The sequence below is a fragment of the Streptomyces sp. NPDC048269 genome (assembly GCF_040652395.1).
Lineage (GTDB): Bacteria > Actinomycetota > Actinomycetes > Streptomycetales > Streptomycetaceae > Streptomyces.
The window spans coordinates 166,773-281,233 of the sequence record NZ_JBEZLW010000007.1 but is presented as its reverse complement, the minus strand read 5'-3'; the positions used below and the strand labels follow the sequence as shown (position 1 = coordinate 281,233).

Below are 114,461 nucleotides of genomic sequence, written 5' to 3'. Positions count from 1 at the left end.
GTCCTGAAGGAAAGGCGGGCCACCCGTGCCGAACGGTGAATACCTGCGCTACGTGGCCCTGGGCGACAGCCAGACCGAAGGGATGGGCGACGGGGACGACGCGGCCGGCCTGCGGGGCTTCGCCGACCGGCTCGCCGAGCACCTCGCGGCCGTCAACCCCGAAGTCCACTACGCCAATCTGGCCGTACGGGGACGCATGGCCGGTCAGGTCCGCGCCGGACAGCTGGGGCCCGCCCTGGCCCTGCGCCCCGACCTGGCCACCGTCGTCGCCGGGGTCAACGACCTGCTCCGGCCCCGGTTCGACGCCGTAGCGGTCGCGGGGCACCTGGAGGAGATGTTCGCCGCGCTCACCGCCGCCGGAGCCCACGTGGTGACCGTGACCTTCCCCGACATGGGAGAGATCGCGCCGCTGGCGCGGCCGCTCGCGTCCCGCGTGTCCGACCTCAACACCCGCATCCGCGCGGCCGCCGCACGCCACGGGGTCACGGTCGCCGAGATCGGCCGGCACCCCGTGGCCACCGACCCGCGGCTGTGGACCGCGGACCGCCTCCACGCGAGCCCCGTCGGCCACGCGCGGATCGCCGCGGCCCTCGCCCAGGCCATCGGCCTGCCCGGAAGCGACGACAGCTGGACGCTCCCCCTGCCACCCCGGCGGCTCCCGGGCCGCCGGCAAGCCGCGATTGCCGAACTGCGCTGGGTCGCCGGATTCCTCGGTCCGTGGATCGGACGCCGCCTGCGCGGCCGCTCCTCCGGCGACGGCCGTACCGCGAAACGCCCCGAACTCCTGCCCCTGGACTAGGACATGTCCGTGTTGATCCCGTCGGTTATCGTCCGTCACCGACGAAGGAACCGAACACGGGGATGTGACGGGTGAGCGAGAAAGACGTTCTGGCGCAGCGCTTCGAGGAGCACCGCACCCATCTGCGGGCCGTGGCCTACCGCATGCTGGGCTCGCTCAGCGAAGCGGAGGACGCCGTGCAGGAGGCCTGGATCAAGCTGAGCCGCTCCGACGCGGACGCCGTGGACAACCTGGGCGGCTGGCTGACGACGGTGGTCGGCCGGGTGTGCCTGGACATGCTGCGCTCGCGCACCACGCGGCGCGAGGATCCGCTGCACGACGAGGACGGGCAGGTCCGGCTCCCGGACCCGGTCGTCAGCAGAGCGGACGGCCTCGACCCCGAGCAGGAGATACTCCTGGCGGACTCGGTCGGCATCGCGCTGATGGTCGTACTGGAGACCCTCTCCCCCGCCGAGCGGCTCTCCTTCGTGCTGCACGACATGTTCGCCGTGCCCTTCGACGAGATCGCCCCCGTCCTCGGGCGGACCCCCGCCACGACCCGGCAGCTCGCCAGCCGCGCCCGCCGCCGCGTCCAGGGCGGGGCTCCCGCCGCCGACACCGACCCGACCCGTCTGCGGGAGGTCGTCGACGCGTTCCTGGCCGCCGCGCGCGGCGGGGACTTCGACGCCCTCGTCGCCATCCTCGACCCCGAGGTCGTGGCGCGCTCCGACGGCGGCACGCTGCTCCCCAGCGTGCTCCGCCGCGGCGCGGCCGAAGTCGCCACCCAGGCGATCACCTTCGCCCGGTTCGCCGAGGCCGGCCACCCCGCGCTGGTCAACGGCACCCCCGGTGTGGTCTCCATGTCGCAGGGCCGGCCGCTCTCGGTCATGGCGTTCACCGTCGTCGACGGCAAGATCACCGCCATCGACATCCTCACCGACCCCGAGCGCCTGGCGCGGATCGACCTGAGCGCCATCGGCGACTGAGCCGTCGGCAGACGCTTCCGTTGCGGTGCGGCGGGCCCAACCGGCCCGCCGCACCCGGCGGCTGTGCGCCTGGGCTGTCACACACGACCGCCGGGCGGGTCAACGGGGTATGACCACGGAGACATTCGCCCTCGCCCCTCCCGCCGGCCGCCACCCTCGGCGCCGCGACGGCCGCCCCACCCGCCATGGCCTCCGCCCACCCGGCTCCCTCGCACAGCACCTGGAACGGCCGCCCCGCAGGCCCCGCCCCACACCACCTGGCACCCCAACTGGTCGGCGGCGGCTTCGACAACCACTCCGGGAGCCGTCACGGTCCCCATCGGCGGCCAGTTGTCGAGCGACCGGTGCCCTCCCCGTCCGGGCCTTCGAACAGCTCACCGTCACCTTCTGCCTCCGGGGGACCACCGGTCCGGCCGCCTTCCACAACGTCGCGATGACCACGCCCTACCGCGCCACCGGGGAGCCGTCGGCCTGAACTCCCCCGACGGGTTCCAGGACAGGTGCCGCTCTCCTCCGGGGCCGGCAGGAACCCTGCCCGGACGCCCGTTCGCCGGGACGGGCGGTGATTGTCCCGTTGTCGGGGGCTACCTGGGGGATGCGGACGGTTCCTCACGGGTCGTGACGGAGACAATTCGACAGGTAGTAATTAGATGAATCCCTGACTGAATTCCCGTCAATAAGCCAATGGCGTATATCTCGATTTGATAACGACTCCCTCGAGAAGGCCTGGACCAATCCCCTGCGACGCGCGTAACTCCCCTTGTTTTATGGAAAATTGAGGGGTCGTCAAATGTGATCGACAGGTAACGGAACGATTTCTCGAAGCACCCTCCCCTTTGTCCGAATTCTCCGCGGCATTCGTCTGGCAGGCTTCCGCGCACCCAGTGATCCGATCGCGATTTGAGGTGCCCATGACAGGACGACGCAGACGGCGCGAACACCGCCGCAAACCCCGGCGGTTGATACTTCTCACCGCCGCCACTGCCGCGGCGGCGGTGATCGCCGCAGGCATCGCCTACTCCGGCATAGGCGACGGAGCCCAGGCGGCGGCTCCCGTGGAAGCCGCCGCGGAAACGGTTTCGCCGGCGGCCGCACCCGCCCGGGACCAGGACCCTGAACCGATCGCGAGCGCGCCCGCCAACGAGAGCGACCGCGGCATGGTCTACGACGGCCTCCAGGCCGCGCCGAAGGGCGACCGGTGCGTCGGCGTGTACCGCACCGGCGCCGGGCAGTGCACCCACGGCCCCGACGCCCCGCCCAAGGGCGTCGACATCACGAAGGACATCGCGCCCGCCGTCCAGGCGAAGGCCCCCGCAGCCGATCCGGCCCGGCCCGCGACCGACGACCCGGCGACCACGGAAGGCGGCGGGCGTCCTCAGGACGCGCCTGCCGCCGACGCCGCTTCCGCGAAGGCCGGCACACCCGCTCCCGCGCCGTCGCCCACCTCCGGCGGCCAGACCGTCGCCGCCGGCCCCGCCGGCCAGACCGTCCAGTGCGACGGCGACGGAAGCACCGGCAACCGCGTCCAGGTCGTGTACGTCCACGGTCCCGGCCGCGACCGCTACTCCGAGTACGTCGCCTCGTTCCGCAAGTGGGCGGCCGACGCCGACCTCATCTACTCGGCGAGTGCCCAGGAGACCGGTGGCATCCGCCACATCCGCTACGTGACGGCCGCCGACTGCACGCCGACCGTGCTCAACATCGAGCTCCCGGATTCGGCACTGTCCGAGTTCAGCGCGACCAACTCCGCGCTCGCCGGCAAGGGACTCGACCGCCGCGACCGCAAGTACATGATCTTCGCCGACACCCAGGTCTACTGCGGCATCGGCACGTTCAACGGGGACGAGCGGCCCGGCCAGGCCAACCTGAGCAACTTCGGCCCCTCCTACGGGCGTACGGACTCCGGCTGCTGGGGCGGCCACACCGCCGCGCACGAACTCGGCCACAACCTGGGCGCGGTCAACAACAGCGCCCCGAACACCAGCCGGGGCGCGCACTGCACGGACGAGTGGGACGTCATGTGCTACTCGGACACCCCGTACTACCCGCAGATGCGCAACGTCTGCACCAACCAGGCGTCCGAGAACATCCTGGACTGCAACCACGACGACTACTTCCACACCAGTCCGAAGGCCGGCAGCTACCTGGCCACGCACTGGAACATCGCGGACAACCAGTTCCTGATGCGGAGCAAGGGCGGAGACGGCACCGACCCCGGTCCGAACCCGAACCCGACCCCGACCAAGAAGCCCACGCCGACGCCGACCAAGAAGCCGACCGGCGGACCGGCCGTGACCGCGGCCCAGATCCAGTCGGACTCCGTCGTGGTGAGCTGGCCGAAGGTCGATGGCGCCGCCTGGTACCAGGTCCTGCTGAACGGCAAGCACCTGGCCTGGGTCCAGTCCCAGGCGCTGCGCATCTACAACCTCCAGCCCGGTACGGCGTACACGGTCGCCGTCTCGGTCCGCGACGGCTCCGGCCGTGACAGCGGGGCCGGCAAGGCCACCTCCTTCCGCACGACGGGCGCGGGCGGCGGTACGACCACCCCCGGTGCCCGGTACCTGCTGGGCAACGGCAGCACCGGCATGAACGCAGAGGTGTGGGGCGGCCGCGGCGCCGACGGCACCGTGCTCGTCGGTGCGCGTGCCAACGGATACGCCCAGCAGCAGTGGTACTTCGACGACGCGGGCAGCGGGCAGGTCCGCATCCGTTCCGCTGTCTCCGGCAAGTGCCTGCAGCCGGGCGGTACCCCGGCGGCGGGCATGTGGGTCGCGCAGCAGCCCTGCGGCTCGAACGCCGCGCAGGCCTGGAAGCTGACGTCCCGCGGTGGCGCGGTGACCGTCACGGACCCCAGCGGCGGCTTCGCCCTGACCGTCAGCAACCGCCCGTACTACGGGAACTGGCTGCTCGACCTGCAGCGCGCGGACGGCCGCGCCACGCAGGCCTGGACCGTCCAGAAGTCCGGCTGACCACCGGTCGGGCGAGCTGCTGACCCGCCGGTCCACACACCGGCGGACAGCACCGCCCTGAGCCCCACCCCGGCGGGCGGCCGCACCTCGCGGCCGTCCGCCGGCCCCTCACCCAGTCCCCCGGAGCACCGCCACCATGCGCATACGAACCGCTTTCCCCGCCCTGCTGGCCGCACTCGGCCTCATGTTCCTCACCCCCGTCGCGGCCCACGCCCACGGTGACACCGTGAAGGTGGTGGTGACCGGGCTGCGCAACGGCCATGTCACCGCCGACATCACCTGGGAGAACGACGGGGACGCCGTCGACGAGGCGGTCGCGGCCACGGTGAACGCCGTCAGCGCCGACGGCTCCCGCTCGCTCGGGGCCTGGCGCCTGGTCCGCGATCCCGGCGCGTCACCGGCCGGCTGGACCACGGCCGAGGTCCTGCCGCCGGGTGCCTGGAAGGTCACCGTCGACGTGGGCTTCCCCGCCCTCGGGCACGGCGAACTCGAGATCGCCGTGCCGGTGGTGGATCCTGCGCCCGCGACGGGAACACCGGCGCCCGGCGCCCCGGCCTCCAGCGCCCCGGCTCCCGTACCGACTCCCACGACTCCAGCCGCACAGTCCGCCTCTGCCGCTCCGGCGCAGACACCGGCCGCCGAGGCCTCGGACGACGCCGTCTGGTGGACGACGGCGGGCGTGGCGGCGACCGCGCTGGCCGGCGCGGCAGGCGGTCTCCTGATACGCCGTCGCCGGATGCGGTGGGCCCGGTCGGGGCGCCGGACGACCTGACGGCAGGCTCCCGGTACGGACGACGCTGCGCAGGCGCTCAACCGGACTCGCTTCCCCGACAGTTGCGGCTGGGCCGCGAGTCGCCCGACATCGCGGATGCGGTGCCGCGTGTGGTGGCTCGCAGGCAGAGCAGCCACCTCGCCGTGCATCGCACCGCGGAACGGGCTGAGCGGCTTCGACCCCGCCGGCCCCGACGCGGCCGTGGCCGGTCACAAGCTGTCAAGGCGGCGACACCGGATTCCGGATCCGCTGCGGTACGCCGACCGGTCCGCGGACGGCCGCCTGGATCGGGGGCCGACTCGCGGACGGCCGCCGGGATCGGGGGGCGACTCGCGGACGGCCGCCGGGATCGGGGGCGGGCTCGCGGAGCGACCGGGCGTACCGCTGGAGCGCCTCGCGGCAAGTCCTTCTTCCCACGGAGGAGAACCCCGACGGCCGTCCCGCGCGTCAACAAGGTCATGAAGGTCGAGACCGCTCCCGTACCGACGGCCCCCCGCGCCCGCCGGGCCCTGCCCCGTACCCGCCCCTCGGCCCGCCGATCGGCCCGCCGTGGCCGGATCATCGCAGCCCTGGCCGTCCTGACGACCCTGCTGATGCTGCTGTACCGATGGATCCCGAACCGGATCGCCAACGTCGGCAGCTTCGTCCAGACCTTCCTGCCCTGGGCCGGCGCGGCCGTCGTCCTGCTGCTGGCCGCCGCTCTCCTGCGCCGCTCCCGCGTCGCGCTGATCGCCGTCCTGCTGCCCGCACTCACCTGGGCAGCGCTCCACGGCGGCACGTTCCTCGACCGCGGTGCCGGCGGGGCGGCGGACCTCACGGTCGTCACCCACAACGTGGACGACGTGAACCCCGACCCTGCCGGTACCGCCCGCGCCCTGGCCGCCTCCGGGGCCCAGCTGATCGCCCTGGAGGAACTGACCGAGCCCGCCGTCCGCGCGTACGAGCAGACGCTGGCGGGGACCCACCCGTACCACGTGGTGGAGGGAACGGTCGGCCTGTGGAGCGCCTACCCCCTGCGCGACACGGCGCCGGTGCCGATCATGCCGTGGACCCGTGCGCTGCGGGCCACCGCCGACACCCCCGCCGGCCCGCTCACCGTCTACGTCGCCCATCTCCCCTCCGTACGCGTACGCCTGGGCTCGGGTTTCACCACTGAGCGCCGCAACGCGGCCGCCGGCCGGCTCGCCGGTGCTCTGGCCGCCGCTCCGGCCGGCCGTACGCTCCTGGTCGGCGATTTCAACGGCACAACCGACGACCGGGCCCTCGCGCCCGTGATGGACCGCTTCCGCTCCGCCCACGACGCGGCCGGCGCGGGCTTCGGTTTCACCTGGCCCGAGACGTTCCCCGTCGCCCGCATCGACCAGATCCTGGTCCGCGACCTCACCCCGGTGTCCGCCTGGACCCTTCCGGCCACCCCCAGCGACCACCTGCCCGTGGCGGCCTCGCTCCGGTTCTGACGACCGGCGGGGACGCGATCGACCTGCTCGCCCGCAGCCCGGTCCCGGGCGGCCCCCGGACCGCTGCGGCGCCGGTCAGTGCCCGGAGCGCGCCCGACCCGGTCAGGCACGGCCGGTCACCTCGGCGGGCTCAGCTCGACGGGGTCACCTCGACCCGGTCACCTCGGCGGGGTCAGCCGCTCCCACAGGAAGGTGTGCACGAGGGCCTCGTTGAAGGCGGTCTGCCCGTGGTCGGTGGCACCCGCGTGGCCGCCCCCGAGGTGCTCGTGGAAGAGGACGGGATGTCCGGCTTCGCGCAGCCGCGCGGCCATCTTGCGGGCATGGCCGGGGTGGACGCGGTCGTCGCGGGTCGAGGTGAGCAGCAGAAGGGGCGGGTACGGGGGCCCGTCGGCCCGGATCTGGTGGTACGGGGAGATCCGCTCCAGGTGGGGCCGGTCGGCCGGGTTGTCCGGGTCCCCGTACTCGGCGATCCAGCTGGCGCCGGCGAGCAGCTTGTGGAAGCGGAGCATGTCCAGCAGTGGCACGTGGGCGACGACCGCGCCGAACAGTTCGGGGTCGCGGGTGAGCATCGCGCCCATGAGGAGGCCGCCGTTGCTGCCGCCCTCGATGCCCAGCTGAGCGGGGGTCGTGATGTCCCGGGCGACGAGGTCCCGGGCGACGGCGGCGAAGTCCTCGTAGGCGCGGACCCGGTTCGCGCCCAGGGCCGCCTTGTGCCAGCCCGGCCCGTACTCGTGCCCGCCGCGGATGCCGGCGACGACGTAGGTGCCGCCGCGCGCGAGCCAGGCCCGTCCGGTGACCGCGCTGTAGTACGGGACCATGGAGATCTCGAAGCCGCCGTACCCGTACAGCAGGGTGGGGCCGGGGCCGGGGCGGTCTTCGGGCCCGACGACGAAGTACGGCACCCGGGTGCCGTCCGCGGAGGTCGCGAAGTACTGGCGTACGGCCAGTCCGGCGGTGTCGAAGAGCGCCGGGCCCTGCTTGACGCTCTCGCTGTCGCCGCCCGCGGTGCCGCGGTAGAGGGTGGACGGCTGGAGGAAGCCGGATACGTTGAGGAAGTACTCGTCGCTCACGTCCGGATCCGTGCAGGTGACGGAGGCCGTGGACAGCGGCGGTACGCCCGCCAGCGGTGCGCGGCTCCAGCCGTCGGGGCCCGGCGTGAGGAGCTCCATCCGCGAGGAGACGTCGGCCCGGGTGGTGAGGACCATGTGGTGGCGGGTCCAGCTGTAGCCGCCGAGGGCGGTGCGCTCGTCCGGGGTGAACAGGACCTCGGCCGCCCGCTCCCCCGCCCGGAACGCGTCGAAGTCGAAAGCGAGCAGGGCGCCTGCGGGGTGGCCGAGCCACGGTGACTTCGTGGTGACGGTCAGCCAGTTCCGGTACACGGAGGCGCTCGCGTCGTCCGGCACGTCGACCTTCAGCGGCGCGGCGCCGGGCGCCGCGGGGAGGAGGAACAGCTCCTGGTTCCAGAAGTCGATCTGCCGGTGGACGAAGTCCCGTTCGAAGCCGGGCGTGTCGTCGCGCCAGCCGGTGGCGGAGAGGTCCGAGGGCCGGCCCTCGTAGACCGGTTCCGCCTCCGCCAGGGGCGTGCCGCGCCGCCAGCGGCGCACCTGGAGCGGGTAGCCGGACGCGGACAGGGAACCGGGCCCGAAGTCCGTTCCGATCCAGACCCGGTCGCGGTCGATCCACCCGATCCGGGTCTTGGCCTCCGCTACCTCGAAGCCGCCCTCGACGAACTCCAGGGTCCGCAGGTCGAACTCGCGCACCACGCAGGCGTCCGCGCCGTCCCGCGACAGCATGACCAGGGCGTGCCGGTGCTCGGGGGCCAGGACGCTGCTGCCCGCCCAGGCCCACTTCTCCCCCTCGGCCTCGGCCAGGGCGTCCAGGTCCAGGACCGTCTCCCAGGCGGGCCGGTCCTTGCGGTACTCCTCCAGCGTGGTGCGCCGCCAGACCCCGCGTACGTGGTCGGCGTCCTGCCAGAAGTTGTAGAGGTGGCCGCCCCGGCGGGTGATGTAGGGGATCCGGCCGTCGTCGTCGAGGACCTCGCGGATCCCGCGCTCCAGCTCCTTGAACCCGGGCACCTCGGCCAGCGCGGCCACGGTTTCGCCGTTGCGCTCGCGCACCCAGTCGAGTGCCGCCTCGCCCGAGATGTCTTCCAGCCAGAGGTACGGGTCTTCATCGCTCATCCGCCGATTGTGCAGGACGCGGGGCCCCGGTCACGAAACGTCGCCCGCCCCGGGGCGGGCATCGCGCAGGGCGGTGTACACCGACCAGATCACCGAGACCAGCGGTACGGCGACGACCGCGCCCACCACTCCGGCCGCAATGGCTCCCGCGCTCACCGAGACCGCCACCACCAGGGGGTGCAGCCGGACCGCCCAGCTCATACCAGCGGATGCAGCAGGTGCCCCTCGATCTGGCCGATGACCGCGATCAGCGCGATCACCACACTACTGCCCAGGCCTTCGCGGAACTCCCGGACCAGGGTGGTGCTCTCCCCCGCCACCGCCTCGCCCACCAGCGCCATCCCGCCCAGCAGCAGCAGCGCGGTGCCGAGCAGGCAGACGGCGACCGCCAGGGACCGGGGCAGTGAGCGCCCCAGCCATCGGGCGGGGGTCGCGAGCAGCGCCGTGATGACGAGCGAGGAAGAGCGCCACGGCGATCTCGTGGAACCGCCCCAGCACGGCGAAGACCGCGTAGACGGCGGCGCCGACGACCAGCAGGCGCCACGCGTACGACGCGGCCGTACGCAGGAACGACGACACCGGCGGCATGACCCCATGGGTGCCACGGCGGAGTTCCGATGGCACGCGCGCGGTCTCGGATTCGCCCGTCCGGGGCGGATAATCCGTTGCCGAGGTCTTCGCGACGGCCGACGATGGCATCTCGTGAGTACCACCCGATGGGCCTCGGTCCTGCCCGATCTCGCCCCCTGGCGTTCCAGCCGGGACTTCCGGCTGCTGTTCTTCCAGGGGACGGTCACGTACTTCGGTTCGTTCATGGCGATGATCGCGCTGCCGCTGCAGATCAAGCACCTGACGGACTCGCCGCTGGCGGTCGGCGCGATGGGCGCGGTGGAGCTGGTTCCGCTGGTGGTCTGCGGGCTGTACGGGGGCGCCCTCGCCGACGCCGTCGACCGGCGCCGGCTGATCCTGCTGACAGAGGCCGGGCTCGGGGTGCTCGCGCTGGTGCTGCTGGTGAACACGACTCTCCCGAGCCCGCTGCTGTGGCCGCTGTACGTGGTGGCGGCCGGGGCGTCGGCGCTGACCGGGCTGCAGCGGCCGGCCCTGGACTCGCTGATGGCCCGGATCGTGCCGCACGACCAGCTGACGGCCGCCGCCGCGCTCAACGGTCTGCGCTACCAGTTCGGCGCGATCGCCGGTCCGGCGCTGGCCGGTCTGGTCGTCGCGTACGCCGGTTACGCGCCGGCCTACTGCGTCACCGTCGCGGGCTTCCTCGTTTCCGTGCTGCTGTGCGTCCGGCTCGCACCGGCTCCGCCCGTGCGGGACGCCGAACGTCCCTCGCTGCGCGCGATCGCCGAGGGCGCGCGGTACGCGTGGAGCCGTCCGGTGCTGCTCGGCACCTACGCCGTCGACCTCGCGGCGATGTTCTTCGCGTTCCCGAACGCGATCTTCCCGTTCCTCGCGGACGAGCTCGACACGGTGTGGGCGCTGGGCCTGATGTACGCGGCGGGCGCGGTCGGCTCGCTGGTGCTGGGGCTGACCAGCGGCTGGGTGTCGCGGGTACGCCGGCACGGGCTGCTGGTGCTGTGCGGGGCCGCGGTCTGGGGCCTGGCGGTCGCGGCCGCGGGCTGGGCTCCGGGCATCTGGCCGGTGCTGCTGTGCCTCGCGGTGGCGGGCGCCGGCGACATGCTGAGCGGGCTGGGCCGCGCCACGATCTGGAACCAGACGATCCCCGAGGAGCTGCGCGGCCGGCTCGCGGGCATCGAGGTGCTCTCGTACAGCGTCGGTCCGCAGCTCGGCCAGGTCCGGGCGGGCACCATGGCCGGCTGGACCGGCACCCGGGCGGCCTTCTGGAGCGGCGGTCTGGCCTGCGTGGCGTCGGTGGCCGCGCTGGCCGCTCTGCTGCCGAAGCTGATCTCCTACGACGCGCGCACCGACGAGGACGCCCTGCGCCGCCGCGCGGCCCAGGAGGCCCGGTCCCGAGCGGGCGCGGCCACGGTGTGACGTCCTGATCCGGGGGGAGGGTCGGCGCGCCCGGCCGCTACGGCCAGGGCACCTCCGGTGTGCGGGAGTACCGCACCCCCATCGCGTCCAGGCGCGGGCCCTGCGCCGCGAGCCGCTGGCGGTACGTGTCCCAGTTCAGGGCCGCGGCCGGTGACCAGCCGAGTTCGGCGACCCCGAGGACCTGCTGGAAGTGCCCGTGCTCCGGCGGCGCCTCCACTCCCCACACCGCCTGGCGCGGCAGCCCGGGCAGGCAGTTGCCCGGGTCCCACTCGTACGCGCGCCGCACGGACACCGCCCGGTCGGCGGGCGACAGGATCACCCGGGCTCCCGCCCGCACCGCCTCGGCGAGCTTCGCCCGCTCCGCGGCGCTCGCACCGTCTTGCCGCGCGTACGTCACCACCGGGCCCTGGGCCGCCTGCCGCCGGTCCGGGAGGACCTCCATGTAGCGGCCGCGCGCGTGGCGGACCAGCTCCCGGTACTCGCCCCCGGTCCAGACGCCGCGCGTGCGCAACACGTTGATCTTGTAGAGGGCGAGCTGGTCCACATAGCTCTTCAGCCGGTCGATGCCGTCCTCGGCGCGGACGGCGTCGACCGTCGCGGCCCGGTGGGCGAACCGGGGCGTGTCGGTGACCGCGCCGCCCGCCACCGTCCACGGTGCGGCGCCCTCGGGCAGGAGCTGACGGAGGGTCTGGGTGCCGCGGAACAGGCCGGCGGGCCGGTACGCGGTGACGAGGACCCCGTCCTCGTCGGACTGGAGCCGGTAGCCCTCCTCGCCGAAGCCTCCCGCGTACGGGTCCAGGCGCAGGCGGATGCCGTCCGTCCCCGCTCCGGCATCGGTCCCCTCGACCGGCAGCGGCAAGCGGGCGGTGCGGCGCCAGGCGGCGGCGAGCTGTTCGCCGATGGCGCGGACCTCGCCGGAGCCTGCGGTCGTACGGATCACGGTGCGCGCGCCGAGGGTGTAGCCGGGGCCACCGGGTGCGACGGCGGCCGGCGCGGGGACGATCCGCTGGTACGGAGTCGCTTCGGTGCGACCGGCGGGCACGGCGGAGTCCAGGTGAGCAACGCGAGCGGAGGAGGCCGCGACGGCCGCGCAGAACAGCAGGCCACCGAGAGCGCCGACGGCGACGGGGAGCTTCATCCGACCAGGAATAGGCCAGTTCCCTCGGTTTTGCCGGTATGCGCGTCCCGGTGGGACGGAGCCCATCCGAAAGGACCCCCGCCACGCGCCGCCTGCAGGCCGAACCGGCCCCGCTGTGGGGCGAGCTGACGGACCCCGCGGCGAGCGAAACAGGGGGTTACTCGCGAGGAAACAGGGCCTTTGGCTATGGTGAGCGCCCTCCGGTCGAATCCCCCTTTGGATCCCAAGATCAAATGCGGATCCGATGTGTCGATCGAAGGGATGTCCTGCCAATCCAGGACGCCTTACGCAGTGCAGAGCGACGCGGTGTCGGCAACACCGCCCGGCGTCGGCTCGGTGCGAGCCGACCTGCCCTCGCCCTGTCATCCGGGGCTTGAGGGCGGCGGTCCTCTCATTCACCTACCTCGCGAAGGCAAGGCAGAGATGGCAAGAATCTCCCGACGGTCCTCCCGGCTCTCCCGACAGCAGCCCCACCCTGTCGACGAACTGCTCCCGATACCCAAGCTCGCCGTCTACGGCTTCCAGCACGTCCTCGCGTTCTACGCGGCGGCCGTCATCGTCCCGGTCCTGCTGGGCAACGCGCTGGGCCTCTCCCGCCAGGAACTCGTCCACCTCATCAACGCGGACCTCCTCACCTGTGGCGTGGCCTCGATCATCCAGGCCCTCGGCGTCTGGAAGGTGGGTGCCCGGCTCCCGCTGGTCCAGGGAGTCACGTTCACCGCGGTCTCGCCCATGATCGCCATCGGCACGGGAGCGGGCGGCGGCACCGCCGGCCTGCTCGTCGTCTACGGAACGGTGATCACGGCGGGCATGGCCACGTTCGCCTTCGCACCGCTCTTCAGCAAGCTGGTGAAGTACTTCCCGCCGGTCGTCATCGGCACGATCCTCACGATCATCGGGATCACCCTGATCCCGGTGGCCCTCCAGGACGCGGCCGGAGGTGCCCATCTCATCGGCACCCCGGCGTACGGCGATCCGAAGAACCTCGCCTACGCGCTGGGCACGCTCCTGTTCATCCTGGTCATGGTGCAGATCGGCAAACCGTTCCTCAGCAGCCTCGCCGTCCTGCTCGGGCTCATCGTCGGCACGTCGGTCGCGTGGCTCTTCGGCGACGCCGATTTCGGCGCGGTGCGGGAAACCGACTGGTTCGGGGTCACCACGCCGTTCCACTACGGCATGCCGCGCTTCGAGTTGCTGCCGATCATCGCGATGCTCGTCGTCATCCTGATCACCATGGTGGAGACCACCGGGGACGTGTACGCCATCGGGGAGATCACCGACAAGAGGGTCGGCGCGGACACGGTCGCCCGGGCGCTGCGCGCCGACGGCGTGGCGACCGTACTGGGCGGCATCCTCAACTCGTTCCCGTACGTGGCGTTCGCCGAGAACATCGGACTCGTGCGCATGTCCAAGGTGATGAGCCGTTACGTGGTCGTCGCGGCCGGTGTGTTCATGGTCGTACTGGGCCTGCTGCCGAAGGCGGGCAGCCTGGTCGCCTCTGTTCCGCACCCGGTGCTGGGCGGTGCGGCGATCTCCATGTTCGGCATCGTCGCCGCGGTCGGCATCCAGATCCTGGGGAAGGCCGACCTGCGCGAGGAACGCAACACCCTGATCCTGGCGGTCAGTCTGGGCGCCGCGCTGCTGCCGACCACGGTCGCGCCGTTCTTCGACCGGATGCCGGAGGACATGCGGGCCGTGCTCAACAGCGGGATCACACTGGGCGCCCTCACCGCGATCACGCTGAACCTGCTCTTCAACGTCTTCACGAGCCGCTCCACGATGGAGATCGACTGGGAGGACATCGGGGAAGGGGACGGCGGCGGCCCGCCCGGTCCGCACGTGGGAGCGGCCGCCCGCTGAATCCGAGGGGACGGGGCCTGGGGCCGGGAGGGGGCGTGCGTCCCTCCCGGCCCGCCCAGCCATGTCAGCGGCCGCCCGCGGGGAAGGGCGACGCCTCGCCCTCCTCGCCGATCAACTCCCAGAAGTGGTCGACGAGTCGGCGCAGGTACGCGGCGCGCTCCGCCGCGACCTCCTTGAGCCTGGCGTCCGCGTTGAGGGCGACCAGGTGCCCCATGTACCGCTCCGAGAACTCCGAGAACTCCGCGTGCATCGTCTGCAGCGCGTCGCCCACGCTGGTCGCGTCCACCACCACGATCTCGGCGACCGGCTCGACATGCGCCTTCCACCGTCCGTCGACGGCCGATCGCAGGTGCTCGGCCAGCTCGTCCACCCGGCCCATGATCCCGATGAGCTTGCGCAGGGACAGCCCCAGGGCCTCCACCAGCGCCCTGGTCTGCCAGGCGTCCCCGTGCCAGTACCGCGCCGCCTCGGCCGCGCGGTACTCGGACGGGTCCATGCCTATGCGGTACGCCAGCCGCTCCACCGTGAGCCGGCCGGCCAGCCGGTGTTCGGCGAGCGTCTGCGGCTCGACGCCCATCAGCGTCTTGGCGTCGCACCACAGGACATCGGCGAGGGAGAAGAGCTGCTGGTCGGAGGGAGCGTGGGAGCCCTGCTCCCACGCCGCCACGAGCTCCGGGTGGACGGGGGCGCCACAGGCCGCCATGGCCTGGGCGACCTGGGCCGGGGTCAAGCCCATGCGGGCCCGGGCGGATCTGGCCTCGGTGGGGGAGAACGGAGTGCTGTACACGTACGAGACACCTCGCAACACCCTGGGCGCGCGGCGCCCGAGGGGAGACGGATTGATGGAGGAACACCAAGAGCGGGCACAGTAACAGATGTTCAGTGGGGCACAACCGCCCCAACTCCTTCAATTCCAAGGTGTTATACCGCGCGTACCAGGCAATCAGCGACCGCTTAGGTGGGCACTGCGGGCGCGGTGCCTCCGGGTTCGAAGCCCGCGAGCATCTGCTCCAGCGCGGCCTGGTCCGGACCCACGAACGGGCTGAGGCCCGGGACGCCCGCGACGTTGTCGATGAGCCGCGAGGTCAGACCGACCGCCGGAGGCAGGTGGGTGGACAGGACGGTCTCCGGGTTCATGGCGCGCAACGGCTCTACGGTGGCGAGGAACCGGTCCACGTCCACCACCTGGACCCAGGGGCTGTCCACGCTCGCCCACAGCATCTGGGCCCCTCGGAGGTCCTCGGCCCGCACGTCCGTGACGTCGGTGCCCGTGGCGATGTCCGCGGTGGGCAGCGGGGCACCGAAGCAGTCGGAGCTGAAGCAGGTGCGGGTGCGGTCGTCGTAGAAGCCGACGGTGGCCGGATTGTCGAACAGCGGGGGCCGGAAGGCGTGGAGCTTGCGGTCGCCCACGTCCAGGCTCTGGCCCGGATTGAGGAAGTACACGCGGTCCATCGGCATCGGATGCTCGGTGGACATGATGCCCACACCGATGAAGGTGGTGACCAGGCGCGCCCGGGGCGCGGCTTCGAGCAGCGCGAAGAGACCGCCCGTATGGTCGCGGTCGGGGTGGGTCAGCCAGATCCACCGCACATCGGCGGGGTCGATCACGGAACCCAGCGTGTTGAGGAAGTCCCGGTCGGGCAGCCCGAGGCCGGTGTCGACGACCACCGGCTCCGCGGAGTGCAGGACGAAGGCGTTGACCGGGAGGAAGCCGATCCCCGGCACCTCCAGGCAGTCGGCGAGGACAGTACTGTCGGGACCAATCTTGTGCGTGCTCATGGCGCTCTCCACGGCCCTGCGGGGGGACAGGCTCTCCTCCCATCTTGACCCGCCCGGGTTGCGCCCGCGCGCGGGCGCGGTTAGGGCTTCAGGGCAGGGGGACTCCCCTGGCCGTGATCCAGAGTGCGTACCACTCCTCGTGCGTGAGGTCCGGCTCGCGCACCGCCGCGTCCCGGCAGGCGCGGATCCGGTCGGGCCGGGCGGTGCCGACGACCGGCGCGATCCCGGCGGGGTGCCTGCCCAGCCACCAGAGCAGGACGGACTCGGGCGTCGTGTCCTTGCGCCGGGCGAGGTCGGCCAGGAGTCCCGCGGTGGCCCGTTCGGCGGGCGTCTGCTGGCGGCCGGTGAACCGGCCCTGCGCCAGCGCTCCCCAGGCCTGGAGGCGGATGCCGTGGTCACGGCAGTGCTCCAGCGTTCCGAAGGGAAAGCCGTTGGCCGCGTACTCGGGGGTGTTGAGCACGACCCCGGCTTCCACCCAGTCGCGGCTGTGCAGGCTCATCTCCAGCTGGTTCGCCACCAGCGGCACGTCGAGCCGGGCCTGCAGGTGGGCGATCTGCGCGGCTCCCATGTTGGAGACGCCGAAGTGCCGTACGAGGCCCTGCCGGTGCAGGGACATCAGCGCCGACGCGGTCGAGTCGACGTCGGCGAGGGGGTCGGGACGGTGCAGGAGGAGGACGTCGATCACGTCGGTCCGCAGCCGGGTCAGGCTCTCCTCCACGCGCCGCGTGATGCTCTTCCCGCGCAGGTCGTACATGCCCGGGCTGTCCTCACCGGCCAGGCGGATCCCGCATTTGGTCTGGATCGTGATCCGCTCGCGCAGCCCGGGCGTCCGCGCGAGCACCTCGCCGAAGACGGCTTCGGCCTTCCCGTGCCGGTAGATGTCGGCGTGGTCGAAGGCGGTGATCCCGCTGTCGAGGGCCGCCTCGATCGCCGCCTCGGCGGCGTCGATGTCCCCGGGGCCGTACGGACCGGGCTCCCAGCTCCCGCCCAGCCCCATGCACCCGTACAGCACCCTGTCACCGCTCTTGGCCACAGCCTCGTTCGTCACCACGCCCCCACCCTATGCACCGTCGGCGGTGAGCCGTGCGTCCGGCCTTACCAAGCCGGTTCTGTTCCGGCCGGAGGTGACGGTCGCCGGCTCCTCGGGGTGGGCCGCGCCGACCCCCTCGCCCCACCCGATGCACCGTCTGACCGGCGCATACTCGATGATGTCCGGATGCAGAAACACACGGAGGCCGGCACGCGGCCCGGACGCCGCCGGGTCGGCCGCACGGCGGCGGCCCTGAGCCTGTTGGCCTCCGTGGCGTGTTCGTCCGCACAGCATTCCCCGGCGTCCGTCACGGACGGGAATTCGACGGAGGTCTCCGTCGCGACCTGGAACATGTGCGGTGTGCGGCAGTGGAGCTGCGAGGACACCGGAAGCCCGAAGGAGAAGTTCCAGCAGATCCGTGACCTGGTCGGCGACTCAGACGTGCGCGTCCTGCTCCTGCAGGAAGTGTGCTCGGAGGAGCTGACGTCCGCCGCCCTGCGGCTCGGCCCGGAATGGCACAGCGTCTTCGAGCCGTACGCCGAGGTGGACGCGGCGGGCACCAGCACGCGCGTCGAATGCACGGGGCAGGGCCAGGGCCAGGCAGGATACGGCCTGCTGGCCGCGGCCCCGCTCACCGACGTGGAGGCGGTCCCGACCGATCAGCCGACGGTGGGTCTGCACCGCGGGATCCTGTGCGCCCGGGTACCGGCTCTGGGCCTGCGGGTGTGCAACGCGCACATCGCGCTGCGCGAGAGCGACGAGGCGCACCTCGACTGGGACTTCCGGGACGACCAGCTCCGCTCGCTGTTCGAGGCCGCGGCGGCCGATTCGCGTACGGTCCTCGGAGGCGACTTCAATTCGCCGCCGCCGGTGGGAAACCGGGCCTCATCCGCCTGGATCTGGCCGGCCGAGGCCTACACCACGTACCGGGAATGCGATCAGAAGGGGAGTTCCCGGACGGGCCGGCCCACCCATACGGACGGCACGAAGATCGACTACCTCTTCACGACGCTGCCCCGCAAGGCGTGCAAGGTGGTGGACGCCAAGACGTCCGACCACCGGGCCGTGGTGATGCGGGTGAGCCGGCCCGCCGACTCCGGCGGGGTCAGTACCTCGGGCTGAAGTTGCCGCCCTGCGCGGGCACGGTGTAGCTGTTCACCGTGGTGAAGGGGACGGCCGTCCACGCCGACGCGTTGCCGACGCCGTCCACCGCGATGGCCTCGACGAAGTGTCCGCCCTCGTTCCAGGCCCAGCCCGCTTCCCACACCCAGCTGCCGTCGGCCCGCACTTCGCAGGACCCCAGGCTGGCGCCGCCCTCGTGGAAGTCCACGCGCACGGCGCCCGGGGCGAAGCCCATGAAGGTCACGGCGGAGGCCGGCACCTGCTGGTGCGGGACCGGGGCCGTCACCGACAGGACGAGGGGCTGAGCCGGCTGCGGCAGCGGGGCCGGGATCTGTACGGGCTCCGCCGCGGGCTCGGGCGCCAGCACGTGCTCCACGGCCGAGAAGACCACTTCGGTGCGCTCGGACTGGTAATTGTTCGCGTCCGCCGCGAAGAGCCTGACGACGTGCCGGCCCTTGGCCCAGGGCCTTTCCCGCTGCCAGGTCCAGCTGCCGTCGGCGGCGACGGGCGCGGCACCCTGGTACTTGCCGTCCTCCCAGAAACTGACCCGAACCCCGCCCGGCGCGCTTCCCGTGAAGCGGACCGCGTTCGCGGGCACCCGATCGTCAGCCGACGGCGCCAGGACCACCGGCCGGGGGAACGAATCGCCCCTCACCTGGGAGGTCTCCGTGAGGTACGTGTCGATGTCGGACGTGTCGCGGTCCGGCTGCTCGAAGCCGTTGCGGACCATGCCGATCCGCGGGGTGATCCCGTCGACCAGGAGGTTCAACAGACCCATGATGGCGGGGAGGTTGCGCAGCGACACCTTCCCGTGATTGGCGATCAGGGGAGAGTCGTTGAATATGAGGTTGAAGTTCTCGTACCCCTGGAACAGCCCGAGGAAGGGTTCCACCTGCCGTGCGTACTGCTCGTCCTGGGGCGAGGTGATCAGGTAGGTGTTGGCCGACCGGTTCGGACTGCTGCGCACCAGGTCGGGGAGGACCGAGTCCAGGACGCGCACGTTCTCGTCCGTCACCGCGCCCATCATCATCCGGGCCGCGCCCGGCATGTCTTCCCTGACGTAGGTGCCGATCAGGAACTGCGGGACGCTGCCCACGATGTTCCTGAAGCCGTACTTCAGTCCGAAGAACAGGGCAGCGCTGGCGCCCTTGGAACTGCCGAACATGGTGCACTCGTCCGGCGTCAGGGACAGGGCGTTCATGACGCGTGAGATGAGTCCGGCGACGGACCTCTCCAGGGCGAAGTCCATCCCCTTGCACAGGTAGTAGCTGTTCTCACCGTCGAACAGGTCCCGGATCCACAGGACGTTCGAGCGGAGGTTGTCGAGCACCCCGTTCGACCAGCCGTACTCACCGGGCGCGGTGAGGTTGGCGAAGACCACGACCAGGTGCCGGTTCCCGTTGCGCGCGTGGGAGAACCGGTACTCGACGGGCACCTCACCGGAGGCATCCACGCCCGTGAAGACGCGACGCCCGCCCTGACCTGCCTTAGACATGTTCGGAATCCATTCTTCTCACCGGTTGCCGCGGCATCTGGTCAAGGGTGTGTCCGTTCCAGGAGCCCTTCCGCCCGATGACGTGGCCGCCGGCCGCGCCCGCGGCGGGCGCCTGCGCCTGCGCGGGGTCGAGGTCGCCGCCGGCGATCAGGATGCGGTCGGTCAGCCTGGCCGCCGCGTAGCCGTCGTCGAGATCGCAGAACTCCTGCTGGAACCAGCGGTAGCGGGCCGCGTAACCCTGCTGGATCCGGTCGATGTTGCGGATCGCCCCGACCAGTTCCGGCGAGGTGAACAGCAGCGGACCGGGGGCGGACTGCTCGAAGTCGAAGTAGAACCCGCGCAGGGTGTCCCGGTAGTGGTCGAGGTCGTACGTGAAGAAGAGGATGGGCCGCCCGGTGTTGACGAAGTCGAACATCAGCGACGAGTAGTCCGTGATCATCACGTCGGCGATGAGGGAGAGGTCCGCCATGTCCGGGTAGTCGGACACGTCGAAGACGAACCCGTCGCCGGCGCCGGGCACCGGGTCCACCACGTTGGGGTGGCGGCGCACCAGCAGGACGTGGTCGTGGCCCAGCTGCGCCCGGGCGTCCTCCAGGTCGATGCGGAAGTCGAGCTTGTACTTGCCCGGAGCGTAGAACTGGTCGTCGCGCCAGGTCGGTGCGTACATGACGACCCGCTTGCCGGGCGGGAGCCCGATGCGGCGGCGCACTTCCGCCGCCCGCTGCCCGGAATCGGCGCGGCGCAGGATGTCGTTGCGCGGGTAGCCGCTCTCGACCATCTCGCCGGGGAACTGGAAGGCGCGCTTGAGGATCGGGGTGCTGAAGCTGTTCGGGGACACCAGCATGTCCCAGTTCTGCACTTCCTTCTCCACCCGCTCCAGGTACCGCTTGTCCGCGAAGTGCACGGCCTCGATGTCGTGCCCGATCTTCTTGAGCGGCGTGCCGTGCCAGGTCTGTACGACGACCTGCCCGTCGCGCTTCTGGAACCAGTCGGGCAGGTGGTTGTTGGCGACGATGTAGCGGGCCCGGGCCATGGCCTCGTACCAGTCGGGAGACCACATGCGGACCGGGCGGGCGGTCCGGGGAACCGCGACCTGGTCGTCGCGCACGACCCACAGGTGTTCGAGGTCGACGCCCCGGCGCACCATCTCCTCGTGCAGGGCGCGCGGGCTGTCGGAGTACTGGGTGCCCTTGAAGGCGTCGAACAGCACCGCCTGCTTCAGCGACTTGCGGCGGGCGTCCGGGTAGGTCCTGGTGCGCATCAGCTTCTGCCGGTACGGACCGCGGGCCTCGTCCGGCATCGCCGAGTGGACCAGGAGCGAGAGCCGGTCGTACGCCTCCGCCTGAAGTTCGTAGCGCCGCTCGTCGGCGGTCATCTCGCTGGGGAACGTGGGGATCAGTTCCTGGGTCATCTTGACCATGAGGTCGTTGGACCGGTTCTCCGGGGTGACCGCGGAGGGGTCCTGGCGGCGCAGGAAGAAGTCCCAGCGGCCGGAGGCCAGCGGGATCTCTCCGGCCAGGGTGCTCATCGCGGCGGGCGAGACGACGAAGCTGAAGTCCTGGCCGTACCAGGTGATGGGGACCACGCGTTCGGCGCCGTGGGCCCGGGAGCGGACGACGACGTGCGCCGTGGCGTACTCGGAGGCGCTCAGCATGTCCTCCGCCGCGTAGCCGACGACGACTTCCAGGGAGCCGTCCTGGCGCCAGGTGACGGACTTGGCGAGCGGGAGGGTGTCCCGCTCGAACAGCACCACGTAGCCGGAGCCGTTGCGGTGCACGAAGACCTCACGGTCGCCGGTCTCGGTCTGCAGGTCCGCGGGCAGGCGGTAGTGGCCGTCGGTGGCGTCCTCCGCCATGACGGGATAGATGGCCGCCTTGCGGCCCTCGACGTGGAGGGTGGTCTTCCAGCCGTTGCTGCCGGTGTTCCAGGTCTGCGGAACGCCGTCGGTGGCGTGCGTGCGGTGTCCGGGAACCAGCGCCTTGACCGGGATGCGGGTCACGAAGGTGAACCACCCCTCCCCGCCCGGCTTGAAGTGGACCCATGAGTCGTGCCGGCCGGCCCCGCCCATGCTGGTCACCCGGAACTTGCCCCACTCGGGGAGCTTGGGTCCCAGGTAGACACCGCGGAGTTCGAGCTGGTCACCGACGATCCGGTGCCGGGTGATCCGGCAACGGACCCTTTCCACACGGAGCTTGAGCTTGCCCTGGAGGAAGAGCGGTACGACCCGGGTGTTCTTGTCCACATACTGGTAAGGCGGGTTGGCGGCGGTGCCCGCGCCACCGCGGGCGATGCCCTTGTACCGGAACAGACCGCGGCTCAGCACACCGGCGGCCACGTCCCAAGTGCCTTCGGCCCATTCGCCCTTGCGCTTGAGGCGGGAGGCGTCGAAGCGGACCTGGAATCCGGACCAGTCGTAGCAGTAGCGGTTCTGCTGGGAGTGTTCGGTGGCCTGCGGGTAGTACGTGGTCTTCGCCTTCGCGACGACGACCCGGCCCTGCTTCTTGTTCCGCAGCGCGATGGCCTTCATCGACATGTGCCGCTTGTGCACGTTGATGAAGCGGACGTAGGCGGAGCCCTCGAGGGTCAGGTGCCCGGAGTCGTCCCAGCGCGCGCTGGTCAGCGAGCCGTGCAGGGACAGTTCCTTGTCCAGCCGGTAGGCGCTCTTGTCGAGGCCGACCGACCGGTCGCCGAGGTAGGGGTAGTTGAGGTAGCGGTGCAGGCGCCGCTGGACGGGCAGGGGGCCGCCCTTGCGCTCGAACTCGACGACGTCGAGCAGCTCCTTGAGCCGGCCCTCGCGCACCAGAAGCCACTTGACCCGGGCATCGGCGGGCAGTTCGTCGATGATGTCCTCGTCGGCCTCGTCCAGGAATTCGTTCGCCCACTGCATGAAGGCGTCCTGGTATTCCGCGTCGGCGTCCGGCAGCACCTTCAGGTGCAGCATCAGGTCGGACTTCAGGCAGGCGAGATCGTACTTGCGCTTGTGATCGCTGTAGGACCTGGCGCGGTGGCCGGCGAGGAAGCGGCTGACCGACTGCACGGCGGCCACCCGGTCCTGGAGGTTGCTGAACTCGGTGTGCCGCTGGGTGATGGAGGGCGCGGCGCCACCCTCTCGCCGACGCCAGAAATAGACGATGTCGGTGAGTATGTCCACCTTCGTCGCGCGGAAATGGGCGAACATGTTGACCCAGGAGTCTTCATACATCACTCCCTCGGGGAACGCGATGTAGTGGTAATCCCAGAAGGACCGCCGGAACACCTTGTTCCACACGGTCCGGTCGTAGATGAGCTCCGGCAGTTTGGTGATGTGCGTACCGCGCTTGCTGCGCTGCATGGGCGCCTTGTGCAGCGGAGACTGCCACCTCTTGGTGGAGTTCATCATCTGCACGTTGCCCGACACGAAGTCGGAACCGGAGGCTTCGAGGGTCTGCACGAGCAGCTCGTAGGCGTACTCGGGGATGACGTCGTCACCGTCGACGAACGCCAGGAATTCGGCCTGGGGATGGGCCGCACGAATGCCGACGTTTCGGGCATGTCCCGGTCCCATGGACGCCTGGCGCAGGAGCCTGAACCTGGGGTCGCGGCGGGCGAATTCCTCGGCGATCGCGGTCGAGGAGTCGGTCGAGCCGTCGTCGACCATGATGACCTCGAGGCCGCGGAACGTCTGCCTGGCTATCGACTCCAGGCATTCCTCGAGATAGATCTCGACATCCTGAAAGGGAACGACGACACTCAGGCGGGGCATACCTGCCACTCAGAAAACTCCTCGATCGTCACACTCGTTCCGATGCGCGCCGAGCTTCCGCAAGACGTCGCCGGACCCGCCCCTGACCCCGGCCACACACCGCTCCCCGCTCACTCAACCCACCCTGCCCCCTGCGGTCCGCACACTTATACGACCTTCACAGAGCCTGCGCAGCGTAAGCCAATTGATGAAGGGCGGGCAAGTGTGCAGCAAAGCCACAGGCCCCCAAAGGTTCGCGATCGCGAATGAGCGATGGCATTCCGGGTGTGGTGAACGCGTGAACTCCCACCGGTTCAGGGTGAGGTGGGCGGAATCGGACGTTCCTCCCTCCACGGGCCAGCACACCCGGTGAGGAACGTCACCCCACGCTGCGCCAGTTCCCGAACGCGAGACCCGGGTCCCTGAGATCCCGCCGTGCGACGCACAGGCCCCCGTCCGTGTCGATCATCGCGATCGCTACCGAGCCGTAGCCGTCCAGGGCCATGGCCGGGAGGCCTGCGCACCGGTCCCCCACGGGAGCCCACCAAGCCCCGTACTGCTCACCTTCCGTGGGGTAGGCCGCGATCTCCGGGCACCCCTCGGCGCCCCGCTGCAACAGGACGGTGCAGTCGTATCCGTTGACCTGCGTACGGACGACACCCACCGGGCCGACACCGCCGGCGCCGCCCAGGGGCATGAGCCTGCCGGCCGCCCCGGCGGGGGCCTGCGGGCGGTAGGCGATGACGCCGCCGTCAGCCGGGTGCCGCCAGAAATACGTACCGGAGCCCGGGCCCGTCTCGTGGCAGCTGTACGTCCCTTCGACGGCGTCGGCCTCCATCCGCCCCAGCCACCTGAAGGCGCTTCCCGGCGCGTCCTGGCGCCAGTACGAGGCCCCGCCACGGAAGGGGGCGAGGAACTCCGCCCGTCCGTGCGAGCTCACGAGGGGAACGACGGCGCCGCGCACCCATTTGCCCTGATAGTCCGACCAATCACCCCATATGCCGTCGCTACGCCGGGACCTTCCGCGTACGCCGACTCCGAAGCGGGTGGCGACGACGTGGAGCGAGCCGCTTCCGTCGGGCAGGACCATCGGGTCTCCCGGAGGCGGGGCCTCGCCCTCCTGTCGGGGGAACGGGTTGCCTATCGCCCGCCAGTCGCTGAGCGGCCGGCCGGTCTGGTACTGGGCGGCGATCACGAACTCGCGGCCGTCCGGGGCGGATTCGCGGTACCGGCTGCCGGCGAACCAGACGAAGCCGTGGGAGTCCTGGGCCAGCGTGAACCTGCCGGCCCAGCCCTCCACGGGGAACAGGTCGGGGCCGTGCCAGACGTCCGAGCCCGGCGCCGACTCGGTCCAGCGCACCAGACCCTCGGCGCAGCTCGCGTAGGCGGTCAGCCGGCCGTCCCGGCCCAGGCGGAGCCAATCCGAGGCCGCGTACCCGCCGTCGGCGGCCGCGGCTATCTCGGAGCCCAGGACCGCGGGCGCACCGGAGGTCGCACCTCGGCCCGTCTCCGCACGTCCGCGTCGCGCCATGTCCTGCCCACTCCTGTCCGCGATCGTCCCGTATATCCGGTCTGGCCCGGCGGGCCGTGGGACAATTTACGGCAGCGCGGTGACCGGTCGGTGCCAGGGTCAGATGTCCGTGACAGCCTCGGCATCCGTGCAACCTAGCCTGATCGGGCGACCTCCACCACCGGCGGGCCGGGCGTCTCGGAGTACGGTCGGCACGGCCCTGGCGGCCCGGACCGGGGCGGGCCGGGAGGCGGGCGGCGTGACCTCTCACCAGGACCCTGCCGAAGCAACTCGCCGTGCACACGGCGACAGGGCGCGGTGATTGCCGCGCCCTGCCGCCACGGCCACGTGTCAGGAGTGGCCCTTGCCGAGGCGGGCGAGCAGGAGGTTCGGGTCGGTCGTGGTCGTGAAGGCCGCGCTGGGCACGTACACCTTGTGGTGGCGCACGGCCACGGAGGTGGGGTTGGACAGCCCGTCCTCGGCCGTGAGCACGATGGAGTGGGTGCCGTCGGGGCGTACGAGGGCGACCTCACTGCTGGGGTTCAGGGCGGCAGCTCCGCGAAGCGGGAGACCGAGCCGTCGGGGCCGATGCGCCAGACGCCGGTCAGGTCGGCCGTGCCTGTGAAGTAGTTGGCGTAGAGCGACCGTCGTGGGTCCGGAAGCGTGCCGGACGGGACACGGAAGTCTCCTTCTCTGCCGGGCAGGGGGCGCGGCGCGGCGAAGGGCCCAGCAGAACATGACGGGGCGTCAGCGCAGGGGCTTCGCATCCCGGACCTCGAGGAGATCGCCCGCCTGGCCGAGGCGGCGCAGGTGCACCGGGGTGAGTCCTCGTACTACCCGGGGAGTACGCCGCGAACGCTACGCCGGGGTGACGCGGGTGACGGCCGGTGCGCACTAGCGTGGCCGTATGGAAGAGCAGCGTGCGCGCCCGGAGCCTCGGTGGCGGCGGTGGGCGGAGCGGACCGGGCGGGGGCCGGGCTGGCGCTCCGTACTGCTCGTCGCCGTCTTCGCGCAGGCCGGCTCCCACTGGGCCGCTCAGGCGCAGCCCGGGCGGATGCCGCTGGACCCGTTCGCGCGGCTCCTGCTGCTGCTCGGGGCCGCGCTGCTCCTGGCGCGGCACCGGTATCCGGTGGCCGTGGTCTACGGGTCAGCGCCGTCACCCTGGTGTACGTCGGCGCCGGGTACCCGTACGGTCCGGTCGTCGTCAGCCTGGCACTGGCCTGCTTCGCCGCCGTCTGCGCCGGTCACCGAAGAGCAGCCTGGGGGGCGGTCGGGCTGCTCTGGGCCGGGCACCTGCTCATCGGCCACTGGCTGTACCGGTGGCTTCCGCCCGCCGGCGACGGGCCGGCGCACTGGGGGCAGGAGCTGGGCATCACGGCGTGGGTGCTGGCGATGCTCGCGGTCTCCGAGCTGGTCCGCGTACGCCGGGAGCAGTGGGCCCGCGACCGGGCCGAGCGGGCGGCGGCCGAGCGGCGCCGGGTGGACCAGGAGCGGCTGCGCATCGCCCGCGAGCTGCACGACGTCCTCGCGCACAGCATCTCGGTGATCAACGTGCAGGCGGGCGTCGGGCTGGCCCTGCTCGACAGCGACCCCGAGCAGGCCCGTACGGCTCTGACCACCATCAAGGCCGCCAGCAAGGAGGCGCTGGGCGAGGTCCGGCAGGTCCTGGACACGCTGCGTGCCCCCGGTGACGCACCGCGCACCCCCGCGCCCGGCCTCGACCGGCTTCCCGAGCTCGTCGAGCAGGCCGCGGCGGCCGGGCTCGCCGTGGCCGTGGCACCGGAAGGCACGGCGCGGGCGCTGCCCCCTGGTGCGGACCTCGCCGCCTTCCGCATCCTGCAGGAGGCGCTGACCAACGTGGTGCGGCACTCCGGGTCGCGCGCCGCCCGGGTCCGCCTCGTCTGGCGGCCGGACGCCCTGGAGCTGCGCGTGGACGACGACGGCCCGGCCACCGGGGGCGCCACGGGCGGCAGTGGGAACGGTCTCGTCGGAATGCGTGAGCGGGCCGCGGCGCTGGGTGGCGCGATCGAGGCCGGCCCGCGTCCCGACGGGGGGTTCCGGGCGGTCGCGCGGCTGCCGCTGGAGCCCGCCACCTCCAAGGAGGACCGTGATCCGCGTACTGCTCGCCGACGACCAGCTTCTCGTCCGGGCCGGGTTCCGGGCGCTCCTCGACGCGCAACCCGACATCGAGGTGGCGGGCGAGGCCGCCGACGGCGACGAGGCCGTGCGGCTGGTGCGGGAGCTGCGCCCCGACGTCGTACTCATGGACATCCGGATGCCGGTGCTGGACGGGCTGGCCACCACCCGCCGGATCACCGAGGACGGGGAGCTGGCGGCGGTCAGGGTCGTCATGCTCACCACCTTCGAGCTCGACGAGTACGTCTTCGAGGCCATCCGGTCCGGCGCCTCGGGCTTCCTGGTCAAGGACACCGAGCCGGAGAAACTGCTGCGCGCGGTCCGGGCGGTGGTGGAAGGCGACGCACTGCTGTCCCCGGGTGTGACGCGCCGTCTGATCGCGGAGTTCGCGGCCCGCTCCCAGCAGCCCGCGGCAGCGGCGGACCTCGGGCGGCTCACGGACCGGGAGCGGGAGGTGATGGCACTGGTGGGCATGGGCCTGTCCAACGAGGAGATCGCCCGCCGCCTGGTCGTCAGCCCGCTCACCGCGAAGACCCACGTCAGCCGGGCGATGGTGAAACTCGGCGCCCGGGACCGGACTCAACTGGTGGTCCTGGCCTACGAGTCGGGGCTGGTCCGGCCCGGCTGGGCTCGGCTTCTGCGACCGGCAGAGGGTGACGGCGAGCGCGCCGTCGGCGGAGAGGGGTCCCCGGATCCCGGCGTCCGACACGGCCAGGGCGCCGCCCGGCCGTACGAGGACCGGGGCCCTTCTGCGCGCCGCCGGAACCGATGCACACGGACTCGCCCGCGGCCACGGTCAGGGCGCCGTCGTGCTCCGCGGTGAGGCACGGGCGGGGTCCGCGCCGGCCCGGCCCCGGCCGGTCTCGGGCCGCTACGAGGGGACCTGCCGTCCTGCGCAGCCACGCCCTGCCCTGCCGGAATCCCCGGAGCCGCCGCCGACGCGGCAGCGGCGTGCGGCGGAAGCGGCCGGGGCGACGGCCTCCAGCCCGGCCGCGTGCCTCAGACTCCCGCGGCTAACGCTGGGAGGGCCGGGCGGGAAGCGGAAGCACAAGCGCCCCGCGGGCCATCCAGCGCCGGTTCACGTCCGGCCTCACCGCCGGCGCCGGACCGCCCCGGACAGCCTGCCGCCGGGCGCGGCCGGACCACCGGCCGGACCGCGGCTCCGGGGGCGTCGGCGCGGCACTGACCGTACGGGATACGAGGCCTCGCCGGGCCGCCTCCACCGTGCGCGGGACCCCGCCACCCCACGGGCGACGCTAGTGCACGAGTGGCCGCTCCCAGCGGGATGAGGAGACCTCGGGCCACGCCGTTCGCACGCCGGCGCAACCCTGACGGCGTGGGCACGTGAAGGCATGGGCCGAGCCGCTCCGGCGCGCCCGAGCACCCCACCGCACCGCCGCACAACGGTCGCCCCGCCCCCTGACGGCATGGGCACGTGAAGGCATGGGCCGAGCCGCTCCGGCGCGCCCGAGCACCCCACCGCACCGCCGCACAACGGGCGCCCCGCGCCACCGCGGAAGCGTGTGGGCGCACAGGGCCGCGCCGCGGCGGGCCGGTCAGGTCCGCGGCAGCGTCACGGGAGGTCGTCGGTCGGTGGGTCCGCCGTGTACACGTGGGGGGTGTCGGCGTCCCACTCCAGCAGTTCCGCGCCGCCGAGGACCACGTCGTCGGGGTCGGGCATGCCGGCCCGCCGCAGGAACTCGATGACGTCCTCGTCCGAGCGGGCCACTCCGAGGGGCTCCTCACCTCTCGCGGTCCGCAACGTCACCTGCCGGCCTCCCGACGGGAAGATCCGGTGTACGACGACCGGTGCGTGATGCATACCACCAGCCTCACCCCGGCAGCCGGACCCGGCACCCCGGGGGCACCCGACAGCGCCGACTAGGAAGTGCGGGGCGCGGCCGTGCCCGGGATGCGGAACGTCGACGGGTCGGGGTAGGTCGCGGCCTCGGCGCGTACGACCTCCTCTATCTCCGCCTTGAAGGCGGGCTCGAAGAGGTCGACCGTCAGGAGCAGCTCCAGTCCGCGCAGCGTCGGGTCGAGCAGCGGGCGGCCCATGCGGGAGCCGCCGCCGGAGACGCCCGTGAAACCCGTCCGGGCGGTCGCCGCCCGCCCGCCCAGCCGGTCCTCGAGGCCCGCCGTCGCGTAGCCGGCGAGCAGGGCGAGCTCGGTGAGGAACCGGCGGGTCCCGAGGACCATCTCCTCGGCTCCCTGGAGCGTCTGGACGGCGCCGCCCGCCACCTTGAAGTCGTCGGTCCGCTTGAGGCCGCGCGCCTCGTACACCGCGAGCGCCTCCTCGAAGAGCCGTCCCGCCTCGTCGACCGCCTTCATCGCCGCCACCAGCTGGTCGATGTCGATCTCGCGCTCCACGCTGCCTCCTGGTCCGGAACTGTGCTGCACAGACCGTAGGAGGCAGAACCTCCGCTACGGAACACCCGTGCGGAAGGGTGATCACGCTGTCACCGGACCGTCACCACGCCCGGCGGCGGCCCGCGTGCCCCAGAAGCCGGACCCCTCTCCCCACCCAGGCGCCAACTACCCACGCCCTCTTGCGGGTTGGCCCCAAGGTACCAACAATGCGCATGACAACCGAAGGATCTTCGGTCGCATCGTCCTCAGAGGGGAACCCCCACATGTACAAGCCTCTCGCCGGCGCCTTGTTCTCCCTGCTCCTCGTGGGAGCGGCGGGCGCCCCCGCCGTGGCCGCACCGGCCGTCGCGGTCAACTTCGCGGGAACGGTCGCGCTCAGCAACTGCTCCGGCTCCGTCGTCCGCGCCCCCGGCTCCCAGCCGAACGACCCCGCCCTCGTCCTCTCCAACGGCCACTGTCTGGAGACCGGCTTCCCCGCGGCCGGCGAAGTCATCAGGGACCAGCCGTCCACCCGCTCGTTCTCGCTCCTCAACGCGTCCGGCTCCAAGGTCGGGACGCTGCGCGCCAGCAAGGTCTCGTACGCGACGATGACCGACACCGACGTCTCCGTCTACCAGCTGACCAAGACGTACGCCCAGATCCAGAGCCAGTACGGGATCACGGCGCTGACCCTCAACGACGTGCGCCCCACGCAGGGTTCGGCCATCAAGGTCGTCTCCGGCTACTGGAAGCGGACCTACAGCTGCAACGTGGACGGCTTCGCCTACCGCCTCAAAGAGGGCGCCTGGACCTGGAAGGACTCCGTCCGCTACACCTCGTCCTGCAACACCATCGGCGGCACCTCCGGTTCACCGGTGATCGACACGACGACCGGCAAGGTCGTCGCCGTCAACAACACGGGCAACGAGGACGGCGGCCGCTGCACGGACAACAATCCCTGCGAGGTCGACGAGAACGGCAACGTGACGGTCCGCGAGGGCATCAACTACGCGCAGGAGACGTACATCATCGTCCCCTGCATAGCCCCCGGCAACAAGATCGACCTGAGCCGCCCCGGCTGCACGCTCCCCAAGCCGTAGCCTCCCCGCCGCCCGGCTCCCCGAGCCGGGCGGCGTCGGGGCGCGGCGTGCGGCCGCGCTTCGCGAACAGCCCCCCGGCAGGCCCCCGGACGGGGATACTCGGACGCGTGGAACTGCACATCGATCACCGCTGGCTGCTGGAGCGGCAGGAGTCACTGTTCAAGGACGTGGCGGTGGCCGACCACTCCGCGCTGGTCGCCGCCGTCGCCCGGCACCGGGTCAACACCCCCAGCCTGGACGTGGACGACCCCGACGCCTACTGGCGCGCGGCCGCCCTCCTCGACGCGATCGTCCTGCTCCGCCCGCTGCCCGACTCCAACGAGTACTTCGGCTACGGAGTCGCCGTCGCGTACATCGAGGCGTCCGGCAAGGCGGTGGACGCCTCGTACGAGCAGTGGCGCGACCTCATCACGGACATCCGCATGCTCCGCGTCACCGTCTTCGACGTGGCCGCCCGGCTGCGCTCCTGGGAGCCGGCCTGAGGCCGGTCCCCCGGCCGGTCAGCGCCTGCGCTGGGCCGGAGTGCCCACGAGGAGGGCGTCGGAGACGAGACGCGCGCCACGGGCGAGGCGCCCGAGCTGCTCCAGCTCCACGGCGTACATCCTGATCGTGTTCTCGATGACCGACTCGGCCATGCCCAGCATGGGCAGTTCGGCACGGCTGGTCTGCATGGCCGTCCGCACCGCGCGCATCTCGTGCTGGAGCTGGAGCTGGACGTGCCGGGCGAGCAGCGCGTGGTGACGGGTCAGAGTGAGATAGCTGCCGTAGCGGGCCGGAAGCAGGTCCCGCAGCCAGCGCGTTGCCGTCCGCTCCCAGTCGTGGGTCCCGGGGGCCTTGACCTGCATGGGCCAGTCCGGACTGCGCGTGATGGTGGCCGTCTGGGGCATTCTCGTCACTTCCGAGTGGTGTCGAATTCTGATCGAGATGGTGCTTTGGGGCGGCCTCGGCCCAGGGGTTGACCGAGGCCGCCAGGGCGCTCTGCGGGATCCGAAAGCCTGAACTCGACGCGCGGTCGCGACGTGAGGAGGTTCGTCGCGCTGCGCGTGCGTTCAGGAGGGGGTCTTCCTCCTTGGCATCTGGAGGATCCGGAGCGCCGTCGTCAGTAAACATATATACCGTCGAGTAAGCAAGCGCATGAAAAATTTCATGCACCTCGCTGACTGAATATCCCCCTGGTCAGCAGGGGTGGGAATCCGCCCCGATCAGCCCTTAAAGGAAGAAGCCGTGCTGGTCGGCGACCTGCTCGTAATCTTCGAGGCGCGCCTGGGTCCGCTCCGGGTCAGCGTCCGCCATGGCTTGAAGCAGCGCCGCGGACAGCATTCCGGGGGCCGCGTACGAGTCGAACACCAGCCGCGAACCGGTCCCTGCCGTCAGGGCCACGTCCGCCTCGTCCACGAGCGGCCCCAGGGTGGGGTCGGTGATCAGCACGACGCGCAGCCCCGTGCTGCGGGCGGCCCGGATCGCGGCCAGGGTCTCCTTGGCGTGCCGCGGCATGGCGAAGGCGAGGACCCAGGTGCCGCCGGCCGCCTTGGACTGGAGCAGCGCGTCGAAGGCGACGCTGCCGCCGCGGGTCACCAGGCGTACGTCGGGGTGGATCCGCCGCGCCGCGTAGGCGAAGTACTCGGCAAGGGACACCGAAATGCGCAGTCCGAGGACGGTCAGGGGCACCGACTTCGCCAGTTCGCGGCCGATGTCGAGCACCTGGTTGGTGTCCGCGAGCAGCCGGCGTACGTTCTCCAGGTTCTCGATCTCGGCGTCCACGGCCGCCTGGAGCTCGTTGCGGCGGATCTGCTCACGGGTGTCCGGGGACCCGGCCACCGCGCTCAGGGCGATCGGCTGGAGCACGTCGCGCAGGGCGGGGTAGCCGCTGAATCCGAGGGAGGCGGCGAAGCGGGTCACGGAGGGCTGGCTGACGCCGACCCGTTCGGCGAGTTCGGTGATCGAGAGGAACGCGGCCTCGGTGAGGTGGTCGATCAGGTACTGGGCGATCCGGCGCTGGCCAGGGGACAGGCGGCGGCCGTCGAAGAGCGCGAGGAGCCGGTCGGCCGGGGGGCGGACCTCCTCCGGCGACTGGCCGCTCGGCTTGATCGCGGCCGCCTGCGCGCGTGCCTGCTGCCCCGATGACACCGGAGGGCCTCCTTCTCATGTCACTCGCGTTCAAACATAGCTCACGCCCTGTGGTCGTCGATGATCAGTCCTGGGCGCGGGAGGTCACCGGCGCGTCCGTGCAGTCGCCGAGGAACTCGTACCAGCGGCGCTGCAGGGACAGGTAGCGGGTGTCCGCCTCGACCAGGTCGAGGAAGGAGCCGACCGTCGTGATCAGCCGCTCGCCCAGGCCGGGGGCGGCGAGTGCGCCGTCCTCGCCGAAGGCGTGGTGGGCATTGGCGAGGCTGAACATGTCCGGGTAGACGCGGGCTCCGAGGTGTTCGAGCGGGACGCGCAGGGCCCACAGTCCCCGGTTGCCGCCGACCATCGACGGGGAGGCCGAGACCAGCAGGGTCTGCTTGTCCTTGAAGGGCTGCGGGCGGTAGCGGGAGACCCAGTCGATGGCGTTCTTCACCACTCCGGGGACCGAGGCGTTGTACTCGGGCGAGGCGATCACCAGCGCCTGCGCCGCCTCGATCCGCTCGCACAGCGCGAGCGCGCCCTTCGGCAGCCCCTCCTCGGCCTCCGCGTCGCCGTCGTACGTCGGCATGGGGAAGTCGGCGAGCGTCGCGGGGTCCGCCGCGGCCCCGGCCCCGGCCACCAGGCGCGAGACGAGGGCAGCCAGGCGGGCGTTGACCGAGCCGGTACGGGAGGATCCGGACAGCACGAGCACGCGCAGGGAGGTACGGGCATGCCCGGCGCCGACGCGCGGACGGGCCGGGTCCGCCGGGAAGTGGTCGTGGTCGGTGGGGTTCATCGCCGTCTCCTGCTGTCGGGTCCGGCACGCCGGACGGATCGCGGACCCGTCCCGGACCCGTCCCGGACGGGTCCCTGACGGGGTACTTGCCGGAACCCGGGCCGCGAGGCCGTGGGACCGGATGAGGCCCGCACGCACGGCGGGACCCGCACACGCCGGTGTGCGGGTCCCGTCCGGGCCGCTCGGGGTCACTTCGCGGCGGGGTTCTCCCAGCGGTAGAACTCGTGGGCCATCGCGTCCTTCGGACTGCGCCACGTTTCCGGGTTGTGCGGGCTGATGTAGGCGGTGAGCCGGTCGCTGAGGTCCCGGAACTCCGGGTGGTCGGTGACCTTGGCGATCGCGGGGCCCGGTGGCCTGTCCGCCTCGATCAGGTGCATGTACACATCGCCGAACTGGAACAGGCTGCGGCGCGTGACGCCGACCAGGTGCGGCAGTTCGCCCGCGTCCGAACTCGCGAAGAGCTCGGCGATGTCGGGGGCCGATCCCGGCGCCATCCGGGCGACGATGAGAGCGCGGTGCATCCGGTGGTGCTCCTTTCGTGGGGGACGGCTTCAGATCCGGCTGACGGCCGGGGCGTGGTTCTCCCGCTCGCGCTGCTCGATCTTGTCCCGGATGAGCGCCATCTGGATCGGCGAGTTGCGGTTGATGTTGTCGGTCATCCACGCGTCGTCGACCGGCGCGTCCGGCTTCATCGCGAAGTCCTGCGTCCACTTCATCCGGGTGCCGCCCGGCACCGCGAAGTACTGCCAGTGGATGTCCATGTGCGCGAACGGGCCGGTCTCCACGCGCCGCGCCCGGACCGTGAGGCTCTTGCGGTCCAGGGTGCGCTCCGAGACCCAGCTCCACACCTTGCCGTTCTCGTCGGGGTGCATGGTCAGACGGAAGCGGGTGGTGTCCCCCTCCTGCTCCAGGATCTCCAGCGAGGCGTACTCGCTGAACAGGTTCGGCCAGTTGGGGAGGTCGTTGGTCATCTCCCACACGACGTCCACGGGCGCGTTGACGGTGATCTCGTTCTCGGTGTGTCCAGGCATTTCAGGCTCCTGTCATGAGGCTGTTGTTGACGAGGTCGAGGAACTCCCCCGGGGTCTTGCACCGGTCGGCGTCGGTGGGCAGCGCCCGCCCTCGCCGGTTCTCCAGTTCGCCGACGATGCCCAGCAGGCCCAGCGAGTCCAGGCCGTAGTCGTCGAAGGCGGAGTCCGGACGGCTCGCCAGCTCGACGGGGTCGACGGTGATGCCGGCGGTCTTCATCAGGGCCGCCAGCTCCTCCAGGGTCAGTCGGTCGGACATGTGGCTTTCTCTCTCTTCCTACGAGGGGACTGCGCGGGTCAGGTCGCACGCGGCCCCTGTGTCACGACCTGGGCGTGACCGCGCCCTTGCGCAGGACGAGCGCGGAGTTCGAGCCCATCCGGCCGCGGCTCAGCACGAGCGCGGTGCGCAGGTCCGCGGAGCGGGCGCTGCCCGTCACCACGTCGAGGTCGTGGCACACGTCGAAGACGTTCGGAGTCGGGGGCACGATGCCGTGCTCCAGAGCCAGGACCGCGGCGGCCGTGTCCAGGGCGGGCGCGGCGCAGTACGCCCTGCCCGTACCGGTCTTGGGCGCCGTGACCGGCACCGTGCGCCCGTGTCCGCCGAGGGCGTCGGCGATGGCCGCCGCCTCGGCGGCGTCGGCCTCCGGCGTCCCGAGGGCGTCGGCGAAGACCACGTCGATCTCCTCGGGGGCGCAGCCCGCCTCCCGGAGCGCGCCCCGGATCGCGTGGGCCAGTCCCTCGCCGGTCCGGTCCGGCCGCCGGGTCCCGGTGAAGGTGGCGGCGTGGCCGGCCAGTACGGCGCGCACGGTGGCGCCCCGGCGCAGGGCCGCGTCCCCGTCCTCGACGAGGAACATCGCGCCGCCCTCCGCGGGGACGTACCCGCAGGCCTTCGCGGTGAACGGCCGGTATGCGCGCGCGGGGTCGTCCTGGGTGCTCAGGCCCTCGTACTCCAGCTGGCAGACGATGGAGTACGGGGCGAGGGGCGCCTCCGTGGCCCCGACGAGCATCGCCCGGCTGCCCTGGCGGATCGCCCTGACAGCGTGCGCGAAGGCGTCCAGGCCGCCCGCCTCGTCGCTGGCGACGACCCCGCACGGGCCCTTGAGACCGCGGCGGATGGAGATCTGGCCGGTGCTCGCGGCGTAGAACCAGGCGATGGACTGGTACGGGCCGACGTAGCGGGGGCCCTGGTCCCAGAGCCGTTGCAGCTCGCGCTGACCGAATTCGCCGCCGCCGGACCCGGCCGCCGTGACCACCCCCACCGAGAAGGGGTCCGCCTCGTAGTCCGCCCGGCCGAGCCGGGCGTCCTCCAGGGCCAGGTCGGCCGCGGCGAGGGCGTGATGGGTGAAGCGGTCGGTCTGGACGAGGAAGCGGTCCTCGACCATCGCCCCGGGGTCGAAGCCCCGTACCTCACCGGCCACGCGCAGCGGGAGGTGCTCGCAGCCCGCCCGGGTGACGCGGTCCAACACGCTGGCGCCGGACTGGGTCGCCTTCCAGAAGGCGTCGGCGCCGACGCCGTTGGGCGCGACGACCCCGATGCCCGTGATGACCGTACGGCTGGTCACTAGACCTCCTCCTCCGGCCGGGTCATGACGACGGCCGACTGGAATCCGCCGAAGCCGCTGCCGACCGAGAGCACGTTGCGCAGCTTGCGGCCGCGTGCCGTGCGGGGCACGTAGTCCAGGTCGCACTCCGGATCCGGCGTCTCGTAGTTCGCCGTCGGCGGTACCACCTGGTGGGTCATGGCGAGCACACAGGCCGCCAGTTCGATCGCCCCGATGGCGCCGAGGGAGTGACCGACCATCGACTTGATGGAAGTCATCGGCGTCTTGTAGGCGTGGTCGCCCAGGACCCGCTTGACGGCCGCCGTCTCGTGGCGGTCGTTCTGCTTGGTGCCGGATCCGTGCGCGTTGACGTAGTCGACGTCGGACGGGGATATCCGGGCCTGGTCCAGGGCGGTTTCGATGGCCCGGGCCATCTCCAGGCCCTCGGCGGTCAGCCCGGTCATGTGGTGGGCGTTGCCGAAGGTGGCGTAGCCGCCTATCTCGCAGTAGACGGTCGCACCGCGGGCGCGGGCGTGTTCCAGCTCTTCGAGCACGAGGACGGCGCCGCCCTCGCCGAGGACGAATCCGTCCCGGTCGGCGTCGAACGGCCGCGACGCGTGGGCCGGGTCGTCGTTGTTCGGCGAGGTCGCTTTGATGGCGTCGAAGCAGGCCACGGTGATCGGCGATATGGGCGAGTCCGAGGCCCCTGCGATGCACACGTCCATCCGGCCCTCCGCTATGGAGTGGACGGCGTACCCGACGGCGTCGAGTCCCGAGGTGCAGCCGGTGGACACGGTCTGCACCGGGCCGCGCGCGCCCGTCTGCTCCGCGACTGCGGAGGCGAGGGTGGCGGGCGTGAACGCCCGGTGCAGATGGGGCCCGGCGAGTTTCTCGTCCACGTCCCACCAGGCGCCGTTCTGGCTCACGGCCACGTAGTCGTGCTCCAGGCGGGTGGTCCCGCCGACGGCGGTACCCAGGGAGACCCCGGTGCGCCAGGCGTCGTCCGAGGTGAGGTCGAGTCCGGCGTCGAGCAGGGCCTCGCGGGCGGCGACGAGGGCGAACTGGATGTACCGGTCCGCCCGGGCCGCCTCGTTCTCGTCGAGGCCGTGCGCGGCGGGGTCGAAGTCGACCTCCGCGGCTATCCGGGAACGGAAGCCCTCCGGGTCGAAAAGGGTGATGCCGCGGGTCGCCGTACGGCCGTTGGACAGCAGGTCCCAGAAGGCGGGGACGCCGATCCCGCCGGGCGCTACGACTCCCACTCCGGTGACCGCCACCCGGCGGCGGGTCACGAGACCGCTCCTGTGCGGTCCGGGGGCTGCTCCCAGGCGGTGCCCTCCGGGTGCGGGGCTTCCTCGGTGTCGACGTGGCCGAGTTCGGGGCGCGGCGCGAGCGGGCCGAGGTGGAAGACCATGCGGGCCTCGGTGCCGCCGACGTTGCGGAAACGGTGGCGCACGTTGATCGGGACCAGCAGCCCCTGGTCGGTGCGCAGCGGGTGGGCCTCGCCGTCGAGGTCGACCTCCAGCCGGCCGGCGACCACGTACACGAACTCCTCGGAGTACGGGTGGTAGTGCTCGGCGATGGATTCCCCGGGGGCCATGATCGCCATACCCATGAAGCCACTGGTGGAACCCACCGAGGTCGGGGTGAGCACGGCCCTCAGGTCGCCGCCGCGCCGGCGGTTGGGCGGCGTCTCGCTGAGGTCGACGATGCGTGGGCGCTGTCTGGTCATGGCTGGGTCCTCCTGGCGTGTGGGGAGCCTGAACGGGCTGGGGTGGGGTGCGGGGTGGCGGTCAGGACTGCGCGGGTGCCCGGCGGTCGGTGATCAGGTTCATGGTGTGGTGAGCGGCGCCGGCCCGCTTGCCGGCGGCGACCGTCAGGCGGTCCAGGACGGCGGCCTTGCGGGGGCCGCGCACCCCGAGGACGGCCTCGGGATCGGCGTCGAGCGGGCCGCGCACGTCGATGAGGCGGACCACGATGTCGTCGCGCTGGAAGATGCTGCTGCTCCGTACGGGGCTGTCCGCCAGGCGCGCGGCGGCCTCGTCCTGCAGGGCGAGGAAGCGGGCCAGCACCTGGCCGCAGCCGGGCTTGGCCGGGTAGAAGAGCGCGTGGCGCGTGACGTCGGCGGTGTCCGGTTCCCCTGCCTCGATGTGGTGGACGGCCGGGACCGCCGCCCGCATGAAGAACATCCGGGCGGACTCGGGGTCGTTCAGGTTCCGGTCCTGCTCCAGGTAGGGGTTGATGGCCTCCTCGACGGCACGCACCTCGGGCTGCTCGGAGACGTGCCGCAGGGCCGCCAGCAGGTCACCTTTGACCTCGACCGTCCGGACGACGCGGTTGCCGTGCATGAACAGGGACGTGCGGCAGAGCCGGGTGTGGTCGTCGACGCGGGCGGCCGGGGACGCGTAGCTGGACAGGATCGACGCGACCTCCTTCTCGCTGCCCGGTCTGACGGTGAAGGTGAGGGCGTGGCGGACGATGCCGGCGCCGAGCCGGGGCATCGGCTGCAGCCGGGCGGTCGCCGGGCGGGAGGCCTGGTCGTAGCCGCGGCCGGTCTCGCGCAGGACGGTGAACTTGAGCGGGCGCATGACGCGGGCGCACGCGCCGAGCGGCTTGACCTGTTCGGCGTGGTGCTCGCTGTTGACCCATGCGAGGTACTGCGGTGCGCTCTCCCACTCGCTGGTGATGAGCCACTGCGAAGGGTTCTCGAAGGACTGGCACAGCTGGTCACTGATGTGGCCCGGGACCGACGCGATGTCGCTGCGGAGCTTTTCGTACGCCTCGAAGAACCGCTGCTGGGTCCCCTCGTAGAGGTCCATCAGAAGGACGACCCGGATCATGGAGCCGTCGAAGGCTGACTGCGACACCCGATCCGACAGGGTGGTTGTCATCTACTCACTCCTTCATGAGGGGGTGGAGATCCATCGCGTACGGACCCCTCGTCCGTCACCGGTGGCGTCCGCCCGGGCCGGCGGCCGTCTCGGTCGGGAACGGCAGGCCGGCACATCTCAGGGGCCGCTGTCGCTCATCGTCATCCCGGTGGGGACGTACCGCTACATGTCCGGATCAAGCGGGTGACAAGCGGCGAATCAACCGGGCCTAATCGACGATCGGGGGCATAAAGCATCCACTCCCCCACACAGAAAACAGGAGCCCGCAGCTGATGGAAGACAACGCCGATGTTCGCGTACCGGTTCTCGTCGTGGGCGGCTCCCTCGTGGGCCTGTCCACCTCGCTTTTCCTGAGCCGCCACGGAGTGAGGCACCTTCTGGTCGAGAAGCACTCCGACACCTCCGCGCACCCGCGCGGCCGCGGCATCAACGCCCGGACCATGGAGCTCTTCCGCACGGCGGGGGCGGAACGCGCGATCCGTCGGGCGGCGTCCGCGCTGGAGGGTGTTCAGGGCATTCTGCAGGCCCGGTCGCTGACCGGCGGCGACCACACGTGGCTGGTCAAGTCGGTCGACCCGTCCGGGGCGCTGCGCAAGTTCAGCCCGACCGGCTGGTGTCTGTGCAGCCAGAACAACATTGAGCCGGTGCTGGCCGCGCAGAGCCGCGCGCAGGGCGCCGAGGTGCGGTTCTCCGCCGAGCTGATGACCTTCGACCAGGACGCGACGGGGGTGAACGCCGTGGTGAAGGACCACAGGACGGGCGAGCACATCACCGTGCGCTCCGACTTCCTGATCGCCGCGGACGGACCGCGCAGCCCGGTGCGCGAGCTGCTGCGGATCCCCCAGACGGGTAACGGCGAGCTGTTCCACAACGTGAGCGTCACCTTCCGCTCGCAGAATCTCGCCGAGGTGCTGGGCGATCTGCGCTTCATCGTCTGCTACCTGATGCGCGAGGGGGCGGACGGGGCGCTGCTGCCGGTGGACAACGCGACGCAGTGGGTCTTCCACGCGCCGTGGCACCCGGACCGGGGCGAGACGCTGGAGGACTTCACCGACGAGCGGTGCGTGGAGCAGATCCGCAACGCGATCGGCGTGCCGGACCTGGACGTGGAGATCGGCGGCAAGGCCCCCTGGCACGCGGCCGAACGGGTGGCGGTGCGCTATTCCTCCGGCCGGGTGTTCCTGGCCGGGGACGCGGCCCACGAGATGTCACCCACCGGCGCGTTCGGCTCCAACACGGGCATCCAGGACGCGCACAACCTGGCGTGGAAGATCGCCGCGGTGCTGGACGGGTCCGCGGGCATCGGGCTCCTGGACACCTACGAGGCCGAGCGGCTGCCGGTGGCCAAGGCCACGAGCGAGCGGGCCTCGGCCCGTTCGGCGGAGCACAGCCACCCGGGGTACGCGCCGCCGCCCACCATGGGCGGCGGACCGGGCAGCGGGGTCCTGACCACGGCCATGGGCTACTGCTACCCGCAGGGCGCGGTCGTCGGCGGCGATCCGGAGCGCCCGGTCATCCCCGAGGCGCTGCGCCTGATGGGTGACACCGGTACCCGGGCCCCGCACATGTGGCTGGCCAGGGCCGGGGAGCGGATCTCGACGCTGGACCTGTACGAGCGCTCCTTCGTGCTGCTCAGCGGCGTGGGGACGCCGTGGCGGGAGGCGGCGGAGCAGGTGGCCGAGCAGTTGCCGGCCCGGCTGGAGGCCTACACCATCGGCTCCGGGCCGGACGCGGACCTGATCCAGGAGGCGGGCGCCGACTGGGCCGAGGTCCACGGGATGGAGGCCGCGGGCGCGGTGCTCGTACGCCCGGACGGGTTCGTGGCGTGGCGCTCGGAGGGCGCCGTGGCCGATCCCCGGGCGACCCTGCTCGAGGTCCTCTCCACGGTGCTGCGGCGGAGGTGACCACTTCGCCCTCCCGTCCGCCGGCCCTGCGCGCGGTTGGCGGACGGGATTCAGCGGCAGGCCCAGCAGCCTGCCCCGGACGGGATTCAGCGGCAGGCCCAGCAGCCCGCCCAGCAGCCGGCGGGCGGCCTGACGGGGTGCCGGCGGCCGGTTCCCCGTCCGGCGCCCCGCGCCACGTCGCGTGCGCGGGCGGTGCGGCTCGCACAGCACGCGACCACGACCGTGATCGCGGCCAGTTCCTCGGGGGCGGCCAGGCCCTTCTCGACACGGAGCAGGCTCGATATCGGGGCATCGTTCGGCATCGGCACGGCCTCTCGTACGGGGGCTGCGCGTGCGCCCTGTCGCGGCGCGAGGGGTGGGCCGTCTCGGCGCCGGCGCGGGCTGCGCTCGGATGGCTCGGCGCGCCCATGAGGCATGTTCCGCGTACTCCGCGGTTGCGCACCGGCCGGCGGACTCCTGTCGGGTCACCAGGACTCCTGACGCGACCGACGCTACAAGCGCGCGGCAGACCCGGCACGTTGGGCCGGTCCGGCCCGCGCCGCGCCCGCGCGGCCGCGGGGCCGCTGTGCGAGCCGGGGCCGTCACCGGCGGGCCGGCCGTGACCGGCCGTGAAGCCCTGCTCTGCCGGGGCTGCGCCGGCCGCCTGTACGCCGTGTGCACCACCGACGGCCGCAAGGGCCGCAGGGGTGCCGTCGGCGAGTGGGAGGTCGACCACGAGATGCCCGGGCTGTGCCCGCTCTCCGGGCTGCTGCCGCTCACCGGTACCGCCGCCGCCGTCCACGACCTGCCCGGAGCGCGGGAGGTCCTCGGCCCGCCGGAATGAGCTCGGCACGTTGAGCCTTACGGGTGACTCCGGCCGGCGCGGCCGGAGCTGCCGGCTCTTCGCGGACGCACCCGCGAGTGCGCGGACGCCCGCTCGTGCGCGGACCCGAGCGTTCATTGGTTGAACTCCCCCGGCCCGTAAGGCCTTTACCGGTTCAATGCCTTGACGCCCGATCCGGCGGGGAGCACAGTGTCCAGCGGCACCGCTTGAGAGCGCTCTCAAGCCGGTGAGCTCCGTCGGCTCTTCCCCCCACCGCGCCTCACGGGGCGCTTCAGAGAGGGCACCCATGCGTCAGACATCCGAGAGGAAACGGTCCGCCGCCCGGCGGGCCGTCCTGGCCGCGTTCAGCACGATCGCGGTCGTCGCGGCCGCCTCGGCGGCGATCGTGTTACCCGCCGGCGCCGCGGCTCCCCCCGCCCCGGCCGGCTGGTCACAGGTGTTCCTGGACGACTTCAACGGGGCCGCGGGCTCCGGCCTGAACACCGCCGACTGGCAGTACACCACCGGTACGAGTTACCCCGGCGGTCCCGGCGGCTTCGGCACCGGCGAGATCGAGACGATGACCGCCGACCCCGCGAACGTCTCCCTCGACGGGGCGGGCCACCTGCGGATCACCCCGCGACGGGACGCGGCCGGCAACTGGACCTCCGGCCGCGTCGAGACCAGGCGCTCGGACTTCCAGCCCCCGGCGGGCGGCACTCTGCGCACCGAGGCCCGCATCCAGATGCCGAACGTCACCGGCCCCGCGGCCAAGGGCTATTGGCCGGCGTTCTGGATGCTCGGGGCGCCCTACCGGGGCAACTGGTGGAACTGGCCCGGCGTCGGTGAGCTCGACATCCTGGAGAACGTCCAGGGCATCAACAACGTCTGGGCCACCATGCACTGCGGCACCAGCCCGGGCGGCCCCTGCAACGAGAAGTCCGGCATCGGCGGCCAGCGCGTCTGCCCCGCCACCAGCTGCCAGGGCGGTTTCCACACCTACGCCGTGGAGTGGGACCGCTCGACCGCGGTCGAGCAGATGCGCTTCTACGTCGACGGCATCAACTTCCATACGGTACGGGCCGATCAGGTGGACGCCACCACCTGGACCAACGCCACGAACCACGGCTACTTCATCATCCTGAACGTCGCCATGGGCGGCGAGTTCCCCGCGGCTTTCGGCGGCGGACCCGACGCGGGTACCGAGCCCGGCCATCCCATGGTCGTCGACTACGTGTCCGTCCTCAGCTCGACCGGCGGCACGACCCCGCCCACCACACCGCCCACCACACCTCCGACGACTCCCCCCACCACCCCGCCGGCCGGCGGCCGCGACGCGTACTCCGCGATCCAGGCCGAGTCGTACGACTCCCAGGCGGGGGTGGCGAAGGAGACCACCACGGACACCGGCGGCGGCCAGGACCTCACCACGCTCGGCAACGGTGACTGGACGCTCTACAAGGGCGTCGACTTCGGCTCGACGGCCGCGAGGCAGTTCTACGGTCGCGTCGCCTCCGGCGCGGCGGGCGGGATCAGCGGCCTCGTCGAGGTACGGCTCGACAGCCGGACCGCGGCGCCGGTCGGCAGCTTCTCCGTGGCGAACACCGGCGGCTGGCAGAGCTGGCGGACGGTGCCCGCGAACACCGCCGCGGTCACGGGGACCCACGACGTGTACGTGACCTTCACCAGCGGCCAGGGCGCCGACTTCGTGAACGTCAACTGGCTCGGCTTCGGCCACTGATGACCGGACCGAGGAGAGCGCGCTCATGAAGACCACCCACGCGTTGCCCCGCCGGAGCCGGTTCCTGCCGCGGCTCCTGCTGGCCGTCCTGCTCGCCCTGGCGGGATCCCTGACCGTCTCCCCGGCGCCCGCGCCCGCCGCCCCGGCCGCGGCCGACTACACGCAGGGCGTCACCGCTCAGGGCGCCGGCACGGTGCGGATCTGGTTCGAGCCCACCGCCCCGGCCGCCCTGGTGGACGTCCACTACCTGCCGGGCGGGGGCCTGGGCCAGCAGAACCTCCGCATGGCGAACGACGGGGGCACCTGGCAGCAGAACGTCAGCGGCCTGGCTGCCGCTTCCACCCTCACGTACTGGTTCACGTACGAGAAGGGCGGCCCGCTCTACGACACCCCCCGCTTCACGCACACGGTCGGCGGATCCGGCGGCGGAGGAGGCGGTGGCGGCGGCGGTGGCGGCGGCGGGACCGGCAGCTTCCCCATCACCTTCCAGAACAACACCCGTGGCACGTACGCCGATTCGCAGATATTCGTCACCGTCCTCGGCCAGGTGACCCCGGGCCAATGGTCGTACATGAAGCCCGACGGCACCACGGCCCACATCAGCCACCTCGACGCCGACGCCCCCGGCCACCTGGTCAAACGGGGCGTGAACTACCCCGACATGTCCTTCACCCTCGCCGAGGTGGGCGGCACCGTCCCCTCCCCGCCCGCGATCCGCGGAGGCCGGATCTACCTCTCCCTCGGCTCCCCCGTGTACATCCCCGTCTCCCCCGACGACCAGGGCTGGGGCGGCCCCGACCCGCGCAACCCGAACGACCCCAACAGCGACGTCTACTACGACTGGTACGAGTACACCTACGTCCACGGACAGGTCGCCTTCGGCGGGAACACCACCCAGGTCGACCAGTTCGGCTTCCCGATCACCTCACGGCTGCGCCAGACGTCAAGCGGCTACGACACCACCCAGGGCATCACCCGCACCCGAGCCGAGGTCATGCAGCAGTACGCGGCCTCCGTGGGCGCCGCCTTCAAGCCGCTGCAGAGCAACTACCGGATCGTGGCGCCCCGTTCCTCGGACCTCTTCCTTCCCGGCGGCGCCCGGCAGAACCACCTCACCGCCGCCATCGACCAGGCCTGGGCCCACTACGCCACCCACCCCTTCACCCTGAACCGTCTCGGCGAGACCTTCTCCGGACGGGTCACGGGCTCCACCCTCACCTTCAGCAAGAACGGCGCGGGCTCCTTCACCCTCCGGAAGCCCACCTCATCCGATGTCATGGCCTGCGCCGGCGCGATGGCCTCGGGCAACGACACGGAGAAGCAGCTCGGCGCGGAGTTCTGCGCCGCCTTCAACCGGGGCGTCGCACTCGACACCGCCGCGTGGTACAGCCCGGCGGCGTACTACACCTGCTCGGCGGAGAACGACTACGCCGGCTTCTTCCACACCGTCGGCCTGGACCGGCGGGCCTACGGCTTCCCCTACGACGACATCAACGACCAGTCCTCCGTGCAGATCCTCGGCAACTCCGACCCGCCGACCGGGCTGACGCTCGGCATCGGCTGGTAATGGCCCGTACCGCCGTGAGCCCGCTCGGGCACACGGCGGTACGCGTTACCCTGCTGCCGGCGAGGCGACCGGCCCGCGGACACCCAGGAGGAGCGCCCGTGCCCGAACAGCGTCCCGGGGACCGCCCCACCTTGGAGGCGGTGGCAGCGCGCGCCGGGGTGTCCCGGGCCACCGCGTCCCGCGTGGTCAACGGCGGCGACGGGGTCCGCGCCCACCTGGTGGACCGGGTCCGCGCGGCCGTCCGGGAACTGGGCTACGTGCCCAACCACGCGGCCCGCACCCTGGTCACGCGGCGCACCGGCGCCGTGGCGGTGATCATCGCCGAGCCGGAGATCCGGATCTTCTCCGATCCCTTCTTCTCCCGCCAGGTGCGCGGCATCAGCAAGGAACTGACGGCGCACGACACCCAGTTGGTGCTGCTGCTGGTGGAGGACCGCGGGGACTACGACCGGATCGAGCGCTATCTGGCGGGCGGCCACGTCGACGGCGCGCTCGCCTTCTCGCTGCACACCGACGATCCGCTGCCCGAGATCACCCGCCGGATCGGCATGCCCACGGTCTACGGAGGCAGGCCGGGCTGGACTTCCGCGCCCGGGGAGCCCGGTGGCGGCGTGGCGTACGTGGACGCGGACAACCGCGGGGGCGCGCGGGACGCCGTACGGTACCTGCTGGCGCGGGGGCGCGAGCGGATCGCGCACATCGCCGGTCCGCTCGACCAGACGTCGGCGGCCGACCGGCTGAGCGGCTACCGGGACGTGCTCCCGGACGCAGGTCCCGAACTGGTCGCCGAGGGGGACTTCACCGTGGCGGGCGGGGCCCGCGCGATGGCCGAACTGCTGGACCGCCGGGGCGGGATCGACGCCGTGTTCGCCGCGAACGACCTGATGGCGACGGGCGCGCTGCGGGTGCTGCGGGAGCGCGGCCGCTGCGTTCCGGCGGATGTGGCGGTGATCGGCTTCGACGACGCCGAACTGGTGGCGGAGAGCGCGGATCCGCCGCTGACGACGGTGCGCCAGGACATCGAGGGCATGGGGCGGCTGATGGCGCGCCTGCTGCTGGGAACTCTGGGCGGGGGCCGGGGCGAGGGGATCGCGGCCGGAGCGGTGATCACCGACACGGCCCTGGTGCGGCGCGCGTCGGCCTGAGGCCGCGGGGGGCCGGTCGGCCGCGCCGGGGCCCGCCACCGTGGCGGGCCCCGACCGGTGCGGCTGCGACTGGTGCGTCTGGTGCGACTGCGACTGCGACTGCGGGGTCAGCGCACCGGGCACTGCTTCCAGGAGAAGTGGTAGACGCTGTTGATGGCGCCGTCGGTCGAGTCGAGCGCCATGAAGCTGGTCTGCGACGGGTCGGAGGTCCCGACCTCGGCACGCAGCTCGGTGTTGATGTTGAAGTTGCGCTGCTCGCCACAGGGGGCGAAGGCCAGGGCCTGGACTCCCGTGGTGTCGGTCGCCTGCCAGTTGTCGTCGAGCGCGCCCGTGAACTTGTGGGTGCGCTGGGCGGTCTGGCTCATGCCCTGGAAGTAGTAGCTGGCCTTCTGGGTTCCGATCGCGCCCTCCTGCAGGCTGCCGAAGCCCCGGTAGTCGACCTGGGCCACGGCATAGGTGTAGCCCTGGGGGACGTGGACGACGAGGGAGAGCTGACAGTTCTTGCGGCCTTCGACGGCCGGGGCGCCGCCGCCGGCCTGGGCCACGTACTCGCTGTAGGTGACGGTGAACGCCGAGTTGTCCGGTGAGACGGCGACGGCGGCACTGCCTGGACGGCAGCCCGATCCGTTGACGGAGGCGACGTCCACGGTCACCTGGTCGGAGGGAGCCTTGGCGGCGGGAGCCGGGGCGGAGGCCCCGGCCGAGGGGGAGAGCGTGACGAGAGAAGCGGTCACGACGGCTGCGGTGAATCCGGTACGGAGCGAGTTGATCACGTGGACATGGATAGCCCTCCGCGACCACCCCGGGCGGCCGACGGGTACGCGGGCTCACCTCTATGGGCGCAGCAGTTCACCGGAGAAACGATTATTCATGACATAACGGATGTCCAAATGGCCCCACGCCGACGTCGCGCCGGTGCGATTGATCCCGTTTCTCCTAGTATCGGCGCGATGAGGAGTTCCCTGTCCCGCGCCCATCGGTCCGCCGTCGTATCGGCATGGGTCATCGTCGCCGCCGCGGCCCTCACGGCGGTGTCGCCCGCCCCGGTGCCGGGGCCGAAACCGAGGCCGGACGAGGCCGCCGTGATCGGCGAGGACCACGCCCGGGCGCACGCGCGGCTGCGCGAGGCGGCCAAGGGCACCCACGGCTACCCCCAGTCGAAGCGCACGGCGAGCCTGACCACGCTCCAGGAGTCCCAGCGCGAGACCAACTCGGGCTTCGCGGCTGCGGAGTCCGGCCGCTTCACGGAGTTCTTCCCCTCACCCGACTTCGGTGTCCATGTGGCCCAGCTGCCGACGGGCAAGGTGCTGCTCTTCTCCTTCGAGCGCGTGGAGGCCGATCCCACCAAGGAGACCGGGCCCACGAACACGGTCGGCCGGACGAACGCGGGCCGCGCCTACCTCTGGGACCCGGCCAGGGGAACCGGGGCGCAGGCCTTCAAGAAGGTGGCGCCGCCCGTCGTCCTGATGCCAGACGGCACCTACGCCCCGCGCCCGGCGCCCTTCTTCTGCGCGGGACACGCCTTCCTGCCGAACGGGATGGTCGGCGTCTTCGGCGGCAACGTCGGCGGAAAGGGCGGCAGCGGCGCCAAGCTGTCCTTCGTGTTCGACCCGTGGACCGAGACCTGGTTCCGCAACCGGGACATGTCCGTGGGCCGTTGGTACCCCTCGGTCGTCACCGGGGCGGACGGCCGCCAGATCATCATGTCCGGCCAGTCCGAGCGCGGCACGGGCACACCCACCCCGGTGGTGGAGCGCTTCCCCGCGCTGCGCCATCCCGTGCCGTGGCGGCCGTACGACATCCCGCTGGACCTTGCCTCGCAGCGGCTACGGTCGGACGCCCCGTTCCGCAACGACTATCCGCACCTCTTCTCGCTGCGGGACGGAATGATCTACGGGCTGGGCCGCGACGCCGACCAACAGTGGCTGTTCGACCCGGTCAAGGACGTGCGCACGGACCTGCCGCGGCGGCCCGCGGACTTCCGCGGCTACGGCTCGGCCGTGCCGCTGCCGGCCGGTTTCCGGGGCCCGGACTCGGTCCTGGTGCTCGGCGGCGACCCGCACGACCCGCACACGTACCGGCTCTCCGGCGGCCGCTGGAGCACCGAGGAGCCGCGGGCCTTCGGCCGCACGCAGGACGACACCCTGATCCTGCCGGACGGCACGCTCCTGACCGTCAACGGAGCGCTCGACACCCGGGACTACGGCAACGGGCCGTTCAACCCGAAGGCCGATCTGAAGTACCGGCAGATCGAACTGCGCGACGCCCGCGGCCACTGGCGGCTCGGTCCGGCCCAGCGGCTGCCCCGTGGCTACCACTCCAACGCCCTGGTCATGCCGGACGGCCGGATGATGGTCACCGGGGACGAGCTCCAGCAGATCGCCAACGACCCCGACATCACGGACGGGATGGACGGCAGCATCGAGCTGTACGAGCCCGCCTACCTGCACCGCGGGCCCCGGCCGGCCCTGGACCGGGTACCGGCGGGCGAACTCGCCCACGACAAGGCCTTCGAGGTCGTGAGCTCGACGCCGCAGGAGGTCGCACGCGCCGTGCTGCTGGCGCCGACGACCGTCACCCACTCGGTGAACACCAGCCAGCGCCACCTGGAGCTCCGGCTCACCGGCGTCCGCGGCACCACGGTGGGGCTCCGGACGCCGCCGACCGCGGCCGACGCACCGCCCGGGTACTACATGCTGTTCCTGCTCAACGCGAAGGGCGTCCCCAGCACGGCGAAGTGGGTGAAACTGGGGGTCCGCTGAGCGCTCACGTCACGGGTGGCGGCTCGACCTTGGCCGGCCAGGCGGTGAGGAGCGCCTCCAACTGCGCGGTTTGCTCGGGCGTCAGGCCGTCCAGGAGGCTCCGCTCGTTGCGCATGTGGTCGGTGAGGGCCTGGTCGATCAGGTCCCGGCCGGCCGGGGTGAGGGCGACCACGCGGCCTCCGGTGACGGGTGTGCTGCTGGGCACGGCGACCGCGGGCGAGACGCTCAGCGTCCAGCAGTTGTTCGGGCTCGCGCCGGCCCTGACGGGCATCCTCCTCGCCGCCACGCCGCCACCCGGGGGCCGGGCGGGGACCGGCCTACCGGAAGCGCACCACGGCCGCGCGCCCGGAGGTCCGTACGAGGCCGGTGAAGGGGCCCGCCGCGAGGACCGCGTCGTACGGGTCCAGCGCGACGGCCAGACCGTCGGCGTCGAGCGTCGCCGCACCCTCCAGGGCCACGACCAGCAGGGTCTCGTCCGGCGGGGCGGTGACGGTGAGCCGGCCGCGTACGACGGCGGTCTCCACCACCGCGGCACCCCTGCGGTACATCACGTTGAAGTTCACGACGGGGCCGTCGAGGAGCCGGCAGTCGGTCGGTTCGTCCCCGGCGAAGGCCTGCGGGACGTACCGCTCGTCCACGAGGCGGCCCACGCCCCCGACGGTGAGGTCCATGCCCGCGCCCTCGGCGAGGGTGAGGGTGCGGTCGATCCCGGGGAAGGCCGAGAAGGGGCCGTCGGAGCCGACCTCGGCGAGGCTCGCCCGCCAGACGAAGTCGTCCATGCCCGCGCCCTCGGGCCGGACCGCGATCTCGCGGGTGACTCCCCCGCCGTTCTTCCACACGGTGGCGGTACGGTCGGCCGCCCGCAGGACCCGGAGTACGGCGCCGCCGCTCGCACCACCGCTCGTACCGCCGCTCATGCCGCCGACCCGGCCAGCCGCTCCCGCAGTTCCCCCAGGTCGGCGAGGAACCAGGTCTGGCGCCCGCGATTGCACTCGCGGACGAAGTCCCGCAGCGCCGGACTGGCCGCCGTGTGCGAGCTGATGTCACCCAGGACGACGATGCCCATCCGGTACTGGACGAACTTCTGGATGATCTCGCCGGCGACGCGGGTGCTCAGCCGGAAGAACGTCTCGTCGAATCGCGCGGCGGGGATCACGACCCACCGGGCGCCCTGGTAGGAGGCGTCGCCGATGCAGTCCAGGGCTTCGCGTTCACCGGCGAGGGCCTCGCCCTCGGCCTCGTACACCAGGACGGGCACGTCATTGATCGTCTGCAGGGAACCCATGGTGGTCGAGGCTACTTCCGGGACGCGCACCGCGTCGACGCGATGTCGGCCCGAGCGTCCCTCAGGCGTCCTTCTCCATCGTGGGGCGCAGGCGTTCCAGGAGGGCGTAGAGCGTCGCGCTCTCGGCCTCGTCGAGGCTGTCCAGCGCGCTGTGCGTCGCCTGCATCTCCTCCCGTACCCGGCGGATGATCTCCCGGCCGGCGTCGGTGGCCACCACGTTCTTGACGCGGCGGTCGGTGGGGGCCGGCTCGCGGCGCACCAGCTCGCGGGCCTCCAGGCGGTCGACGATGCCGGTCACGTTCGACGCGTCGCACACCAGCAGCGTGGCGAGGCCGCGCATCGGCACGGGGCCGTCGAGCTGGGCGAGGACCCGGGCCTGGGTGGAGGTGAGGCCGTAGCGGGCGGCCGCGGCGGCGAAATCGCGCCACTGGGCGGTGCCGATGGCGGCGAGCAGCTCCAGCAGCTGGAGCTTGGTGGGGGCGGTGTAGGCGGCGGTGTCGCTCATACCTGGAGCGTACTCAGGATGATTGACATTATCAATTATTTACTTGACCACCTGAACTATTGACGTCTACCGTCGACGGAGTTACTTGATGACATCAAACATCTGCGCCCTGAAGCTCTGACGCCCGAAGAAGGTCCTGCCAGCCATGAGCACCCACTCCCCCGCCGCCGCCCCGGCCGCCGGGCGACGGAACGAGACGGTCATCGTCTTCGCCCTGAGCCTCGCCGCGATGGTCGTGTCGATGATGCAGACCCTGCCGGTCCCGATCCTCGGCCTCATCCGCAACGACCTCGGCACCTCGACGGCCAACGTGAGCTGGGTGACCACCGCCACCCTGCTGTCGGCGGCCGTCTTCACCCCGCTCCTCGGCCGCTTCGGCGACCAGCACGGTAAGAAGCCGACCCTGGTGGCCGTGCTCGGCGTCATGGTCGCCGGTTCCGTCATCGCCGCGCTGGCCACCTCGCTGCCGCTGCTGATCCTCGGCCGGGTGCTCCAGGGAGCCGCCACCGCGATCTTCCCGCTGGCCCTCTCCGTCCTGCGCGAGGAGGTCCGGCCGCAGAAGCTGCCGGGTGCCATGGCGCTGGTCAGCGGCACGCTCGCGTTCGGCAGTGGCCTCGCGCTCGTCGCCACCGGACTGCTCACCTCCGGGTCCGGCGCGGACTACCGCAACGCGTTCTGGATGGCGACCGGCTTCGCGGCCCTCGCCCTGCTCGCGGTCGTCGTCCTGGTCCCGGCGACCCGCCACAAGACCGGCGGCCGCACCGACTTCCTGGGCGCACTGACCCTCGGCATCGCACTGCTGCTGCTCCTGCTGCCGATCTCCCAGGGCCACGAGTGGGGCTGGGCGTCCGCCCGTACGCTGGGCAGCTTCGCCGGCGCCGCCGTCATGACGGCCGTCTGGGTGCTGGTCGAGCGCAAGGTCCGCGAGCCCCTCGTCGACATGCGGATGTTCGTCCACCGCCCGGTGCTGATGGCCAACCTGGCCGGCATCCTCGTCGGCTTCGGGATGTTCGCGAACTTCCTGGGGGTCTCGTACCTCGTCCAGATGCCGAAGGCCCTCACCGGCTACGGTTTCGACGCGTCGATCCTGCGCGCCTCCGTGCAGTTCCTGCTGCCCGGGGCGATCGTCTCGCTGCTCGCCTCGCCCGTCGGCGGCCAGCTGGTCCGCCACCGCGGTCCGCGCGTGGCGCTCGGCCTGGCCGCCGCGCTCGGCGCCGCCGGCTTCGCCTGGCTCGCCCTGGACCACCAGCACAGCGCCTCGGTGATCGGCGCCGGCCTGGTCGTCGGCGCGGCCGTCAGCTTCGGCTACGCGGCCATGCCCGCCGTGATCATGGCCAGCGTGCCGCACCACCAGAGCGGCATCGCCAACGGCATCAACTCGATCTCCCGGTCCACGGGCAGCGCGATCGGCAGCGCCATCGTGACCACCATCCTGGCGTCCCACACGATCGAGCACCTGCCGGCCGGCGTCCCCGCGCTGCCCGCCGAGTCCGGGTTCACCCTCACCTTCGGGCTCGGCGCCGCGGCGTTCGCCCTGGTCGCGGTGATCAGCCGGTTCGGCCTGCGGGGCGGGCACGGGACCGTGACCGCTGCCGCCGCTACGACCGCTGCCACCGCACCGGCCGCGGCAGCGGCACCGGCCGGTGCGGAGGCGTCGGCGGTGCCGGTGGAGAAGGCCGACGCCGCCCGCTGACCCGCGTGTCGCTCGCGGCGGGCAGGCCGCGGCGCCCCGCATGGTGGGTGCATGAAGGCTACGGACGTCATCGCCGACGGATTCGGACGGATCCGGGACATCGTGCACGAGGTCGTCGAAGGGCTCCCCGCGGAGCGGCTCAACGCCCGCGTCGACCCGGCGGCCAATTCGATCACCTGGCTCGTCTGGCACCTCACCCGGATCCAGGACGACCACGTGGCGGATGCCGCGGATCTCGAACAGATCTGGCGGGCAGAGGACTGGTCGGCCCGGTTCGCCCTGCCCCTGCCCGTCGGGTCGACCGGATACGGCCACACCGCCCGCCAGGCCGGCTCGGTACGGGTCGACTCCGGTGAGCTGCTGCTGGGGTACTACGACGCGGTCCACGAGCAGACCCTGAGGTTCGTCCGGCAGCTCGCCGCCGCGGACCTGGACCGGGTGGTGGACGAGCGCTGGGACCCCCCGGTCACCCTGGGGGTGCGCCTGGTCAGTGTGCTGAGCGACGATCTCCAGCACGCGGGCCAGGCCGCCTTCGTACGGGGCCTGCTGGAACACGCGTAGAACGAGGGGTTCGTTCAGGAATGCCTCCGCCTCCGCACCTCCAGGCAGCCGCGGGCTTCGGGGACGCCGGGGCTGGAGCAGGAGATGCGGACCCACAAGCCCCGAAAGCACCGCCGGGGCGGCTTCGTGCCCGGTCCGATGCAGCTTTGCATCGCGCAGAGGACGACGAGGGCCCTACTCCTCGCGTTCGGTGTCGGGCGGGAGCGTTGCGCGCAGATGGGCCCGTAGCTGCTGTGCCTTCTCCAACGGAGCGCGGAACAGCGCCGGGTTCTGCAGGGCCAGAGCGCCGTAGGCCTCCACAGCCTCCTCCGCCGCGGCCAGTGCCTCGCGCAGGCCGTGCTGCCGGCCGATCCGCAGCAGTACCACGGTGATCAGCAGCTGCGCGAGCTGGGGCAGATGGGTGGTCGGGTCCTCCTGGGCGAGCCGCCGCTGCAGGTCGACGGCCTCCCGCAGGTGGCCCTCGGCCTGCTGCCACCGGTCCAACTGCGCCAGGGGGAGGCCGAGGCCGTAGAACAGCCCGGTGACGAGGTGCCGCCGGTGGGCGGCGGGGTCCTCCTGGGCGAGCCGCCGCCAGATGGCGAGCGCCTCCTTCCCTGCGGCGATGACGTCCTCGTGCCGGTTCAGTGCTGCCAGCGGCCTGCCGAGGCTGCTGAGGGAAAGCGCCAGCATCTGATCGGCGACGGGGTGGTCGAGGCGCCGCCAGAGCGCCCCGGCCTGCTCGCCGACCATGACTGCCTCTTCGTGGCGCTCGGCTTGCGCCAGTAGACCGACGAGGCTGTTCAGGGCCAGCGCCAAATCGAACTCGTACCCGACGGGGTCGGTCTGCGCCAGGTACCGCCAGACATTGACCTCCTGCTCGCCGACCGCGACGGCCTGGTGATGACGGCTCAACTCCGCCAGCGGCCGGCCGAGACTCCTGAGCGCGAGCGCCAGGTGCAGCCGATGGGCGGCCGGGGCAGCCTGGGCGAGCCGCTGCAGGATGGCAACCGCCTGGGTTCCCTCCGTGACCGCCTCCTGGTGACGGCCCACCCCGCTCAGCCCGTCACAGAGGATCACCAGCGCCGCCGCCAGGACCGGCTCGTGCGCGGCGGCGTCGGCCTTGGCCATGGAACGCTGGATGGCGACGGCCTCGTACACCGCGGTGAGGGATTCCGCCTGCAGTCCCGCCGCGTTCAACTGGCTCGCGAGGTTGATCAGGACACTGGCCAGGATGGGCAGGCCCCCACCAGGGTTGTCTTCCGCAACCTTTCGGGCCAGGACGGCCGCCTCCCGGAAGCACGCCACGGCCGCTGCGGGATCCCGCTGCCGGGAAAGCCCGTTCCCCAGGTTCACCAGCGTGATGGCGAGATTGCGGCGGTGCACGACGGGATTGGCGGGACTCAGCCGGCGGTACAGCTCGACCGCTTCCCGGGAGGCGGCCGCACCCTCCTCGATCCGACCGGTCTCCGCCAAGCGGGGTCCGAGATTCAGCAGCGACTCCGCAAAACCGGGGAGATGGCTCTCGGAGTCGAGCCCGACCAGTTCCCGAAACAGCGAAACCGCCTCCTCGGAGAAGCCGACGGCCTCCCCGTGGAACCCCGACTCGCCGAGCCAGATGCCGAGATTCATCACCGCCCTCGCGAGCAACGGCAGATGGGCGGCCCGACTTCTGACCACGAGTTCTCGGGACATGGCGACGGACTCGCGGCAGAACCGTACGGCTTCCCGGAGGGAACCCGATTCGCCGGAGCTGACACCGAGGTTCAACAGGGCGTTGGCCAGGGGCGGCCCGTAGGCTCCGGGATTGTCCTCGGCGCCGGCCCGGAGGATCCCGACCGCCTCCTCGCCCGACGCCAGAGCCTCCCGGTGACGGCCCAGGCCACCCAGCGCGTTCGCCAGGCCGTCGAGTGCGTTCGCCAGGGCCTCGGTGTACGCCTTCGGCTCCTGCTCCGCCAACTGCCGGTATATGGAACACGCTTCGGTCTCCGCAGTCAGGGCCTCCCGAAACCGGCCGACCCTGGACAGCTGGGATCCCAGGTTGTGCAGCATTCCGGCCAGGTCGGGACGGAAGTCCGCGGGACTCGCGTCGGCCGTGAGCCGGGTGATGCGGACCGCGTTCTCCAGGAGTTCGAGGCCCTGGGCGGTCCGGCCCTGCTCATCCAGCCGCAGGGACAGGGTGGTGGAGGCCACCGCGAGGTTGGCGATCTTCTCGGGACGGTTCTGCACGACCGCAGCGAGGAGTGCCACGGATTCCTGGGCCGCTTCCAGGGCGGCCCGGTGGCGTCCGGTCCAGTGCAGTTCGTTGCTCAGGCCGTTCAGTGCCCATGCGAGTTCGGACAGCTGTTCCGCGTGGCCGCCGTGCGCGAGGACGCGATGGAGCTCCACCGCCTTCTCGATCGCCTCCAGGGCTTCCTCGTGCCGGCCCGAGTTGGACAGCCGCCATGCTCTCTTCGAGTACAGGGCGGCCTTGGCGGCAGGGTCCGAGGCGGACGGGATCCGTTCGGCGGAGAAGATTTCGGTGATTTCGGCGATTCCCACGTCGAGATCGGGATCCCGCGCGGGAGCGGCACTCTCGATGGCCTCCAGCGCCTCGATGGGCATGTCCTCGATCCGGGCCAGGACGACCAGGGCGGCGTTGCCCGCGTGGAGCATGAGGCCGGGGTGCTCGATGGCCAATGGGGCCAGCTCACCGGCGGCGAGGTGGGGCCAGCGGGCGGCGGCGTTGATCAGATTGGTGAGCACGTCCCGGCTCCACTCCGGAGCGGGGGTGCCGGGGGGGAAGTCGGCGGTGGCTCGGAGGAGACGAGCCGCGGCCTGCTCGGCCCAGACGGTCGACAGATGGCTGCCCGCGGGAGGACCAGGTGTGCTGAGGGCGACGAAGTCCTCGCCGAGGCGGTCGGGGTAGAGCGGTTCCAGGTACGTCTTCGGCTCGGTAGGGGGGTAGCACGCGGCGTGTTCGCGGAGGACCTGCGGATGGGACGCCGGATCCTCCACCTCGGCGTCCTTCAGAGCGGTGAGCGCCGCCCGGTAACGCCTGGGGCGGGTGAGGGTCGCGGTGTACACGGCCTGGGTCATGACGCCCACCGGTACGGCGCAGTCGGGGTCCCGCTGCTTCAGCTTCGACCAGTGGCCGCGCTCGCGATCCAGCAGGTACGCCGACAGCGCGCCCGGATCCCTTGGCGGTTCGCCACCGTGGATGTGCGTGTACACCGCCACCAGGGCGGCCATGTGCACGGTCAGCGTCAGCCCGTAGGCCGCGTCGTCCAGGTTCCCGGGCTCCCCAATGGTCTCGGCGTCCTCCTTCGACAGTCCGAGCGCGCGGCCGAAGCGCTCGCGGGCGACCGTGAACGCCTGGAGCCGGGCGTCGACGTCGCCCTCGGGTAGCGACTCCAACGGGAACTCTGCCTGTGCGTAGCCCTGTTTACGGAGATCGTCCAGCAGAAGGGACCACCAGTCCGGGGAGCGGGCGATGAGTAGGACCCTGAGCCGTGTGCCACGCCGGGCGGCCAACTCCTCCAGCAGGGACACGAGCTCCGGTGCGGGCCAGCGTTCGGCGTAGTCGACCACGACCAGCGCGTTGCGGCCCAGCGTCGACTTCCTGGTGCGGCCGGCAGCCGCCGTGGTCGTGCCGGTGCGGGCGGCCTGCCAGACCTTCCATCCCCCCAGTGCGGCCGTGCGGCGGGCCAGTTCGGCGGCCAGCCGGGTCTTCCCCTGCCCGCCTCCGCCGTGCAGCAATGCCACCGAGGCGGCGATCGGCTGCCCGTCCCGCGTCTTCCCGTCCCTCCAGCCGGCCAGCGCGGCCAGGTCGTCCACCCGGCCGGTGAACGGCACCACCTCGTGGCGCGCCAGCAGCAACTGGCTCGGCTGTTCGCACAGATCCGCCGTCAGCGGCTGCGCGTCCTTCAGCGGGAACGGCTGGACTTCCGGAGGGAGCCCCTCTTCGTCCTTCCGGTACGCCTCCCACAACACCTCAAGATCCGCATAGCGTCTCCGCCACACCGCGCGGTCGAAGAACGCAGCGGTCACCGACTTCTTCTCGGCCTCTGCACATGCCGTGCAGGTTGCGAGGAAGAGATCGACGAACGCCCACGGCGGGGGGTCCACGAAGTCGGCCAGGAGCACCCTGCTGACGGTGGACCGCGTCAGTCCCTTCTTGCTGCGCTTTTCCAGCTCTGCGAGCGAAGGCGTCCCGGCGTCGCGATGCGCCTCCACAAGGGCGGCCGCGAAGTACTGCCGGGCTTCTTGCATTGCCGTCATGTCGGCTCTCCCCACCGTGAAACCCGTCCCGGATCGTCCCGAGTGATCCACAGTCACACCTGGTGCGACCAGCGCAAATCGTTCGGACTTCCCGATTCATCCCTGATGGCTCCGGTGCGGCGCCTTCACCCGGATCGTCTTCCTCGTCGGCCGACGCCCACCATCCGACGTCCATCCAGAAGGAGAACGATGAAGATGTCCCGCACCCGCCGGCCCCGCCGCGGGCAGACGCCCTGGTCGGTGACCGTGCTCGGTGCCGCTGTCAGCGGCGCCGCCCGTGCCGTGTTCGCCTGGCTGCTCGACCGGTTCTCGGACTGAGGTCCTGCTGCCACTGCGGCCGCCGTCGCTCCGCCCTGGCCGGGAGCGCCGGCGGCCCCGTACCCTCCGCCGGGCCTGCTTCGGCCCGGGTCGCTGTGAGAGTGTCCACCGATCCATCAGAGCACGACGGGGCCCCGGGCGGGCGGAGAACGGCAGATCCCCACAACTCGGTTGCCGCACCGCCGAAATGCAGCTCCGGCCGGTTGATCCGGGGCCGTCGGTCAGCGACGGCTGTCGCCCGCCGCCAGGAGACTGGCGCAGCCGCTCCACTTCTACGACGGTGGCGTCGACGGTGTCGAGAGGGAACCTGAGGTCCCGGCCGCCCTTGGCTCGACGGTCCGGATCGATACGGGGATGTCGTCCGCCGTCAGGAGGCCCCGTCCCTCCCGTGCTGCTCGTCGGGCGGCGGCAACTGCCCGTCGGCAGCCTGGTGGTAGTGGAGGTTGCCGCCCTGCACGGCGAAGAGGGTGGCGTTGTCCCGGGCGGTGTTCGACTGCACGCATACCTGGCGCTCGGCCGGCAGCCCGCTCTGCACCCGCTCCACCAGCTCGCGCAACTCGGCTTCGGAATCGGGGTGTTCCTCCAGCAGCAGGAGCAGCCTGCGGCGCCACACGGGCTGCAGTTCCTCCCGGATCTCGTCAGCCCCGCCCGGTTCGGCGCGCACGACGAGCACGGCGTCGTCGTCGAGCTGCGCCCCGATCGCGTTGCCGCGTGCCTCCCCGCCCCGGCCGAAGAGCCGGACGGCCCCGCTGCGGGCCCCCTGCCACATGTCGGTGGCCATGGCACCGATCAGCGCGGTGGCACCCGCCCCGGCGAGCGCCGTCACAGACTCGGCCAGCATGCGTCCTCCTGAGTTCGACTCCGGGGGCGCCCCGGCCCGCGGTGGTTGCCGGAACTCCCCACGCCCGGAGCCAGGTTAACCGCATGCGGGCCGTCGGGAGCCGGCCGGGCGGGCCTCGGGAGCGGCGCCGCCGGCCGGATTCCCGGTGGGCGCGCGGCCGTCAGCCGCGGAAGGCCGCCTTGCGTTCCGGGGAGGCTTCGGCGAGGGCCTTGGTGACGCCTGCGATGCCTTCCCGGAGCCCGTAGACGGGGGTGTCGGGCTGCTGGCGCCAGGAGTCGTCGAGACCGTCGGCGTCGACGGTGTCGAAGCCGAGTTCCTCGATGAGGGCGCGTACGGCCTTCTTCCCCGCCTCGTCGTCGCCCGCGACGGGCAGCGCGATCCGGTCCGGGGCGCCCGCCGGGCGGTGCCGGTCGAGGATGTCCTGGGCGTAGGTGCCGTTGAAGGCCTTGATCACGGGGTGGCCGAGCGCGCGCTCGGTCCAGCGGCTCTCGGTGAGGCCCTCGTCCTCGACGGCGGCGATCCGGCCGTCGCGCTGCTGGGGGTAGTAGTTGCCGGTGTCGATGACGGTGAAGCCGTCGGCGGCTCCGTCGAAGAGGCCGGAGGGGAGGTCCGGCACGTTCTTGAAGGGGATGGTGACCACGACGATCTCGGCGCCGCGCGCCGCTTCGGCGACGGTGACGGGGGTGGCGCCGGTTTCCTCGGCGAGGGCGGTCAGGGTTTCGGGTCCGCGCGAGTTCGCCACGGACACGTCGTGTCCGAGGGCCGTCAGGCGACGGGTGAGGTTGCCGCCGATGTTGCCCGCGCCGATGATGCCGATCTTCATGAGCTCTCCAGTGCGTACGGGATGAGGTCTCGCGCTGGTAGGAACTCCCCCGATCGGCACCGCATTCCGTCGGATGTCCCCGGTACCCCGGACGAGCGACGTGTTCGGGCCGCCGTACGGGGGCGGGGCGGGGCCGGCGGCGCCCCTGACGTGCCCGGCGCACCCGTCGGCGTGACTTTTCGGCCATTCCTCGCATTCCGAGAACCGGACGGGGCCGGGGCGTCGTCGGTCAGTGCAGCCACTCAGCACGGGGAAAGGCTCAGCCGATGTCCAAGCTCTCAGCCAAGCGCACCGCCTCCCTCACCCTCGCGGCCGCCGCCGTACTCACCCTCGCCCTCGTCACCAGCGCCTCCGCGGACGGATCCACGGGGCAACGGGCCCCGGCGGCGGCCGCGGCTCCGTCCGTCTCGGGCAGCCCCGAGGCCGCCTTCACCCGGATCGCCGACTTCTACGGCTCCTACATCGACGCGGTGTACGACGGAGACGGCCAGACCGCGGACCGGCTGCGTGCCTCCTACCTCTCCGAGCCGCTCCAGGCGGAGCTGAGGCAGTGGGAGGAGACGAACCACGCGGACGGCGTGCTCCGCGCGCAGAACGTGCCGCTCAAGTGGAAGGTGACCTCCACCGGGAGCGGAACGGGCAGGACCGACGCCACGGTCACGCTGACGTGGGGCGGCGACTCGACGAAGGTCTACGTCCAGGCCGACCTGGCCACCCGGAAGATCGTCTCCGTCCGGGACTGACCCGCGTACGCGAAGGGCCGGGACCCGCGTACACGACGGGCCGGGACCGCGTAGACGAGGGGCCGGGACCCGCCCGGGTCCCGGCCCCTCGTCTGCCCTGACTAGGCTCCGCTGGCCTTCAGCATGTCGTCGCGCTCGACGATCTTCACGCGCTCGCGGCCCTGGGGCTCACCGAGCGCCTTCTCGGCGGCATCCAGCCGGTGCCAGCCTTCCCAGGTCGTGTAACGGACCGTGCGCTCGGCGAGGAAGGCCTCGACCGCCTCCGGCGCGGGCGCCGCGGGGGTGTGCAGACGGCCGTCCGCGTGGTCGGCCAGCAGGTTCGCGACGGTCTCGTTCGCATCGCCCTTGGTGTGGCCGATCAGGCCGACCGGGCCGCGCCGGATCCACCCGGTCACGTACGTCGACTGCAGGTGGCCGCCGGCCTCGATCACGCGGCCGCCCTCGTCCGGGACCGTGCCCGACTCGACGTCCCAGGGGAGCTTGGGGAGTTCGTCGGAGAGGTAGCCGACGGCCCGGTAGACGGACTGGACGTCCCAGTCGGTGAACCGGCCCGTCCCCTTGACGTTGCCGGTGCCGTCGAGCTCGGTGCGCTCGGTGCGCAGCCCGACCACCTTGCCGTCCTCGCCGAGCACCTCGGTGGGCGACTCGAAGAAGTGCAGGAACAGCTTGTGCGGCCGGTCGCCGATGTCCCGGATCGCCCAGTTCTCCAGGGTCTTGGCGACCATGTCGGCCTGCTTGTTGGAGCGGCGGGTGGCGATCGAGCCCTCGTCGTAGTCGATGTCCTCGGGGTTGACGATGACCTCGATGGTGGGCGAGTGGTCCAGCTCCCGCAGCTCCATGGGGCTGAACTTGGCCTGGGCCGGGCCGCGGCGCCCGAAGACGTGGACTTCGAGGGCCTTGTTGGCCTTGAGGCCGTCGTAGACGTTCGGCGGGATCTCGGTCGGCAGCAGCTCGTCGGCCGTCTTGGCCAGGATGCGGGCGACGTCGAGGGCGACGTTGCCGACGCCGAGCACGGCGACCTTCTCCGCCTCCAGGGGCCAGGTGCGCGGGACGTCCGGGTGGCCGTCGTACCAGGAGACGAAGTCGGCGGCGCCGTAGGAGCCGTCGAGGTCGACGCCCGGTATCGCGAGGGCGCGGTCCGCCGTGGCGCCGGTGGAGAAGATCACGGCGTCGTAGAAGGAGTGCAGTTCGTCGAGGCTGATGTCGCCCGGGTAGTCGACGTTGCCGAAGAGGCGGACCTGCGGCTTGTCGAGCACCTGGTGAAGGGCCGTGATGATGCCCTTGATCCGCGGGTGGTCGGGGGCCACGCCGTACCGGATCAGGCCGAAGGGCGCGGGCATCTTCTCGAAGAGGTCGATGGACACACCGGGCTCGGCGGCGGCCTCGGACTTCAGCAGCGCGTCGGCGGCATAGATCCCGGCGGGGCCGGCACCGACGATTGCTACTCGCAGAGGGCGAGGCATGGCAGGGGTTCCCTTCGAGCGACAGCAAGGTGGATCACAGGTGGATCAAGGGAACCCTAAACTAAGGCAATCCTTACCCGGCACCCGGCATCGTCTTATGACCCCATCATCACAACTTATGACCCCCCCAAGCGATCCTTGGACCCGGAATGGCCGCGCACCGCCCCTCCTGTGCTTCCCTTGAAGATCGAACAGGGTTACAAGCGGGAGGCAACGGTGCGAATCGAGCGCCACGAGGTGGGGGCCGCGGCACTGGACGCGGCGGTCGAGGGGTTCGCCGAACGCATCGAGGGCGAGGTGCACCGGATGAGCAACCACGACGTGCCCGAGTACGGCTGGTGGCTCGTGTCCGACTCCTTCCTGGACTACGTGGCCGCCCGGTCGCTGCGCGATCCCGGACTCCTCCACGGCAAGGACTGCCGTCTCGCCTTCCAGTCGGCGGCCACGGCCGCGATCGGCTCGACGGCCCTGGGGGCGGGGCTGAAGGACCGGGCGCGCGTGATCGTCGAGTACACGGGCAGCGGGATGATCTACGAGGACGACTCCGAGGTCCCCGCGGACGCCGCCGCGCACCCCCGCCCCTGGCTGAACGCCTTCTACCTGAACTGGATCAGCGGCGCCCAGGAGGACAGGCTGCTCATCGACGCGGCCCCCGCGCTCGACGGCCACACCGGGCGGGCCGACGTCGGGCTGGTCCACGCCCTCATGGCGTTCGCCTTCGGCCACATCGAGGGCCAGGACCCGGCCGCGGCGGCCCGCGGGGCCTCCGAGGCCGAACGGCTGGCACTGATCGAGTCGGTGGTCGACGCCGTCGGCGCCGGCACCGACCTGCCGGACCACCGGGCGGCCCTCACCACCCTGCGGGCCCTGGCCGCGGGCGACCGCCCGGGCTACCACCGCGCGCTGACGGCCCTGCTGGAGCGCCACCACGCACAGCACTCCGGCGAGGACGACCCCGCGCCGCGCACCCTGCTGCCGCTGGACGCCATCACCCTCGTGTCGCTGGGGCTCCGGGACGGCGCGTGGCTGCCGAACGAGATCGCCTCCGACTACCTTCCCGAGGCACTGGTCCGCCGCCTCGACACGGGCGAGCCGCGGGTGCGCGCGTACGGCCGGAAGAAGCGCGCCGACGCCGTGGAGGCCCTGGCCGCAGGGCCGATCGTGGTCGGCCGGCCGCCACGTCCGGCGGCCGCGCAGGCCGACCTGGCCCAGTACGACGAGTACGCGCGGCAGCAGCCGGCCGAGTTCCGCGAGGCGGGAACGGACGCGGACAAGGCCACCGGACTGCTGCTCGGGCTGACGGGCCGGCAGCTGCGGCGCTTCCGCCTGCGCGCTGCCGTCGATCCGCAGGGGCGCGACGAGCGGCAGCAGGAAGCACTGCTGAGCGCCGCCGAGGCGGGGACCGCGGCCCTGCGCCTGATGAGGGCCGAACCGGGGACCGGGGCCGACATCACCGTCGGCGGCACCACCCACCGGCTGACCGCGACCGGCGGCCCCGCCGGACCGCACCCGTACACCTGGCTGGACCTGGTGGCCCTCGCCCTGATCACCGGACAGCGGGAGCTGCTCGCCGCCTGCGTCCTGACCGACCCGGACATCTTCGCCCGGAACGTCACCGCGGGGGCCGCGTACGGGCGGGCACTCCAGGACTACCTGCGCGGGGCCGACCCCGAGCCCGCCCTGGAGCGCGCGCTGCGGACGATCTCCCCGCTGCGTGACACCAACTTCGTCGTGCCACCGGTCGTCCTGCTCTCACAGCTCGTCGAGGGCGACCGGGAGGGCTTCGCCCTGGCCTTGGCCGACGCCCTGGAGGCGCACCGCGAGCACTACGAGGTCGGCGACCTCGGGAAGGAGGCCGAGGCCGTCCTCAGCCTGGACATCCTGGCGCTGGTCTGCCATGCCCGGCGCATGGGCTGGCCCGTGCCGGTGGTCTCCCCCTACCTGCCCGAGGAGCTCATCACACGGAACTCGCTGGTCAGCGGGCACGCCAGCTGACAGACTGAAACGGCTTGATCACCCCCAGGAGGACACATGGCAGACGAGACAGACACCCCGCAGGACGAATCACCGGCCGACGAGGCCAAGCGGAAGTTCCGTGAGGCGCTGGAGCGCAACGCCGCGAACGCCCAGTCCCAGCAGGCGCATCAGAGTCGCGCGAAGGTCCAGGGTGCGAGCAGCGGTCCCGGCGGCAAGAACAAGAAGGTCCGCCGCAAGACCGGCTGACCCTCGGACACGAGGAGCTCAGTCTCGCCGTCACGGGCGGCGGGACCGGGCCGCTCCGTGAGATTGGGCCACTCGGGTGAGTGGGGATAACCAGAAGCGCCGACAGCAGTTGATCAGCTCGCCCGCCGAGGGCGGCTATCTCATGCGACAGTGCGACAGAAGGATCCCCCCACATGTTCAAGAAGTTCATGGCCACCGCCGCGGTCACCGCCTCCGTGCTGGGCGCGGGCGCCGCAGTAGCCACCCCGGCGATGGCCATCGGCAACGACAACGGCATCAACACCGTCAACGGCAACGGCGCCGCGCAGATCTACGGCAACCAGGAGACCAAGGGCAAGATGAGCCCGCAGCTCGGCGCCGTCCAGGGCTCCCTGAACAAGCTCTGCATCGGCCTGCCGGCCAAGGTCAACGCCCAGTCCCTGTTCGCGGTGCTCGCCAACATCGGCGTCCAGGACATCAACGTGGCGTCCAACCCGCAGAACCAGCAGTGCGCGGAGAACTCCACGCAGGCCAAGGGCGACGAGACGGCCTCACACATCCTCAGCAACATCCCGGTCCTCTCCGGCAACCTCTCCACCGGCAGCTGATCGCTGATCCGCTGATCGAGCGCCGGCGTGGCCTGCCACGCCGGCGCCACGCCGTTCCGGCGGCTGCGTCGCCTCAGCGGGAGGCGCGCAGCGCGGTGGCCAGCGCCGTGGCGAGCTGGGCCCGGGAGCGTACGTCGAGCTTCTGGTAGATACGGGTCAGCCGTGCCTCCACCGTCTTCACGCTGAGGAACAGCTTCGCCGCTGCCTCCTGGTTGCTCGCGCCCTGGCTGACGAGCAGTGCGAGGCGGGTCTCGGCCTCGGTCAGGGCTGCGACCGCCACCGTTTCCGCACCGCCCCCCTCGCCGGGGGCCGGCTCCCGGGCGAGCTCCGTCCACGGCGCCGCCCCGGCCTGCTGGAACACCTCGGCCGCGGCCTGGAGTGCGGCGCGCGCGGGTGCGCGGCGCCGGCGGCGCCGTTCCACGCGGGCGAGCGCGAGCAGCGTACGGCCCCGCTCCAGCGGCAGCCGCAGGGTCTCGAAGCGCTGAGCCGTGGCCTCCAGCAGCTGCACGGCGGCGTCTGCGTCACCCTGTGCGGACAGGCACAGTCCGCGGGCCCGGTCGAGTGCGGCGACCACCCCGGTGCGGCCGAGGCCGCGGGCGACGGTACGGACGGAGTCGATCAGCCGGGCGGCCTCCTCGGTCGCGTCGGCGGCGACCAGGGCCTCGGCGAGTTCCCCGTGCCAGCGCAGGATGGAGGGGTCCACCACCTTCTGGGCGGCTTCGAGTTCGGCTACCCGGCGCAGGGTGGCGACGGCTTTCGCCGCCTCTCCGGTGGCCAGTTCGACGAGGCCGAGGGCGTGCAGGCTCCGGGAGAGGAAGACCTGGTCGTGCTCCTCCTGCGAGGCCTGGATGCCGCGCCGGGCGTATCCGGCGGCGCGTGCGAAGCTGCCGCCGGTGGCCTCGGCCATCGCGGCGACGTACCAGGCGGGGCCGGGCGAGAGGCCCGCCTCGATCGTCAGCTCCAGCGCCTGGCGGGCGCGGGCGGAGGCGGCCGCGCACCGGCCGCTGCGCAGTTCGACCTCGGTGAGGCTGCGCAGGACCTCGAAGACGTCCTCGGCGGAGCCGGTGCGCTGGACGGCGGGCAGCAGGGCCATCAGCTGGCGGCGGGCGTCGTCCAGGCGGTCGTCGAACAGGGCGTGCCGTACGGCGAGGTACTGGGGCGCGTTGCGCATGCCGAGCGGTACGTCGGGGACGGGCAGGGCGAGCGCCTCGGAGAGGATCGCCTCGGCGCCCGGGTCCCCGAGGATGCGGCCCATGCGGGCCCGTACGGTCAGCGCCATGGCCTCGGCGACCTGGTCGCCGCCGAGTGCGGCGAGGGCCCCCGCCCGGGCCGCGGCGTCGCGGGAGCGGACGGGGTCGCCGTCGCTGAGGTTGTGCTTCCAGGCGATCCGCAGCTGGACGGCGGCCTGGAGCGAGGGGTCCCCGGCGGCGTCGTCCATGGCGCACGCGAAGGTCTCGTCGAGGGCGCCGAGCGCCTGGCCGGCGGCGTCGATCACGGCGAGCCGGGCACGTACCCGGTCGGCGGGTGAGGCGTCGCGGGCCAGGACGGCGCGGGTGGCGCGGCGGGCGAGGTCGGCGCGGCCGGCCCAGCCGGCGTCCTCGGCGGCGGTGACGAGGCGGGCGAGCTGTTCTCCGGCCAGGTGGGAGGGGGTACGTTCGGCGGCGAGCAGGCCGAGTTCGGCGGCGAGGGCCCGCTGGCCCCGGCGGCGGCAGACCGCGGCGGCCTCCGATATCTCCGCGGCGAGCCGTGGGTCGGGGCTGTCCACGGCCAGCGCGCGGTGGCGTACGGCCTGGACGGGGTCGTCGACGGCTGCGGCCAGCGCGGCGTGGCCGGCGGCGCGTTCGGGCCAGCCCGCGTCGGCGGCGAGCGCGGTGGGCAGGGCGCCGGCGGTGAACTCGACGGTGCCGTCCTCCCCCACCCTGACGAGCGCGGCCCGTTCCGCCTCGGCCAGTTCGGTCTCGGCGTCGGGGCGCCCTGCCCGGCGCAGCAGGGCGGTGGTCGGGCGGGTGGCGAGGGCGGCGAGGAGCAGGGTGCGGCGGGCCTGGGCAGGGGCCTCGGCGAGCAGTCGGCGGGCCACTTCGCGGGCCTGGCCGGAGACGGGCAGGGTGTCGGCGTGGTGGGCGCCGGCGTCGCGGGCTCCGGCGGCTTCGGCGAGGGAGTGCCCGAGGGCGAGGGCGAGCCGCGGGTTGCCGCCGCTGGCCTGGTGGATGCGGCCGGCGAGGCGGGCCGGGAGGCCGTGGCGGACGAGGAGTTCGGCGATCTCGTCGGCGCCGAGCGGGGGCACCCGGATCGCGGGGGTGCCGGTGCCGCAGAGGGGTTCGCCGACGGACGTGCCGCCCTGGACGCATTCGGCGACGAGGACCTGGACGCGCGGCGGGGTGAGGCGCAGGGCGAAGCGGAGCAGGTCGGTGCTCTCGGCGTCGAGCCACTGGGCGTTGTCGAGGACGAGGAGGACGGGCTGGCGGGCGGCGAGCGTGCGGAGCACCTCGACGACGGCGAGGCGCAGGGCGACGTGGTCGCGGCCGTCGCGGGGGGCGTCCGTCTCGCGGCGCAGGAGGGCGATCGCGGTGCGCTGGGGGCCGGACAGCCGTTCCAGTGCGGCGGCGGGGACGGTGGCCAGGAGGGCCGCCGCGGAGGCTTCGGGGATGCACTGGTCGGCGGCCTCGGGTGCGAGGCGCAGCACGGTCTCGCGGCGCGCTTCGGCCGCCGCCGCGACGGCGCGGACGACCTCGGTCTTGCCCGCGCCGGCCGGGCCGGTGAGCAGCGCCCGGCCGTGCGTGGTCAGCGCGCGGTCGACCGCCCTGACCAGTTCGCCCTGTCCGACACTTGTGTCAGCGTGCCCCGTCGCCGCCACCACGCACAGCCACCAGCCTCTCGGTCCCCAGCTCCTGTGCCTTCCCTGTGACGCGACAATACGAGGTCGGGTGCCGGGTGAACACGGATTGTGACGCAGAAATCAGTCACGCGGCCGGAAAAGCCGGCGGGCCTGCCGATACGAGGTGTATCGGCAGGCCCGCCGGTTCAGTTGGTCCGTACTATCGGCCCGTCAGACCGAGTGGGGAACCGGATCAGAAGCCGAGGCCCCAGGAGTCGATGTAGCCGGTGTCGGCGGAGTACACGTCCTGGACGCGCAGCTGCCAGGTGCCGTTGGCGGGCAGCGCGGAGGCGTCGACGGTGTAGGTGGCGGAGACGTTGGCGGCGCTGTCGCTCGACGAGGAGTTCTTGAGCCGCTGGACGACCGCACCGCCGGGACCGACTAGGTCGATCACGACGTCACCGCGGTAGCTGTGCTTGATGTCGACGATCACCTTGAGCGCGGCCGGGGCGTTGCCGGTGCGGCCCGAGACGGTGATGGAGGAGGAGATGGCTCCGCCGTTGTCCGGGATCGCCACGTCGGTGGTGTTCTCGTACGTGGGGGCGGGCACGGAGGTCACGGCGGTGACGGTCGCGGCCGCGTCGGCGAGGCCGGCGCCGCAGCCGCCGGTGCAGGTACCCGCGAGCGGGCGGGCGTTGGTCTTGATCGCCGACTCGACCTGCGCCGGGGTCAGCGAGGGCTTGGCGGCCACGAGGAGCGCGGCGAGGCCCGCGACGTGCGGGGCGGCCATGCTGGTGCCCTGGTAGGGCTTGTAGATCTCGGCGCCGGGGGTGGTGGTGCCGGCGTTGAGGGTGGAGAGGATGCCGTTCTCGGGGGTGGTGACGGTGCCGGGGGTGTCCGTGCCGCGTCGGGTCTCACCGCCCGGGGCGGCGATGTCGATGATCGCGCCGTAGTTCGAGTAGAAGGAGCGGTCGCCGGTGCGGCTGCTGGCGGCCACGTTGATCACGTTGTTGCAGCTGGCGGGCGAGAAGCCGGCCGCGTCGGCGTTGCTGTTGCCGGCGGCCACGACGACGGTCGTGCCGCGGCCGACGGCCGCGTTGATGGCGTTCTGGTAGGTGGCGGTGCAGGCACCCGAGCCACCGAGGCTCATGTTGATGACCTTGGCCGGGGTGGCGTTCGCCGGCACGCCCGCGACGGTGCCGCCGGACGCCCAGGTGATGGCGTCGACGATGTCCGAGGTGGCGCCGCCGCACTTGCCGAGCACACGGACGGGCTGGATCTTCGCGTCGTACGCGATGCCCGCGACGCCCTTGGCGTTGTTGGTGGCCGCGGCGATGGTGCCCGCGACGTGGGTGCCGTGCCAGGAGGAGTTGCTGGCGGTGGAGCCGGTGCCGCACTCGCCGGCGGCGCTCCAGTCGCCCTGGTCGGCGGGGTTGTTGTCGCGGCCGTTGCCGTCACGGGCGGCGGTGGAGTTGCTGATGAAGTCGTAGCCGGCGACGACGTTCGGGGCGACGTCGGAGTGGGCGACGTAGCCGGTGTCGATCACGGCGACGGTGACGCCGGAGCCGGTGGTCTTGCCCCAGGCGGCGGGAACGTTCATGCCGGCGGTGGGCTCGAAGAGGTCCCACTGCTTGGCGTACTCGGTGTCGTTCGGGGTGGCCAGCGCGTAGGCGCGGGAGTCCGGCTCGACGTAGGCGACGTCCGGGTCGGCGCGGAACTGGGCCATCACCTTGGCGGCGTCGGCGGGGGAGCCGAGGCTGACCAGGGCGGCGCCGGTGCCGAGGCGGCGGTCGAACTTCGCCTTCTTGCCGGCCTTCTTGCCCTTCGCCGCGGCGTCGTCCGCAGCCGCGCTGTTGGAACTGGCCTCGGAGGCGGAGGCCTTGTATCCGACGATGAGGTTCTCGACCGGCGCGGCGGCCGCGGTGGCGGCCGGAGCGGCGGCGGCAGGGTCCGAGGTGGCCAGCGCCATGGAGGTGGTGGCGGAGCCCGCGAGCAGCGTGACGGACATCGCCACCACGGATATGAGCCTACGTCTGGATGCGTGCACGGTGTTCCCTTTCGCGGGCCGATTCCGGGCAGGCCGGAGCGGCCGGTCGGTGCAGTGTGGGAGGTGACTGGCGGCTGCGGGGCCGGGAGCGAGCTGGTCGAACTCGTCCCGGCCGCCGCCGCGCGCCACGTTGCCCCGGCCTCGACGGTGGGGCAGGGCAACGGCGGGTACCGGTGATTCCCCCTGGTCGAACGGCATCATGCCATGTGGGGTTGGCGTGTCGGCCGCTGGGTCGGGAAGATCGCCGGTGGGCAGACAGTAGGCAACACGGAGATGAACCGGATAGGGGGAAAACCCTTGTCCGCGCCCTGCCCGTCGCCCGCGGGCCCCTCGGGGCGCCGGGCCGCCGGGGCGGGCCCGTTCCGCGTCATTGTTCCCCGGACGTCTCCCGGTGGGGCGGGAAGAGCTTGCGGAAGTACGTCCAGCTGGTCTCGTTCGGCTCGGTCCACTTGTCCGGGGCGTGGGCGAATTCGGGGTGCCGGGCGGCGATGTAGGCGCGGTTGCGCTCGGGAACTTCCGCGTAGGAGCCGAGTTTGCGGCCGCGGCAGTGGAAGGTGAGACCGCCGGGGCGACCGCCCTGTTCCATCCAGGGCAGCCACGGGGACATCCGGGTCCAGGACATCGTCGAGGGGACGCTCGGCGCCTCGGTGGTGAGGGCGGTGGCGGGCGCGAAGAACTGGAAGAGCTCCAGCGCCCGGTAGGTGTCATCGGCCGAATTGTCCGGGTATTCCTCGACCGGCAGCGGCGAGGGATAGGCCAGCGGGATCTCCAGGCTGAAGCACACCTGGTCACCCAGCTCCATCACGGGGACCGCGAACGGCCGCCACTTCTGGTTCGCCGGATCGTTCCAGACGTGCACCACCGGCTTGCCGCCCCAGGTCTCCATGATCTCGCGGGTCCGGGGGTCGAGGTAGAAGGCGGCTTCCCTGGACAGCAGCTGGTAGCCGCCGTCCTCGTCCGGGACGAGCCGGGCGACGTTGAGCCCTTCGAAGCCGAAGAGGCGCTGATACGCCTCCCCGGGGGCCCAGGAGTGGACGTCGCCGGACCACCAGAAGGTGACCTCCGCGCCGTCGAGCGAGGCGCGGGTGCGGGCGAAGGCGTGCAGCAGCTCGGCGGGTGTCATACGCCGTACTGTGCGCGGCGGCCGCACGGACCGGCAAGCGGCCCCACGGACAAACAGCCCGCCGGTGCGGCCGGTTCACCCGGGGTGGCCGGCCGGTGCGAGTTGCCCGGTCTCGCGCGAAGGTAGGGCTTTTCCGCATAAATCGCCATCTGGCGTGAAGGGTTGCCCCGGTGCCCGCCATGCGGATGCCAGGTTGACGACGCTGCCGCCACGGGCAACGGTGACCGCCATGGGGAACGAACGCCGACTGCTCGCTCTCGTCATCTGCCTGGTCCTGGGCGGCGGGCTGACGGCCGCCGTGCTCGGGGCCTCGCGAGCGGCCGGACCGCACGCGGGGACGGCGGCGGCAGGTCCGGCTCCTTCGGACTACGTGGACATATCGGATGTTCCGCGTGCCCCGGGCCCGGCGGCCGCGGCGGGTCCCGATGCCTCGGCGGGTTCGGTGGTCGTGGACTGCGGCCGCAACGAGCAGGGCCACTACAACGAGGACAACCTCGTCGTCTCGCCGGGGCTGCGGGCGGGCGCCCACCACACGCACGCGTACGTCGGGAACCTGTCCACGGACGCGATGTCGACCGAGGCCTCCCTGGACGCGGCCGCCACCAGCTGCACGGGCGGCGACCGGTCGACGTACTACTGGCCCGTCCTGCGCCGCCTGGACCGGCCGGGCACGCGTCCGCACGAGAGCACGGCGGCCCACGGCAACACCGGCGAGATCGTGCCGGAAGCCTCGGTCCTGGTGGAGTTCCGGGGCAGTCGGGTCGGCAAGGTGGTGGCGATGCCCCGGTTCCTGCGCGCGATGACCGGCGACGCCGTCGCGTACACGGCGGACAGCGACGCCGACGTCCGGGCCCGCTGGGGCTGTTCCGGCTCCCCCGACCGGTCCACCACCCACTATCCGCGCTGCCCCGCGGGACAGCGCGTCACCCGCGCCCTCGTCTTCCCGAGCTGCTGGAACGGCCTCGACACCATCGGCGCCGGACACCGCTCCCACTTGCGGTTCCCCTCGGCGAACGGCGTGTGCCCCCAGGACACCTTCCCGGTGCCCGAGCTCCGGATCTCCCTGGCCTACGAGGTCCCCGCCGGGGCGCCCGTGGCGCTCGACTCCTTCCCCGAGCAGCGGCACAGCCCGAAGACGGACCACGCGATGTTCGTGAACGCGATGACCGAGCCTCAGATGGCCGCCGTCGTCGACTGCCTCAACTCGGGCGGCGCCTGCCGGATGTGAGCGGCGTACGGGAGCACGCGCACCCGAGTGACGCACGCCACATGAACCGGAAGGTTCCGGGCGGCGTGTTCCGACCGCACCACGTACGCGAGGAAGACGGAGAGGGTGAGATGGCCGGACCACTGTGGCCCCGCACTCGGCGGGGCTCGACCGATGAGGCACTGATCAAGTCGGTGTACGAGGAGCACGGCCACGCCCTGCTCGCGTACGCCACCCGGCTGACCGGGGACCGGGCCGCCGCCGAGGACGTCGTCCAGGAGACGCTCATCCGGGCCTGGCGGCACTCCGAGGTCCTGGTCAACGGCAAGGGCTCGGTGCGCGGCTGGCTGCTCACGGTGGCCCGCAACATCATCACGGACCGGTACCGGGCCAAGGCGGCCCGGCCACCGGAGGTCTCCGGGGCTTCGGCCGCTCCCCCGGTGGAGGCGGACCACGCCGACGCGGTGGTGGACACGATGACGGTCCTCGGGGCTCTCGACCAGCTGTCGCCGGAACACCGGGACGTGCTCAAGGAGTTGTACTACCGGCAGCTCAGCGTCGCCGAGGCCGCCGACAGCCTCGGCATCCCGGCGGGCACGGTCAAATCGCGTTCGCACTACGCGCTCAAGGCCCTGCGCGACGTCTTCCGGGACAGCGGCATCAAGGACAACAGCGATGGCAGACGAACGGGCAGGCCACCCCAGCAGCCCGCCGGACTGCGTGAGGTGGTGGCATGAACCGGCAGCGGCACGAGGAGGAACTGCTCGGTCCGTACGTGCTCGGCGTCCTGGACGCGGAGGAGTTCCGCCGGGTCGAGGAACACATGGGCGGATGCGTGCAGTGCCGGGAGGAGGTGACCGCGTTGCGCGAGATGGAAGCGGCACTGGGTGAGGTGCCCGAGGAGGCGTTCCTCGACGGACCCCCGCAGGGCGGGGACCTGCTGCTCCAGCGCACGCTGCGGGAGATGCGCGGCGAGCGGGACCGCGCGCGGCGCCGCGGCCTGGGGCTCGCCGGGCTGGCCGCGGCCGCCTCACTGGCCGCCGTGTTCTGGGCCGGTACGCAGCTGGCCGCGGGGGATCCGGATGCGGTGGCCCTGCCTCCGCAGCCGTCCGCGACGGCGTCACCGGACCCCTCGCAGCCTGCCGGGACCAAGGTGCTCTCGGCGACCGATCCGGTCACCGGCACACGGATGACGGTGAAGATGACTCCCGCCGCGAAGTGGGTGCGGCTGCACGCCGCGGTCACCGGGGTCCCGCCGGGCGAGCGGTGCCGGCTGATCGTGGTCGCCAAGGACGGTACGCGCTCCACCGCCGGCGGCTGGGTCGTCGGCAGCCAGGAGAACGGCGAGGGCAAGGGTGCGGCGCTGGACGGCTCCGCGGCCGTGGACCCGGCGGACGTCAAGGCCGTCCTGGTCGAGAACGAGGCGGGCAGGGCGTTCGTGGCGGTACCGGTGTGACCGGCCCCGGACCGGGGTCCGGGATGTGACGGAACCCGGGAGCACATCCAGCTCCCGGGCTCCGATGAACCTCACAGAAGACGTGGCCGCCCGGCATTCGAATGCCGATGAGCCCAGCCGGACCGGGCGGTCGGCGGCCCGAGGCGGTGGCCGAGAATGGCCCCCATGTCACACACTCCGTCCACCGCCGGTCAGCTGCTGGACTCCCTCGACCCACTCCCCCACACTGCCCGGCTGCGCCTGCTGGCCACCACCGCCCGGGACCTCGCGCGCACCGGCGCGCTGGACGGCGTACTGGCCGATCTGGCCGGACGCGGGCGGTACGAGCGCCGGTTGGCGGCGCTGGCCGCGCTCGCCGGGCGCCACGCGGCGTACCTGACGGAGCGTCTGACCGACCCCGATCCCGTGGTGCGCCGCTACGCCCTGCGGGCCGTCCGCACCCTGCCGGTGCCGGACTGCGCGATCGCGGCGGCCTACGAGACCGCCTCCGCCGTGGTGCGCGGGCAGCTGACGGAGGCCGTCCTCGCCGGATCGAGGCAGGCACTGGCCGAGCAGCTGGTAGCGGAGCTGCGGCAGCGCTGGGGCGATGGCGAGGCCGCCGCCCTCCTCCCGGCCTGCGGGACCCGGTTCACGGCCCGGCTGCTGCCGGAGCTGGCGCCGGCCGTCACCGACCGGCGGCGGATCGCCCGCTTCCATCCCGGCCCGGTACTTGACCAGGCGTGGAGCGAACTCGAGGCGCTGCCCCGCGCCTTGCGCGGGGACTGGTGGGAACGCCAGGCGCCGGCCGTCGCCGCGGCCGTGGGCGCCGAGCCGTGCCGGGTGCTGGACCTGCTGGAGGCGTACGGACCGGTCCGGCTCCCCCACGTCCTGGCGGGCCGGCTCGGCGACCTGGCCGTTGCCGATGCCGAGCGCGTCGTGCGCTGGCTCACCGCCGCCGAGCGCGAGACAGGGTGGAACGAGCCGCTCCCGCCGCCGTCGGTGCTGCGCCGGATCGTACGGGCGGACCCCGCCTCCCTGCCCGCCCTCGGGCGCCACTGGGCGGAGCGGCCGCACCATCTGGCCGCGCTGCTGAAGGCGATGCCCCCGGGCCGGCGAGCGGCCTTCCACGACGCCGCGACGCAGGGCGGGGCCGCGCGCGGGACGGCGCTCCCCGCCGCCGTGCTGGCGGTACTTCCCCGGGAGCGCAGGATCGCGGAGGCCCGGCGCGGCCTCGCCCTCAAGGAGACCGGCAACCCGGCCGAAGCCGGCCGTCTGCAGCTCCTGGCCCAGCTCCCGGTCGCCGAAGCCCGCGGCGAACTGCTCGCCGCGGTCGCGGACCACGAGGCGCTCGTCCGGGCGGCCGGCTGGGAGCACCTCGTCGCCAACACCGGCCACGCCCGCGACCACGCCGCGGTGGCCGAGGTGGTCGCGATGATGGCCCGGCGCCTGCGCAACGACCGGGATCCCGTACGGCAGTCCGCACTCGGCGCGCTGGCCGCCCTGCCCGGCCCGCTGCTCGCCGAAGCCGCGGTGGCCGACCCCGATGTGCCCGGCCACCTGGACCGCATCCTGCGGGACGCGCTGGAGGCGCGCGACGTGTCCGCAGGTACCCAGTTGGGCCTGGACCGCCTCGTCTTCGCGGTGCTGGACCAGCCGTCCCGCGGCCCGCTCCTCGACTGGGCCCTCTCCGCGCTGCGCCTGCTGGCCGCCGAGACCGGCGTCGTCACACTCGGGCCGCCCGGCGGCACCCTGAGCCGCAGGCGTGAGCGGCAGGTGGTCCAGGCGCTGCGTCCCTGGCTCGACGGCGCTGCCGAGAAGGGCGAATACGGCCCGCTGCTCGCGCTCACCCGCCTCCTCGGCCGGCGGGCCCACCGCATACCGGAGGTGCGCCGGCTGCTCGCCGAGGCCCTCGGGCAGTGCGACGACAGCGACTTCCCGCGTCTGGCCCGGTCCTGGCTCGCGGACCGCGCCACGCGGTGCGAGCGGGTCGAGTCCCTCCTGGCGGACGAGCCCTCCGCGGCCGCACTGGAGCCCGTGCGGCAGGTGCTGTCCGCGCACCGCACCGACCTGCTGGACCGGATCCTGGCCGAACAGCCGCCGTACGGCCGCTTCCTGCGCGAGCGCGCCGACCGGCCGCTCCCCGACTTCAGCCGAGCGGACCGGTGGCTTCCGCGCCAGCAGGAGACGGCCGCGAAGCTCGCGGCGGACGCCGTCGGCGACACCTCCAGGCCTCCGCGGGTGCGGGCCGCGGTGCTCCGCCGCGCCGCCCGAGTCCCCGGCCACGGCCACGCCCTCGTACGGCGGTACGCGAGCTCGGCGGAGACCGTGCTCGCCGAGGCCGCTCTGGCGGCCTCGGTCTTGACCGACGAACCCGCGGTCGCCCTCGGCGAACTGCTCGCGCACGCGGACGGCGACCGGGCCCGCGTCGCGGTGTACGCCGTCGGCCGAGCTGCGGCCGGAACCGAACCGGACCGGCTGGCGGAGCTGCTCGACGGTCTGCTGGACCCCGCCAAGGGCACGAAGGTGACGAGCCGTAAGGAGGCGGCCCGACTGGCGGCGCGCTTCCTGCCGCCGGGCCGGGCGGGGCGGATGCTGTCGCGGATCGGCCGCGACCCGGCCGCCCACCCCGACCTGGTGGCCGCGGCCGTCGCCCTGGCTCCTCGGCTGCTCTCCTCCGGCGAGGTCTGGGAGCTGCTGGACACAGCGGTCGCCGCCGACAACGCGGCGGCGCGGCGCGCGGTCCTGCGCACCCGCCCGCTCGATGTGGCGCCGTCCCACCGGCCCCGCTACGCAGGGCTGGTGGCCACGCTCGCGACCTGCGCGGACCGGGACACGTCCGGGCCGGCGGTCACGGCACTGCCCCACTGGATCGCGTACGCGCCCGGGGCCGCCGACACGGTACGGGCGATGGTCTGCGACCTGGCCCGTCGGGACCGGAGCTGGCGGGGCGCGGCCTGGGTGCTCGGGGAGATCGCCGCGTCGGGAGTGGAGCATCCGGTCGGCGGCGGCGCCCCCGGGAGCACCCTGCACCGCACAGTCGAGCAACTGCTGGCCGCCGTACGGGACGGGGACGGGCCGGAGGCCGAGGCGGACGGCGACCTCCCGGGCCGGCAGCGGCTGCGCTGGTTGGCGACCCGCGTGGTCGGCGACGACCCCGGGCTGGCCGCCGCCCTGGCACGGCAGCTGGCCGGCGAACCGTCCCTGACCACCACGCGTACGAACCTGCTGGTCCGTGCCGTCGACCCGCAAGCGTCGGCGCCCCGGCAACTGGCGGCCCTGCGGGAGCTCGTCGCCGCACACGAGGACCGGCCCGGACTGGCGACGACCACCTCGGCCGCGCTGCGCGAGCGCCACAGGAGCGCGGAACCGGCGCCGGACACCGCCGTGACCCTGGAGCTCGTCACCGCCCTCGCAGCTGACGGCGTCCCGGCGGCGGGGCTGTTCGCGGTCGCTCTCGTCTCGGCCCTCGGCTCCCGCCACGGCTGGCCGGAGCCCTGCCGCGAGCAGCTGCGGGCTCTGCGCCGCCACCCCGGACCGGATGTCCGGGACGCGGCACTGGGCACCACGACGTACGTGGAGTGATCGCCTCCGCCGTGGCCCGGCAGGACCGCCCGAGGCAGGACGATCATCACATTGTGGTCCATGACATCCTGTGACGTCACAACTCGCCGGGCGGGATCGGCGGACGTCGGGGGAATTTGGGGAAGGTCCATGAGGCTCTGCTTCCTGGTGGAGGAGCACTACCGCCACGACGGCATGCCGAACGAGGTGATCCGGCAGCTGACCGCGTGGGGGCACCAGGTCGACGTGGTGCGGCCGGGGGGCTCGCTGCTGCGCATGACCGAAGCCGTTCGCGCGGGCGCGCACGACGCCTGGGTGCTCAAGACGGTCTCCGGCGGCCCTGGGCTGACCCTGCTCGAAGCCGCGGCGGCGGCCGGGATGACCACGGTCAACGACGCGCGGTCCATCCGCGGCGTACGGGACAAGGCGCTGGCCGCCGCCATCGGCCGGGCCCGTGGGCTGCCGCTGCCGCCGACGTACGCGGCGGCCTGCCCCGAGCTGCTGAGGGAGATACCGGCGGCGGAGTACCCCCTCGTCGTCAAGCCGGCCGACGGGAGTTCCGGGCGGGCCGTGCACCTGGTGTCCTCGCCGGAGCGGCTGGAGGCGATGCTCCCCGTCCTCGCCGACGAGGGCCTGCTCATCGCCCAGCCGTACGTGCCCAACTCGGGCACCGACATCAAGGTGTACGGGGTGGGCGGGGAGCTGTACGCCACCGAGCGCTGCTCCCCGCTGAACCCGGACCCCTCGGTGCGCGAGCGCCGGGTGCCGCTGTCGGCGGAGGTCGCGGCGATCGCCGCGCAGGTGGGGGCGGTGTACGGGCTCGACCTGTACGGGGTGGACGTGCTGCTGGGTCCCGACGGGCCCGTGGTCGTCGACGTGAACGACTTCCCGAGCTTCCGTCAGGTTCCGGACGCTGCGGCACGGGTGGCCCGGGCGGTGCTGGACCTGGCGCGCACGGGCGGCTCCCCGCCCCCGCCGACGGCGTCGGCGCTCCCGTACGTGCCGCCCGTCCCGATCCCGGCGCAGGTGTCCGCGCGGGCGGGGGACGGCGCGTGAGGATCGGACTGATCACTCCGGAGCCGGAGCATCCTCTTCTGGCGGCCACGTCCGCGCTGCTGGCGGAGGAGCACCTCGTCGAAGCGCTCGACCCGGCCGGAACGGAACCCGCCGGACCCTTGGCCGACGTGTACCTGCTGAAGTCGCGCACCGAGCGGGCACTGGTTCTCGCGCGGGAACTGGAGCGGCGGGGCGCGCCCGTCGTCAACACCGCTGCGGCGACCGCGCTGTGCCAGGACCGTACGGCCATGGCGGAGCTCGCCCTGAGGGCCGGGCTGCCGTTCGCCGCCACCCGCACGGTCGGCCCGCTGTCCGCGTGGGCCTCGGGCGCCTCGTTCTCCTCCCCCGTGGTGGTCAAGAGCCGGTACAGCCGTCGGGGCGACCTGGTGGCCCGGGTGGACGACGCCGTGCGGCTGCGGGAGTTGGCGTGCGAGTGGCCCCAGGAGCCGGTGGTGGTGCAGCAGTTCACGCCCAACAGCGGCTGGGACCACAAGCTGTGGGCGATCGGGGACCAGGTCTTCGCGGCCCTGCGCCGTTCCGAGCTCTCGCCCGGCGGGCGCGGGCCCAACAGGCCGCTGGTCGTGGACGAACTGCCGGCCGGGTGGGCCGGCCTGGTCCGGTCGGTCGGGACGGCGTTCGCGCTGGACGTGTACGGCGTGGACATCATCGACGCGGGCGGCGGCACACCGCTGATCGTGGACGTGAACGCCTTCCCCGGTGTCCGCGGCCAGTCGGGCGCCCCCGAGGCCCTGGCGGCGCTGGCCCTGCGGCGGGCCGCGGGGAGGAAGTAGGCCCCGGTTCGTGTCGTCGACGTCCCGTCGGACCGGCTACGGACTGCATTGTTGTGACGACACTCCTCAGCGGCGCGGCGGGGGTGTCGCGCCGCTGACGGGGCGCGGGATCGGTGAGGATCGGGGCATGGGCTACCTGCCGGTCCTCTTCGCGCTGTTCGCGGCGCTCAGCAACGCGCTCGCCACCGTGCTCCAGCGGCGGGCCGCGCTCACCGTGCCGCAGAGCGGCGGTTTCCGGTTCGGGCTGGTCCTCGACCTGCTGCGGCGGCCGCTGTGGATCGCCGGGATCCTGGCCGTGATCGCGACCGGCGGCGGGCAGGCCGTGGCGCTGGCCACCGGCGCGCTGGCCCTCGTACAGCCCCTGTTCGTACTGGAAGCTGCCGCTCGCGCTGCTGATCGCCTCCCTGGTGGCGCGCGACCGGCTGCCGGGGGCGTCGTGGCTCGCCGTCGCGGGGGTGGTGGCCGGGCTGGGGATCGTGCTGGTGGCCGCCTCGCCCGAGGGCAACCGTACGCACGTACCGCTCGACCGGTGGGTCCCGGCCCTGGCGGCGTGTGCGGCGGCGGTCACCGTACTGGCCGTGGGGGTGCCAGCCCTGGCCCGGGCGGGGGCCGAGGCCGGGTAGCGTGCGGGGAATTCGAGCGGAGGGCGGTCCCATGCGCGCGGTGGTGTTCGAACGGTACGGCGAGCCGGCCGAGGTCCGGGAGGTGGCGGATCCGCGTCCGCCGGCGGGCGGGGTGGTGGTGCGGGTGGAGGCCACCGGTCTGTGCCGCAGCGACTGGCACGGGTGGATGGGGCACGACCCGGACATCGTCCTGCCCCACGTCCCGGGGCACGAACTGGCCGGGGTCGTGGAGGCGGTGGGGGCCGGTGTGGCCAACTGGCGGGCCGGCGACCGGGTCACGGCCCCGTTCGTCTGCGCCTGCGGACGCTGCGCCGAGTGCGCGGCGGGCGACCACCAGGTGTGCGCGCGGCAGACACAGCCCGGGTTCACGCACTGGGGTTCCTTCGCCGAGTACGTGGCCCTCGACCATGCCGACGTGAACCTGGTGGCCGTGCCCGGGGAGCTGTCGTACGCGACCGCGGCGGGGCTCGGCTGCCGGTTCTCGACGGCCTTCCGGGCGGTGGTCGCGCGGGGGCGGGCGGCGGCGGGCGAGTGGGTCGCCGTGCACGGCTGCGGCGGGGTGGGGCTCTCGGCGGTGATGATCGCGGCGGCGGCCGGGGCGCGGGTGGTCGCCGTGGACACGGCGCCCGCGGCGCTGGAGCTGGCGCGGAAGTTCGGCGCCGCGCACTGCGTGGAGGCGGCCGCGGGCGTGGACACGGCGCAGGCCGTACGGGAGTTGACCGGCGGAGGCGCGCACCTCTCGCTCGACGCACTCGGGTCGCCCGCGACGGCCGCGGCGTCGGTGGGCGGGCTGCGCCGGCGGGGACGACACGTACAGGTCGGGCTGCTGCCGGGGGCGGCCGGCCGGGCGGTCCTGCCGATGGAGCGGGTGATCGGCTGGGAGCTGGAGATCCTGGGCAGCCACGGGATGGCGGCCCACGCGTACCCGCAGATGCTGGAGCTGGTCCGGGCCGGAGTACTCCGCCCGGACCTGCTGGTCACCTCGACGATCCCGCTCGACGCGGCCCCGGCGGCGCTCGCCGCGATGGGCACGGCCCCGGGGCGCGGGCTCACGGTCATCCTGCCGCGACCGGGCGCGGCGGGCTGAGCTACGATCGCCCGCGTCGAACACATGAACACGGTGGGGATGGGCTGATGGCGGGCGTGAGATCCAGCGGCGGAGCGTCGGGCGCGGTGACCGTGGTGCTGGTGGGAGGTCTGCTGCTGACCGGCTGTTCCGGCGGCGAGGGCGCCTCGATCCCGCCGGCCGCGCCGACGCCGAGCACCGCCCCGACGGGGCCGGTCTCGCCGTCCCCCTCCCCCTCGGAGCCGGCGGCTCCGGAACCGTCCGGCTCCCCCGCGGGCGCGTCGCCCGCGCACAAGGCCGCGGCCACCGGCGCGCCCCGGCCGACCGGGAAGGCGACGACCGCGCCGCGCGCGTCACAGGTTCCGCAGAACCCCTACCGGGGCCCGAACCCGCCGCCGGCGCCGTCCCACGTCCCGACGATGGCCTGGACGCCGACGCCGTTCGATCCGAACGACCCGTCGATCCCGAAGGTCACCCTGCCGCCGCTGCGCCCCTAGAGCTTTGCGATGTCCTTGTGGATCACTTCGCCCCCGCCGTCGTGGTAACCGGCCAGACGCACCTTGAGCTGATGGCCCTTGGGCGCCTTGATGATCTGGTTGAGCGTCTCCTCCATGCTGCCGCCGTAACACGGAGGCTCGGAGTTGAGGGCGGCCCAACCGTCCCCCACGTCCTTCGGGTCGTTCCACTCCACCCAGACGCAGTCGGGCTCGCCGGAGACGGCCTGCAGCGAGATGATCCTGACCGAGTTCACCGCGCCGTCGACGCGCTCGTAGATCACCGTCGCGGAATTGTGGTGGCGGCCCGTACCGGCCTCCAGGTCGACCGTGCTGATCGCCGTGTCGGCAGCGGCCGGAGCCGCTCCTCCCGCTATCGTCGCGGCCACGAGCGCGACGGTGACAGACAGGGCAGATATGCGCATGTTCCGTCTCCACGAGGCTAGTTGAGGAGATGCCACCCTATCCGGGCGGGCGAACCCGCGCGTCGGCAACATCCGTCAATCGGTGGCCGGAAGCGAACGCCACTGCGCGTAGTGCAACGGCGAACCGGTCGACTGGATCGGAACGCCTCCTAGTCGGTGCCCGCCTGGTCGGTGTCCGCCGGGCCTGCCTCCACCTGGCCGGCGGCGGGCAGGCCCGTCACGTCCTGGACATGGCGCAGGCTCGGTTCCAGAAGGACCGTGTGGAGCCGCTGGAACACCTGACGAGCCGCCACCGCGTTCCAGTCCGCCGGCAGGAGTTCGGTCGGCAGGCCCGGGTCGAGGTACGGGAGGCGGCGCCACTGGGTGAGCAGCGGCACGTAGTGGCGGAACGCCCGCGCGGGGTCCGGCTCCGCACCGGTGCTCAGCAGCTCGTCCGCCACGGTCGCGTACGCGTCGGTGAAGGCCGCGTACTGCTTCTGGATCGCGGGGAAGTCCCACCACGAGCTCACCGTCGCGGGCAGGTCGCTGAAGGCGGCGTACTCGGCGGCGAACAGGTGGACGTAGTCGCTGAGTCCGAGGCGTTCGAGCATGCCGCGCGCGTCGTCGAGCAGCCGCCCGGGCGCCAGCCACACGCCCGGGGCGATGTTGCCGAAGCCGAGCCAGGTCAGCCGGGTGCGCAGCTGGTAGCGGTGCGAGCGCTCGGATTCCGGCACGGAGAAGACCGCCATGGCCCAGCCGTCGGCCAGGTCGGCGGGTTCGAGGCTGGCGAAGATCCGGCGGTCGCCCTCGTCGAAGACGGGGTGGGCGGCCGGGCTGAGTCGGTACCCGGTGGCGCCGCGTCGCTCCGGTTCGAGGACTCCGCGCTTCTTGAGGCGCGAGATCGCCGAGCGGACCGCCGGGCCGTCGACGTCGAGCTCCCCCATCAGCGTGATCAGGTCCGCGATGGAGATCCAGCCGCCGAGGCGGCGCAGGAACGCCCCGTAGACCGTGTTGATCAACGAGCTGGGCCGAAGGGGGCTGTCCGACATGATCGCCTTCCGTTGTACGCGGTCGCGATCATATCGGGGCCCCCTCCGGACTACGCGGGCAGCGGCGAGTCCGCGTACGCGCCCGAGAGCAGGTGCCCGGCCCCCGGGGCCACCGCCGCGAGGTCAAGGGAGCGCAGCATCTGGTGGGCGGTGCAGACGGCCGCGGACACGACGGGCTTGCCCAGGAGCTGTTCGGCCTCCTCGATGGCTCCCAGGGACGGCATCTGCACGCACGCGGAGAGGACCACCGCGTCCGCGTCGGAGTACTCCAGCGCCCTGGCGAGTCCGGGCAGCCGGGCCGGATCGTGGGCGGCGACGTCGAGGTTGTCCGGGATCTCCAGGGCCTGGTGGTCCAGGACCTCGATGCCCTCGTGGCCGATGTAGTCGACCACGGTACGGGTGAGCGGGCGCATGTACGGGGCGAGCAGCACGATCTTCCGGGCGCCGAGGGTGTGCAGTCCGTGGACGAGAGCCCCGGCGCTGGTGACCACGGGCGCCGGGCCGCCGTTCTCCACGGTGCGCAGGTGCAGCCGTTCCTGGGCGGCACGGTGGTAGCCGAGACCCATGCTCATGATGGCGACGAGGCAGGCGTACCCGAGGACGTCGACGCGGGCGTCGGAGAGTTCCACGGCGCAGCGGTCGGAGTCGGCGTCCATGGCCTTGAGCTGTTCCGGCGTCACATGGGTCATGCGCATCCGGCTGGAGTGGAAGGTGAAGTCCTCGTCGGGTACGAGGCTTCGGCGGGCCCGCAGGATCGCGGGGACCTCGGTCTCCATGGTGACGTTGGAGCTCGGCACGATCTGGCCGATGCGGTAGGTACGGGAGGGCACGGCTACTCCTCAGCGGGCGTCGACGACGGGGTTGGTCAGGGTGCCGATCAGCTCGACGGTGGCCTCCACGGTGTCACCGGGGACGAGGAACTCCGGCGGGACCATGCCGGCGCCGACGCCGGACGGGGAGCCCGTCGCGATGACGTCACCGGGCTCCAGGGTCACCCCGGAGCTGATGTCGGCGATGAGGCGGGCGATGGGGAAGAGCATGTGCCGGGTGTTCGACTTCTGCTTGGTGACGCCGTTGACCCGCAGCGACAGGTCGAGAGCCATGGGGTCCGGGATCGCGTCGGCCGTCACGACGACGGGGCCGAAGGGGGCGTAGGAGTCCTGGCCCTTGGAGAAGAACCACTGGCCGGAGCGGCGCTGGTCGCGGGCGCTGATGTCGTTGACGATGCTGAAGCCGAAGACGTGCTCGTACGCCTCCTCCTCGGTCACCCGGAAAGCGGTGCGGCCGATGACGACGGCGAGTTCGCACTCCCAGTCGAGCTGGGTGGTGAGGTCGGCGTTGTGCAGGATGGGCTGCCCGGGGCCGGTGACGGCGGTGGCGGGCTTGGAGAACAGGACGGGGCGCGGGGGGAGGTCCCGGTCGGTGTCCAGGCTGCGGCTGGACTCCTCGACGTGTTCGATGTAGTTGAGGCCCACCCCGATGATCTTGCCGGGGCGGTGCGGGGCGCGCAGGGTGACGTCCTCCAGACGGTGGACGGCCCCGGCCGGGCGGCTCGCGGCGGCCCCGGCGACCAGGCGCCGGGCGGTCTCCAGGACGGCGGGGCCCGCCTGGATGAGGGAGAGCAGGTCGTACGGGAGGGGGATGCCCGCGTGATCGGCCAGGGCGGCGAGGTCGAAGACGAGGCCGTCGGCTTCGGCGCCGAGGCGCCGGGTGGAATCGCCGGTGGTGAAGGTCAGAAGTCGCATGGAGGCTCCTCGGGGGTCAGTCGGTGGCGGGCTGGTGGCCGCCGTGATCGGCGTACGCCTCTTCCCGGTGGAAACCGAGCGAGCGCATGACGGGGAAGTCGTTGAAGGAGAAGAGACAGGCGTCCTCGGACGGATCCAGGTTGTGGTGCTCGTGCCAGGCCCAGGACGGGACGCAGAAGATGTCCCCCTGCTGCCACTCGAAACGCCGTCCCGCGATCACCGAGACCCCGCGTCCCTTGGCCGCCGTGTAGATCACCGAGCCGGTGTGCCGGTGGGCCTTCGTGGCCTGGCCCGGGCGCAGCAGTTGCATGTGGGCGCCCATGGTGGGCATGACGGGGCCGCCGGTGACCGGGTTGGTGTACTCGGCGATGACACCGTCGTACGGGGAGCCCTCGGTCGCCTTGGCCAGGCCCAGCAGGGCCTCGTACGTGGGCTCCCACGGGTAGGCGAGCAGCGGGGAGTACGGCCGGGTCCACCTCTCCGCGCCGTACGGCAGCAGATGGGCCGCGTACGTCAGGACGGAGGAGTTGATGACCTTTCCCGGGGTCTGGTACAGCTCAGGGTGCACTTCGTAGAACCCGGCGTCCAGGGCGTTGACCAGCGGGATGTCGAGTCCGTCCTGCCAGATGACCGGCGCGTCGTCGGAATCGTTGCCGTGTTCGTGCCAGGTGCCGTTCGGGGTGATGGCGAAGTCGCGGGGGCCGACCTTCAGTTTCTGGCCGTCGACGATCGTCCAGGCCCCGGTGCCCTCGTGGACGAAGCGCAGGGCGGCTGCCTGGTGGCGGTGTGCGGTCATGGCCTCGCCGGGGCCCATGATCTGCAGACCGGTGTAGAGGAGTCCGGCGGCGGCGCTGACGTCCCGGCGGCCGGGGTTGACGAGCATGACCACGCGGCGGCCGGCGTCGTCGGCCTTGACGAGCCCGAGGGCCTTGTGGACGAGCGGGCGCAGGTCCGCGTAACGCCACAGCGCAGGCACGGACTTGGGCTGCGGGTACCAGGGCTCGATGTCGTTGGCGACGGTCCACAGGGCGCCCGCGTCGAGGGCGCCGAGCTCTTCGTAGTAGGCCGTGAGTTCGGGGGTGTCGGACACCCGGGCGCGGCCGAGCGCGGTGTCGTCCTGTTCCGTGGTCATGCGTCCTCCTCGGAGGGGGTGGTCGGTGGGGCCGGGGGCACGGTGAACGTCACCGGCGGGCGGGGACGGTTGTCGACTTCGAGACGGAAGACGTCGAAGCGGTTGTAGTGGCCGACGATGTCGTGCATCTGCTTGGGCTGGATGCAGCGGGCGAGGTCGATCTCGCCGTAGACGATGCCCTCGTCGTCGACGAGCGGGTCGGAGACCGGCCGGCCGTCGGGGCCGAAGATGCCCGACAGCGCGCTGCGCGGACGGGTGAACTGTTTGCGCAGTTCTTCGTCGTCCCCGGCGAGGGCGTCGACGATCTCCGGGGAGACGGTGGAGCAGGCGACGACGGAGAAGACCTTGCCCTCGAAGCTGTGGGCGGCGGTCCGGACGGCGATGGCGTCCGCCATGTCGTAGTCGGCGGGAGCCACCGGCAGGGCGATGTAGCAGGAGGCGTGGATCAGTTCACCCTGGGCGAGCAGGGCGAAGCGGGCCAGGGTGTTGGTGTTCTCTCCGCAGGCCAGCACGCCGAGCGGCCCGACGGGGGTGGAGTGGACGCGCAGCGAGCTGCCGTCGCCGCCGGTCCAGGTGAGCTTCTCCGCCCAGGTGGGCACCAGCTTGCGGTGCACGCCCAGGAGTTCGCCGTCCGGGGAGATGGTGAGCAGGGTGTTGTGGAGGACGCCCAGGCTGTACGGGACCCGTTCGTTGACGCCGATGACGAGCGTGACGCCGTACTGCCGGGCGGCGGCGCGCAGGGTGTCGACGTGGGGGCCGGGCACGTCGACCGAGGCCCGCTGGAGCCGTTCGAACCAGGGCGAGCCCTGGACCGGGTTCATCGTCCAGTTCCAGTAGGGGTATCCGGGGACGAACACCTCCGGGAACACGACCAGTTCGGCGCCGTTGCCCGCCGCCTCGGCGATCAGGGCGACGGCCTTGTCGACGGTGGCGGCCGGGTCGAGGAAGACGGGTGCGGCCTGGACGGCCGCCGCCGTGAAGCGGCGCAGGTTGTCCATGAGGAGCTCCCTCTATCGGTGGGCGGGGGCGGGTGCGCGCGGCAGCCAGCGCCGGTGGACGGGCGGGGCGAGCTTCCGCAGGAGTTCGAGCCGGGGCGGTACCCGGTCGGTGCGCGCGGCGGGCGGCCGGCTGCGGCCCGCCGCCCAGGACCGGGCCCAGGGCGCCGCGGGCCCCTGGTAGCCCTGGGCGGCCGCGGCGTGCAGGGTCCACAGGGGATCGTGCAGCTGGGCGCGGCCGACACCGCAGAGGTCGGCCCGGCCGGCCAGGATGATCGAGTTCACGTCGTCGTACGTGGAGATCGCGCCGACGGCGATGGTCGGGACCCCGGTGGCGTTGCGGATCAGGTCGGCGTACGGGGTCTGGTAGCTCCGTCCGTAGCGGGGCCGCTCGTGGGCGACGACCTCACCCGTGGAGACGTCGATGGCGTCGGCTCCCGCCTCGGCCAGGGCGCGGGCGACCGCCACGGCGTCGGCCTCGCTGAGACCGCCCTCGGCCCAGTCGGCGGCGGAGATGCGCACGATCAGTGCCTTGCCGAAGGGCCACACCGCCCGTACGGCGCGCAGCACTTCGAGCGGCAGCCGCAGCCGTCCCGCCAGGTCGCCGCCGTAGGCATCGGTGCGCAGGTTGGTCAGCGGCGACAGGAACCCGGAGAGCAGGTGACCGTGTCCGTACTGGAGTTCCAGGACGTCGAAGCCGGCCCGGTCGGCGCGCCGGGCCGCGGCCGCGAAGTCCCGTACGAGCACGTCCATGTCGGCCCGGTCGGCTTCGCGCGGGACCCGGCTGCGCTCGTCCCAGGCCAGGCTCGAGGCGGCGATCGGCGGTCCGTCGCCGGTGGTCGCGCGGCGGCCGGCGTGGGTGAGCTGGATGCCGAGGCAGGTGTCGGACTGGCCGTGGACGAAGTCGGTGACGCGCCGCCAGGCCGCCTCCTGTTCGTCCGTCCACAGCCCGGGGCAGCCGGGGCCGCTGCGGCCGTCGGCGCTGACGGCGGTCATCCCGGCGAGGACCAGGCCGGAGCCGCCGAGCGCCTGGGTGCTGAGGTGGACGAGGTCGAAGTCGCCCGGGACTCCCTCCCGCGCGGTGTCCAGCGCGGTGGGCGGTACCACGACCCGGTTGCGGAGCAGCAGGCCGCCGAGGCGGTAGGGCCGGAACATGGGCGGGACGTCGGGGGAAGCGGGGTCGCAGGACGCCGAGTTGACGGCCTCGGTGAAGCCGGCGTCACGGTCGCGCAGGTTGTCGTAGGTGACGCGACGGCTGCGGGTCAGGAGGTTGAAGGCGAACTGGTGCGGTTCCTGGCCGGTGTACCGGCCGATGTTCTCGAACCACTCCAGGCTGGCCTGGGCCGCCCGCTGGGTGGACTCCACCACGGGCTTGCGTTCCTCCTCGTACGCGGCGAGCGCCGTGGGCACGTCCGGGTGTTCGTGCAGGCAGGCGGCCAGGGCGAGGGCGTCCTCCATGGCGAGTTTCGTGCCGGAGCCGATGGAGAAGTGGGCGGTGTGGGCGGCGTCCCCGAGGAGGACGACGTTGCCGTGGCGCCAGGTGCGGTTGCGCACCGTGGTGAAGCGCAGCCACTTGGAGTTGTTGGGGATCAGGCGGTGGCCGTCGAGATGGCCGGCGAGGAGCTCTTCGCAGCGCCGGATGCTGTCCACGTCGCTCGTGCCGGGCGGATGGTCCTGCCCGGCGAACTCCGCGAAGCCCGCGCGCCGCCAGGTGTCCTCGGCCATCTCCACGATGAAGGTGGAGCGGGTGCCGTCGTACGGGTAGGCGTGCACCTGGAGCGTGCCGAAGTCCTGCTCGTCGACGATGAAGGTGAAGGCCTCGAAGACCTTGTCGGTGCCGAGCCACATGTAGCGGCCGGCACGTTCGTCGAGGTCGGGGCCGAAGGTGTCGGCGTAGGCGGCGCGGGTGGCCGACCGCACTCCGTCGCAGGCCACCACCAGGTCGTACTCGGCGGCCAGTTCGGCGGCCGGCGGGGCCTGGGTTCGGTAGCGCACGTCCACCGCGAGGGCGGCGCACCGCGCCTGGAGGATCCGCAGCAGGTGCCGCCGGCCGAGGGCGGCGAAGCCGTGGCCGCCGGAGGTGAGGGTGCGGTCCCGGTAGCGGATGTCGATGTCGGTCCAGCGGGCGAACTCCGCGGACATGGCCTCGTAGGTCTCGCGATCGGCCTGCGCGATGCCGTCGAGGGTCTCGTCGGAGAAGACGACCCCGAAGCCGAAGGTGTCGTCGGGGGCGTTGCGCTCCCAGACGGTGATCTCCCAGTGCGGGGAGAGCTGCTTGGCCAGGGCCGCGAAGTACAGCCCGCCGGGTCCTCCTCCTATGACTGCCACGCGCACGGCGTGCCTCCCAGTGGTTCCGAAGCGATGAGGAGTTCGGCCCGCTGCGGGCCCGCGGCGGTGAGCGCGGCCCGTACGTCGTCGGGCCAGGGGGTCGTCCCGGTCGCACGGGCGGCGGAGTGGGCGACGACCATGGTTCCGGTGGCCGCCTCCACCCCCTGCTCCCCGTGGACCGTGAACGCGTAGTGGAGTGAGCTGCCGCCGACCTTGGTGACCCTCAGCTCGGTCCGGACCGCGTCCCCGAACCAGAGCCGGGCACGGTAGTCGGCCTCGAAGTGGACGCGCGGCGTGCTGCCGAACAGGTGGGCCAGGCCGAGGCGGTGCAGCAGGACGGCCTCGGCCGCCTCGACCCAGCGCACGACGGTGGAGTGGTGGTAGTGGCCGGCGGCGTCGGTGTCGGTCCATTCGACGCGGCGCTCGACGACCACGCTGGGCAGGCTCGGCACGGGGACCTCCGGGGTGGGGAGCTCGGCGGCGGGTGCCGCCGACGCGGGGAGTTCCGGCAGGCGGACCTCCGGGGCGGGCGGCTCGGGGGCGGGCGGCTCGGGACCGTCGGCCGTGGACCGGGCCCGGCTGCGCAGTTCGGCACGCTGGAGCTTGCCGGTGCCGGTGCGCGGGAGTTCGGTCACGAACTCCACCGCCCGCGGGTACTTGTACGGGGCGATGGTCCGCTTGACGTGGCTCTGGAGCTCGCGGACCGTGGCCTCGCCCGCCGGGACGCCGGAGCGCAGGACGACGTACGCCTTGACGAGCATGCCGCGCCGCTCGTCCGGCGCACCGACGACACCGCACTCCTCGACGTACGGGTGCGCGGCGAGCGCCTTCTCGACCTCGGGGCCCGCGATGTTGTAGCCGGAGGAGACGATCATGTCGTCGCTGCGGGCGACGTACCAGAAGTAGCCCTCCGCGTCGCGGACATAGGTGTCGCCGGTGATGTTCCAGCCGTTGCGTACGTACGAGGACTGGCGCGGGTCCGCGAGGTAGCGGCAGCCGGTGGGGCCCGTGACGGCGAGGAGACCGGGCTGTCCGTCGGGGACGGGATCGCCGTTCTCGTCGACGACGGCGGCCCGGTAGCCGGGGACCGGGCGGCCGGTGGAGCCGGGCCGGATGTCCTCGTCCGCCGCCGAGATGAAGACGTGCAGCATTTCGGTGGCGCCGATGCCGTCGATGATGCGCAGCCCGGTGGCCTGGTGGAACTCGTGCCACACCGGCGCGGGCAGCGGCTCGCCGGCCGACACGCAGCGGCGCAGCCCGGCCAGCCGGTCCGCCGCCCCGGCCGCCATGATCGCGCGGTAGGCCGTGGGCGCGGTGAAGAGCACGGTCACTCCGTGGGCCGCGACGAGGTCCGCCAGCTCCTGCGGCGCCGCCTGCTCGATGAGCAGGGTCGAGGCCCCGACGTACAGGGGGAAGACCACGAGTCCGCCGAGCCCGAAGGTGAAGGCGAGCGGCGGCGTGCCTGTGAAGACGTCGTCCGGGCGCGGCTTGAGGATGTGCCGGGAGAACGTCTCGGCATTGGCGAGGACGTCGCGGTGGAAGTGCAGGGTGGCTTTGGGGCGGCCGGTCGTGCCGGAGGTGAAGGCGATCAGCGCCACGTCGTCGGCGGCCGTGGCGACGGTGGTGAAGCGGCCGTCCTTGGCCGCGCACAGCTCGGTCAGGTCTTCGGGGCCGGAGCCTCCGTAGGCGAGGACCGGCAGGCCGGCGAGGCCGACCACGTCGAGTTCACCGGTGTAGCGGTGGTCGCAGAGGGCGACCGAGGGCCGGCTGATCTCGTGGAGCTCGGCGAGTTCGGCGGCCCGCAGCAGCGGCATGGTGGTGACGGCGACGCCGCCGGCCTTCAGTACGCCGAACCACGCGGCCACGAGCCAGGGGTTGTTGGGGCCGCGCAGCAGGACGCGGTTGCCGGGGACCAGACCGAACTGCTCGGTGAGCACCTGGGCGACCTGGTTGGCCCGGCGCTGTAGCTCGCCGTAGGTCCAGCGTTCGGTCGGGGTGAGCAGGGCGGGACGGTCCGGGCCCCGGCTCTCGACGACGTCGTCGAGCAGCCGTTGAGCGCAGTTGAGCCGGTCCGGATGGGTCAGCTCGGGCAGGTCGAAGTGGAATTCGGGCCAGAGGGAGAAAGGCGGCAGCCGGTCACGACAGAAGGAATCGGCATGCGCGGAAGGGGAGAGCTCCATGGGGCGGCACCTCAATCAGGGAGCAGCGGGGGAGACGGGAGCAAGGTATGTCGAATATTTCACGTCCGTCAAGATTGCTCGATAAAAAGGGAGCCCGGCAGCCACTTGCGCCCCTCCCCCCAGGCTCCGCGGACCGGCTCAGGGCGCCGGTATGCGTACGCGGGTCGACTTCCCGAACTCATCGACGACGACGGAGAGTTCACCTCCCAGACCGGCGGCCATCAACTGGACGATCAGCAGTCCGCGACCGCCCTCGGCGTCCAGGTCGAGGCCGGAGTCCGGGTCGACGCCGGAGTGCGGGTCGACGCCGGAGTGCGGGTCGACGCCGGAGTGCAGGTCCCGGCCGGAGTCCAGGTCGAGCTCGGTCCGGGGGGCGGGGAGTCGCGGGAGGGCCGGGCCCTGGTCGGCGACCTCCAGTCGGAGCCACGCCCCGTCGCAGGCGACCCCCACCCGCATCCGGCCGGCGCCCACGTGCCGGACGACGTTGCCGACGAGTTCGCTCACGGCCAGCAGCAGGACGTCCGCCTCCTCGACGGGGATCCCCCAGCCTTCGAGCACGGCCCGCACCCGGGCCCTGACCTGCGGGACGGTCGCCGGGACGGGGTCGGTGATCCAGTGGGTGACGTTCCGGACAGCACTGCCGGCGGTGGTGAGCATGACGTGCTCCCAGAGGGGGAAGGCGGCGCACTCGCTGAGCAGCTCGTGTAACTGAGCCCGAAGTCAGATCGCTCCTGGGCTTGTGGTCAGCGGAAACGCGTCGCTAGAGTCGTGATTACACGTGTAACACGCTAACCCTCTCCGGTGACCCGCGCAAGCATTTCGGACAATCCTCGCGAAGCCCCTGCCTGTGTCCGCTCACCGAGCCCAGCCGGCCGCCCCGGCCGGCGCCGATCTGGAAGGGCCGCAATGACCCAATCCCCCCCGGCCGCATTCGACATCGCCGACATGACCTGGCCGCCCCCTCCGTACCTGTCCCCCGTGCCGCCCGTGACCGGCGCGGACGGCGTACGCCGCTTCGAGGGAGTCACGTACGCGACCAAGCCCGGCTACCGCCCCCGGCTGCTCGACGTCCAGGTGCCCGCCGGCGAAGGGCCGTTCCCCGCCGTCGTCTGGATCCACGGCGGCGGCTGGCTGGAGGGCGACCGCCGCTACCCGCCGCCGACCGTGCCCGCCGCCCTGCTGCACGGCTCGGTCCTCGCGGCCGGGCTCGCACTGGTCTCCCTCGACTACCGGCACAGCCTCGAAGCCCCCTTCCCGGCGCAGCTGCACGACGTGAAGGCCGCGATCCGCTACGTCCGCGAGTTCGCCGGCGTCCTCGGCATCGACCCCGACCGGATAGGCGTCTGGGGCGAATCGGCGGGCGGCCACCTGGCCGCGCTCGCCGGTCTGGTCGGCCCCGGCACACCGGGCGGCGCGGCCCTGGAGGGCACGGAAGGGGTCGGCTCCGGGGAGACCGGGGTACTGGCCGTCGTCGACTGGTACGGCTGCTCCGACCTCGTCGCCCTGGCCGACCACCCCATGCCGCTGATGCCGTCGGGTGCCGAGTTCCCCGATCCGTACGAGGCCCTGCTCGGCGGAACCGACGCCGAGCGCCCGGCGCTGGCGCGGGCCGCGAGCCCGGTGACGTACGCCGCGGGCCCGCACCTGCCGCCGTTCCTGCTCATCCACGGGACGGCGGACGGCCTGGTCCCGTACAGCCAGAGCGAAGTCCTCGCGGCGGCGCTGGAGGGCGTCGGGGGCGAGGTCACCCTGGAGCCCGTCGACGGCGCGGACCACATCTTCCTCGGGTCCCCGGACATCCCCGGGATCGTCGCCCGGAGCGTGGCCTTCCTGGCCCGGCACCTCGGTTCCACCCCCTAGCTCCCGTTCCGCCGTGGGGGCGCGGCCCGGCCGCGTCCCCGCGTCTTCCCGGATCACGTACGGCCGCGGGCCCCGCCCGCGGCGCGAGAGGCAGTCATGTCCAGAAAACCGGCCCCCGCCCACTCCACCAGACCCGAAGGCCGCCGCCGCGGCGGCCCCGGCGTCTTCGTCCTGGGCCTCCTTCTCCTGGGGGCCGCCGCGCTGGCGGCCCTCGTGGTCCGCTCGGACGTCGCCGATCCCCCCTTCCAGAGCCTGGACGACCGGTGGCTGGCGTGGATGGGCGGTCCGCACGAAGGGCTGTACGCGGCCCTCGCCGCGGCCTTGAACTGGTTCGGCGGCCCCTTCGGTGTCGTCGTCCCGCTCGCCCTGCTGCTCCTGCTGCTCCTGCGCAGGCGCTGGGTCTCGGCCGGCTTCCTGCTGCTGGTCTACCTGGGCGGCAACATGGTCATCGTTCAGGGGCTCAAGCACCTGGTGGACCGGCCGCGCCCGGCCGGTCCACTGGTCCGCGTCGACCACGGCTCCTTCCCCTCCGGGCACGCCGCCTCGGCTGCGCTCCTCGTCGTCCTCGTCGGGGCGCTGCTGGTTCCGGCCGCCCGGCGGCGGCTGTGGTGGCCGGCGGGCGCGGCCTTCACGCTCGCCATGATGTGGAGCCGTACCTGGCTGCACGCGCACTGGCTCACAGACACCGTGGCAGGCGCCGCCGCGGGCGCGGGGGCCGGGCTGGTGGCGTGGTGGCTGCTGCGGCCCGCGCTCGCGCGGGAACGCGAACGTGTCCTCGGCCGCCGGGGGGCAGCCGCGGACACTCCGGGCTCCGTGCCCGCATCCGAAGCCTCTCTTGTGGGGTCATGAGCGGCTGATGCGGGCCGGACGTCCCGGCTCGGGGGCCGGGGGACGCTTCCCCCGGCCCTTCAGGAGGTTTCGCGGTGGACGAGGACGGCTTCCACGTCCGGCATCGGCGGCGCCGTGCCGGTCTCGATCAGCTCGTGCACGGCGTCCGCGATCCCCGCGGCCGACGGCAGGTCGAGGCGCACCGTGGTGAGCGCGGGCCGCTGGAGCGCGGAGAGGACGAGGTCGTCGCAGCCGACGAGGGCGACGTCGTCCGGTACGGAGATGCCCTCGGCCTGGAGCGCGTGCAGGAGCAGAGCGGCGTACTCGTCGTTGTAGGCGAAGACGGAGTCCAGGTTCAGGCCGCGCCACTGCCGGGCGAGGGCGGTCGCGGATTCGCGGGTGTAGGCCAGCTCAACCGGGGTGACGGTGGCCATGTGACGGGCGGCGACCGACTCGGCGCCCGCAAGGCGCGGCCGGGCGAGCGTGCCGAGGCCGCGCTCCCGGGGCATGACGACGCCGATCCGGCTGCGGCCGCGGTCGATGAGGTGCTCGGCCGCGGTGGCACCGATGTGGGCGTGGTCGAAGCCGATGGTGTGCACGCCCTCGACGGGGCGGGACGCGAAGGCGAGCAAGCCGCGCACTCCGGCCCGGCGCAGCAGTTCGGCCGCCTGGGCGGTGAAGCGGTCGCCGTCCATGGCGACGACGGCCGCCGGGCGCAGTTCGGCCCAGGCCCGGGCGGCGTCGAGGGGGTCGGTGAAGCGGCCCGCGTGGAGCACCGCCGTGTAGCCGTGTCGGTCGAGCTCACTGTGCAGGTCGTCGACCCAGTCGCTGACGAGGCGGCCGATCGCGGAGATCGCGGTGGGCATCAGGACGAGGTTGCTGCGGCCGGCCCGCAGGGACCGGGCGGCGGCGTGCGGCACGTAGCCGAGCTGCCTGGCCGCGTCGAGCACGCGGTGGCGGGTGCTGTCGCTGACGCGGTGGCCCGGGGTGTCGTTGAGGACGAAGGAGACGGTCGCGCGCGAAACCCCCGCGAGCCGGGCCACGTCCGCGCTGGTGATCGACGCGGGGACGGGTGTGTCTTTGGCCATGACGTCCCTCGACGCTCCTTCTGCTGGACTTGCACCTCCTTTCAGGTTACACGAGTTAGATCAAGGGAGCGGGGGTGCGATCAGGCGTGCGGGGGCCCGGTCCGCTCCGTCGGCCCGGTGGGTTCGGCCGGTTCGGCCGGCTCGTGCAGGAGCCGGGAGGATCCGGCGAGATCACCGAGGGCGGTGATCACGGAGTCGAAGCGCATCGTGGTGCGCGCCGGCGTGTCGTACGGCTGCCAGAGCGGCAGGTCCGGATGGTTCGGGTCGCCGGTGCGGACGAATGCGATCCAGGCCCGGTGCATGGCGTACGCGAGGCCGTCCCGGACGGCGGGGGTGAGCCCGGCCAGGAAGGGCGCCTGCGACCACTGGTCGAAGTTGTCGAAGACGAAGGGGAGTTCGAGGCAGTGCGCGGCGCCGAGCCGGCCCTCGTACGCGGGCGTGGGCAGGTCGAACTGGTAGGCCCACACGGGCCTGCCCAGCGCGGCCCTGGCCTCGGCCAGGCGCACGGCGGGCACCCGGAAGAGCTCGTCCGTGATCAGGTCCATGAGCACATCGGCCGGGCGGGCGCCCGGGCGGGCACGCTCGTACGCCGCGTACACCTCGAGAGCGGGTTCGGCGCCGAAGGTCTCGGCGATCCGGGCGGTCACCTGCTCGCGGGTGGCGTCGGCGTACCCCTCGTCGAGTGCGAAGCCGAAGTTCGCCTCCTCCCGGGTCCAGCCGAGCATGACGTCGATGTCGGTCGCCGGCCCGTGCAGCAGGGCCTCCGCCGGGTGGCGGCGCAGGGTGGTGCCGTCGACCACGGGCAGGAAGGGCGTCGGCCAGTACCCCCACCGCATCGTCAGCGCGAACAGTCCGGCGCCCGCTCCGATCAGCTCGGGCCACGGCAGGGCGCGCAGTTCCGCCGCATCCTTGGCGCCCGCGAGCTCCAGGTAGGCGGCCGTGCGCTCCAGGTACGCGTCCGGGCCGGGGAGGTCCAGGCCGAAGGGCGGGCTCTGCAGGATCACCCGCTTGATGAGGCCCTGGGCCTGCGGATGCCCGGCGAGGGCGGCGGTGGACACCGCGCCGCCCGACTGGCCGGCGACCGTGACGGAGTCCGGGTCGCCGCCCAGGGCGGCGATGTTCTCGTTCACCCAGCGCAGGGCGGCGAGCTGATCGGAGAGCCAGGGATTGCCGCTCCCCGCGTCCTCTGCGCTCCCTCCGCCTTCTCCGCTCTCTCCGCCCTCCTCGTCGTCGGGGCCGAGATACAGGTAACCCAGCGGCCCGATTCGGTAGTTGACGCTCACGACGACGAGGTCGCCGTCGCGCGCGAAGGTCTCGCCGGAGTACCCGGGAAGCGAGCCCGAGCCGGACACGAAGCCACCGCCGTGGATCCAGACGAGCACCGGGCGGCGGGCGTTGTCGGCGGCAGGTGTCCAGACGTTGAGGGTCAGGCAGTCCTCGCCGAAGGGGGGCGACCCGTGCCCCCCGAGCACCGGGTCGCCGCCTTCCCGGTACATCTGCGGCGCGCTCGGGCCGTCGGCGGTGGCGTCGCGCGTTCCGCTCCATCCCGGATGCGGCCGGGCTGCCCTCCAGCGCAGGTCACCGACCGGCGGTGCGGCGTACGGCACGGCCCGGAGGACGGTGAGACCACCTTCGATCGCACCGCGGAGCCGCCCTGCGGGCAGGTCCACCACCGTCGTGTCCTCGCCTGGGGAGTGAGCCATGAGCTGGTCCTTCCTGCTGGCGCGCGGGGTGCGCACCGACACCGACGACACTATTGCGTAAAATTCTCAACCGTCAATATTCCGCGATATCGGGGGTCACATCCACAGGCTGTCCGAGGCCATCCGCTCCGCCTCCGTCCGCAGGAGCGGCGCGAAGACCCGCCACAGCACCAGGCAGGTTCCGGCGCCGACCAGAGCCCCGGCGAAGGTGTCACTGAGCCACTGGGCGTGGAGCCAGGTCCTGCTTCCCATCATGGCAAGGACGTACGTCGCCGCGACGGGCCACCACCAGCGGCGGGCCCGCGGCGGGAACACCACCAGCGCCACCACGATCACCAGGGTCACGGCACTGAACACCTGGCCGGAGGGGTACGAGCCGTCGTTCACCAGGACCGACGGGTGCGGTGGACGCGGGCGGTCCGCCAGCGCCTTGAGGGGCAGGAGCACGAGGACGTTGGCAGCGACGGTCGCGGCGAGGACGAAGAGCGCGGAGCGCCAACGGCCGTAGACGCAGAGGATGCCGATCAGCGTGAGCGGGATGACCAGCCCGAGCGGGCCGCCGAGCCGGTCGAGGACGAGGGTGAACCCTCCGCCCCCGTCGAGGGCTGAGCCGTCCACCGAGGCGGCCCACTGGTCGTCGAGTCCCTGGAAGAAGGGCCGTTCGACCACGCGGAGCAGGAGCGCGACGAGGAGCGGTACGAGCAGGAGGGCGATCCCGCAGCCGAGCGCGTAGCGCGGCGGAGCGGCCGGCAGGTGATGGGGCGGCGGCGGTACGCGGGAGGACAAGGGCGCCATGGTGAGCCTTTCAGGTACCCCGGGCCCCTCTCCGGGGACGGAGAGCGGGCACGGGAGGGGACGGGGAGCGGTGAGTGGTGAGCGGTGAGCACGTCCGGCCGGCCCCGACGAAGGGAGCAGCCCGGAGGCCGGTGCCCGAGCGCCGCGGTGGCTCGATGCGGTACCGCGGCATGACGTGCGATGCACCCCTGACGCGGGGCCTACGCGGCGTCGACCTCTCGGCGGCAGCCGGAGGGGCCGGCGCGCCGACAAGGCGACGCCGAACTCCGGACGGGGACCCCCGGGGTAGCCGCAACGACGCGGTCGGCAAGCGCCACCGGCCGACGTTCGGCGTCAACCGGGCACCCGGAGGACGCCACTTCGGCGATGGCCGGGAGAACGGCTTTGCCGAGACACGCCGGGGCGCGTCCTGCCGCCCGAGGGCGCGGGACCACCCCAGCAGGTGGCCGGAATGCGCCCCCGGCAGGAGTCTGGGCTGCGGTACGCCAAGAGCGCACACCGGCGGTAGCCGGAGCGACGCGGTGGCGCGCGCCACCGGGCCTACGGCAACCGGCAACCGGCAACCGACGAGGACGCCTCCCCGGCGGTGGCCAGGGAAGGGACTCCGCGCACTTGCGCCGAGCGCGTCCTGCCAGGCAAGAGCGGAGCCCGCCCGGGGGCACCCCAGCGGGTGGCCGGGCTCAGCCCCCGGCGGCAGCCGGAGCGAGGCGGCGCCCCGCCCGACAGGACCAGCGGTCCGGCGGTAGCCGGGACAGAGTGCCGCACCGACGGACGGGGAGTGCGATGCGCCGAAGAGGCGGGGCACCGACGGTGGCCGGAGCGAGGCCGTGGCGGCACCACCGGTGCGGCGGTAGCCGGATGGAGTGCCGCGCGGGCGGGACGGGGATGCGGTGCACCGAGACGCACGCACCGACGGTGACCGGAGCGACGAGGTGGCGGCACCACCGGTCCGGCGGTAGCCGGGAAGGTGGCCGCGAGGAGCGGGACGGGGAGTGCGGTGCACAGAGAGGCGCGGTAGCGGCGCCACCGGCCCGGCGGTAGCCGGACGGAGTGCCGCGCGGAGCGGGACGGGCCGCGCGACGGGGTCGTCGCGTTGCGGCACGGAGTATGGCCGACGCGTGACCGCTGCCACAAGGGCGATGGTTACACGTCATGGCATGCCGGTCTCCCGACGGTCACGATCTGCACAACGAGCGTGCACAACCTCTGGCGGCGGCTGGAAATGGGTGCTACACAGTGTCCAGCGCCGGTGGTAACACGTGTAAATGGCGGCGGCCGGACCGCGCCCGTCCGCCGCATCTCCCGGCGCCCTCGCCGCCCCCGCCGCCCCGCCGCCCGCACGCGGCGCCCCGCCGCTCCGCTCACCTCCCCCGCTCCGTTCCCGAGGAGTCGTCATGGCCCTGCCCGACGTCGTCGATCCCGTACCCGCGGCCCCCGAACCTCCCCGCCAGCGCGGGCTGCTGCCCCTGCTGCTGTTCGCCAACGCCGCCATGCTGGCGGTCTACATGGGTGTGGGCTCGGTCCTGCTTCCGCTGCAGATCGCCGCGATCGACCCCGACAACAAAGTCGCGCTCCTGGGCCTGATCGGCGGCATCAGCTCGATCTTCGCGACCGCCTTCAACCCGATCGCCGGCGCCCTCTCCGACCGCAGCGGACGCCGCAGCCCCTGGATCCTGGGCGGGGCCCTCGCCGCGCTCGCCGCCCTGGCCTTCCTCGGCAGCGTGAGTACCGCGCTCCTCGTCGGCATCGGCTGGTGCCTGGTCCAGGCGACCATGAACGTCTACCAGGCGGCGGTCACCGCGATCGTGCCCGACCGCATCCCCGCCGCTCGCCGCGGCACCGCGTCCGCGCTGGTCGGACTGGGTCTGCCGATCGGCGGCACGGTCGGCGTCCTCGTCGCCTCCCAGACCGCGGACCACTTGCGCACCGGCTACCTCGTCTTCGGCGCCATCGTCGCCGGAGCGGCGCTGGTCCTCACCACCTTCTGCCGGGACCTGCCGCGCCCCGAGTCCGTCCCGGCCGCGGCCGCCGGGGCCGCCCGGCCCAAGGGCGCCGGGATCGCCGCCTTCCTGTCGGCCCTCGGCAACCACGACTTCCGCTGGGCCTTCATCGGCCGCGCCCTGATGGTCCTCGGCTATTTCTCCGTCGTCGGCTACCAGCTGTACATCCTCGACGACCACATCGCGCTGCCCGCCGGGCTGACCCCGCCCGCCGCGATGGCCGTCCTCACGCCGGTGTCGATGGTCGCGATGGCCGTCTCCACGGTGCTCGGCGGCCTGCTGTCCGACCGGCTGAACCGCCGCAAGGTGTTCGTCGGCGTCTCGGCAGCCCTCGCCGGACTCGTCATGGTGGTGCCCGTGGTGAGCCCGACGTGGACCGGCATGCTCGTCTTCAGCGCGCTCAACGGCCTGGCCTTCGGCTGCTTCATGGCCGTCGACACCGCGCTCGTCACCCTGGTCCTCCCCCGGGCCGAGGACGCCGCCCGCGACATGGGCGTCCTGAACATCGCGAACGCCGGCCCGCAGGTCGTCGCCCCCTTCGTCGCCTCGGCGATCGTCACCGGGCTGGGCGGCTACACCCCGCTCTTCCTGGCCGGCGGGGCCCTGTCCCTGATCGGCGCGCTCGCCATCCTCCCGATCCGCAGCGTGCGCTGACACCGGACTCCGGCGGGCGCGCGCCGAGGGTCCCGCGCCCGCCGGTCACCACCCCCTCCCACCCTCCCCTCCCTGTCCTCCGAAGGAGCACCCCTGTGAGACGCAAGCGAGTTCTGCCGCTGGCCGCCCTGATGCTGTGCACGCCGGCCCTGGCCGGCACGGCACCCGCGGCTGCCTCGCCACAGACCCCGCCCCCGGCCGCCGGCCCGCTGCGGATCCTGCTCACCAACGACGACGGCTACAACGCGCCCGGCATCCGGAAGGCGTTCGAGCGGCTGACCGCTGCCGGACACGACGTCACGATCGTCGCCCCGCTCACCAATCAGAGCGGTACCGGTACGAAGATGATGAGCGCCCCCACCCTCACGGTGAAGCACCCCGAGCCCAAGGTGTGGGCCGTGGACGGCACGCCGGGCGACTCCGTCGCCTTCGGGCTGGCCGAGGTCTTCGCGGACGGGGCCCCCGACCTGGTGGTCTCCGGCACCAACTTCGGCCCGAACGTCGCCGGACTCGCCACCCACTCGGGTACGGTCGGCGGCGCCGTCACCGCGCTGGAGTCCGGCGTCCCCGCCATCGCGCTGAGCACCGGCGGTGTCACCGCGCCCGACCCGGTCACCACCGTCAACGCCATGGGCCCGACGCTCGACTTCGCCGTCAAGCTGATCGACCGGCTGCGGGCGCGGGCCCGGTCCGGCCCCCTGCTGCCCAAGGGCGTCGGCCTCAACGTCAACCACCCCGTGGTCGGCGCGGACGGCACGGGCACGGCCGCCGGTGTGGCCGCGACCTTCCAGGATCCGCAGAACTTCCTCCAGCCGGACTTCACCGACTCCGGCGACGGCACCTGGAAGGTGACCGTGAAGGTCGCACTGCGCCCCGCGGCCAAGGGCGGCGACATCGAGGCCGTGAGCGCGGACCGGATCGCCGTCAGCCCGATGAACGCCGACTGGAACACCGGCCCGGCCGACCACGCCCTGGCGTCCGCGCTGATCGCGGGGCTCCGCCCGTAGTCCGTAGGCACTGTCCCACCCGTAGGACGGCCGGGAGCGCGGCGGGCGGTGCGCCCGCCCCGCTCCCGGTCTTCGGTCACACCCCAGGAGGACGGATGAAGTGGCCCGGCAAGCGGCTGACCTCGGCAAGACCCCTGCTCGGCACGGCCCTCGCACTGGCGGCCCTGCTCACCTCGGCACTGCCGGCGGCGGCGCTGCCCGGCGGCGCGGCCGGGTCCGGCGCGTCCGACGGATCGGCGCGCCCGGTGGTCGCCCTCGCGCAGGGCGCCCTGCGGGGGCACACGCGGGACGGGGCGCAGGAGTTCCTCGGCGTCCCGTACGCCGCTCCCCCGGTCGGGGACGCAAGGCTGCGCCCGCCGCGGCCGGCGCCCCGGTGGACCGGGGTGCGGGAGGCTGACCGGCAAGCTCCCGCGTGCCTGCAGTTCTCGCCCTACGGGCTGCGTGATCCGCGGGCCGTCGACGAGGACTGCCTGTACCTGGACGTCTACCGGCCCCGGACCGCCCGTCCCGGTGCCCGGCTCCCCGTGGTCTTCTGGATCCACGGGGGCGCGTACAGCCAGGGCACCGGAACCCAGTTCGGCGGGCGCACCATGGCCGATCTCACCCAGACCGTCGTCGTGAGCATCAACTACCGCCTGGGGCAGCTCGGTTATCTGAACCTGCCCGAGCCGGCCGAGGGCAGCGCCCAGCGCTCGGGGTCCTTCGGGCTGATGGACCAGATCGCGGCCCTGCGGTGGACCAGGGAGAACATCGCCGCGTTCGGCGGGAATCCGGACAGTGTCACGGTCTCCGGCCAGTCCGCGGGCAGCGGTTCGGTCTGTGCGCTGCTGGCGGCCCCCTCGGCGGCGGGCCTGTTCCACCGGGCCGTGCTGCAGAGCGGACCGTGCACCTTGCTGCGTACGCCCGACAGCGCGCGGGCCGAGGCGCAGGCGCGGGCCTTCGCCGCGCAGGCGGGGTGCGCCGGCCCGGCCGGGGTCGCCGCATGTCTGCGCGGTGCCTCGGGTGCGGCCCTGGTGGACGCGGCCCGCACGCTGCCCACCCCGGGTCCGGCCTCCGGCGACGGCCTGCTGCCGGTCGATCCGGAGCAGGCGATCCGCAGCGGGGCGTGGAACAAGGTGCCGGTCCTGATCGGGAGCACCCGCTCCGAGGCCCGGTTCTTCGTCGCCCTCAGCCGGCCCGGCCTGACGCAGGAGCAGTACACGGCGCAGATCCTGGCGGCATACGGGGACGCGGGGGCCGAGGTCCTCGCCCGATATCCGGTCGCGGACCACGGCTCGCCCTACCTGGCTCTGTCGGCCCTGATGACCGACTCGTCCTTCGCCTGCCACACCGCGTGGACGGCGGAGCTCTTCGCCACCCAAGTGCCGACGTATGCCTACGAGTTCGATGACCCGCAGTCCCCGACGCTGGCCGGGGCGCAGGTGCCGGGCCTGGACGAGTCGAACGCGCACAGCGCGGAGCTGGCCTACCTCCACGACTTCACCATGGGCGACCGTCCGCTGACCCCGGTCCAGGTCGCGCTGGCGACCCGGATGAAGCGCTACTGGGGTGCTTTCGCACGCTTCGGCGCTCCCGCCGTGCCGGGTCAGACGCGGTGGCCGGCGGTCGTCCCCGGCTCCGGCGCCGCACCGTTCCTCACCCTCAACCCCTCGTCCGTCAAGGAGAGTTCTTCGTTCGCGGCGGACCACCAGTGCGCGTTCTGGCGGACCCGGCCGCCCCTGCCGTTCTAGGCCCTAGGCAGGCCGTCGGCGGCTCCGGAGCCGGACCGTGAAGACCGCAGCCAGCGCCACAAGGACTGCCGACACCGTCAGGAGCCACACCGGTATGCCGTCGCCCACCGTGAGCAGCTCGTCGTGGTAGACGGTCCGGCGGTACGGGGTGTCCTTGGCGGTGGCGCGCAGTTCGTGGTCGCCGTCGATGCGGCCCGGCTCCGGGAACTCCTGATCGATCTCGGTGAGGAACACCGGTTTGCCGCCGGTGAGTTCGGCGAGCGGAGCGCCCTTCGCGGTCACGGTGCCCGCGAAGGTCACCTTCGGTGCGGAGCCGCCGATCGAGGAGCCGGGTTCCATGCGGTGGTCGGCGAGCACGTACAGGCCGAGGGACTGCGGTGTCTTCGCCGTCCGGGAGAGCCGCATCGGGTAGACCAGCCGGTCGCTGTCGAAGCGGATCTTCAGCGGGTCCAGGGTGCCCTGCAGCTTCTTGCCCTGCTGCCGCGGGGCGAGGCGGACGGCGACGTACTCCCATTTCTGGTCGACGTAGGGCTTCAGTTCGGTGGCGAGGCCGTCCGGCAGCTTGAAGCCGTTGCTCTCCAGCCAGTTCCGCAGTGCGTCCGGGTCGGTCGCGGTCAGGCGCGCGACGTCGAAGTCGCCGAGCTGCTCTCGGCCCACCACGCCGACCGGGGGCGCCCCGGCGCCGGGCGCCGGTGCACCGACCGAGCTGTCCCCCGTCCCGGAGGAGAAGGGCCAGTCGTTGTCGCGCGGCCAGAAGTAGTGACGGGTCTTCTCCTGCGGCTCGGTCATCCGGGAGAGCTCGCCGAACACGGCCCCGTCCGCGAGCTCCACCGTGGCCCGCCCCGGCACCGGCATGATCCAGGCCGCGCGGGGCGCGTCCCCGCGGACTACGAACCGCATCACGATCTGTTCCGTGCGGCCGTCCCAGCGCACGACCGAGGTCTCCTTCTCGACCCCGATCCGCGCGTAGCCCTCGGGGATCATCGCCCCGCAACCGCACGCCCAAGCGGGGTTGACCAGCGAGCCCAACTGGGTCGCGAGCAGGGCGAACAGCAGGACCAGAATTCTTCGTTTCATCCACACGGGGTCTCAGACGACGGCCCGCGTGATCCGGTTCCGGCCGCCGGTCAGCGGCCCGGGCCGGTGCGTACGGCGTTGCGCCAGACCGTCACGTCCAGCGTCATGTACTTGCTGGGGGAGCCCTCGGGCGAGAAGCCCTGCACCGTCACGAGGCCCATGTGTCCGGTGCCCGTGGTGACGCAGATCTGCCGCCCCTTGGCGAGCTTGGTCAGATAGATGTTCTTGGCGAACCGCGTCTCGGCGCGGCAGACGGCGAGGGATCCCTCCTGCCCGGGATCGAGCAGGACCATGTTCCCCTCCGAGGTCTCCGCGTCGAGGTATCCGCCGGTGTCGTAGGAGAGTTCGTACCCGCCGTCCTCGCCCTCCTGGGGCCGGACGTCCTCGTCCCCGAGGGTCAGGTGGTAGCCGGCGGTGAGGTTGATGCCCTTGTGGTCGGTGGGCGTCGGATCGGCCTTGGCGCTCGCCTTCGCGCTCGGCTTCGCCGTGCCCGACTGGCCTCCGCCGCCCGTTTCCGTCCCCGTCTGCGACCCCTCCCCCTTGTCCTGTGAGGAGCCGCTGCCCTGCGTCTGCTGCCCGTTGTCCTTGAGCAGGACGTACGCCGTACCGACGCCGGCGACGGCGAAGACCACCGCGGCCGCGAGCGCGATGAACAGGCCCCGCTTGCCGGAGTTCTTCGGGGGCTGGGCACCCGGGGGCATGGGGTATCCGGGGTAGCCCTGTGGCTGCTGGTGCGTCGGGAACTGGGTCGGGGCGTAAGCGGGGGCGTGGGCCCGCGGGGGCGTGGGCGTGGGGTACTGCTGGGGGTAGTACTGCTGCGGCGGCTGCTGCTGGGGCGGCGGCCCGTAGCCCGGAGGCGGGGTCGCCGGAGCCGCCGGCGCGGCGGCAGGAGCCGCGGGCGAAGTGGCCGGAGCCGCCGGGGTGGTGGGCGAGTACGCCGCCACGGCCGGGGCGGCCGAGGGCGGCGGCGGGGTCTGGACCGGCGCGGGCGCGGCCGCGCGCACCGTGATGTCGGCGGCCACCGGAGCCGGCAGCCAGTCCTCGGGGCGACGCAGGACCGTCTCCGCGTTCGCGGCCTGGCAGAGCGCGATGATCTCGGAGAGGGAAGGCCTGGCCTCGGGGTCCTTGGCGAGGCAACGGGTCACCAGCTCGGTCAGCCGCTCCGGGACCCCGCCGAGGTCGGGTTCCTCGTGGACGATCCGGTAGAGCACCCCGTGCGAGGTCCCCTCGCCGAAGGCCGGGGTTCCCGTGGCCGCGTACGCCGCGACCTGGCCGAGCGCGAAGATGTCGGTGGCCGGGGTCACCTTGCGTCCGGCGGCCTGCTCGGGAGCCATGAAGGAGGGGGTGCCGATGGTCACTCCGCTGCCGGTGAGCGAGGTGGCGTCGGCGGCGTAGGCGATGCCGAAGTCGATGACGCGGGGCCCGTCCGCGGCGAGCAGCACGTTGGACGGCTTGAGGTCGCGGTGCACGATGCCCGCGCCGTGGATGACGTGCAGGGCCTCGGCCATGCCGGCGATCAGCAGCAGTACCGCCTCGACGGGCAGTGCCCCGTGCGCAACGACCGCGTCGGCGAGCGAGGGGCCGGGCACGTAGGCGGTGGCCAGCCAGGGCTGCGCGCCGTCGGTGTCGGCGTCGATGACGGGTGCGGTGAACAGGCCCTGCACCCGCTGGGCGGACTGCACTTCCTGGGCGAACCGGCGGCGGAATTCGGCGTCCTCACCGAATTCGGGGCGGATCACCTTGATCGCCACGGGCCGGCCGCCGGGGGTGTAGGACAGGTACACCTTGCCCATGCCGCCGGCACCCAGCTTGGCGGCCAGCCGGTACCCGGCGATGGTGGTCGGGTCGTCTCCCGCGAGCGGTTGGAAGACCTGAGGGGTCGTGTCCCGGCCCGGCTGCTGACCACTCATCAACTCATGTCTCCCACGCAGAACTCTCCTGTCGACCGGCACCCTACCGGGCGTCCGGACCGGGTCTCACACTGGTCGTCGCACGCAGTCCCGCAGCAGGGCGGGAGTGACGTCCTGCAGGACCGCGCGAAGGTCCACAGCGGCGACGCCGGGACCGGCAGCAGCGAGGGGACCCCCAGGAGTCCGCGGCCGGCCGCCTCCGCCGAGGCCGCGCCGTCCGGGGAGCCCCTCCACCGCCGCGCAGGCGCCCGGTTCGACTCCGGGCCGACCGGCGGCGGCCGGGTGGGGGGTCCGGGTGCGGCTCGGTCCGCCCGGTGTCGTCGACGGACACCGTGAAGGCGAAGGGGACATGGGCCGGCGAGCCGCCGAACACGGAGTCCACGACCACCCGCGGCGAGGCGCTGACCAGGGCGAAGGGAATCACCCTCCGCCTCCAGGGCGGGCCGCAGCGGCGCGCCCGCCTCTAACCGGCGGAAGAAGCCGTCCCTGAGGGCGCCCGCGATCCCGGCCGGGTCTCCCCCGCCCACGGTCCGTACGAGGTGCGCGGCGGTGTCCTCCACCGCGCGGCCGGCGGCACCTTCAGTGTGAGCAACTCGGCGGTAGCAACTCCCTTGGAGCGGCGGGCCTGCGACCGCTGAAACGGATTTTCACCGGGACGCCGTCTCCAGCCAGGGCCGGCGCCCCGGTCCGGTCGGGTGTGTACCCGTGACGCCCGTGACCACCGAATAGAGGCTTGTCTCGGCGGTGATGAAGAGCCGGTTGCGCTTGGCGCCGCCCCAGGAGATGTTGGCAACCGCCTCGGGGACGTTGAGCCGCCCGATCAGGGTGCCGTCGGGGTCGTAGCAGTGCACCCCGTCGTTCATCGCGGCGGCCCAGAGCCTCCCGCCGTCGTCGAAGCGGAGGTTGTCGAAGCGAGCCTGCTCACGGGCCGCCGCTTCGGCGAAGACCTCGCCCTCCGACAGCGTGCCGTCATCGCGTACATCGAAGACCCGGATGAACCCTGCCCTGGTGTCGGAGACGAACAGGCGCAACTCGTCGTTCGAGAAGACCAGCCCGTTCGGCGCGGCGAAGCTGTCGGCGACCAGCCGCACTTCACCAGTGGCGGGATCGATGCGGTAGACGTTGTTGGCGCCGATCTCGCTCTGCGCGCGATAGCCCTCGTAGTCGCTGGTGATGCCGAAGTCCGGGTCGGAGAACCAGATCGAGCCGTCGGACTTCACCGCCGCATCGTTCGGGCTGTTCAGGCGCTTGCCCTTCCATCGGTCCGCCAACACGGTGATGGTGCCGTCGTGTTCGGTCCGTGTCACGCGGCGGTTGCCCTGCTCGCAGGTGATCAGTCGGCCCTGCCGGTCGAGGGTGTTGCCGTTGGTGTGCCCGGCGGAGCGCCGGAAGACGCTGACAGCGCCCGTCTCTTCCTCCCAGCGCAGCATCCGGTCGTTGGGGATGTCGCTCCAGATCACCTGCCGCCAGGCGGGCAGGTAGATCGGCCCCTCGGCCCAGCGGCAGCCGGTGTACAGGACCTCCAGCGCGTCATCACCGTTCATGCACCGTCCGGTACGGAACCGGTCGTCGAGCATCTCGTACAGCGTGGGGCGCTCGCTGATCATGGGACTTCCCCTCCTACAGACACTCTTTACCGAACCTGATCTGGCCTATAGCGAAGATTGCAGGATGATCTGCGGTCCACACAAGAAGAATCCGAATGGAGAGTTGTTGATCACATCGCCGAGCAGACGGGATCCCGTCGGATCCCACCGCCTACCCTGCGGGAATGATGAAGCCGATAGAGCTCGTGATATTCGACTGCGACGGTGTCCTGGTCGACAGTGAACGTCTCGCTGTACGCCTCCAGGTCGCGCTCGGGGCGGAGTTGGGCTGGCCGCTCACCGCGGACGAAGTGGTCGAGCGCTTCATCGGGCGTTCCAAGGAGTCGATCGTCGAGCAGCTCACCGAGCGGCTCGGCGCGGAGACGGCGGGGCTCTGGTGGAAGCAGCTCATCGACCGGCACAGGGATGCGGTGGACCTAGGACTGGACCCGGTGGACGGGCTGCCCGAGGCGCTCGCCGCACTCACCCTGCCGACCTGCGTCGCCTCCAGCGGTTCGCACGAGAAGATGCGGCACACACTGGGACGTACCGGGTTGTACGACAACTTCGAGGGCCGTATCTACAGCGCGAGCGAAGTGTCCCGGGGAAAGCCCGCCCCGGACCTCTTCCTGTACGCCGCCCGGCAGATGGGAGTCGACCCGGCGGCGTGCGCGGTGGTCGAGGACAGCGGGCCCGGCGTCCGGGCAGCCAGAGCGGCGGGGATGCGCGCCTTCGGCTACTCCGGTGGCCCGACGCCCGCCGAGCGACTCGAAGGCCCCGGCACGATCGTCTTCGACGACATGCGCAAGCTGCCGGAGCTGCTCGCCGGGCAGTGACGCCGGGCCGGAGCCGGGCATCACCACGCCGCGAAACAGCACACCTAGCCGGCGGCGGCCTCGGCGATCGCACCCGGGAGCCAGTCGGCGACCCGGCCGAAGCCGAAACCCAGGGCGGCGGCCCGGCTGTTGTCCATGGCGTAGGCCCGGTCGAAGGAGAACGGTGAGGCGGCGGCGCCCTCCCCGACGACCCGGTACCGCGGTCGCCGCCCGAGCCGCGCGCCGACCGCCTCGCAGAGCGCGGTCACGTCCAGCGCGCCGTGGGAGGCCGCGTTGAGGGGGCCCGTGAAGCGCTGCCCCGCTGCCCAGTGCAGGAGTTCCGCGATCTCCTCGTGGTGGATGAACGAGGTGGCGTACGGGGCTTCGTGGACGTCGACCGGGGCCCCGGCGGCAATGCGCTCGGCGTAGTGCGCCAGCCGCCCGGTGAAGTCCTCCTGGCCGCCGCCGAGTACGTGCGCGGTGCGCACGGAGACGAACGGGAAGGCCGGCTCGCGCAGGAAGACCGCCTCGGCCCGCCGCTTCCCCTCGGCGTAGGCGTGCGCGGGGCCGAGCCCTCGCACCTGCGGCGCGGGCGGTATGCGCACCGGGTCGAGGGCGGCCTCGGTGACGGGCACCGGGCCGCCGGCCGGGGGGCCGGGGAGGGTGGCCGGGTCGTACACCTCCATGGTCGAGGTCATCACGTAGCGTCCGGTACGGCCCGCGAAGACGCGCCGGGCGACGGCGGCCTGGAGCGGCGTGTAGCAGACCTGGTCGACGACGACGTCGAAGTCGCGCGAGCCCAGGACGGCCCGCAGCCCGTCCTCGTCGTCGCGGTCGGCGACGAGGCGGCCCACGCCCGTGGGCGCAGCGCTGGAGCCTCGGTTGAGGACCGTGACCTCGTGGCCCGCGTCGCGCACCCGGGTGACCAGGGTCTTTCCGAAATACCGGCTCCCGCCGATGACAAGAATCTTCCGCATGCGTCCGACTCTGCCGCTGTATCGTCCCCAGCGGAACTGACGGTCGACTGAACACGTATGAAGGAAAACTGATGATCGACGTGCAGCGGCTGCGCATCCTGCGGGCCGTGGCGGAGCACGGCAGCTTCAACAAGGCGGCCCGGGCCCTGCTCCTGACACCGTCGGCCGTCTCCCAGCACATCGCCTCGCTCGAGCGCACGCTCGGGCAGCGGGTGGCGGTGCGCAGCACCCGCGGGGTCACGCTGACCGAGCCGGGACGGCTGCTCGTGGAGGCGGCGGAGACGATATCCGCCGAACTGGACCAGGTCCGCCACGAGATCGACCGGCTCACCGCGCCGCGGCCGCGCCTCACCGTGGCCACCTTCACCAGCGGGGGTCGCCGTCTGCTGCCCGAGGCGCTGTCCCGGTTCGTGGCCGTGCACCCGGAGGTGGAGCTGACGGTGCTGGAGAGCGAGCCCGAGGCCGCCGTGCCGATGGTGAGGGCCGGCGCCGCCGACCTCGCTCTGGCCTACCACTTCGACGGGCCGCCGCCCGTGCGGCCGGGCGAACGCCCCGCGCTCGACTGGGTACCGCTGATGGAGGACCCGCTGTGGCTGGTCCTGCCGCGCGGTCACCGCCTCGCGGACCGGATCTCGATCGGCCTGGCCGAGCTCGCCGCCGAGCGCTGGGTGCTCGGCTGCCTCAAGACGGAGGCGTTCCTGCGCCGTTACGCGGAACTCGCCGGATTCGACCTGCGCGTGGGGGCCTCCACCACCGACTACTTCTTCGCACAGACGCTCGTGGCCGCGGGCGTCGGCGTATCCCTCGTCCCGCAGGTGTCCCGCGCCCCTTCCCCCGGGTCGGCCGCGATCCGGGTCGAACCGCCGCGCCCCGCCCGGCACATCGGGTTCGTCACCCCGCGCCGGCGCCGCCCCCACCCGTACGCCGACACCCTGACCGGGGCCCTGACCACTGCCGCCGCCTCCGCGCGGGACGGAGTCCGCCCGTGAACCACCTCCTGTGCGGGCTCGCGGCCAATCCGGCGCTGCCCTCCGCGCTCCTCGACCAGCTGCTGGCGCGGGCGCTGGCCGAGGGCCCGGAGGCGGCCGACGGACCGCTTGACCTCGACGCCGAGGAGCTCGTCCGCGCCCTGGTCCAACGTCCCGATCTCGGACGCGCGCGGGCGCGGACGCTCGCCGCGCGGGAGGAGAGCACCGCGGTCCAACTGGCCTACGACGGGCAACTCGACGCCGACGACGTCGACCCCGCGGCGTGGCCCGTCGCCGCCGTCGCGCTGCTCGACGCGGGCGCCCACCGGCCCGAGTGGGCCCGCCTCCTCGCCGCCCACCCCGATCCCCGTGTCCGGTGGCGGCTGGCCTCCTGTCCCGGGCTGCCGCCGGACGTCACGGAGACCCTCGCCGCCGACCCGGACACGGGTGTGGTGGCGGAACTCGCCCTGTGGACCACGGCGGAGGTCGCCGACCGCCTCGCCCGCCATCCGCACGCGGAGGTCCGCTACGCCGCCGCCCTCAACCAAGCCGTGACACCCGCCGCGCTGGCCGCCCTGATCACCGGCGAGGGCCTCGACCCGGCCGTCTCCTGCCTGGTCTGCGACGGCGAGGACGTCCCGTTCACCCACCACCCCTGGGACCCCGACCCGGAGCCGGAGCGTCAGCTGCGGCCGGACGCCTCCTGCGAGGGTGGGCACGGCTCCACCGTCGCGGAGACCCGGGCGCGGGCGGCGCGCAACCCGGCGACACCGGCCGCCGCCGCGGCCTGCCTCGCCGCTCATCCGCAGATGTCCGTGCGGTGGGACCTGGCAGAACGGTCCGACCTGCCGCAGGAGGTCTACGCACGGCTCGCGGAGGATCCCGAACCCCGTGTCCGGGCGACGGCCGCCGGGAACCCCGCGATCGGCGTGGACCTCGTCCGCTCCCTCGCCGCCTCCGACGAGAAGGAGGTCCGCCGGGCCCTCGCCCACCACCCGGGCCTTCCGCTCGACGTGCTGGCCCACCTGGCCCACACCACCCGGCCCGGACCGGCAGTGCTGCCCCGGATCGCCGCGGCCACCCCCGGCGAGCTGGCCGGACTGGCCGCCTCGCCCCATGCGGTGGTACGGAAGCTCGTGGCCCGACGCCACGACCTGCCGGCGGAGTTGCGCGACGCGCTGGCCGCCGATCCGGACGCGTCGGTGGTCGCGTCCGTCGCCCCGCACCCTGGGCTCTCGGAGGAGCAGCTGCGCTCCATGGTGGCGGCCCACGGAGACCGCGTCGCCGCCCCGGTGGCCGCCAACCCGGACGCGCCGAGCGCCCTGCTGGTGGAACTCGCCCGCCAGGAGCCGCCCGTACCCAGAGCCCTGCGGGCGGTAGCCGCCCATCCACACGCGACGGCCGAGGCGCTGCGGCCCTGCCTGGCCGACGCGAAGGCGGGACCGATCGCCGCCGCCCACCCGGCGCTGCCGCCCGCGCTCCTCGTGGCACTGCTGGACGGCGGCGACGAGCGGCTCGCCGAGGCCGCGGCCGGCAACCCGTCGCTCCCGGTCGCCACGATGCGGGAGCTGACGGCCCGCTGCGCCCGCTGGACGGAGCCGGGCGTCACCAGGCCCGTCTCGTAGGCGAGGACCACGGCCTGGGCCCGGTCGCGCAGCGACAGCTTCGCGAAGATCCGGGCCCCGTGGGTCTTCACCGTTGCCTCGCTGAGCGTCAGCTCCCGGGCCAGTTCGGCGTTGCTGCGGCCATGGCCCATCAGCGTCAGCACCTCGCGCTCACGCGGGGTCAGCGCTGCGAGTTCCCGGTGGACGGCGGCCGTGGCGACGCGGTCCGGCTCGGCGGCCGCGGGGGCGCAGCGCTTCGACAAGCTTCGCCGTCTACCTGACGATGGTCTCCGTCCCGGCCGTCGTGGGCTGCGTGCTGGGCACCCTGCTCGGCAACGCGCTGTCCGGGCCGATCCTGAAGGTCGCGTTCACCGGCATCGAGACCGGCCGGGCGTCGCTCGGCGAGATCGGCCCGTGGGTGTCCGTGGTGTGTCTGCTGGGCATGCCCGCCCTCGTCCTGCTGGCCGCGCCGGCCCCCGCCCTGCGGGCGCACCGGCTGCCCGCGGCCCGGGCGATCAGCGCTGGCGGCGCGCCTCGGACCGGGCGCGGGCGGCGCGCCCAGCGCGTGCTCGCCCTCACCCGGCTGCCGCGCCCGGTCAGCCTGGGCCTGGGCCAGCCCTTCGCCCGCCCCGCACGCACGCTGCTGACCATGGCGGCCATCGTCCTCGGTGTCACCACGGTGACCCTGGCGACCGGGCTGACCACCACGATGGTGGCGTTCGGCGACGTCGGCCGCGGGGACGGGGGCGCCAGGATCCAGGTGGAGGCCGGGGGCCCGGGCAACGACCGGACCCCGCCGCTGCTCGGCGACCCGCAGATCGAGGAGCGGCTGCGGTCGCTCCCGGGCGCGACGCGGGTGCGGGCCCGCGCGTTCTGCCAGGCGAACCTGGTCGGGCAGAGCCAGCCCGTCTCCGCCGACTTCTACCGCGGGGACGATGCCGTGTATGCCGACACGATCGTCAAGGGCCGCGCACCGGCCGCGGCGGGCGAGGTCGTGGCCGGCCCGTCATTCCTGAAGGAGCGTGGGCTGAAGGTCGGCGACCGGGTCGCTCTGGAGCTGAACGGAAACAAGGTCTCCGCGACCGTGGTGGGTGAGCTCATCGAGGGCAACGCACGGGCCCTGGGGGCCACCTGGCAGACCCTCGCCCGACTGGCACCGGAGGTCCGCGCCGGCGAGTACTCGGTACGACTCGCTCCCGGCGCCGACGCGCGGGCCTACACGGAGGCGGTCGAAGCCCTCGACCCGGGCCTGCGCGCGTCGGTGTCGGACTCGGGGAACGCCGGCACCACCACCGTCGTCACGTTCTCCACGGTGTTCACGGTGCCTCTGACCCTCGTCGCCTCGCTCGGGGTCTTCAACACCGTCCTGCTGAACACCCGAGAGCGCCGCCGGGACCTGGGCATGCTCAAGTCGATCGGGATGACGCCGCGGCAGGTGGTGGTGATGACGGTCACCTCGGTCGCCGGGCTGGGGTTGGCCGGCGGGCTGCTCGGCATCCCGCTCGGGATCGTGGCGCACCGGCTGGTCGTCGACCACGTCGGGGTGGTGGCCTTCCCCGAGTCGATGAAGGACGTGTGGCACGCTCCGCAGCTGGCCGCGATGCTGCTGGCGGGGGTGGCGATCGCCGTCCTGGGTGCGCTGGTTCCGGCCCGGTCGGCGGCCCGCATGACCATCGCCTCGGTGCTGCACACGGAGTAGCGCGCGGCCGGATCCGCCGAGGCCGCCGGGTCGCCGAGCGCGCCGGACCCACGCCGAAGCCAGTGGGCCGGCCGGACTTCCGGGACCGACGAACTCGCGCATGCCCGGGCCTCCGGAGGCGCCCAGCCCGGCGAGCCTGCCGGACCGCGCCGTCGTCGAGCCCGCCGTCGAGCCCGCCGCTCCGGCAGAGCCGGCCGGACCTCCGGGACCCGCCGAGCCCGCCGTGCCTCCGAGGCCGGCGGGCTCGGGCATGCCCGTCAGTCGTCCTCGGCGCCGCCGGTCTCCTCACCGGCCTCCCCGGCCGTCAGGGCCCGCAGCCGCCGGCCGGCTGCGGCCGCCGCCTTCCTGGCCTCCGCGGCCGCCCGGACGGCCTCCCGGTGACGCTCCTCTGCCTCGGCCACCGCCGCGTACCCGAGCTCCCGGGCCGCCTGGGCACGGTCCACCTCGGCCTCCGCGGCGGCCGCCTGTTCGACCGCCCGCTGCCGCGCCTCCTCGGCCTGGCGCAGATCGTCCTCGCGCGCGGTGGCGGCCCACTCCGCCTCCTGAGCGGCCGCGCGGGCAGCCTCCACCCGGCGGTCGGGCTGCCGCTCGGCGGCCCGGGGCCGGGCGGTCGGCTCGGGCGGTACGGGCGGTACGGGCGATGCAGGCAGTACGGGCGGCACGGCGTCCGCGTCGACGCCGGGGAACTCCGTCGGCAGGGCCGGCGCCTTCGCCAGCCGGCCCGAGGCCCAGGCCTCGGCCGCTGCCGGATCGGCCAGGGCGGCGTACAGGATCTGCTCGACCTCCCGCAGCACCGTCTCCGAGACCGGGTTCCCCGCCTCGTCGGCCAGCCGCAGCGCCTCACGGGCCAGCGCCCCGATCACCACGTGCTGCTGGTGGGACAGATCGCGCAACTGCTCCCCGTCCAGGGACCGGTGCGCCGCCCGCAGCGCCTGCCCGAGCTGGCGGAACTGCTCGACCTCCGCCGGCTTCGCCCGGACCAGCGTGTTCGACGTCCACGCCGCGATGGTGGGCCGCCGCAGCCCCGCGATCCGCTTCGCCGCCGCCGGGTCCCCGGCCCGCTTCGCGTCGGCCGCCGCCTCGTCCCGCGCCGCCGTGAACCGCGCCGGGGGCAGCGCGTACAGGGCGTCGATGACCTCGTCCACATCCACGACGCCCACTCTCCGTCATCGTCGCCCGTGGACGGGGGACCGTGTGGGCCCAGCGCGCCGCCGGTCGGCCCACACGGTCCCCCGGCTGCGGGACGAAGATCGCCGGAACGGGCCAGTGGCGCGGCCCGCGCGGGTGAATGACCATCCCTGCCCGTTCCCACCTGGGGCGGAACCCGTTGGAGGAGCCATGCGCACTCCTATGGACGCCCCGATACACGCAGCGGTGGCCGCCCCGGTTCCGGCCGTGGCCGCCGCCTCCCGCGAGACCTTCACCCAGCCGGCGGTGGAGGCCGGCCCCGACCCCCTCCCCCGCATACGGGCCACACTCCGTGACGGTGCCCTCGCCGTCAGCCTGGCCGGGGAGTTCGACCACTACACCTGCGCCCCCTTGTACGGCCTCCTCGACGAAGGCGCCGCCCGCGGGGCCCGCCGGCTCGTCCTCGACGCGGCCCGGGTCACCTTCTGCGACTCGGCGCTGCTCCACGTGCTGGACCGATGGGCCCTGACCGGCGGCCGGGTGGAGCTGGCGACCACCTCCCGCGCGCTGCGCCTGCTGCTGACCGTGGCGGCCCGGGTCCATCCCCCTCCTCGGGTCCCGCCCGGGGAATAGCCGCCCGGTCGACGCGGTGTCCGCCGGCGTCGCGGCCGTCATGCAGTTCCACGACCCGGTCGGCCGGTCCGACACGGCCGGGTCGTGGGTGGCGACCGGCCCCGGCCGGGTCCGTCCGGCGCACCACGTGGTGCGCGTCGACCGTCGGCCCCGCCGCCGAGGACCTCCGGGTGCGCCGCCGCGACGACGCCGATCGGACGGGGACGGGGACAGGCGCCTGAGGGACAGCCGCCGGGCCGGATTCCGTCACTTCCCCGGGTCGGGGGTCGTTAGGGCCTGGGGGTCGACTCGGGGGCGAAGGGATGACGGTATGCGGCAATTTCCTCTGGAAATGCACCAAGTGGCACCCGGTCGAGTGGTCGAGTGGCGGTTGCGGTCCACGGCGGCGGCGGAGCCCGACGGCCCGG

Annotated in this window: 93 protein-coding genes and 8 pseudogenes (2 of these 101 cut by a window edge); 47 read left to right on the top strand and 54 right to left on the bottom strand. The window is 72.8% G+C overall.

What is annotated here, in order from left to right; genetic code table 11:
* The 6 genes from AB0D48_RS11425 to AB0D48_RS11400 form a co-directional block, all read left to right on the top strand.
* On the top strand, positions 1-39 hold the end of the coding sequence (locus AB0D48_RS11425; protein WP_362393747.1) for a PadR family transcriptional regulator. Its footprint begins 531 nt before the window's first position; only the last 39 of its 570 coding nucleotides appear in the window; its start codon lies off the left edge, out of view; the stop codon is at positions 37-39.
* The gene (locus AB0D48_RS11420; protein ID WP_362393744.1) at positions 26-799 is read left to right on the top strand and encodes an SGNH/GDSL hydrolase family protein; all 774 of its coding nucleotides are present in this window, start codon (positions 26-28) and stop codon (positions 797-799) included. The genes AB0D48_RS11425 and AB0D48_RS11420 overlap by 14 nt, the downstream gene beginning before the upstream one ends.
* A 71-nt stretch (positions 800-870) precedes the next feature.
* Complete coding sequence (locus AB0D48_RS11415; protein WP_362393742.1) at positions 871-1,764, top strand: sigma-70 family RNA polymerase sigma factor; 894 nt, start codon at positions 871-873, stop codon at positions 1,762-1,764.
* A gap of 959 nt (positions 1,765-2,723) precedes the next feature.
* Entirely contained in the window at positions 2,724-4,733 is a 2,010-nt protein-coding gene (locus AB0D48_RS11410; protein ID WP_362393739.1) for an RICIN domain-containing protein, read from the top strand.
* A 136-nt stretch (positions 4,734-4,869) separates the two neighbouring features.
* Complete coding sequence (locus tag AB0D48_RS11405; protein WP_362393736.1) at positions 4,870-5,505, top strand: hypothetical protein; 636 nt, start codon at positions 4,870-4,872, stop codon at positions 5,503-5,505.
* A gap of 458 nt (positions 5,506-5,963) precedes the next feature.
* On the top strand, positions 5,964-6,962 hold the full coding sequence (locus tag AB0D48_RS11400) for an endonuclease/exonuclease/phosphatase family protein (RefSeq protein WP_362393733.1): 999 nt from the start codon (positions 5,964-5,966) through the stop codon (positions 6,960-6,962).
* Between the two features lie 158 nt (positions 6,963-7,120).
* On the opposite strand, the gene AB0D48_RS11395 is transcribed toward AB0D48_RS11400, so the two are convergent.
* Together AB0D48_RS11395 and AB0D48_RS11390 are read right to left on the bottom strand one after the other, a co-directional pair.
* A complete protein-coding gene (locus AB0D48_RS11395) occupies positions 7,121-9,157 on the bottom strand; it encodes a prolyl oligopeptidase family serine peptidase (RefSeq protein WP_362393806.1) in 2,037 nt (678 codons plus the stop codon).
* A gap of 15 nt (positions 9,158-9,172) precedes the next feature.
* Positions 9,173-9,730: pseudogene (locus AB0D48_RS11390) on the bottom strand (AI-2E family transporter).
* A gap of 114 nt (positions 9,731-9,844) precedes the next feature.
* On the opposite strand from AB0D48_RS11390, the gene AB0D48_RS11385 reads away from it, so the two are divergent.
* The gene (locus AB0D48_RS11385) at positions 9,845-11,143 is read left to right on the top strand and encodes an MFS transporter (protein WP_362393730.1); all 1,299 of its coding nucleotides are present in this window, start codon (positions 9,845-9,847) and stop codon (positions 11,141-11,143) included.
* A 37-nt stretch (positions 11,144-11,180) separates the two neighbouring features.
* Here AB0D48_RS11385 and AB0D48_RS11380 read toward each other — a convergent pair whose 3' ends face one another.
* A complete protein-coding gene (locus AB0D48_RS11380) occupies positions 11,181-12,281 on the bottom strand; it encodes a beta-N-acetylhexosaminidase (RefSeq protein ID WP_362393728.1) in 1,101 nt (366 codons plus the stop codon).
* A 423-nt stretch (positions 12,282-12,704) separates the two neighbouring features.
* Here AB0D48_RS11380 and AB0D48_RS11375 point away from each other — a divergent pair, with 423 nt between their 5' ends.
* Positions 12,705-14,141 carry a nucleobase:cation symporter-2 family protein gene (locus AB0D48_RS11375; protein ID WP_362393725.1) on the top strand — a complete coding sequence of 479 codons (1,437 nt, stop codon included), beginning with the start codon at positions 12,705-12,707 and terminating at the stop codon, positions 14,139-14,141.
* A 64-nt stretch (positions 14,142-14,205) separates the two neighbouring features.
* Here the strand turns inward: AB0D48_RS11375 and AB0D48_RS11370 are convergent, their stop codons facing one another.
* The 3 genes from AB0D48_RS11370 to AB0D48_RS11360 form a co-directional block, all read right to left on the bottom strand.
* A complete protein-coding gene (locus tag AB0D48_RS11370; protein WP_362393722.1) occupies positions 14,206-14,928 on the bottom strand; it encodes a transcriptional regulator in 723 nt (240 codons plus the stop codon).
* Between the two features lie 167 nt (positions 14,929-15,095).
* Positions 15,096-15,920 (bottom strand): MBL fold metallo-hydrolase, encoded by an 825-nt coding sequence (locus AB0D48_RS11365; protein WP_362393719.1) that lies wholly within the window; start codon positions 15,918-15,920, stop codon positions 15,096-15,098.
* A gap of 88 nt (positions 15,921-16,008) precedes the next feature.
* Positions 16,009-16,971, bottom strand: coding sequence for an aldo/keto reductase (locus tag AB0D48_RS11360; RefSeq protein WP_362393716.1), 963 nt, complete (start codon positions 16,969-16,971; stop codon positions 16,009-16,011).
* A 165-nt stretch (positions 16,972-17,136) separates the two neighbouring features.
* Between AB0D48_RS11360 and AB0D48_RS11355 the strand changes: the two genes are divergently transcribed.
* Entirely contained in the window at positions 17,137-18,072 is a 936-nt protein-coding gene (locus AB0D48_RS11355) for an endonuclease/exonuclease/phosphatase family protein (RefSeq protein ID WP_362393713.1), read from the top strand.
* Here AB0D48_RS11355 and AB0D48_RS11350 read toward each other — a convergent pair.
* The 4 genes from AB0D48_RS11350 to AB0D48_RS11335 form a co-directional block, all read right to left on the bottom strand.
* Positions 18,056-19,567 carry a hypothetical protein gene (locus AB0D48_RS11350; protein ID WP_362393710.1) on the bottom strand — a complete coding sequence of 504 codons (1,512 nt, stop codon included), beginning with the start codon at positions 19,565-19,567 and terminating at the stop codon, positions 18,056-18,058. The two genes, AB0D48_RS11355 and AB0D48_RS11350, sit on opposite strands and share 17 nt — an antisense overlap.
* Positions 19,560-23,309: a bifunctional glycosyltransferase family 2 protein/CDP-glycerol:glycerophosphate glycerophosphotransferase gene (locus AB0D48_RS11345; RefSeq protein WP_362393803.1), complete on the bottom strand. Its 3,750-nt coding sequence runs from the start codon at positions 23,307-23,309 to the stop codon at positions 19,560-19,562. Before AB0D48_RS11345 ends, AB0D48_RS11350 begins: the two co-directional genes overlap by 8 nt.
* Before the next feature lie 358 nt (positions 23,310-23,667).
* The gene (locus AB0D48_RS11340) at positions 23,668-24,819 is read right to left on the bottom strand and encodes a hypothetical protein (RefSeq protein WP_362393707.1); all 1,152 of its coding nucleotides are present in this window, start codon (positions 24,817-24,819) and stop codon (positions 23,668-23,670) included.
* A 330-nt stretch (positions 24,820-25,149) separates the two neighbouring features.
* A complete protein-coding gene (locus tag AB0D48_RS11335) occupies positions 25,150-25,290 on the bottom strand; it encodes a hypothetical protein (protein WP_362393704.1) in 141 nt (46 codons plus the stop codon).
* A gap of 415 nt (positions 25,291-25,705) precedes the next feature.
* Here AB0D48_RS11335 and AB0D48_RS11330 point away from each other — a divergent pair.
* Both AB0D48_RS11330 and AB0D48_RS11325 read left to right on the top strand, forming a co-directional pair.
* Positions 25,706-26,880: pseudogene (locus AB0D48_RS11330) on the top strand (histidine kinase); the annotation flags it as partial.
* Between the two features lie 25 nt (positions 26,881-26,905).
* A pseudogene (locus AB0D48_RS11325) lies at positions 26,906-27,562 on the top strand (response regulator transcription factor); the annotation flags it as partial.
* A 945-nt stretch (positions 27,563-28,507) separates the two neighbouring features.
* Here the strand turns inward: AB0D48_RS11325 and AB0D48_RS11320 are convergent.
* Positions 28,508-28,756, bottom strand: a complete 249-nt coding sequence (locus AB0D48_RS11320; RefSeq protein WP_362393701.1) for a hypothetical protein — start codon at positions 28,754-28,756, stop codon at positions 28,508-28,510.
* Between the two features lie 59 nt (positions 28,757-28,815).
* The gene (locus AB0D48_RS11315; RefSeq protein ID WP_362393698.1) at positions 28,816-29,304 is read right to left on the bottom strand and encodes a hypothetical protein; all 489 of its coding nucleotides are present in this window, start codon (positions 29,302-29,304) and stop codon (positions 28,816-28,818) included.
* A 263-nt stretch (positions 29,305-29,567) separates the two neighbouring features.
* On the opposite strand from AB0D48_RS11315, the gene AB0D48_RS11310 reads away from it, so the two are divergent.
* Together AB0D48_RS11310 and AB0D48_RS11305 are read left to right on the top strand one after the other, a co-directional pair.
* Positions 29,568-30,383: a serine protease gene (locus AB0D48_RS11310; protein WP_362393696.1), complete on the top strand. Its 816-nt coding sequence runs from the start codon at positions 29,568-29,570 to the stop codon at positions 30,381-30,383.
* Between the two features lie 107 nt (positions 30,384-30,490).
* Positions 30,491-30,865, top strand: a complete 375-nt coding sequence (locus AB0D48_RS11305) for a toxin Doc (RefSeq protein ID WP_362393693.1) — start codon at positions 30,491-30,493, stop codon at positions 30,863-30,865.
* A gap of 18 nt (positions 30,866-30,883) precedes the next feature.
* Here the strand turns inward: AB0D48_RS11305 and AB0D48_RS11300 are convergent, their stop codons facing one another.
* The 10 genes from AB0D48_RS11300 to AB0D48_RS11255 form a co-directional block, all read right to left on the bottom strand.
* The gene (locus AB0D48_RS11300) at positions 30,884-31,270 is read right to left on the bottom strand and encodes a hypothetical protein (RefSeq protein WP_362393800.1); all 387 of its coding nucleotides are present in this window, start codon (positions 31,268-31,270) and stop codon (positions 30,884-30,886) included.
* 322 nt (positions 31,271-31,592) lie between these two features.
* Positions 31,593-32,510: a MurR/RpiR family transcriptional regulator gene (locus tag AB0D48_RS11295; protein WP_362393690.1), complete on the bottom strand. Its 918-nt coding sequence runs from the start codon at positions 32,508-32,510 to the stop codon at positions 31,593-31,595.
* A gap of 64 nt (positions 32,511-32,574) precedes the next feature.
* Complete coding sequence (locus tag AB0D48_RS11290; protein ID WP_362393797.1) at positions 32,575-33,207, bottom strand: NAD(P)H-dependent oxidoreductase; 633 nt, start codon at positions 33,205-33,207, stop codon at positions 32,575-32,577.
* Positions 33,208-33,473: 266 nt separating this feature from the next.
* Complete coding sequence (locus tag AB0D48_RS11285) at positions 33,474-33,806, bottom strand: TcmI family type II polyketide cyclase (protein WP_362393687.1); 333 nt, start codon at positions 33,804-33,806, stop codon at positions 33,474-33,476.
* Positions 33,807-33,836: 30 nt separating this feature from the next.
* Complete coding sequence (locus AB0D48_RS11280; RefSeq protein ID WP_362393684.1) at positions 33,837-34,316, bottom strand: SRPBCC family protein; 480 nt, start codon at positions 34,314-34,316, stop codon at positions 33,837-33,839.
* A gap of 1 nt (position 34,317) precedes the next feature.
* A complete protein-coding gene (locus tag AB0D48_RS11275) occupies positions 34,318-34,572 on the bottom strand; it encodes an acyl carrier protein (protein WP_362393681.1) in 255 nt (84 codons plus the stop codon).
* A 61-nt stretch (positions 34,573-34,633) separates the two neighbouring features.
* Positions 34,634-35,875: a beta-ketoacyl synthase N-terminal-like domain-containing protein gene (locus tag AB0D48_RS11270; RefSeq protein WP_362393678.1), complete on the bottom strand. Its 1,242-nt coding sequence runs from the start codon at positions 35,873-35,875 to the stop codon at positions 34,634-34,636.
* Positions 35,875-37,143 (bottom strand): beta-ketoacyl-[acyl-carrier-protein] synthase family protein, encoded by a 1,269-nt coding sequence (locus AB0D48_RS11265; protein WP_362393675.1) that lies wholly within the window; start codon positions 37,141-37,143, stop codon positions 35,875-35,877. The genes AB0D48_RS11270 and AB0D48_RS11265 overlap by 1 nt, the downstream gene beginning before the upstream one ends.
* Positions 37,140-37,583 (bottom strand): cupin domain-containing protein, encoded by a 444-nt coding sequence (locus AB0D48_RS11260; RefSeq protein ID WP_362393672.1) that lies wholly within the window; start codon positions 37,581-37,583, stop codon positions 37,140-37,142. Before AB0D48_RS11260 ends, AB0D48_RS11265 begins: the two co-directional genes overlap by 4 nt.
* Before the next feature lie 61 nt (positions 37,584-37,644).
* A complete protein-coding gene (locus AB0D48_RS11255; RefSeq protein ID WP_362393669.1) occupies positions 37,645-38,742 on the bottom strand; it encodes a SchA/CurD-like domain-containing protein in 1,098 nt (365 codons plus the stop codon).
* 272 nt (positions 38,743-39,014) lie between these two features.
* Between AB0D48_RS11255 and AB0D48_RS11250 the strand changes: the two genes are divergently transcribed.
* On the top strand, positions 39,015-40,646 hold the full coding sequence (locus tag AB0D48_RS11250) for an FAD-dependent monooxygenase (RefSeq protein ID WP_362393666.1): 1,632 nt from the start codon (positions 39,015-39,017) through the stop codon (positions 40,644-40,646).
* Between the two features lie 86 nt (positions 40,647-40,732).
* Here AB0D48_RS11250 and AB0D48_RS11245 read toward each other — a convergent pair whose 3' ends face one another.
* Complete coding sequence (locus AB0D48_RS11245) at positions 40,733-40,948, bottom strand: acyl-CoA carboxylase epsilon subunit (RefSeq protein ID WP_362393663.1); 216 nt, start codon at positions 40,946-40,948, stop codon at positions 40,733-40,735.
* Positions 40,949-41,244: 296 nt separating this feature from the next.
* On the opposite strand from AB0D48_RS11245, the gene AB0D48_RS11240 reads away from it, so the two are divergent.
* From AB0D48_RS11240 to AB0D48_RS11225, 4 genes are all read left to right on the top strand, one after another.
* Positions 41,245-41,469 carry a hypothetical protein gene (locus AB0D48_RS11240; protein ID WP_362393660.1) on the top strand — a complete coding sequence of 75 codons (225 nt, stop codon included), beginning with the start codon at positions 41,245-41,247 and terminating at the stop codon, positions 41,467-41,469.
* Positions 41,470-41,755: 286 nt separating this feature from the next.
* Positions 41,756-43,189, top strand: coding sequence for a glycoside hydrolase family 16 protein (locus AB0D48_RS11235; RefSeq protein ID WP_362393657.1), 1,434 nt, complete (start codon positions 41,756-41,758; stop codon positions 43,187-43,189).
* A 25-nt stretch (positions 43,190-43,214) separates the two neighbouring features.
* On the top strand, positions 43,215-44,756 hold the full coding sequence (locus AB0D48_RS11230; protein ID WP_362393654.1) for a glycoside hydrolase family 64 protein: 1,542 nt from the start codon (positions 43,215-43,217) through the stop codon (positions 44,754-44,756).
* 98 nt (positions 44,757-44,854) lie between these two features.
* Positions 44,855-45,901: a LacI family DNA-binding transcriptional regulator gene (locus AB0D48_RS11225; protein WP_362393651.1), complete on the top strand. Its 1,047-nt coding sequence runs from the start codon at positions 44,855-44,857 to the stop codon at positions 45,899-45,901.
* 107 nt (positions 45,902-46,008) lie between these two features.
* Here AB0D48_RS11225 and AB0D48_RS11220 read toward each other — a convergent pair whose 3' ends face one another.
* The gene (locus AB0D48_RS11220) at positions 46,009-46,674 is read right to left on the bottom strand and encodes a DUF4360 domain-containing protein (protein ID WP_362393648.1); all 666 of its coding nucleotides are present in this window, start codon (positions 46,672-46,674) and stop codon (positions 46,009-46,011) included.
* Between the two features lie 177 nt (positions 46,675-46,851).
* Here AB0D48_RS11220 and AB0D48_RS11215 point away from each other — a divergent pair, with 177 nt between their 5' ends.
* Entirely contained in the window at positions 46,852-48,663 is a 1,812-nt protein-coding gene (locus AB0D48_RS11215; protein ID WP_362393645.1) for a galactose oxidase-like domain-containing protein, read from the top strand.
* 4 nt (positions 48,664-48,667) lie between these two features.
* On the opposite strand, the pseudogene AB0D48_RS11210 reads toward AB0D48_RS11215, so the two are convergent.
* The 4 genes and pseudogenes from AB0D48_RS11210 to AB0D48_RS11195 form a co-directional block, all read right to left on the bottom strand.
* A pseudogene (locus tag AB0D48_RS11210) lies at positions 48,668-48,841 on the bottom strand (MarR family transcriptional regulator); the annotation flags it as partial.
* Positions 48,842-48,980: 139 nt separating this feature from the next.
* Positions 48,981-49,580 (bottom strand): HutD family protein, encoded by a 600-nt coding sequence (locus tag AB0D48_RS11205; protein WP_362393642.1) that lies wholly within the window; start codon positions 49,578-49,580, stop codon positions 48,981-48,983.
* The gene (locus tag AB0D48_RS11200; RefSeq protein WP_362393639.1) at positions 49,577-49,948 is read right to left on the bottom strand and encodes a DUF4180 domain-containing protein; all 372 of its coding nucleotides are present in this window, start codon (positions 49,946-49,948) and stop codon (positions 49,577-49,579) included. The genes AB0D48_RS11205 and AB0D48_RS11200 overlap by 4 nt, the downstream gene beginning before the upstream one ends.
* Positions 49,949-50,009: 61 nt before the next feature.
* Positions 50,010-50,453 carry a MarR family transcriptional regulator gene (locus tag AB0D48_RS11195; RefSeq protein WP_362393636.1) on the bottom strand — a complete coding sequence of 148 codons (444 nt, stop codon included), beginning with the start codon at positions 50,451-50,453 and terminating at the stop codon, positions 50,010-50,012.
* A gap of 145 nt (positions 50,454-50,598) precedes the next feature.
* Between AB0D48_RS11195 and AB0D48_RS11190 the strand changes: the two genes are divergently transcribed.
* The gene (locus tag AB0D48_RS11190; RefSeq protein WP_362393634.1) at positions 50,599-52,146 is read left to right on the top strand and encodes an MFS transporter; all 1,548 of its coding nucleotides are present in this window, start codon (positions 50,599-50,601) and stop codon (positions 52,144-52,146) included.
* Between the two features lie 51 nt (positions 52,147-52,197).
* Complete coding sequence (locus tag AB0D48_RS11185) at positions 52,198-52,707, top strand: DUF664 domain-containing protein (RefSeq protein ID WP_362393632.1); 510 nt, start codon at positions 52,198-52,200, stop codon at positions 52,705-52,707.
* Positions 52,708-52,881: 174 nt separating this feature from the next.
* On the opposite strand, the gene AB0D48_RS11180 is transcribed toward AB0D48_RS11185, so the two are convergent.
* Complete coding sequence (locus tag AB0D48_RS11180; RefSeq protein WP_362393630.1) at positions 52,882-56,943, bottom strand: tetratricopeptide repeat protein; 4,062 nt, start codon at positions 56,941-56,943, stop codon at positions 52,882-52,884.
* Positions 56,944-57,138: 195 nt separating this feature from the next.
* Here AB0D48_RS11180 and AB0D48_RS11175 point away from each other — a divergent pair, with 195 nt between their 5' ends.
* Positions 57,139-57,261: a hypothetical protein gene (locus tag AB0D48_RS11175; RefSeq protein ID WP_362393628.1), complete on the top strand. Its 123-nt coding sequence runs from the start codon at positions 57,139-57,141 to the stop codon at positions 57,259-57,261.
* Between the two features lie 367 nt (positions 57,262-57,628).
* On the opposite strand, the gene AB0D48_RS11170 is transcribed toward AB0D48_RS11175, so the two are convergent.
* Together AB0D48_RS11170 and AB0D48_RS11165 are read right to left on the bottom strand one after the other, a co-directional pair.
* Positions 57,629-58,102, bottom strand: a complete 474-nt coding sequence (locus AB0D48_RS11170) for a hypothetical protein (RefSeq protein ID WP_362393626.1) — start codon at positions 58,100-58,102, stop codon at positions 57,629-57,631.
* 160 nt (positions 58,103-58,262) lie between these two features.
* Positions 58,263-58,925, bottom strand: coding sequence for an NAD(P)-binding domain-containing protein (locus AB0D48_RS11165; RefSeq protein ID WP_362393623.1), 663 nt, complete (start codon positions 58,923-58,925; stop codon positions 58,263-58,265).
* A gap of 266 nt (positions 58,926-59,191) precedes the next feature.
* On the opposite strand from AB0D48_RS11165, the gene AB0D48_RS11160 reads away from it, so the two are divergent.
* A complete protein-coding gene (locus AB0D48_RS11160; RefSeq protein ID WP_362393620.1) occupies positions 59,192-59,668 on the top strand; it encodes a hypothetical protein in 477 nt (158 codons plus the stop codon).
* A 101-nt stretch (positions 59,669-59,769) separates the two neighbouring features.
* Here the strand turns inward: AB0D48_RS11160 and AB0D48_RS11155 are convergent, their stop codons facing one another.
* Entirely contained in the window at positions 59,770-61,131 is a 1,362-nt protein-coding gene (locus AB0D48_RS11155; RefSeq protein WP_362393617.1) for an FAD-dependent oxidoreductase, read from the bottom strand.
* A gap of 216 nt (positions 61,132-61,347) precedes the next feature.
* On the opposite strand from AB0D48_RS11155, the gene AB0D48_RS11150 reads away from it, so the two are divergent.
* The 3 genes from AB0D48_RS11150 (at position 61,348) to AB0D48_RS11140 (ending at position 63,941) form a co-directional block, all read left to right on the top strand.
* The gene (locus tag AB0D48_RS11150; protein WP_362393614.1) at positions 61,348-63,126 is read left to right on the top strand and encodes an Imm49 family immunity protein; all 1,779 of its coding nucleotides are present in this window, start codon (positions 61,348-61,350) and stop codon (positions 63,124-63,126) included.
* 36 nt (positions 63,127-63,162) lie between these two features.
* Positions 63,163-63,354, top strand: a complete 192-nt coding sequence (locus AB0D48_RS11145; protein WP_327412189.1) for a DUF5302 domain-containing protein — start codon at positions 63,163-63,165, stop codon at positions 63,352-63,354.
* 173 nt (positions 63,355-63,527) lie between these two features.
* Positions 63,528-63,941, top strand: a complete 414-nt coding sequence (locus AB0D48_RS11140; RefSeq protein WP_362393609.1) for a rodlin — start codon at positions 63,528-63,530, stop codon at positions 63,939-63,941.
* A 73-nt stretch (positions 63,942-64,014) separates the two neighbouring features.
* Here the strand turns inward: AB0D48_RS11140 and AB0D48_RS11135 are convergent, their stop codons facing one another.
* The 3 genes from AB0D48_RS11135 to AB0D48_RS11125 form a co-directional block, all read right to left on the bottom strand.
* Positions 64,015-66,798, bottom strand: a complete 2,784-nt coding sequence (locus AB0D48_RS11135) for a LuxR family transcriptional regulator (protein WP_362393606.1) — start codon at positions 66,796-66,798, stop codon at positions 64,015-64,017.
* A 211-nt stretch (positions 66,799-67,009) separates the two neighbouring features.
* Positions 67,010-68,764: a S8 family serine peptidase gene (locus tag AB0D48_RS11130; RefSeq protein ID WP_362393794.1), complete on the bottom strand. Its 1,755-nt coding sequence runs from the start codon at positions 68,762-68,764 to the stop codon at positions 67,010-67,012.
* 406 nt (positions 68,765-69,170) lie between these two features.
* Positions 69,171-69,926 (bottom strand): DUF1838 family protein, encoded by a 756-nt coding sequence (locus tag AB0D48_RS11125; protein WP_362393604.1) that lies wholly within the window; start codon positions 69,924-69,926, stop codon positions 69,171-69,173.
* Between the two features lie 229 nt (positions 69,927-70,155).
* On the opposite strand from AB0D48_RS11125, the gene AB0D48_RS11120 reads away from it, so the two are divergent.
* The 9 genes and pseudogenes from AB0D48_RS11120 (at position 70,156) to AB0D48_RS11080 (ending at position 80,162) form a co-directional block, all read left to right on the top strand.
* Positions 70,156-71,154: a DUF1996 domain-containing protein gene (locus tag AB0D48_RS11120; protein WP_362393601.1), complete on the top strand. Its 999-nt coding sequence runs from the start codon at positions 70,156-70,158 to the stop codon at positions 71,152-71,154.
* Positions 71,155-71,264: 110 nt separating this feature from the next.
* Complete coding sequence (locus AB0D48_RS11115) at positions 71,265-71,870, top strand: sigma-70 family RNA polymerase sigma factor (protein ID WP_362393598.1); 606 nt, start codon at positions 71,265-71,267, stop codon at positions 71,868-71,870.
* Positions 71,867-72,589 carry a zf-HC2 domain-containing protein gene (locus tag AB0D48_RS11110; RefSeq protein WP_362393595.1) on the top strand — a complete coding sequence of 241 codons (723 nt, stop codon included), beginning with the start codon at positions 71,867-71,869 and terminating at the stop codon, positions 72,587-72,589. Before AB0D48_RS11115 ends, AB0D48_RS11110 begins: the two co-directional genes overlap by 4 nt.
* 165 nt (positions 72,590-72,754) lie before the next feature.
* Positions 72,755-76,150 (top strand): hypothetical protein, encoded by a 3,396-nt coding sequence (locus AB0D48_RS11105; RefSeq protein WP_362393593.1) that lies wholly within the window; start codon positions 72,755-72,757, stop codon positions 76,148-76,150.
* A gap of 129 nt (positions 76,151-76,279) precedes the next feature.
* A complete protein-coding gene (locus AB0D48_RS11100) occupies positions 76,280-77,185 on the top strand; it encodes a hypothetical protein (RefSeq protein ID WP_362393589.1) in 906 nt (301 codons plus the stop codon).
* The gene (locus tag AB0D48_RS11095; protein WP_362393586.1) at positions 77,182-77,976 is read left to right on the top strand and encodes an alpha-L-glutamate ligase; all 795 of its coding nucleotides are present in this window, start codon (positions 77,182-77,184) and stop codon (positions 77,974-77,976) included. Before AB0D48_RS11100 ends, AB0D48_RS11095 begins: the two co-directional genes overlap by 4 nt.
* Before the next feature lie 127 nt (positions 77,977-78,103).
* Positions 78,104-78,554: pseudogene (locus tag AB0D48_RS11090) on the top strand (DMT family transporter); the annotation flags it as partial.
* A 76-nt stretch (positions 78,555-78,630) separates the two neighbouring features.
* Entirely contained in the window at positions 78,631-79,686 is a 1,056-nt protein-coding gene (locus AB0D48_RS11085; protein ID WP_362393580.1) for a zinc-dependent alcohol dehydrogenase family protein, read from the top strand.
* A 47-nt stretch (positions 79,687-79,733) separates the two neighbouring features.
* A complete protein-coding gene (locus AB0D48_RS11080) occupies positions 79,734-80,162 on the top strand; it encodes a hypothetical protein (protein ID WP_362393577.1) in 429 nt (142 codons plus the stop codon).
* Here AB0D48_RS11080 and AB0D48_RS11075 read toward each other — a convergent pair.
* From AB0D48_RS11075 to AB0D48_RS11030, 10 genes and pseudogenes are all read right to left on the bottom strand, one after another.
* Positions 80,159-80,584 (bottom strand): hypothetical protein, encoded by a 426-nt coding sequence (locus tag AB0D48_RS11075; protein WP_362393574.1) that lies wholly within the window; start codon positions 80,582-80,584, stop codon positions 80,159-80,161. The two genes, AB0D48_RS11080 and AB0D48_RS11075, sit on opposite strands and share 4 nt — an antisense overlap.
* A 149-nt stretch (positions 80,585-80,733) precedes the next feature.
* Positions 80,734-81,612 carry a PaaX family transcriptional regulator C-terminal domain-containing protein gene (locus AB0D48_RS11070; protein WP_362393571.1) on the bottom strand — a complete coding sequence of 293 codons (879 nt, stop codon included), beginning with the start codon at positions 81,610-81,612 and terminating at the stop codon, positions 80,734-80,736.
* A 50-nt stretch (positions 81,613-81,662) separates the two neighbouring features.
* A complete protein-coding gene (locus tag AB0D48_RS11065) occupies positions 81,663-82,388 on the bottom strand; it encodes an Asp/Glu racemase (protein ID WP_362393791.1) in 726 nt (241 codons plus the stop codon).
* A 63-nt stretch (positions 82,389-82,451) separates the two neighbouring features.
* Positions 82,452-83,357, bottom strand: a complete 906-nt coding sequence (locus tag AB0D48_RS11060; RefSeq protein WP_362393568.1) for a fumarylacetoacetate hydrolase family protein — start codon at positions 83,355-83,357, stop codon at positions 82,452-82,454.
* Positions 83,358-83,373: 16 nt separating this feature from the next.
* Positions 83,374-84,489, bottom strand: coding sequence for a cupin domain-containing protein (locus AB0D48_RS11055; protein WP_362393565.1), 1,116 nt, complete (start codon positions 84,487-84,489; stop codon positions 83,374-83,376).
* On the bottom strand, positions 84,486-85,487 hold the full coding sequence (locus tag AB0D48_RS11050; protein WP_362393562.1) for a carbon-nitrogen hydrolase family protein: 1,002 nt from the start codon (positions 85,485-85,487) through the stop codon (positions 84,486-84,488). The genes AB0D48_RS11055 and AB0D48_RS11050 overlap by 4 nt, the downstream gene beginning before the upstream one ends.
* Positions 85,488-85,499: 12 nt before the next feature.
* On the bottom strand, positions 85,500-87,818 hold the full coding sequence (locus AB0D48_RS11045) for an FAD-dependent monooxygenase (RefSeq protein ID WP_362393560.1): 2,319 nt from the start codon (positions 87,816-87,818) through the stop codon (positions 85,500-85,502).
* Positions 87,800-88,189, bottom strand: a pseudogene (locus AB0D48_RS11040) (thioesterase family protein); the annotation flags it as partial. The gene AB0D48_RS11045 and the pseudogene AB0D48_RS11040, both read right to left, overlap by 19 nt.
* 201 nt (positions 88,190-88,390) lie before the next feature.
* Positions 88,391-89,992: pseudogene (locus AB0D48_RS11035) on the bottom strand (AMP-binding protein); the annotation flags it as partial.
* 138 nt (positions 89,993-90,130) lie between these two features.
* A complete protein-coding gene (locus AB0D48_RS11030) occupies positions 90,131-90,649 on the bottom strand; it encodes an ATP-binding protein (RefSeq protein WP_362393557.1) in 519 nt (172 codons plus the stop codon).
* A 249-nt stretch (positions 90,650-90,898) separates the two neighbouring features.
* On the opposite strand from AB0D48_RS11030, the gene AB0D48_RS11025 reads away from it, so the two are divergent.
* Positions 90,899-91,852, top strand: a complete 954-nt coding sequence (locus AB0D48_RS11025) for an alpha/beta hydrolase (RefSeq protein ID WP_362393554.1) — start codon at positions 90,899-90,901, stop codon at positions 91,850-91,852.
* 96 nt (positions 91,853-91,948) lie between these two features.
* Entirely contained in the window at positions 91,949-92,701 is a 753-nt protein-coding gene (locus AB0D48_RS11020; protein WP_362393551.1) for a phosphatase PAP2 family protein, read from the top strand.
* Positions 92,702-92,760: 59 nt separating this feature from the next.
* On the opposite strand, the gene AB0D48_RS11015 is transcribed toward AB0D48_RS11020, so the two are convergent.
* From AB0D48_RS11015 to AB0D48_RS11005, 3 genes are all read right to left on the bottom strand, one after another.
* Positions 92,761-93,768: a LacI family DNA-binding transcriptional regulator gene (locus AB0D48_RS11015; RefSeq protein WP_362393548.1), complete on the bottom strand. Its 1,008-nt coding sequence runs from the start codon at positions 93,766-93,768 to the stop codon at positions 92,761-92,763.
* 80 nt (positions 93,769-93,848) lie between these two features.
* Positions 93,849-95,471 (bottom strand): carboxylesterase family protein, encoded by a 1,623-nt coding sequence (locus tag AB0D48_RS11010; protein ID WP_362393545.1) that lies wholly within the window; start codon positions 95,469-95,471, stop codon positions 93,849-93,851.
* Positions 95,472-95,567: 96 nt separating this feature from the next.
* Entirely contained in the window at positions 95,568-96,257 is a 690-nt protein-coding gene (locus AB0D48_RS11005; RefSeq protein ID WP_362393542.1) for a phosphatase PAP2 family protein, read from the bottom strand.
* Positions 96,258-97,660: 1,403 nt separating this feature from the next.
* On the opposite strand from AB0D48_RS11005, the gene AB0D48_RS11000 reads away from it, so the two are divergent.
* From AB0D48_RS11000 to AB0D48_RS10990, 3 genes are all read left to right on the top strand, one after another.
* Positions 97,661-98,920, top strand: a complete 1,260-nt coding sequence (locus AB0D48_RS11000; protein ID WP_362393539.1) for an MFS transporter — start codon at positions 97,661-97,663, stop codon at positions 98,918-98,920.
* Between the two features lie 95 nt (positions 98,921-99,015).
* Complete coding sequence (gene surE / locus AB0D48_RS10995) at positions 99,016-99,927, top strand: 5'/3'-nucleotidase SurE (RefSeq protein ID WP_362393536.1); 912 nt, start codon at positions 99,016-99,018, stop codon at positions 99,925-99,927.
* Between the two features lie 95 nt (positions 99,928-100,022).
* Positions 100,023-101,657 carry a carboxylesterase family protein gene (locus AB0D48_RS10990; RefSeq protein ID WP_362393533.1) on the top strand — a complete coding sequence of 545 codons (1,635 nt, stop codon included), beginning with the start codon at positions 100,023-100,025 and terminating at the stop codon, positions 101,655-101,657.
* A 3-nt stretch (positions 101,658-101,660) separates the two neighbouring features.
* Here AB0D48_RS10990 and AB0D48_RS10985 read toward each other — a convergent pair whose 3' ends face one another.
* Positions 101,661-102,734: a DUF2330 domain-containing protein gene (locus tag AB0D48_RS10985; protein WP_362393530.1), complete on the bottom strand. Its 1,074-nt coding sequence runs from the start codon at positions 102,732-102,734 to the stop codon at positions 101,661-101,663.
* Between the two features lie 50 nt (positions 102,735-102,784).
* The gene (locus AB0D48_RS10980) at positions 102,785-104,644 is read right to left on the bottom strand and encodes a serine/threonine-protein kinase (RefSeq protein WP_362393527.1); all 1,860 of its coding nucleotides are present in this window, start codon (positions 104,642-104,644) and stop codon (positions 102,785-102,787) included.
* Positions 104,645-104,958: 314 nt separating this feature from the next.
* Here AB0D48_RS10980 and AB0D48_RS10975 point away from each other — a divergent pair, with 314 nt between their 5' ends.
* Complete coding sequence (locus tag AB0D48_RS10975) at positions 104,959-105,111, top strand: hypothetical protein (RefSeq protein ID WP_362393525.1); 153 nt, start codon at positions 104,959-104,961, stop codon at positions 105,109-105,111.
* Between the two features lie 180 nt (positions 105,112-105,291).
* Here the strand turns inward: AB0D48_RS10975 and AB0D48_RS10970 are convergent, their stop codons facing one another.
* Positions 105,292-106,251, bottom strand: a complete 960-nt coding sequence (locus AB0D48_RS10970) for an SMP-30/gluconolactonase/LRE family protein (RefSeq protein ID WP_362393522.1) — start codon at positions 106,249-106,251, stop codon at positions 105,292-105,294.
* Between the two features lie 164 nt (positions 106,252-106,415).
* Here AB0D48_RS10970 and AB0D48_RS10965 point away from each other — a divergent pair, with 164 nt between their 5' ends.
* A complete protein-coding gene (locus tag AB0D48_RS10965) occupies positions 106,416-107,066 on the top strand; it encodes an HAD family hydrolase (RefSeq protein WP_362393519.1) in 651 nt (216 codons plus the stop codon).
* A gap of 44 nt (positions 107,067-107,110) precedes the next feature.
* Here AB0D48_RS10965 and AB0D48_RS10960 read toward each other — a convergent pair whose 3' ends face one another.
* Positions 107,111-108,022 (bottom strand): NAD-dependent epimerase/dehydratase family protein, encoded by a 912-nt coding sequence (locus tag AB0D48_RS10960; RefSeq protein ID WP_362393516.1) that lies wholly within the window; start codon positions 108,020-108,022, stop codon positions 107,111-107,113.
* Positions 108,023-108,093: 71 nt separating this feature from the next.
* On the opposite strand from AB0D48_RS10960, the gene AB0D48_RS10955 reads away from it, so the two are divergent.
* Together AB0D48_RS10955 and AB0D48_RS10950 are read left to right on the top strand one after the other, a co-directional pair.
* Entirely contained in the window at positions 108,094-109,011 is a 918-nt protein-coding gene (locus AB0D48_RS10955) for a LysR family transcriptional regulator (protein WP_362393513.1), read from the top strand.
* Positions 109,008-110,615, top strand: a complete 1,608-nt coding sequence (locus AB0D48_RS10950) for a hypothetical protein (RefSeq protein ID WP_362393510.1) — start codon at positions 109,008-109,010, stop codon at positions 110,613-110,615. Before AB0D48_RS10955 ends, AB0D48_RS10950 begins: the two co-directional genes overlap by 4 nt.
* On the opposite strand, the pseudogene AB0D48_RS10945 reads toward AB0D48_RS10950, so the two are convergent.
* Positions 110,588-110,809: pseudogene (locus tag AB0D48_RS10945) on the bottom strand (LuxR C-terminal-related transcriptional regulator); the annotation flags it as partial. The gene AB0D48_RS10950 and the pseudogene AB0D48_RS10945 sit on opposite strands and share 28 nt — an antisense overlap.
* A gap of 68 nt (positions 110,810-110,877) precedes the next feature.
* On the opposite strand from AB0D48_RS10945, the gene AB0D48_RS10940 reads away from it, so the two are divergent.
* Positions 110,878-112,293: an ABC transporter permease gene (locus AB0D48_RS10940; protein WP_362393507.1), complete on the top strand. Its 1,416-nt coding sequence runs from the start codon at positions 110,878-110,880 to the stop codon at positions 112,291-112,293.
* Positions 112,294-112,550: 257 nt separating this feature from the next.
* On the opposite strand, the gene AB0D48_RS10935 is transcribed toward AB0D48_RS10940, so the two are convergent.
* On the bottom strand, positions 112,551-113,444 hold the full coding sequence (locus AB0D48_RS10935) for a hypothetical protein (protein WP_362393505.1): 894 nt from the start codon (positions 113,442-113,444) through the stop codon (positions 112,551-112,553).
* A gap of 199 nt (positions 113,445-113,643) precedes the next feature.
* Here AB0D48_RS10935 and AB0D48_RS10930 point away from each other — a divergent pair, with 199 nt between their 5' ends.
* Both AB0D48_RS10930 and AB0D48_RS10925 read left to right on the top strand, forming a co-directional pair.
* Positions 113,644-114,054, top strand: a complete 411-nt coding sequence (locus AB0D48_RS10930) for an STAS domain-containing protein (RefSeq protein ID WP_362393502.1) — start codon at positions 113,644-113,646, stop codon at positions 114,052-114,054.
* A gap of 331 nt (positions 114,055-114,385) precedes the next feature.
* A protein-coding gene (locus tag AB0D48_RS10925; RefSeq protein ID WP_362393499.1) for a condensation domain-containing protein crosses the window boundary here: on the top strand, positions 114,386-114,461 show its beginning. The gene runs 1,388 nt beyond the window's last position; only the first 76 of its 1,464 coding nucleotides appear in the window; the start codon lies at positions 114,386-114,388; the stop codon falls past the right edge of the window.

Coding starts and splice junctions, on each gene's coding strand:
- AB0D48_RS11405 (WP_362393736.1), top strand. CDS start 4,870: ATGCGCATACGAACCGCTTTCCCCGCCCTGCTGGCCGCACTCGGCCTC.
- AB0D48_RS11400 (WP_362393733.1), top strand. CDS start 5,964: ATGAAGGTCGAGACCGCTCCCGTACCGACGGCCCCCCGCGCCCGCCGG.
- AB0D48_RS11380 (WP_362393728.1), bottom strand. CDS start 12,281: ATGAAGCTCCCCGTCGCCGTCGGCGCTCTCGGTGGCCTGCTGTTCTGC.
- AB0D48_RS11375 (WP_362393725.1), top strand. CDS start 12,705: ATGGCAAGAATCTCCCGACGGTCCTCCCGGCTCTCCCGACAGCAGCCC.
- AB0D48_RS11365 (WP_362393719.1), bottom strand. CDS start 15,920: ATGAGCACGCACAAGATTGGTCCCGACAGTACTGTCCTCGCCGACTGC.
- AB0D48_RS11355 (WP_362393713.1), top strand. CDS start 17,137: ATGCAGAAACACACGGAGGCCGGCACGCGGCCCGGACGCCGCCGGGTC.
- AB0D48_RS11350 (WP_362393710.1), bottom strand. CDS start 19,567: ATGTCTAAGGCAGGTCAGGGCGGGCGTCGCGTCTTCACGGGCGTGGAT.
- AB0D48_RS11345 (WP_362393803.1), bottom strand. CDS start 23,309: ATGCCCCGCCTGAGTGTCGTCGTTCCCTTTCAGGATGTCGAGATCTAT.
- AB0D48_RS11340 (WP_362393707.1), bottom strand. CDS start 24,819: ATGGCGCGACGCGGACGTGCGGAGACGGGCCGAGGTGCGACCTCCGGT.
- AB0D48_RS11320 (WP_362393701.1), bottom strand. CDS start 28,756: ATGCATCACGCACCGGTCGTCGTACACCGGATCTTCCCGTCGGGAGGC.
- AB0D48_RS11310 (WP_362393696.1), top strand. CDS start 29,568: ATGTACAAGCCTCTCGCCGGCGCCTTGTTCTCCCTGCTCCTCGTGGGA.
- AB0D48_RS11300 (WP_362393800.1), bottom strand. CDS start 31,270: ATGCCCCAGACGGCCACCATCACGCGCAGTCCGGACTGGCCCATGCAG.
- AB0D48_RS11285 (WP_362393687.1), bottom strand. CDS start 33,806: ATGCACCGCGCTCTCATCGTCGCCCGGATGGCGCCGGGATCGGCCCCC.
- AB0D48_RS11280 (WP_362393684.1), bottom strand. CDS start 34,316: ATGCCTGGACACACCGAGAACGAGATCACCGTCAACGCGCCCGTGGAC.
- AB0D48_RS11275 (WP_362393681.1), bottom strand. CDS start 34,572: ATGTCCGACCGACTGACCCTGGAGGAGCTGGCGGCCCTGATGAAGACC.
- AB0D48_RS11260 (WP_362393672.1), bottom strand. CDS start 37,583: ATGACCAGACAGCGCCCACGCATCGTCGACCTCAGCGAGACGCCGCCC.
- AB0D48_RS11255 (WP_362393669.1), bottom strand. CDS start 38,742: ATGACAACCACCCTGTCGGATCGGGTGTCGCAGTCAGCCTTCGACGGC.
- AB0D48_RS11250 (WP_362393666.1), top strand. CDS start 39,015: ATGGAAGACAACGCCGATGTTCGCGTACCGGTTCTCGTCGTGGGCGGC.
- AB0D48_RS11245 (WP_362393663.1), bottom strand. CDS start 40,948: ATGCCGAACGATGCCCCGATATCGAGCCTGCTCCGTGTCGAGAAGGGC.
- AB0D48_RS11235 (WP_362393657.1), top strand. CDS start 41,756: ATGCGTCAGACATCCGAGAGGAAACGGTCCGCCGCCCGGCGGGCCGTC.
- AB0D48_RS11230 (WP_362393654.1), top strand. CDS start 43,215: ATGAAGACCACCCACGCGTTGCCCCGCCGGAGCCGGTTCCTGCCGCGG.
- AB0D48_RS11215 (WP_362393645.1), top strand. CDS start 46,852: ATGAGGAGTTCCCTGTCCCGCGCCCATCGGTCCGCCGTCGTATCGGCA.
- AB0D48_RS11205 (WP_362393642.1), bottom strand. CDS start 49,580: ATGAGCGGCGGTACGAGCGGTGGTGCGAGCGGCGGCGCCGTACTCCGG.
- AB0D48_RS11200 (WP_362393639.1), bottom strand. CDS start 49,948: ATGGGTTCCCTGCAGACGATCAATGACGTGCCCGTCCTGGTGTACGAG.
- AB0D48_RS11195 (WP_362393636.1), bottom strand. CDS start 50,453: ATGAGCGACACCGCCGCCTACACCGCCCCCACCAAGCTCCAGCTGCTG.
- AB0D48_RS11190 (WP_362393634.1), top strand. CDS start 50,599: ATGAGCACCCACTCCCCCGCCGCCGCCCCGGCCGCCGGGCGACGGAAC.
- AB0D48_RS11185 (WP_362393632.1), top strand. CDS start 52,198: ATGAAGGCTACGGACGTCATCGCCGACGGATTCGGACGGATCCGGGAC.
- AB0D48_RS11180 (WP_362393630.1), bottom strand. CDS start 56,943: ATGACGGCAATGCAAGAAGCCCGGCAGTACTTCGCGGCCGCCCTTGTG.
- AB0D48_RS11175 (WP_362393628.1), top strand. CDS start 57,139: ATGTCCCGCACCCGCCGGCCCCGCCGCGGGCAGACGCCCTGGTCGGTG.
- AB0D48_RS11170 (WP_362393626.1), bottom strand. CDS start 58,102: ATGCTGGCCGAGTCTGTGACGGCGCTCGCCGGGGCGGGTGCCACCGCG.
- AB0D48_RS11165 (WP_362393623.1), bottom strand. CDS start 58,925: ATGAAGATCGGCATCATCGGCGCGGGCAACATCGGCGGCAACCTCACC.
- AB0D48_RS11160 (WP_362393620.1), top strand. CDS start 59,192: ATGTCCAAGCTCTCAGCCAAGCGCACCGCCTCCCTCACCCTCGCGGCC.
- AB0D48_RS11155 (WP_362393617.1), bottom strand. CDS start 61,131: ATGCCTCGCCCTCTGCGAGTAGCAATCGTCGGTGCCGGCCCCGCCGGG.
- AB0D48_RS11145 (WP_327412189.1), top strand. CDS start 63,163: ATGGCAGACGAGACAGACACCCCGCAGGACGAATCACCGGCCGACGAG.
- AB0D48_RS11140 (WP_362393609.1), top strand. CDS start 63,528: ATGTTCAAGAAGTTCATGGCCACCGCCGCGGTCACCGCCTCCGTGCTG.
- AB0D48_RS11130 (WP_362393794.1), bottom strand. CDS start 68,764: ATGTCCGTCACGCTGCTCGCGGGCTCCGCCACCACCTCCATGGCGCTG.
- AB0D48_RS11125 (WP_362393604.1), bottom strand. CDS start 69,926: ATGACACCCGCCGAGCTGCTGCACGCCTTCGCCCGCACCCGCGCCTCG.
- AB0D48_RS11120 (WP_362393601.1), top strand. CDS start 70,156: ATGGGGAACGAACGCCGACTGCTCGCTCTCGTCATCTGCCTGGTCCTG.
- AB0D48_RS11115 (WP_362393598.1), top strand. CDS start 71,265: ATGGCCGGACCACTGTGGCCCCGCACTCGGCGGGGCTCGACCGATGAG.
- AB0D48_RS11110 (WP_362393595.1), top strand. CDS start 71,867: ATGAACCGGCAGCGGCACGAGGAGGAACTGCTCGGTCCGTACGTGCTC.
- AB0D48_RS11105 (WP_362393593.1), top strand. CDS start 72,755: ATGTCACACACTCCGTCCACCGCCGGTCAGCTGCTGGACTCCCTCGAC.
- AB0D48_RS11100 (WP_362393589.1), top strand. CDS start 76,280: ATGAGGCTCTGCTTCCTGGTGGAGGAGCACTACCGCCACGACGGCATG.
- AB0D48_RS11085 (WP_362393580.1), top strand. CDS start 78,631: ATGCGCGCGGTGGTGTTCGAACGGTACGGCGAGCCGGCCGAGGTCCGG.
- AB0D48_RS11080 (WP_362393577.1), top strand. CDS start 79,734: ATGGCGGGCGTGAGATCCAGCGGCGGAGCGTCGGGCGCGGTGACCGTG.
- AB0D48_RS11075 (WP_362393574.1), bottom strand. CDS start 80,584: ATGCGCATATCTGCCCTGTCTGTCACCGTCGCGCTCGTGGCCGCGACG.
- AB0D48_RS11070 (WP_362393571.1), bottom strand. CDS start 81,612: ATGTCGGACAGCCCCCTTCGGCCCAGCTCGTTGATCAACACGGTCTAC.
- AB0D48_RS11065 (WP_362393791.1), bottom strand. CDS start 82,388: ATGGAGACCGAGGTCCCCGCGATCCTGCGGGCCCGCCGAAGCCTCGTA.
- AB0D48_RS11060 (WP_362393568.1), bottom strand. CDS start 83,357: ATGCGACTTCTGACCTTCACCACCGGCGATTCCACCCGGCGCCTCGGC.
- AB0D48_RS11055 (WP_362393565.1), bottom strand. CDS start 84,489: ATGACCACGGAACAGGACGACACCGCGCTCGGCCGCGCCCGGGTGTCC.
- AB0D48_RS11050 (WP_362393562.1), bottom strand. CDS start 85,487: ATGGACAACCTGCGCCGCTTCACGGCGGCGGCCGTCCAGGCCGCACCC.
- AB0D48_RS11030 (WP_362393557.1), bottom strand. CDS start 90,649: ATGCTCACCACCGCCGGCAGTGCTGTCCGGAACGTCACCCACTGGATC.
- AB0D48_RS11025 (WP_362393554.1), top strand. CDS start 90,899: ATGACCCAATCCCCCCCGGCCGCATTCGACATCGCCGACATGACCTGG.
- AB0D48_RS11020 (WP_362393551.1), top strand. CDS start 91,949: ATGTCCAGAAAACCGGCCCCCGCCCACTCCACCAGACCCGAAGGCCGC.
- AB0D48_RS11015 (WP_362393548.1), bottom strand. CDS start 93,768: ATGGCCAAAGACACACCCGTCCCCGCGTCGATCACCAGCGCGGACGTG.
- AB0D48_RS11010 (WP_362393545.1), bottom strand. CDS start 95,471: ATGGCTCACTCCCCAGGCGAGGACACGACGGTGGTGGACCTGCCCGCA.
- AB0D48_RS11000 (WP_362393539.1), top strand. CDS start 97,661: ATGGCCCTGCCCGACGTCGTCGATCCCGTACCCGCGGCCCCCGAACCT.
- AB0D48_RS10990 (WP_362393533.1), top strand. CDS start 100,023: ATGAAGTGGCCCGGCAAGCGGCTGACCTCGGCAAGACCCCTGCTCGGC.
- AB0D48_RS10985 (WP_362393530.1), bottom strand. CDS start 102,734: ATGAAACGAAGAATTCTGGTCCTGCTGTTCGCCCTGCTCGCGACCCAG.
- AB0D48_RS10980 (WP_362393527.1), bottom strand. CDS start 104,644: ATGAGTGGTCAGCAGCCGGGCCGGGACACGACCCCTCAGGTCTTCCAA.
- AB0D48_RS10970 (WP_362393522.1), bottom strand. CDS start 106,251: ATGATCAGCGAGCGCCCCACGCTGTACGAGATGCTCGACGACCGGTTC.
- AB0D48_RS10965 (WP_362393519.1), top strand. CDS start 106,416: ATGATGAAGCCGATAGAGCTCGTGATATTCGACTGCGACGGTGTCCTG.
- AB0D48_RS10960 (WP_362393516.1), bottom strand. CDS start 108,022: ATGCGGAAGATTCTTGTCATCGGCGGGAGCCGGTATTTCGGAAAGACC.
- AB0D48_RS10955 (WP_362393513.1), top strand. CDS start 108,094: ATGATCGACGTGCAGCGGCTGCGCATCCTGCGGGCCGTGGCGGAGCAC.
- AB0D48_RS10940 (WP_362393507.1), top strand. CDS start 110,878: ATGGTCTCCGTCCCGGCCGTCGTGGGCTGCGTGCTGGGCACCCTGCTC.
- AB0D48_RS10930 (WP_362393502.1), top strand. CDS start 113,644: ATGGACGCCCCGATACACGCAGCGGTGGCCGCCCCGGTTCCGGCCGTG.